Origin of the sequence: Micromonospora sp. NPDC005215 (genome assembly GCF_040607915.1) — a bacterium.
Taxonomy (GTDB): Bacteria; Actinomycetota; Actinomycetes; order Mycobacteriales; family Micromonosporaceae; genus Micromonospora.
Map to the genome: position 1 here is coordinate 114,579 of NZ_JBEXHQ010000005.1, position 115,343 is coordinate 229,921.

General features: G+C 69.3%; 103 protein-coding genes and 3 pseudogenes (1 of these 106 only partly in view). 47 read left to right on the top strand and 59 right to left on the bottom strand.

The window, feature by feature from the left end:
* Window positions 1–222: 222 nt before the first annotated feature.
* Window positions 223–576: pseudogene (locus tag ABZU25_RS06780) on the top strand (cytochrome P450); the annotation flags it as partial.
* A gap of 232 nt (window positions 577–808) precedes the next feature.
* Window positions 809–1,894 carry a hypothetical protein gene (locus tag ABZU25_RS06785; protein ID WP_355028355.1) on the top strand — a complete coding sequence of 362 codons (1,086 nt, stop codon included), beginning with the start codon at window positions 809–811 and terminating at the stop codon, window positions 1,892–1,894.
* A gap of 146 nt (window positions 1,895–2,040) precedes the next feature.
* Here ABZU25_RS06785 and ABZU25_RS06790 read toward each other — a convergent pair whose 3' ends face one another.
* A complete protein-coding gene (locus ABZU25_RS06790; RefSeq protein WP_355028356.1) occupies window positions 2,041–2,751 on the bottom strand; it encodes an alpha/beta hydrolase in 711 nt (236 codons plus the stop codon).
* 373 nt (window positions 2,752–3,124) lie between these two features.
* Between ABZU25_RS06790 and ABZU25_RS06795 the strand changes: the two genes are divergently transcribed.
* Window positions 3,125–3,733, top strand: a complete 609-nt coding sequence (locus ABZU25_RS06795) for a helix-turn-helix domain-containing protein (RefSeq protein WP_355028357.1) — start codon at window positions 3,125–3,127, stop codon at window positions 3,731–3,733.
* 100 nt (window positions 3,734–3,833) lie between these two features.
* Here the strand turns inward: ABZU25_RS06795 and ABZU25_RS06800 are convergent, their stop codons facing one another.
* The 4 genes from ABZU25_RS06800 to ABZU25_RS06815 form a co-directional block, all read right to left on the bottom strand.
* Window positions 3,834–5,273: an NAD(P)/FAD-dependent oxidoreductase gene (locus ABZU25_RS06800; protein WP_355028358.1), complete on the bottom strand. Its 1,440-nt coding sequence runs from the start codon at window positions 5,271–5,273 to the stop codon at window positions 3,834–3,836.
* Window position 5,274: 1 nt separating this feature from the next.
* Complete coding sequence (locus ABZU25_RS06805) at window positions 5,275–5,832, bottom strand: hypothetical protein (protein WP_355028359.1); 558 nt, start codon at window positions 5,830–5,832, stop codon at window positions 5,275–5,277.
* Window positions 5,833–5,899: 67 nt separating this feature from the next.
* Window positions 5,900–6,199, bottom strand: a complete 300-nt coding sequence (locus ABZU25_RS06810; RefSeq protein WP_355028360.1) for a hypothetical protein — start codon at window positions 6,197–6,199, stop codon at window positions 5,900–5,902.
* A 313-nt stretch (window positions 6,200–6,512) separates the two neighbouring features.
* Window positions 6,513–7,652 carry a substrate-binding domain-containing protein gene (locus tag ABZU25_RS06815; RefSeq protein ID WP_355028361.1) on the bottom strand — a complete coding sequence of 380 codons (1,140 nt, stop codon included), beginning with the start codon at window positions 7,650–7,652 and terminating at the stop codon, window positions 6,513–6,515.
* A gap of 536 nt (window positions 7,653–8,188) precedes the next feature.
* Here ABZU25_RS06815 and ABZU25_RS06820 point away from each other — a divergent pair.
* The 7 genes from ABZU25_RS06820 (at window position 8,189) to iolB (ending at window position 16,236) form a co-directional block, all read left to right on the top strand.
* Window positions 8,189–10,237: a DUF2264 domain-containing protein gene (locus ABZU25_RS06820; RefSeq protein ID WP_355028362.1), complete on the top strand. Its 2,049-nt coding sequence runs from the start codon at window positions 8,189–8,191 to the stop codon at window positions 10,235–10,237.
* Complete coding sequence (locus ABZU25_RS06825; RefSeq protein WP_355028363.1) at window positions 10,234–11,538, top strand: extracellular solute-binding protein; 1,305 nt, start codon at window positions 10,234–10,236, stop codon at window positions 11,536–11,538. The genes ABZU25_RS06820 and ABZU25_RS06825 overlap by 4 nt, the downstream gene beginning before the upstream one ends.
* Window positions 11,539–11,655: 117 nt before the next feature.
* On the top strand, window positions 11,656–12,519 hold the full coding sequence (locus tag ABZU25_RS06830) for a sugar ABC transporter permease (protein ID WP_355028364.1): 864 nt from the start codon (window positions 11,656–11,658) through the stop codon (window positions 12,517–12,519).
* Window positions 12,519–13,415: a carbohydrate ABC transporter permease gene (locus ABZU25_RS06835; RefSeq protein ID WP_355028365.1), complete on the top strand. Its 897-nt coding sequence runs from the start codon at window positions 12,519–12,521 to the stop codon at window positions 13,413–13,415. The genes ABZU25_RS06830 and ABZU25_RS06835 overlap by 1 nt, the downstream gene beginning before the upstream one ends.
* A gap of 5 nt (window positions 13,416–13,420) precedes the next feature.
* Entirely contained in the window at window positions 13,421–14,098 is a 678-nt protein-coding gene (locus ABZU25_RS06840; protein ID WP_355028366.1) for a hypothetical protein, read from the top strand.
* A gap of 82 nt (window positions 14,099–14,180) precedes the next feature.
* Window positions 14,181–15,365 carry a glycoside hydrolase family 88 protein gene (locus tag ABZU25_RS06845; protein ID WP_355028367.1) on the top strand — a complete coding sequence of 395 codons (1,185 nt, stop codon included), beginning with the start codon at window positions 14,181–14,183 and terminating at the stop codon, window positions 15,363–15,365.
* Between the two features lie 46 nt (window positions 15,366–15,411).
* The gene (gene iolB / locus ABZU25_RS06850; protein ID WP_355028368.1) at window positions 15,412–16,236 is read left to right on the top strand and encodes a 5-deoxy-glucuronate isomerase; all 825 of its coding nucleotides are present in this window, start codon (window positions 15,412–15,414) and stop codon (window positions 16,234–16,236) included.
* 197 nt (window positions 16,237–16,433) lie between these two features.
* On the opposite strand, the gene ABZU25_RS06855 is transcribed toward iolB, so the two are convergent.
* Entirely contained in the window at window positions 16,434–17,669 is a 1,236-nt protein-coding gene (locus tag ABZU25_RS06855) for a low temperature requirement protein A (RefSeq protein ID WP_355028369.1), read from the bottom strand.
* A gap of 208 nt (window positions 17,670–17,877) precedes the next feature.
* Here ABZU25_RS06855 and ABZU25_RS06860 point away from each other — a divergent pair, with 208 nt between their 5' ends.
* Together ABZU25_RS06860 and ABZU25_RS06865 are read left to right on the top strand one after the other, a co-directional pair.
* Entirely contained in the window at window positions 17,878–18,384 is a 507-nt protein-coding gene (locus ABZU25_RS06860; protein ID WP_355028370.1) for a hypothetical protein, read from the top strand.
* On the top strand, window positions 18,381–21,242 hold the full coding sequence (locus tag ABZU25_RS06865) for a M48 family metalloprotease (protein ID WP_355028371.1): 2,862 nt from the start codon (window positions 18,381–18,383) through the stop codon (window positions 21,240–21,242). Before ABZU25_RS06860 ends, ABZU25_RS06865 begins: the two co-directional genes overlap by 4 nt.
* Here ABZU25_RS06865 and ABZU25_RS06870 read toward each other — a convergent pair.
* A complete protein-coding gene (locus ABZU25_RS06870) occupies window positions 21,213–21,374 on the bottom strand; it encodes a hypothetical protein (RefSeq protein WP_355028372.1) in 162 nt (53 codons plus the stop codon). The genes ABZU25_RS06865 and ABZU25_RS06870 overlap by 30 nt on opposite strands.
* Window positions 21,375–21,413: 39 nt before the next feature.
* Window positions 21,414–21,773 (bottom strand): hypothetical protein, encoded by a 360-nt coding sequence (locus ABZU25_RS06875; protein WP_355028373.1) that lies wholly within the window; start codon window positions 21,771–21,773, stop codon window positions 21,414–21,416.
* Window positions 21,774–21,811: 38 nt separating this feature from the next.
* On the opposite strand from ABZU25_RS06875, the gene ABZU25_RS06880 reads away from it, so the two are divergent.
* On the top strand, window positions 21,812–22,267 hold the full coding sequence (locus ABZU25_RS06880) for an HIT family protein (RefSeq protein WP_355028374.1): 456 nt from the start codon (window positions 21,812–21,814) through the stop codon (window positions 22,265–22,267).
* A gap of 217 nt (window positions 22,268–22,484) precedes the next feature.
* Here the strand turns inward: ABZU25_RS06880 and ABZU25_RS06885 are convergent, their stop codons facing one another.
* The 9 genes from ABZU25_RS06885 to ABZU25_RS06925 all read right to left on the bottom strand — a co-directional run bounded on the left by ABZU25_RS06885 (window position 22,485) and on the right by ABZU25_RS06925 (window position 28,328).
* Window positions 22,485–22,829: a hypothetical protein gene (locus ABZU25_RS06885; protein ID WP_355028375.1), complete on the bottom strand. Its 345-nt coding sequence runs from the start codon at window positions 22,827–22,829 to the stop codon at window positions 22,485–22,487.
* Window positions 22,830–22,946: 117 nt separating this feature from the next.
* Entirely contained in the window at window positions 22,947–23,768 is an 822-nt protein-coding gene (locus ABZU25_RS06890; protein WP_355028376.1) for an IclR family transcriptional regulator C-terminal domain-containing protein, read from the bottom strand.
* Window positions 23,765–24,145 carry a 4-carboxymuconolactone decarboxylase gene (pcaC, locus tag ABZU25_RS06895; protein WP_355028377.1) on the bottom strand — a complete coding sequence of 127 codons (381 nt, stop codon included), beginning with the start codon at window positions 24,143–24,145 and terminating at the stop codon, window positions 23,765–23,767. Before pcaC ends, ABZU25_RS06890 begins: the two co-directional genes overlap by 4 nt.
* Window positions 24,142–24,921, bottom strand: coding sequence for a 3-oxoadipate enol-lactonase (pcaD, locus tag ABZU25_RS06900; RefSeq protein WP_355028378.1), 780 nt, complete (start codon window positions 24,919–24,921; stop codon window positions 24,142–24,144). Before pcaD ends, pcaC begins: the two co-directional genes overlap by 4 nt.
* On the bottom strand, window positions 24,918–25,427 hold the full coding sequence (locus ABZU25_RS06905; RefSeq protein ID WP_355028379.1) for a hypothetical protein: 510 nt from the start codon (window positions 25,425–25,427) through the stop codon (window positions 24,918–24,920). Before ABZU25_RS06905 ends, pcaD begins: the two co-directional genes overlap by 4 nt.
* Complete coding sequence (gene pcaG, locus ABZU25_RS06910) at window positions 25,402–25,974, bottom strand: protocatechuate 3,4-dioxygenase subunit alpha (protein WP_355028380.1); 573 nt, start codon at window positions 25,972–25,974, stop codon at window positions 25,402–25,404. The genes ABZU25_RS06905 and pcaG overlap by 26 nt, the downstream gene beginning before the upstream one ends.
* Complete coding sequence (gene pcaH, locus ABZU25_RS06915) at window positions 25,967–26,716, bottom strand: protocatechuate 3,4-dioxygenase subunit beta (RefSeq protein ID WP_355028381.1); 750 nt, start codon at window positions 26,714–26,716, stop codon at window positions 25,967–25,969. The genes pcaG and pcaH overlap by 8 nt, the downstream gene beginning before the upstream one ends.
* Window positions 26,713–27,483, bottom strand: coding sequence for a CoA-transferase (locus ABZU25_RS06920; protein WP_355028382.1), 771 nt, complete (start codon window positions 27,481–27,483; stop codon window positions 26,713–26,715). Before ABZU25_RS06920 ends, pcaH begins: the two co-directional genes overlap by 4 nt.
* Window positions 27,484–27,509: 26 nt before the next feature.
* Window positions 27,510–28,328, bottom strand: a complete 819-nt coding sequence (locus ABZU25_RS06925; RefSeq protein WP_355028383.1) for a CoA-transferase — start codon at window positions 28,326–28,328, stop codon at window positions 27,510–27,512.
* Between the two features lie 282 nt (window positions 28,329–28,610).
* On the opposite strand from ABZU25_RS06925, the gene pobA reads away from it, so the two are divergent.
* The 6 genes from pobA (at window position 28,611) to ABZU25_RS06955 (ending at window position 34,334) form a co-directional block, all read left to right on the top strand.
* Window positions 28,611–29,792, top strand: a complete 1,182-nt coding sequence (pobA, locus tag ABZU25_RS06930) for a 4-hydroxybenzoate 3-monooxygenase (protein ID WP_355028384.1) — start codon at window positions 28,611–28,613, stop codon at window positions 29,790–29,792.
* Between the two features lie 138 nt (window positions 29,793–29,930).
* Entirely contained in the window at window positions 29,931–30,905 is a 975-nt protein-coding gene (locus ABZU25_RS06935; RefSeq protein ID WP_355028385.1) for an ABC transporter substrate-binding protein, read from the top strand.
* A 75-nt stretch (window positions 30,906–30,980) separates the two neighbouring features.
* Complete coding sequence (locus ABZU25_RS06940) at window positions 30,981–31,781, top strand: ABC transporter permease (RefSeq protein ID WP_355028386.1); 801 nt, start codon at window positions 30,981–30,983, stop codon at window positions 31,779–31,781.
* A complete protein-coding gene (locus ABZU25_RS06945) occupies window positions 31,778–32,602 on the top strand; it encodes an ABC transporter permease (RefSeq protein WP_355028387.1) in 825 nt (274 codons plus the stop codon). The genes ABZU25_RS06940 and ABZU25_RS06945 overlap by 4 nt, the downstream gene beginning before the upstream one ends.
* Window positions 32,595–33,407, top strand: a complete 813-nt coding sequence (locus ABZU25_RS06950; protein ID WP_355028388.1) for an ABC transporter ATP-binding protein — start codon at window positions 32,595–32,597, stop codon at window positions 33,405–33,407. The genes ABZU25_RS06945 and ABZU25_RS06950 overlap by 8 nt, the downstream gene beginning before the upstream one ends.
* A 39-nt stretch (window positions 33,408–33,446) precedes the next feature.
* Window positions 33,447–34,334 (top strand): PaaX family transcriptional regulator C-terminal domain-containing protein, encoded by an 888-nt coding sequence (locus tag ABZU25_RS06955; protein WP_355028389.1) that lies wholly within the window; start codon window positions 33,447–33,449, stop codon window positions 34,332–34,334.
* Here the strand turns inward: ABZU25_RS06955 and ABZU25_RS06960 are convergent.
* The 4 genes from ABZU25_RS06960 to ABZU25_RS06975 are packed head-to-tail and all read right to left on the bottom strand — an operon-like array spanning window position 34,258 to window position 38,144.
* Complete coding sequence (locus ABZU25_RS06960; protein ID WP_355028390.1) at window positions 34,258–35,787, bottom strand: long-chain fatty acid--CoA ligase; 1,530 nt, start codon at window positions 35,785–35,787, stop codon at window positions 34,258–34,260. The two genes, ABZU25_RS06955 and ABZU25_RS06960, sit on opposite strands and share 77 nt — an antisense overlap.
* 54 nt (window positions 35,788–35,841) lie before the next feature.
* Complete coding sequence (locus tag ABZU25_RS06965; RefSeq protein ID WP_355028391.1) at window positions 35,842–36,294, bottom strand: MaoC family dehydratase; 453 nt, start codon at window positions 36,292–36,294, stop codon at window positions 35,842–35,844.
* Between the two features lie 17 nt (window positions 36,295–36,311).
* Complete coding sequence (locus ABZU25_RS06970; RefSeq protein WP_355028392.1) at window positions 36,312–37,193, bottom strand: amidohydrolase family protein; 882 nt, start codon at window positions 37,191–37,193, stop codon at window positions 36,312–36,314.
* A gap of 24 nt (window positions 37,194–37,217) precedes the next feature.
* Complete coding sequence (locus ABZU25_RS06975) at window positions 37,218–38,144, bottom strand: SDR family NAD(P)-dependent oxidoreductase (protein ID WP_355028393.1); 927 nt, start codon at window positions 38,142–38,144, stop codon at window positions 37,218–37,220.
* An 82-nt stretch (window positions 38,145–38,226) separates the two neighbouring features.
* Here ABZU25_RS06975 and ABZU25_RS06980 point away from each other — a divergent pair, with 82 nt between their 5' ends.
* On the top strand, window positions 38,227–38,694 hold the full coding sequence (locus ABZU25_RS06980) for a MarR family winged helix-turn-helix transcriptional regulator (protein ID WP_355028394.1): 468 nt from the start codon (window positions 38,227–38,229) through the stop codon (window positions 38,692–38,694).
* Window positions 38,695–38,739: 45 nt separating this feature from the next.
* Here ABZU25_RS06980 and ABZU25_RS06985 read toward each other — a convergent pair whose 3' ends face one another.
* From ABZU25_RS06985 to ABZU25_RS07005, 5 genes are all read right to left on the bottom strand, one after another.
* Window positions 38,740–39,480, bottom strand: coding sequence for an IclR family transcriptional regulator (locus tag ABZU25_RS06985; RefSeq protein WP_355028395.1), 741 nt, complete (start codon window positions 39,478–39,480; stop codon window positions 38,740–38,742).
* A 55-nt stretch (window positions 39,481–39,535) separates the two neighbouring features.
* Window positions 39,536–40,489, bottom strand: a complete 954-nt coding sequence (locus tag ABZU25_RS06990) for a PDR/VanB family oxidoreductase (RefSeq protein WP_355028396.1) — start codon at window positions 40,487–40,489, stop codon at window positions 39,536–39,538.
* Entirely contained in the window at window positions 40,486–40,704 is a 219-nt protein-coding gene (locus ABZU25_RS06995; protein WP_355028397.1) for a hypothetical protein, read from the bottom strand. The genes ABZU25_RS06990 and ABZU25_RS06995 overlap by 4 nt, the downstream gene beginning before the upstream one ends.
* Window positions 40,701–41,744: an aromatic ring-hydroxylating dioxygenase subunit alpha gene (locus tag ABZU25_RS07000; protein WP_355028398.1), complete on the bottom strand. Its 1,044-nt coding sequence runs from the start codon at window positions 41,742–41,744 to the stop codon at window positions 40,701–40,703. The genes ABZU25_RS06995 and ABZU25_RS07000 overlap by 4 nt, the downstream gene beginning before the upstream one ends.
* Before the next feature lie 139 nt (window positions 41,745–41,883).
* Window positions 41,884–42,891 (bottom strand): PaaX family transcriptional regulator C-terminal domain-containing protein, encoded by a 1,008-nt coding sequence (locus ABZU25_RS07005; protein WP_355028399.1) that lies wholly within the window; start codon window positions 42,889–42,891, stop codon window positions 41,884–41,886.
* A gap of 409 nt (window positions 42,892–43,300) precedes the next feature.
* Between ABZU25_RS07005 and ABZU25_RS07010 the strand changes: the two genes are divergently transcribed.
* Window positions 43,301–44,692, top strand: coding sequence for a PHB depolymerase family esterase (locus tag ABZU25_RS07010; protein ID WP_355028400.1), 1,392 nt, complete (start codon window positions 43,301–43,303; stop codon window positions 44,690–44,692).
* A gap of 229 nt (window positions 44,693–44,921) precedes the next feature.
* Here the strand turns inward: ABZU25_RS07010 and ABZU25_RS07015 are convergent, their stop codons facing one another.
* Window positions 44,922–45,548, bottom strand: a complete 627-nt coding sequence (locus tag ABZU25_RS07015; protein WP_355028401.1) for a DUF642 domain-containing protein — start codon at window positions 45,546–45,548, stop codon at window positions 44,922–44,924.
* Window positions 45,549–46,060: 512 nt separating this feature from the next.
* The gene (locus ABZU25_RS07020) at window positions 46,061–46,858 is read right to left on the bottom strand and encodes a hypothetical protein (protein ID WP_355028402.1); all 798 of its coding nucleotides are present in this window, start codon (window positions 46,856–46,858) and stop codon (window positions 46,061–46,063) included.
* Window positions 46,859–46,967: 109 nt separating this feature from the next.
* Here ABZU25_RS07020 and ABZU25_RS07025 point away from each other — a divergent pair, with 109 nt between their 5' ends.
* The 6 genes from ABZU25_RS07025 (at window position 46,968) to ABZU25_RS07050 (ending at window position 52,452) form a co-directional block, all read left to right on the top strand.
* Window positions 46,968–47,243: an alpha/beta hydrolase gene (locus ABZU25_RS07025; protein WP_355028403.1), complete on the top strand. Its 276-nt coding sequence runs from the start codon at window positions 46,968–46,970 to the stop codon at window positions 47,241–47,243.
* A 31-nt stretch (window positions 47,244–47,274) separates the two neighbouring features.
* On the top strand, window positions 47,275–48,087 hold the full coding sequence (locus tag ABZU25_RS07030; RefSeq protein ID WP_355028404.1) for an alpha/beta hydrolase: 813 nt from the start codon (window positions 47,275–47,277) through the stop codon (window positions 48,085–48,087).
* Between the two features lie 81 nt (window positions 48,088–48,168).
* Window positions 48,169–48,960, top strand: a complete 792-nt coding sequence (locus ABZU25_RS07035; protein ID WP_355028405.1) for an MBL fold metallo-hydrolase — start codon at window positions 48,169–48,171, stop codon at window positions 48,958–48,960.
* A gap of 104 nt (window positions 48,961–49,064) precedes the next feature.
* Window positions 49,065–49,658: a helix-turn-helix transcriptional regulator gene (locus tag ABZU25_RS07040; RefSeq protein WP_355028406.1), complete on the top strand. Its 594-nt coding sequence runs from the start codon at window positions 49,065–49,067 to the stop codon at window positions 49,656–49,658.
* Window positions 49,631–51,295: an AfsR family transcriptional regulator gene (locus ABZU25_RS07045; protein ID WP_355028407.1), complete on the top strand. Its 1,665-nt coding sequence runs from the start codon at window positions 49,631–49,633 to the stop codon at window positions 51,293–51,295. The genes ABZU25_RS07040 and ABZU25_RS07045 overlap by 28 nt, the downstream gene beginning before the upstream one ends.
* A 248-nt stretch (window positions 51,296–51,543) precedes the next feature.
* Window positions 51,544–52,452, top strand: coding sequence for a HEAT repeat domain-containing protein (locus ABZU25_RS07050; RefSeq protein ID WP_355028408.1), 909 nt, complete (start codon window positions 51,544–51,546; stop codon window positions 52,450–52,452).
* Window positions 52,453–52,564: 112 nt separating this feature from the next.
* On the opposite strand, the gene ABZU25_RS07055 is transcribed toward ABZU25_RS07050, so the two are convergent.
* The gene (locus ABZU25_RS07055; RefSeq protein ID WP_355028409.1) at window positions 52,565–53,512 is read right to left on the bottom strand and encodes an NADP-dependent oxidoreductase; all 948 of its coding nucleotides are present in this window, start codon (window positions 53,510–53,512) and stop codon (window positions 52,565–52,567) included.
* Between the two features lie 101 nt (window positions 53,513–53,613).
* Between ABZU25_RS07055 and ABZU25_RS07060 the strand changes: the two genes are divergently transcribed.
* Window positions 53,614–54,177 (top strand): TetR/AcrR family transcriptional regulator, encoded by a 564-nt coding sequence (locus ABZU25_RS07060; protein ID WP_355028410.1) that lies wholly within the window; start codon window positions 53,614–53,616, stop codon window positions 54,175–54,177.
* A gap of 214 nt (window positions 54,178–54,391) precedes the next feature.
* Here ABZU25_RS07060 and ABZU25_RS07065 read toward each other — a convergent pair whose 3' ends face one another.
* Window positions 54,392–54,853: a hypothetical protein gene (locus ABZU25_RS07065; protein ID WP_355028411.1), complete on the bottom strand. Its 462-nt coding sequence runs from the start codon at window positions 54,851–54,853 to the stop codon at window positions 54,392–54,394.
* On the opposite strand from ABZU25_RS07065, the gene ABZU25_RS07070 reads away from it, so the two are divergent.
* From ABZU25_RS07070 to ABZU25_RS07080, 3 genes are all read left to right on the top strand, one after another.
* The gene (locus ABZU25_RS07070; RefSeq protein WP_355028412.1) at window positions 54,798–55,988 is read left to right on the top strand and encodes a serine hydrolase domain-containing protein; all 1,191 of its coding nucleotides are present in this window, start codon (window positions 54,798–54,800) and stop codon (window positions 55,986–55,988) included. The genes ABZU25_RS07065 and ABZU25_RS07070 overlap by 56 nt on opposite strands.
* Window positions 55,989–56,372: 384 nt before the next feature.
* A complete protein-coding gene (locus ABZU25_RS07075) occupies window positions 56,373–57,044 on the top strand; it encodes an HAD family hydrolase (protein ID WP_355028413.1) in 672 nt (223 codons plus the stop codon).
* Window positions 57,038–57,544 carry a DUF523 domain-containing protein gene (locus tag ABZU25_RS07080; protein ID WP_355028414.1) on the top strand — a complete coding sequence of 169 codons (507 nt, stop codon included), beginning with the start codon at window positions 57,038–57,040 and terminating at the stop codon, window positions 57,542–57,544. The genes ABZU25_RS07075 and ABZU25_RS07080 overlap by 7 nt, the downstream gene beginning before the upstream one ends.
* A 118-nt stretch (window positions 57,545–57,662) precedes the next feature.
* Here ABZU25_RS07080 and ABZU25_RS07085 read toward each other — a convergent pair whose 3' ends face one another.
* Window positions 57,663–58,022, bottom strand: coding sequence for a VOC family protein (locus ABZU25_RS07085; RefSeq protein ID WP_355028415.1), 360 nt, complete (start codon window positions 58,020–58,022; stop codon window positions 57,663–57,665).
* 300 nt (window positions 58,023–58,322) lie between these two features.
* On the opposite strand from ABZU25_RS07085, the gene ABZU25_RS07090 reads away from it, so the two are divergent.
* Window positions 58,323–59,054 (top strand): hypothetical protein, encoded by a 732-nt coding sequence (locus tag ABZU25_RS07090; protein ID WP_355028416.1) that lies wholly within the window; start codon window positions 58,323–58,325, stop codon window positions 59,052–59,054.
* Between the two features lie 117 nt (window positions 59,055–59,171).
* On the opposite strand, the pseudogene ABZU25_RS07095 reads toward ABZU25_RS07090, so the two are convergent.
* The 7 genes and pseudogenes from ABZU25_RS07095 to ABZU25_RS07125 form a co-directional block, all read right to left on the bottom strand.
* A pseudogene (locus ABZU25_RS07095) lies at window positions 59,172–59,315 on the bottom strand (TauD/TfdA family dioxygenase); the annotation flags it as partial.
* A 29-nt stretch (window positions 59,316–59,344) separates the two neighbouring features.
* Window positions 59,345–61,615, bottom strand: a complete 2,271-nt coding sequence (locus tag ABZU25_RS07100; RefSeq protein WP_355028417.1) for a glycoside hydrolase family 44 protein — start codon at window positions 61,613–61,615, stop codon at window positions 59,345–59,347.
* 104 nt (window positions 61,616–61,719) lie between these two features.
* On the bottom strand, window positions 61,720–62,943 hold the full coding sequence (locus ABZU25_RS07105; RefSeq protein ID WP_355028418.1) for a cellulose binding domain-containing protein: 1,224 nt from the start codon (window positions 62,941–62,943) through the stop codon (window positions 61,720–61,722).
* 35 nt (window positions 62,944–62,978) lie between these two features.
* Window positions 62,979–64,358 (bottom strand): cellulose binding domain-containing protein, encoded by a 1,380-nt coding sequence (locus ABZU25_RS07110; RefSeq protein ID WP_355028419.1) that lies wholly within the window; start codon window positions 64,356–64,358, stop codon window positions 62,979–62,981.
* Window positions 64,359–64,432: 74 nt separating this feature from the next.
* Complete coding sequence (locus tag ABZU25_RS07115) at window positions 64,433–65,491, bottom strand: pectinesterase family protein (RefSeq protein ID WP_355028420.1); 1,059 nt, start codon at window positions 65,489–65,491, stop codon at window positions 64,433–64,435.
* Window positions 65,492–65,939: 448 nt separating this feature from the next.
* Entirely contained in the window at window positions 65,940–66,659 is a 720-nt protein-coding gene (locus ABZU25_RS07120) for a VOC family protein (protein ID WP_355028421.1), read from the bottom strand.
* A 173-nt stretch (window positions 66,660–66,832) separates the two neighbouring features.
* A complete protein-coding gene (locus tag ABZU25_RS07125; RefSeq protein WP_355028422.1) occupies window positions 66,833–68,341 on the bottom strand; it encodes a hypothetical protein in 1,509 nt (502 codons plus the stop codon).
* A 2-nt stretch (window positions 68,342–68,343) separates the two neighbouring features.
* On the opposite strand from ABZU25_RS07125, the gene ABZU25_RS07130 reads away from it, so the two are divergent.
* The gene (locus tag ABZU25_RS07130) at window positions 68,344–69,192 is read left to right on the top strand and encodes a gamma-glutamyl-gamma-aminobutyrate hydrolase family protein (RefSeq protein WP_355028423.1); all 849 of its coding nucleotides are present in this window, start codon (window positions 68,344–68,346) and stop codon (window positions 69,190–69,192) included.
* A 193-nt stretch (window positions 69,193–69,385) separates the two neighbouring features.
* Window positions 69,386–72,949 carry a WD40 repeat domain-containing protein gene (locus tag ABZU25_RS07135; protein ID WP_355028424.1) on the top strand — a complete coding sequence of 1,188 codons (3,564 nt, stop codon included), beginning with the start codon at window positions 69,386–69,388 and terminating at the stop codon, window positions 72,947–72,949.
* 10 nt (window positions 72,950–72,959) lie between these two features.
* Here ABZU25_RS07135 and ABZU25_RS07140 read toward each other — a convergent pair whose 3' ends face one another.
* A complete protein-coding gene (locus ABZU25_RS07140) occupies window positions 72,960–74,027 on the bottom strand; it encodes a DUF1611 domain-containing protein (RefSeq protein ID WP_355028425.1) in 1,068 nt (355 codons plus the stop codon).
* 181 nt (window positions 74,028–74,208) lie between these two features.
* Here ABZU25_RS07140 and ABZU25_RS07145 point away from each other — a divergent pair, with 181 nt between their 5' ends.
* A complete protein-coding gene (locus ABZU25_RS07145) occupies window positions 74,209–75,051 on the top strand; it encodes an aminotransferase class IV (RefSeq protein WP_355028426.1) in 843 nt (280 codons plus the stop codon).
* Between the two features lie 14 nt (window positions 75,052–75,065).
* On the opposite strand, the gene ABZU25_RS07150 is transcribed toward ABZU25_RS07145, so the two are convergent.
* Both ABZU25_RS07150 and ABZU25_RS07155 read right to left on the bottom strand, forming a co-directional pair.
* Entirely contained in the window at window positions 75,066–75,359 is a 294-nt protein-coding gene (locus ABZU25_RS07150; protein WP_355028427.1) for an NIPSNAP family protein, read from the bottom strand.
* Between the two features lie 193 nt (window positions 75,360–75,552).
* On the bottom strand, window positions 75,553–76,050 hold the full coding sequence (locus ABZU25_RS07155) for a GNAT family N-acetyltransferase (protein WP_355028428.1): 498 nt from the start codon (window positions 76,048–76,050) through the stop codon (window positions 75,553–75,555).
* A gap of 71 nt (window positions 76,051–76,121) precedes the next feature.
* On the opposite strand from ABZU25_RS07155, the gene ABZU25_RS07160 reads away from it, so the two are divergent.
* The 4 genes from ABZU25_RS07160 (at window position 76,122) to ABZU25_RS07175 (ending at window position 81,191) form a co-directional block, all read left to right on the top strand.
* Window positions 76,122–76,730 (top strand): TetR/AcrR family transcriptional regulator, encoded by a 609-nt coding sequence (locus ABZU25_RS07160; protein ID WP_355028429.1) that lies wholly within the window; start codon window positions 76,122–76,124, stop codon window positions 76,728–76,730.
* A 369-nt stretch (window positions 76,731–77,099) separates the two neighbouring features.
* Entirely contained in the window at window positions 77,100–77,609 is a 510-nt protein-coding gene (locus ABZU25_RS07165; protein WP_355028430.1) for a hypothetical protein, read from the top strand.
* 4 nt (window positions 77,610–77,613) lie between these two features.
* Window positions 77,614–78,768, top strand: a complete 1,155-nt coding sequence (locus ABZU25_RS07170) for a hypothetical protein (protein ID WP_355028431.1) — start codon at window positions 77,614–77,616, stop codon at window positions 78,766–78,768.
* On the top strand, window positions 78,765–81,191 hold the full coding sequence (locus ABZU25_RS07175; protein ID WP_355028432.1) for a lanthionine synthetase LanC family protein: 2,427 nt from the start codon (window positions 78,765–78,767) through the stop codon (window positions 81,189–81,191). The genes ABZU25_RS07170 and ABZU25_RS07175 overlap by 4 nt, the downstream gene beginning before the upstream one ends.
* 604 nt (window positions 81,192–81,795) lie before the next feature.
* Here ABZU25_RS07175 and ABZU25_RS07180 read toward each other — a convergent pair.
* The 4 genes from ABZU25_RS07180 to ABZU25_RS07195 form a co-directional block, all read right to left on the bottom strand.
* Window positions 81,796–83,085: a low temperature requirement protein A gene (locus tag ABZU25_RS07180; RefSeq protein WP_355028433.1), complete on the bottom strand. Its 1,290-nt coding sequence runs from the start codon at window positions 83,083–83,085 to the stop codon at window positions 81,796–81,798.
* Window positions 83,086–83,638: 553 nt separating this feature from the next.
* A complete protein-coding gene (locus ABZU25_RS07185) occupies window positions 83,639–84,418 on the bottom strand; it encodes an AfsR/SARP family transcriptional regulator (protein WP_355028434.1) in 780 nt (259 codons plus the stop codon).
* 830 nt (window positions 84,419–85,248) lie between these two features.
* On the bottom strand, window positions 85,249–88,491 hold the full coding sequence (locus ABZU25_RS07190) for a BTAD domain-containing putative transcriptional regulator (RefSeq protein ID WP_355028435.1): 3,243 nt from the start codon (window positions 88,489–88,491) through the stop codon (window positions 85,249–85,251).
* Between the two features lie 294 nt (window positions 88,492–88,785).
* Entirely contained in the window at window positions 88,786–89,280 is a 495-nt protein-coding gene (locus ABZU25_RS07195; RefSeq protein ID WP_355028436.1) for a hypothetical protein, read from the bottom strand.
* Between the two features lie 310 nt (window positions 89,281–89,590).
* On the opposite strand from ABZU25_RS07195, the gene ABZU25_RS07200 reads away from it, so the two are divergent.
* Window positions 89,591–93,625, top strand: a complete 4,035-nt coding sequence (locus tag ABZU25_RS07200) for a hypothetical protein (RefSeq protein WP_355028437.1) — start codon at window positions 89,591–89,593, stop codon at window positions 93,623–93,625.
* Between the two features lie 239 nt (window positions 93,626–93,864).
* Window positions 93,865–94,368, top strand: a complete 504-nt coding sequence (locus tag ABZU25_RS07205; RefSeq protein ID WP_355028438.1) for a hypothetical protein — start codon at window positions 93,865–93,867, stop codon at window positions 94,366–94,368.
* 65 nt (window positions 94,369–94,433) lie between these two features.
* Here the strand turns inward: ABZU25_RS07205 and ABZU25_RS07210 are convergent, their stop codons facing one another.
* From ABZU25_RS07210 to ABZU25_RS07220, 3 genes are all read right to left on the bottom strand, one after another.
* Window positions 94,434–95,090 (bottom strand): DUF1345 domain-containing protein, encoded by a 657-nt coding sequence (locus tag ABZU25_RS07210; RefSeq protein ID WP_355028439.1) that lies wholly within the window; start codon window positions 95,088–95,090, stop codon window positions 94,434–94,436.
* A gap of 162 nt (window positions 95,091–95,252) precedes the next feature.
* The gene (locus ABZU25_RS07215; RefSeq protein ID WP_355028440.1) at window positions 95,253–95,891 is read right to left on the bottom strand and encodes a DUF6766 family protein; all 639 of its coding nucleotides are present in this window, start codon (window positions 95,889–95,891) and stop codon (window positions 95,253–95,255) included.
* Window positions 95,892–96,008: 117 nt separating this feature from the next.
* Complete coding sequence (locus ABZU25_RS07220; RefSeq protein WP_355028441.1) at window positions 96,009–96,161, bottom strand: hypothetical protein; 153 nt, start codon at window positions 96,159–96,161, stop codon at window positions 96,009–96,011.
* A gap of 181 nt (window positions 96,162–96,342) precedes the next feature.
* Here ABZU25_RS07220 and ABZU25_RS07225 point away from each other — a divergent pair.
* Window positions 96,343–97,383: pseudogene (locus ABZU25_RS07225) on the top strand (cbb3-type cytochrome c oxidase subunit I); the annotation flags it as partial.
* A gap of 224 nt (window positions 97,384–97,607) precedes the next feature.
* Here ABZU25_RS07225 and ABZU25_RS07230 read toward each other — a convergent pair.
* The gene (locus ABZU25_RS07230) at window positions 97,608–98,951 is read right to left on the bottom strand and encodes an FUSC family protein (protein ID WP_355028442.1); all 1,344 of its coding nucleotides are present in this window, start codon (window positions 98,949–98,951) and stop codon (window positions 97,608–97,610) included.
* A 1,429-nt stretch (window positions 98,952–100,380) separates the two neighbouring features.
* Here ABZU25_RS07230 and ABZU25_RS07235 point away from each other — a divergent pair.
* Window positions 100,381–100,929: an aspartyl/asparaginyl beta-hydroxylase domain-containing protein gene (locus tag ABZU25_RS07235; RefSeq protein ID WP_355028443.1), complete on the top strand. Its 549-nt coding sequence runs from the start codon at window positions 100,381–100,383 to the stop codon at window positions 100,927–100,929.
* Window positions 100,930–101,104: 175 nt separating this feature from the next.
* On the opposite strand, the gene ABZU25_RS07240 is transcribed toward ABZU25_RS07235, so the two are convergent.
* The 6 genes from ABZU25_RS07240 to ABZU25_RS07265 form a co-directional block, all read right to left on the bottom strand.
* Complete coding sequence (locus ABZU25_RS07240) at window positions 101,105–101,767, bottom strand: response regulator transcription factor (protein ID WP_355028444.1); 663 nt, start codon at window positions 101,765–101,767, stop codon at window positions 101,105–101,107.
* Window positions 101,764–102,921: a histidine kinase gene (locus ABZU25_RS07245; RefSeq protein WP_355028445.1), complete on the bottom strand. Its 1,158-nt coding sequence runs from the start codon at window positions 102,919–102,921 to the stop codon at window positions 101,764–101,766. The genes ABZU25_RS07240 and ABZU25_RS07245 overlap by 4 nt, the downstream gene beginning before the upstream one ends.
* A gap of 22 nt (window positions 102,922–102,943) precedes the next feature.
* Window positions 102,944–105,133, bottom strand: coding sequence for an MMPL family transporter (locus ABZU25_RS07250; RefSeq protein ID WP_355028446.1), 2,190 nt, complete (start codon window positions 105,131–105,133; stop codon window positions 102,944–102,946).
* Between the two features lie 431 nt (window positions 105,134–105,564).
* Window positions 105,565–106,893 (bottom strand): ISL3 family transposase, encoded by a 1,329-nt coding sequence (locus tag ABZU25_RS07255; protein ID WP_355028447.1) that lies wholly within the window; start codon window positions 106,891–106,893, stop codon window positions 105,565–105,567.
* A 163-nt stretch (window positions 106,894–107,056) separates the two neighbouring features.
* Complete coding sequence (locus tag ABZU25_RS07260) at window positions 107,057–107,533, bottom strand: nitroreductase/quinone reductase family protein (protein ID WP_355028448.1); 477 nt, start codon at window positions 107,531–107,533, stop codon at window positions 107,057–107,059.
* The gene (locus tag ABZU25_RS07265; protein WP_355028449.1) at window positions 107,530–108,309 is read right to left on the bottom strand and encodes a glucose 1-dehydrogenase; all 780 of its coding nucleotides are present in this window, start codon (window positions 108,307–108,309) and stop codon (window positions 107,530–107,532) included. The genes ABZU25_RS07260 and ABZU25_RS07265 overlap by 4 nt, the downstream gene beginning before the upstream one ends.
* 145 nt (window positions 108,310–108,454) lie before the next feature.
* Between ABZU25_RS07265 and ABZU25_RS07270 the strand changes: the two genes are divergently transcribed.
* Complete coding sequence (locus ABZU25_RS07270; protein ID WP_355028450.1) at window positions 108,455–109,099, top strand: TetR/AcrR family transcriptional regulator; 645 nt, start codon at window positions 108,455–108,457, stop codon at window positions 109,097–109,099.
* A gap of 607 nt (window positions 109,100–109,706) precedes the next feature.
* On the opposite strand, the gene ABZU25_RS07275 is transcribed toward ABZU25_RS07270, so the two are convergent.
* The 3 genes from ABZU25_RS07275 to ABZU25_RS07285 all read right to left on the bottom strand — a co-directional run bounded on the left by ABZU25_RS07275 (window position 109,707) and on the right by ABZU25_RS07285 (window position 112,096).
* Complete coding sequence (locus ABZU25_RS07275; RefSeq protein ID WP_355028451.1) at window positions 109,707–110,114, bottom strand: nitroreductase family deazaflavin-dependent oxidoreductase; 408 nt, start codon at window positions 110,112–110,114, stop codon at window positions 109,707–109,709.
* A gap of 264 nt (window positions 110,115–110,378) precedes the next feature.
* Window positions 110,379–110,552 carry a hypothetical protein gene (locus ABZU25_RS07280; RefSeq protein ID WP_167457586.1) on the bottom strand — a complete coding sequence of 58 codons (174 nt, stop codon included), beginning with the start codon at window positions 110,550–110,552 and terminating at the stop codon, window positions 110,379–110,381.
* 1,157 nt (window positions 110,553–111,709) lie between these two features.
* Window positions 111,710–112,096, bottom strand: a complete 387-nt coding sequence (locus tag ABZU25_RS07285) for a MerR family transcriptional regulator (RefSeq protein WP_355028452.1) — start codon at window positions 112,094–112,096, stop codon at window positions 111,710–111,712.
* A 63-nt stretch (window positions 112,097–112,159) separates the two neighbouring features.
* On the opposite strand from ABZU25_RS07285, the gene ABZU25_RS07290 reads away from it, so the two are divergent.
* The 3 genes from ABZU25_RS07290 to ABZU25_RS07300 all read left to right on the top strand — a co-directional run bounded on the left by ABZU25_RS07290 (window position 112,160) and on the right by ABZU25_RS07300 (window position 114,876).
* Window positions 112,160–112,840 carry an NAD(P)H-dependent oxidoreductase gene (locus ABZU25_RS07290; protein WP_355028453.1) on the top strand — a complete coding sequence of 227 codons (681 nt, stop codon included), beginning with the start codon at window positions 112,160–112,162 and terminating at the stop codon, window positions 112,838–112,840.
* Window positions 112,841–112,865: 25 nt separating this feature from the next.
* Window positions 112,866–113,336, top strand: a complete 471-nt coding sequence (locus tag ABZU25_RS07295; protein WP_355028454.1) for a MarR family winged helix-turn-helix transcriptional regulator — start codon at window positions 112,866–112,868, stop codon at window positions 113,334–113,336.
* 370 nt (window positions 113,337–113,706) lie between these two features.
* Window positions 113,707–114,876 (top strand): IS110 family transposase, encoded by a 1,170-nt coding sequence (locus ABZU25_RS07300; RefSeq protein WP_355028455.1) that lies wholly within the window; start codon window positions 113,707–113,709, stop codon window positions 114,874–114,876.
* A gap of 282 nt (window positions 114,877–115,158) precedes the next feature.
* Here ABZU25_RS07300 and ABZU25_RS07305 read toward each other — a convergent pair whose 3' ends face one another.
* Window positions 115,159–115,343, bottom strand: the end of a protein-coding gene (locus ABZU25_RS07305; RefSeq protein ID WP_355028464.1) for a tyrosine-type recombinase/integrase. The gene runs 778 nt beyond the window's last position; the window shows 185 of its 963 coding nt (coding positions 779–963); the start codon falls outside the window, past its right edge — the gene reads right to left on this strand; the stop codon is at window positions 115,159–115,161.

Sequence of the window (115,343 nt, forward strand, 5' to 3'; positions counted from 1 at the left end):
AGGGGTCCTGGGCTCCGCCCTGCGGGACACCGAACGCGGCACGATCGTGGAGATGGGCAGCTCACCGCCGGCGACGCCGATGAGGCGGCCAGGCCCAGGGCCGTTGACGTCACTGAGGTTGGTACGCCGAGCCGATGACTGGCCCGGGCGGTGCCGGCCCGTCCGCCGGGCTCGACGTGCAAGCCGGAACCGCGGCGCCACCCAGGTCCGGATGTGCTCTCGATGATCGTGGCCGCGGAGGGCAGCGACGTGCTCTCCGACCAGGAAGCGCTCGACATGGTGCTCCTGCTCCTGATCGCCGGCCACGAGACCACCGTCAACCTGATCGGCAACGGCGTCCTCGCGCTGCTGCGCCACCCTGAGCAGCTGGCCGACCTGCGGGCCGACCCCACACGCACACCGCAGGCGGTGGAGGAGCTGCTGCGCTACGACGGTCCGTTCAACATGGCCACCCTCCGCTACACCACCGAGCCCATCGTGATCAGCGGAACGACCATTCCCGCCGGCGAGTTCGTCCTCGTCGCGCTGACCTCGGCAAACCGCGACGCCGACCAGCACCCGGACCCCGACCGCCTCGACATCCGTCGTCGACCGGCTGGTTGGCTGAGCCGGTCAACCGGTCCCCATTTCGGGGTTCGTCGCAACGCCCTCGGCATCGAGTTCCGCAGCAGATTCTCGATTGGCGCGCGGCGCAGCCCGGGTGCGAGTGGCGGACACCCGACACCGACGCACGGGGTTGCCGACTGTGACCATGGCATCACTACCTGCACACTCCTCCTCGCCATGGTCCCGTCGAATGGAGGAACAGATGCGTCTCCGATCGTTCGTCACCGCAGCACTGGCCGCCGTCCTGGCCGCCGGCGCACTCGCGCCAGCGGCACCGGCCGCGGCGGCCACCGCCGACCGCTGGGGATTCGCGTATGTCAAAGACCCCACAGTGCCGGTCTGGACCGTGCTGGACACCACCCGACAGTGGGGTAGCTGGAAGACCGCGTTCCCGGCCGCCTGGGCCAACGGCGTCAAGCTCGCACCTGGCCGGTTCCAGGTGCGTTTCCCCCAGGTGGGTGCCAGCTCTCGGGGTGTGCCACACGTGACCCCGGTGAACCGGACCGGGCACTACTGCGAGGTGGTTCGCTGGTTCCAGTCCGGCGCCGACGAGATCGTCGACGTGCAGTGCCACAAGCCGGGCGGTACGCGCGAGGACACTCCGTTCACAGTGCTCTGGACGACCAGCTCGGGCGTGCTGCCGGCCGGCACCTCCCACGCGTACACGCAGTGGGGCAGCGGCGTGGTGGTGCAGTCGTACAACTCCACGGGCGTGGTGAACACGGTCGGTCCGCTGGGCGTCGGGCAGTACCTGGTACGGCTGCCCGGGGTGGGGCTGGCCAGGGTGCTCGCCGGCGACGTGCAGGTCACCGCCGTGCAGCCGAACGCCGGTCCCCGCCGGTGCAAGGTCTACTCCTGGAACGCGGTCGGCAGCGACGTGCAGGTCTACGTCTTCTGCTACGACCAGGCCGGCGCGCTCACCAACACCGACTTCGCCCTGTCCTACCACCGGCGGCGGCCGGTGATCGGCTCCCTCGCCCCACCGTCGTACTTCGGCTACCTCGGTACCGCCGTCGGCGGTCCGACCAACGACAACTCGGTACTCGGCGTCGGCGCGAACACGGTGGCGCCGCTGGTGCCCGCCGGCCGCTACCTGGCGACCTTCCCGCAGGTCGGCCTCAAGGAGACGCACGCCCAGGTGGTGGCGCAGGGCGCCGGCAGCAACTACTGCCACCTCACCCAACCCTGGTCGTACACCACCAACGCCGACGTCGACGTCATCTGCTTCGACAACGCCGGCGTGGTCACCCCACACCGCTTCCTGGCCACCTTCACCTCCCGACTCTGACGCCGGGCAGGACCGGCGGCGGCCGTTCCCAGGTTGCCGCCGGGCGCGGCGGTGGCCTTCGGGCCACCGCCGGCGACGGATCGGCCGCGCGAGCCTGGCCGACCACCCTTCCCTCGTTGGCCCTGACGACCCTGTGGACAGCACACCTAGCGCGCGGTGGCGCGGGCGGCGGTGTCGATGAGGTCTGCGACCGGGCCGGGTTGCGAGACTGCCACAGCGTGGGAGGCGGCGACCTCAACTGTCGTGGACCCCGCCCTCTCGGCCAGGAAGCGCTGCAGGTCTGGCGGAATTCCCCGATCCTGGGTGCTGATCAGAGTCCAGGAGGGGATCGTCTTCCAGGCGGCCTTGGTCACGCCCTCCTCCTGGGCGCTCGCCGAGGAGGGCCGCTGCGTTGCCGCCATGATTTCGGCGGTGCCGGGGTCAACGTCGGCGGCGAACACCTCCGGGAACTTGTCCTGCAGGATGTACTGATCCATGGTCATGCCACCGTCGTCGGAGGGGACCGGCACCATTGTGATGCTGGAGGCGAGCTGACTGCCGGGGTACTTGACGAGCAACCCGACCACACTTTCGCCTACGTCCGGGCTCACGCTGGCGACGTACACCAGGGCCTTGACGTTGGAAGCACCATCCGCGGCCTCGGTCATGACCAGCCCGCCGTAGGAATGGGCGGCCAGCACGACCGGTCCGGGCAAGCTGTCCAGAAGAGCCCGAACGTAAGCGGCGTCCTTCTGCACACCGCGCAGCGGGTTGGCGACGGCAACGACCGGGTAGCCCCGACGCTTGAGGTTGGCAATCACCCCATTCCAACTCGACGATCCGGCGAATGCGCCGTGGATCAGCACAATTGTCGGCATTCCTGCCTCCTGGCCAGACATGTCAGGAGCAGAGCTCATCGGGAATTCCTTTCGAGATGCCTCGCCGCCCGCTGCGTGTGGCACGCGGACCGGACCGGCGAGGACGGTCGACGGAGCATTTCCCGGCACCGCGCACAGTCCGCAATCCCGGCTCCGGAAGGTCGCAGCATCCAGAATCCAGCACTGACGAGGCCACTGTCAGCGGGATCGAGAAACAACACGCATCGTCGAACGTCGATGTCGCACGCTTGGCCGGCATCCGGCTCGGACACGAGATGACCTGTCGGCCGATGTCCGCACGCTGCGCGGCCAACTCGAAGCCAATACCGCGCGTACAGGTCAGACCGAACGTTCTATTCGCTAAGATGGTTGGGTGACGCGCGACGAACCCGAGGCCCGGCCCTCCGAGGCACGACTCAGGCTTCTCCGCACGGCGACCAGGATCTTCTACGCCGAGGGCATTCACTCCGTTGGCGTCGACCGGATCATCGCCGAGGCGAAGGTGACCCGGGCCACCTTCTACCGGCACTTCCCCAGCAAGGACGACCTCATCCTGGCCTACCTGCGCGAGGTCCATCAGCTGGAGCGCGGCATGGTCGACGAGGCCCTCGCCGCCAACCGGCCGCCGATCGATCCCCTCCTGGCCATCGCCGGTTCCATCGCCCAGAACATCCAGTCCCCCGGGTTCCGTGGGTGCGCGTTCCTGAACGCCGCAGCGGAGTATCCCGACACGAACCATCCCGTGCACCAAGAGCTCATGGCCCACCGGCAATGGTTCCTGGACACCATCACCATGCTCATGGCGCAGGTCCACGAAGGAACGGCGGATCCCGCGGCGCGCCACTTCGTCATGCTTCGGGACGGCGCCATGGCGGCCGGGTGCCTGTCCGACCCCACGTTGGTGTCCGAGACCTTCCTGCGCGGTGTCGAAGGACTCCTCAGGATCAACTCGGAGCGGCAGTCGGCAGAGGCGGCCCGTTAGCCCTCTCCGCGACAGCCTTCAGCCACGGCCGGCTTCGTCTTCCTCCACTCGTCGCAGCCGTGCTCGGCCGTCGACGGCGCGGACGGTCGCACGGCACAGGTCAGCGGCCGTACGCCTCCAGCAAACGCAGCCAGACCTCGCTGACCGTCGGGTACGCGGGCACGGCGTGCCACAGCCGCTCCAGTGGGACCTCGCCGACGATGGCGATCGTCGCGGCATGGATCAGTTCCGCGACGTCCGGACCGACGAGGGTGCAGCCGACGATCACCCGCCGGTCCTCGTCCACGACCATCCGGGCGTGTCCCTGGTAGCCGTCGGCGTGCAGCGCGGCCCCGGCGACGGCGGCCAGGTCGTGGTCGACGACCCGGATCCGCAGCCCGGCGGCCTCGGCGGCGGCCGCGGTCAGTCCCACCGACGCGACCTCCGGGTCGGTGAAGACGACCTGCGGCACGGCGCGCTCGTCGGCGGTGGCGACGTGCCGACCCCACGGGCGGTCGTCTGCCGCTTCGCCCCCGGCCCGCGCCACGATGACGTCGCCCACCGCGCGCGCCTGGTACTTGCCCTGGTGGGTCAGCAGCACACGCCGGTTGACGTCCCCGGCCGCGTACAGCCATCCGTCGCCGAGCAACTCCCCGGCGCCATCGATCACCCGCAGTGTGTCGTCGACAGTGAGCCAGGCACCCGACGTCAGACCGATCCGGTCGAGGCCGACGTCGTGCGTGTTCGGCGTACGGCCGATCGCGACGAGGACCTCGTCGGCGTCGACCTGTTCGCCGTCGGTGAGCGTGATGTGCACGGTGCCGTCGCCGTCGCGGCGCACCGACGTGGCCTCGGCACCGAGACGGACCGACACGCCAGCGTCCCGTAGGGACTGCGTGACCCGCTCGCCGACGAACGGCTCCGCCTGCGTGAGCACTCCGTCGCGCGCGAGCACCGTCACCGCCGATCCGAGGCCCGCGTACGCGGTCGCCATCTCCGCGGCCACCACACCGCCGCCGATGATGGCGAGCCGGCCGGGCACCTCGCTCGCGGCGGCTGCCGCGCGGCTGGTCCACGGTGCCGCCTCGCGCAGACCGGCGATGTCCGGCACCAGTGCGCTGCTTCCGGTCGCGATGACGACCGCGTGTCGGGCGGTGAGCGAGGTCGTGGCGCCGTCCGCGCCGGTCACCTCGATGATCCGGTCGGAGCTGATCCGTCCCTGACCTCGATACAGCGCGATGCCCGCCGTGTTCAGCCAGGACACCTGCCCGTCGTCCTTCCAGTGCGAGGCGAAGGCGTCCCGGCGGCGCAGCACGGCCGCCACGTCCAGCTCGCCGGTCACCGCCTCGCGCGCGCCGGGTAGCTGACGAGCCGCCCGGAGCGCGGTCTGGCTGCGCAGCAACGCCTTGGTCGGCATGCAGGCCCAGTACGAGCACTCACCACCCACCAGTTCCCGCTCGACGATCGCGGCGGTCAGGCCGCCCCGCACGACGCGGTCGGCGACGTTCTCCCCCACCGGGCCCGCGCCGATGACAATGACGTCGTACGTGGCGTTGTCCACGTCAGTTTCCCTTCGTGGCACGGCCGAGGCGGATGGCCGCGATGAGGAAGAAGATGGCGCCGGGGATGGCGTATCCGATCGCGTTGGTCAACGCCGGGTTGTCCGCGGAGGCAGCCGCGAAGAACGACCCACCGGCGAGTACGGAGATGCCACCACTGATGATCATCGGCCATTGCCCACCCATCTTGCGGCGGGTGACGCCCACGATCAGCTGAATCAGCCCGGCCACGACCGCCCAGGCGCCCCAGACGCGCAGGACCGCCGGGATGCCGGACGCGCCGGCGATGCCCAGTCCGACCGCGGCGAGCAGGCTGATCGCGACGTTCACGTACAGCAGGGTGGGCGATCCGGTGGCCCGCGACGCGCGGACATCGACGATGGCGGCTGCCACGTCGAACAGCGGGTAGATCACGAGCAGCGCGGCGGTGAGGGGGTTGAGGTGCTTGGCGAGGGGGAACGTCACGGCAGCCCAGACGATCGCGAAGGCGAAGCGACCGAAGTACAACCGCCGCAGGGCAGCGGCCGTCGTGGAGATGCCGGGAACGGCAAGGGTGGTCATTGTCAACCTTTCGGTGAAAGCGAACGGACGCCCAGCGGGGGGTCACCGTCGGGACGGGACGGCGGTGCTACTCGATGTTCGCGAACAGTCCCGTGATCTCCACCTGAGCGCCCTGGAGACCGCCGAAGACGGCGCCGGCGGCGGGCGTCGCGACTGCGGCAGCGGCGTCCTCGTAGGTGGCGAAGTACAGGTCGAGCGTCCGATACGCGGGAGTGGGGGTGCCGTCCTCCTTCGGCCACACCTTGGCCGACTCGGCCCGCTGAAGCTTGGGGAACGTCTCCGCGGCCCGGCGTACGTCGGCGTAGACCTTCTCGAACTCGTCGGGGTTGGCGGGATTACCGATGATCAAGGTGATCTTGGTGGGCATGCGCTCTCCTTCAGTCACCGCCGTCCACCCACCCAGCCAGCGACAGGTGGAACGAACGTTCTGCCTGTGAGAACAGTACCTACCCCTGACCCCGCCGTCAAGACCGACCGTTCTATCCATCGCTCGTCGCCGGCGTGAGATCCGGTGGCGCTCGCCACCACTCGGGACAGAAGCGCCGATGCGAGATCGGCGCGCGGTCCGTGTCTGGCCGTCCGGTTCCGCGGCGACAGGCCGTCACCCCGGCCAGCACGCTCAGCCCGACCATCGGCGCCCAGCGAGTCAACGCTGGCGTGAACAGCGGATGGAAGACCACCTACGCCGGGGGCGGCGCTGTCGACTCCCGGATCCGCAGTGACGGGCTGATGACGATCCGGTGGGTGGGGCGGTCGGGGTCGACGAGCCGGTCGGCGACGAGACGCACGGCGGCCCGTCCGATCGAGCGTCGCGGCGGTCGGACCGCGGTCAGCGGCGGGCTGAAGAGCCCGGCGACCTCGTCGTCGTACGCCACGATGGAGAGATCGCCGGGAACGGAGAGGTGCCGCTCCTCGCAGTGCTGCACCAGCGCGATCGCCTCGGCGTCGGCGTGCACCAGCAGCGCCGTCGTCCCGGTCGCCTGGCACCGGTCGAGGACGTCGTTGAGTACGGTGTCCCGCTCCGGTGACCGTGCGTCGGGTGCCACGGCCACCACCGTCGCGTCCGGGTCGAGGCCGCACTCCGTCGCCGCGTCGAGCCAGCCGCGCCGCACGTGCTGGCTGGTGGGGCTGTTGGCGTCGAGCACCAGGCCGACCTTGCGGTGTCCGAGCGAGGTGAGGTGGCGTACCGCCATTGCCGCGCCGAGTGCGTGGTCGGTGACCACCGACTCCATGACGGCGTGGTGGCTGCCTACCGTGGCGGTGCGTTCCAGCAGGACGACCGGCACGCCGACCTGGTCGAGCCACTCGATGGTGCGCTCGGCGCTCGGTGCGTCCATGCTCGGCGCGATGATGAGCGCGTCGACGCCCATCCGCCCCACCAGGCGAGCCAGTTGCGGCTGGTCGTCCTCGGTGTCGTAGGAGGAGCCGCGCAGCACCACGCGCATGTCCAGCTCGCGGGCTGCTCCCTCGACGCCGCGAGCCACGTCCGGCCAGTAGTAGTCCAACGAGGGCACGAGCATGCCGAGGGCGCGCCCGACCAGCGGGTCCAGGCCGGCGGCCGGTGCCTCGTCCGCTGCCGGGGCGTCGTCCGGCAGGATCAGGGCGACCCCACCGTGGACGCGGCGGACCAACCCCTCGGCGGCCAACTCCGCGACGTCGCGCCGGATGGTGACCGGCGCGGCGCCCAGCACGTGGGACAGGTCAGAGATGCGCATCGAGCCGTCACGTTGCAGGGCTGCCAACAGTTGCTGGCGGCGGGCGACCTGAAGCGGCCCTCGGGAGCCCTCCGCCACGGCGACGACAGGACTGTCCTTGGTCATGGCGGACCTCCGGGAACGCTTCGTGCGGCGAAAGCTCCTGCATGGTGCGGACGAACTCGCCGGCCGGGCCGGCCGCGGTGACGTCGATCGCGAGCCGGACCGGCCGGCCTCCCCGTCCGTCGAAGAGCATAGGAGCCGCCCTCCGCCGGGTCGTGGCGGCGCGGGGCGCCGGTGCCGGCTGCCAGCCGAGGCGCGAGCCGGCCGGCGGCGCGAGCACCCGGGCCAGCGGTCCCGTCCGGCGACCGCGCCACGCCGCAGCCAGCGGGTCTGCGAAGCGGTCTGCGACGGTCATGGCTCCTCGGATCGGTAGAGCGGCTGTGATCGATTGTGATCGTATCAGAGCACTTGGTGCGTCAAGCCCGCGATGTGCTCTGTCTTGATCGGATGTGTCCACATCGGTTTGATGAGGGCATTGACTTGCTCTGTTGTGAGCGTTTTACTTCGGAAACCCCGCGGGTGTCTGTGCGTCACATTCATGGGGGCCACGCCCCGCTCGCCACATTCCACGGAGACGGCTCGATGCGACAGGACCTCGGATGACGTTCGGGACGACCGGCAGGCCGGCACCGGGGACGGACCCGGATGCCACCGCCGCCGCGACCTGGCACCGGAGTGACTGGTTGGCCCTCGCCGACCGGATGCTCGCCGCCGCCCGGCCCTTCGCGTCGCCCGGGCACGCCCTCGTCACCTTTCCCGGGCCGGAGGGCGGTTACGGGCGGGCCATCGACGGCCTGGAGGGCTTCGCCCGGACCTTCCTGCTTGCGGGTTTCCGCATCGCGGGTGCCCGGGGAGTGGGCGTGGACGACCTCGTGGACCGGTACACGGCCGGCATCGCCGCCGGCACCGACCCGAGCTCTCCGGACCGCTGGGTGCGGTTGGACGAGCACCCCCAGGCCAAGGTGGAGGCCGCCTCCATCGCGCTGGTCCTGGACCTGACCCGCCCGTGGATCTGGGACCGGTTGCCGTCCGCGGTACGAGAACGGGTGGTGGACTATCTGCGCGCAGCGGTCGGCGACGACACCTACCCCCGGATCAACTGGGTCTGGTTCCGGCTGATCGTCCAGACGTTCCTGCGTTCGGTGGGCGGGCCGCACTCGCTCGACGAGATGGCCGAGGACCTGCGCACACACGACAGCTTCGCCCGCGCGGACGGCTGGATGTCCGACGGGCCGCACCGCGCCTACGACCACTATGTGGGCTGGGCCCTGCACCTGTACCCGACGCTGTGGTCCCGAATGGCCGGTGCCGCGGACCTGGCCGAGCAGCGCCGCGAACGGGACCTGGCCGGCCTCGACCGCTTCCTGAGCGACGCGGTCGCGCTCGTGGGAGCCGACGGGTCACCGTTGATCCAGGGACGCAGCCTGATCTACCGCTTCGCCGCGGCGGCGCCCTTCTGGGTCGGGGCCCTCGCCGGCGTGTCCTCGGTCAGCCTCGGCCAGTTGCGCCGCGCGGCCACCCGCATCGTGCGCCACTTCGTCGCCAACGGCGCCGTGGACGAACGCGGCCTGCTCACCCTCGGCTGGCACGGGCCGTGGCCGCGACTGGCGCAGTCGTACTCCGGGCCGGGCTCGCCGTACTGGGCCAGCAAAGGTCTACTCGGCATCGCGCTACCCGCGGACCATCCGGTCTGGACGACCCCCGAGGAGCCGCTGCCGGTCGAGCAGCGGGACACGGTGCGGGCGATACACGCGCCAGGCTGGCTGGTCTCCGGCACCCGTGCCGACGGGGTCGTCCGCGTCGTCAACCACGGCACCGACCACGCCGTCGAGGGTGCCACCGTCGGAGATTCACCGCTCTACGCCCGGCTGGGCTACTCCACCGCCACCAGCCCCGTCCTCGACGACAGCGGCTGGGTCAGTCCGCTCGATCAGTCCGTCACTCTCGTCGACGACGCGGGTCGGGTAACCCACCGCGCCGGCATGCGCCTGCTGACCGTGCAGGTCGACACCGACGGCGTGGGGGTGGCCGGATCACGTGCCCTCGTCCACTGGGTCGACCCGGATCCGGGTCAGCGCGATCACGGCGGTGGCCGCCTCGGCCGGTCCCGACCGGCCGGACACCTCACTGTGTACTCGCTGGTCCGTGGCCCCTGGGAGCTACGTCTGACCCGCGTTGACGACCTCGCCGACGGTGTCGAGGCGGCCGCGCTGCGGCTGCGGATCGGCGGCTGGGCCATTGCCGGGGACGCGACGGCGACCGTCGGCGACCGGGTGGTGGCCGTGACCGGGGCCGGCCTGACCAGCAGGCTCGACAGCGCTCACGGGGACGGAACGGCCGGTGCCACAGCCGTTCCGCACGGCGGGCCGCTGGCCGGCGGGCTGGTCGTGCCCTGGCTGGACCACCCCGTCCGGCCGGGCGACTGGGTCGCCGCCTTCATCGAGCTGTCCGCGGTGCCGGCAGCCACGGTCGGGCAGGCGGGCCAGGTCGTGGCCAACGAGAACGCCGACGGCCTCCACCTGGCGGTCGACTGGCCCGACGGGATCAGCACGTCGACCCGTCTGGACACGGAGCATGCCGGGCCCGCCCGGGTGCCTGGTAGCAGTGCGGGCCCATCCGGGCCCCTTGACCTAAGGAGAAAGGGATGAAGCGTGCGATACCGGCCGTCATCAGCGCCGCGACGGCCCTGACGCTTGTTCTCGCCGGTTGCGGCGGCGGAGACGAGCCAGTCGACCCCAACGCCCCTGTGACGATCACCCTGGCCGGCTGGAGCCTGTCGTCCACGCCCGAGTTCAAGACGCTCGCCGACGGCTTCAAGGCGACCCACCCGAACGTGACGGTGGAGCTGAAGGAGTACGCCCCAGGCAACGACTACGACACCCAGATGATCACGGACCTGGCCGCCGGCACCGCGCCGGACGTCTACGTCATGAAGAACCTCAAGAACTTCTACACGTACCAGAGCGGTGGTCAACTGCTCGACGTCTCCGACGCCACCTCCGGTCTCGGCTCGAGCCCGGCGCTCGCGTCGTACCAGGTGGATGGCAAGGCGTACGCGGCGCCGTACCGGCAGGACTCGTGGGTGTTGTTCTACAACAAGGACCTGTTCGCGAAGGCGAAGGTGGCGCCGCCGGACGGCAGTTGGACCTGGGACGACTACACCGACGCGGCGAAGCGACTGCACACCGGGCTGAAGGGGGCCGGCTCGAACGCGACAGGCGCGTACCAGCACACCTTCCAGTCGACAGTGCAGGGATTCGCGCTCGCCCAGACCCCCAACGCGGACCTGCTCTCCGGGGACTACGGCTACCTGAAGCCGTACTACGAGCGGTCACTGGACCTGCAGGCGGCCGGCGCGCAGCCGACCTTCGGCACCGCGAAGACCAACAAACTCACCTACCAGGCGCAGTTCGGCAAGCAGCAGTCGGCGATGCTGCTGATGGGCACCTGGTACGTGGCCACGCTGCTCAACCAGCGACAGAGCGGTGACGCCGACAAGTTCCAGTGGGGGATCTCCCCGGCACCGCAGTTCGACAAGTCCACCACCGGCGCCTCCGCCACGCCTGTCACCTTCGGTGACCCGACCGGCCTGGGGATCAACCCGAAGATCAGCAAGTCCAAGACCGCCGCGGCCAAGGACTTCCTCCAGTACGCGGCCGGCCCGGAGGCCGGCAAGGCGCTGGCCGGGATCGGCATCACCCCGGCCCAGGTCACCGACGCGGTCACCGCGACGCTGTTCGGGCTGGACGGCGTACCGCAGGACGACCTGTCGAAGTTCGCCTACTCCAAGCACACCATCAAGCCGGAGAACCCGGTGTCGAAGCACACCGCCGGCCTGCAGAACCTCCTCAACGAGATGCATTCGGCGATCCTCTCCGACAGCAAGAGCGTCGACGCGGAGCTGAGCAAGGCGCAGACCCGCGCCAAGAACGAGGTCCTCAACCAGTGAGCTGATGGCGGGCCCGGCGCGCCTGAGCCGCACGCCGGTCCCCGCCACCAAGCCGAACGACTCCGGAGACTCCCTATGGCAACATTGCCGCGCACGAGACCCAGGAACCGGCGGCTGGTGTCGCGCAACACGGTCGCCGGGTGGTCGTTCATCCTTCCCAACTTCATCGGCTTCGCCGTGCTCACCCTGCTGCCCGTCGTCGTGCTGTTCTACGTGGCCTTCACCAGCTGGAACGTCTTCGGGGTGGCCGACTGGACCGGCACCGCCAACTTCCGGCGGATGTGGGACGACTCGAGCTTCTGGACCGCACTGCGCAACACCGTCTACTACGCCGTCTTCCACATCCCGCTGACCCTCGCGGCAGCACTCGGGCTGGCGCTGCTGCTCAACCGCAAACTGCGCGGCGTACGGTTCTTCCGCACCGTCGCCTTCTTCCCCTACATCACCTCGATCGTGGCGATCGCGGTCGTCTGGAACCAGCTGTTCAGCCCGGAGTACGGCCCGATCAACGCTCTCCTCGGTGCCGTCGGGGTGGACAACCCGCCGGGCTGGACCACGTCGTCGACCTGGTCGATGCCGGCGGTCATCATCGTCGGCACCTGGCGGTACATGGGCTACTACATGCTGCTGTTCCTGGCCGGCCTGCAGACCATCCCGGCCCAGCTCTACGAGGCGGCCGAGACCGACGGCGCCTCACCGTGGCAGCGGTTCGTGCACGTGACCCTCCCCGGGTTACGAACCACGACCTTCTTCGTCACGGTGCTGCTCACCATCGAAAGCTTCAAGGTCTTCGACCTCATCCTCGTGATGACCGGCGGCGGACCTGGCCAGTCGACACTTGTGCTCTCGCAGTACATCTACCAGAAGGGCTTCGAGGAGAACCAGTTCGGCTACGCCTCGGCGGTCTCCATCGTGCTGTTCGCCATCTGCTTCGGCATCACGGTCATCCAGTTCATGGTCAACAAGCGGAGGAACAGCTGATGACCGCGACCGACCTCTCCCTGCCCACCCCGGCCGTCGCCGCGCCCGGCAATCGCCGCGCGCCCCGCCGACCGGTCCGGTCCAGGGGCGGGCGGCTGATCGGGTACGCCGCTCTCGTGCTCGCGGCGGCCGGGCTGCTGCTGCCGTTCTACTGGATGGTGGTGGCGTCGTTGAAGACCAACAACGACGTCTTCACCATCCCGATCACCTGGCTCCCCGATCCCGTGGTGTGGCGGAACTACCTCGACATCTGGCAGCGCTCGGACCTGACGACGTGGCTGCGGAACACCCTGCTGCTGTCGGTGATCGTCACCTTCCTGCAGGTGTTCACCGGCAGCTTCGCGGCCTACGGCTTCGCCCGCGTCCGCTTCCCCGGCCGCAACCTGCTCTTCCTGGCGTACGTCGGGACGATCGCGGTGCCCTGGCAGTCGTACATGATCCCGCAGTTCATCCTCATGTCGAAGCTGCACCTGTCGAACACGCTGTGGTCGATCGTCGCGATCCAGGCGTTCGGCGCGATCGGCGTGTTCCTGATGAAGCAGTTCTACGAGACGATCCCCGAGGAGCTGAGCGAAGCGGCGCGGGTCGACGGGCTCAGCGAGTACGCCATCTACCGACGGATCATTCTGCCGCTGTCCCGGCCGGCGCTGGCCAGCCTGGCACTGCTCACGTTCACGACCACCTGGAACGACTACCTCGGCCCGCTCGTCTACCTGCGCAGTCCGGAACTGCGCACCATCCAGTTGGGGTTGAACACCTTCATCTCCCAGTACAACGCCGAGTACGCGCTGATCATGACCGGCTCGGTGCTGTCCGTGCTGCCCGTCGCTGTCATCTTCCTGCTCGGCCAGCGCTACTTCATCGAGGGCGTCGCCTCGACCGGACTGAAGGGGTGAGGTCCATGCGTTCGCGCCACCACACCATCACCGCCGTCTTCGACGGGTTCTACGTCGCGCTGGTCACCAACCTGCTGCTGGTGCTCGGTTGCCTGCCACTGGTGACGCTCGCGTTCACCACTGACGCGGCGCGCTCCTGGCCGCTGTACGCGCTGACCGCCCCGCTCTGCGCGCCCGGGCTCTGTGCGGTCTTCGCGGTCATGTCCGCCTACTCGGCCGGCGACACCGGCGGCGTGCTAGGCACCTACGGCCGCGCCTGGCGAGCCACTGCCCGGCCGGCGACGCTCTGGACGGCGGCGGCCATGGCTGCCCTGGTGGTGCTCGCCGTCGACGCCCGCGCGGCGTGGGGCCACCGGGTCGGGGCACTCGCCCTGCCGGTCCTGGCGACCCTGATCGTCCTCACCGTCGCGACCACGCTGCTCGGGCTGGTGACCCTCGCCGACCGACCCACCGCGCGGCTGCGGGAGGTGGCCCGTGCCTGCGTGTATCTGGCGGTGCGCCGCTGGTACCTCACCGCCGTGTCCCTGCTCGTCCTTGTGCTGCTCGCCCAGATCCTGGCGGCCCGCCCCGCGATCGCGCTCGGCCTCACCGCCGCGCCGCTGCTCTACGTCGTCTGGGCCAACAGCCGCTTCACCCTGCGCGCCGCCCTCGATCCACCGACGACCGCACCCCAGCGCACCTGAACACCACGTTCCGGCCACCGCGCCGCGACGCCGATGACACCTGCCCGGCACCGGACCGGACCCACGAGGGAGAACAGCATCCATGACGGCGACCGACGTCCGTCCCAGCTCCGACCCAGAAGCCACGGCGGCCGCGGTGGCCGCCGCGATACGAACGGTCGACGCGAACATCGCCACGTTCGGCGACCGCTATCCCGCGGACACCACCGACGCCAACCGCTATCCGCTCCGGCCACCGAGCGCCGGCCAGCCCGAGGGGGCCAACGTCGGCTGGACCACCAGTTTCTGGCCCGGCATGCTCTGGCTGGCACATGACCTGACCGGTGCCGACCGCCACCTGCGGGCCGCACTGTCCCACGTGGACAGTTTCGCCGCCCGGGTGACCCACGGCATCGACCTGGACACCCACGACCTCGGGTTCCTCTACACCCTCGCCTGCGTCACCCCGGCCCGTCGCACCGGCGACCCGCGGGCCCGAGACGCGGCCCTCGCCGCCGCCGACCACCTGATGACGCGCGTGCTCGAACCCGCCGGAATCATCCAGGCCTGGGGCGACCTGAACGACCCCCGCCAACGGGGCCGCACCATCATCGACAGCCTCATGAACACGCCGCTGCTCTTCTGGGCCAGCCACACCACCGGCGACGACCGCTACGCCGCGGCGGCCCGCCGACACACCGCTCAACTGCGTCAGCACATCCTGCGCCCGGACGGCACCACCTTCCACACCTTCTACTGGGACCCGGCCAGCGGTGCTCCGCTACGCGGCGAGACCGAACAGGGCCACGCCGACAACTCCTGCTGGGCACGCGGGCAGGCCTGGGGCATCTACGGGTTCAGCCTCAACCACCGGCACATCGGCGATCCCGCGCTGCTCGCCGCCGCGAGGACCTGCGCCGACCGTTTCCTCGCGCACCTGCCCGACGACCACGTCGCGTACTGGGACCTGGAGTTCGGCGACGGCAGCGGCCAGGAGCGGGACAGTTCGGCCGCGGCCATCGCCGTCTGCGGCCTGCTCGAACTCGCCGACGGCCTCACCGACGCGGCCAGCGCCGACCGGTACCGGACAGCCGCCGCCACGATCCTGCGCTCGCTCATCGACCACTACTCCACCGAAGGTCATCCGGTCTCGAACGCGCTGCTCCTGCACGGCGTCTACGACAAACCCAAGGGCGTCGGCGTCGACGAGGGAACCCTGTGGGGCGACTACTTCTACCTGGAAGCCCTCACCCGCGCCACGATCCCCGGCTGGACCAGCCCCTGGTAATCACCGCGCCCGCCCCGCACTGCCCCGCATCCCGAGAAAGGTGACAATGGACTACCGCTACCACTGCTCCGTTCCCGCCGCCGCCGGCCGGAACACACTCCCCTTCAATCCCTGTCAGCTGCTGGACTTCACCCTGCTGCGGCTGTCGGCCGGCGAGTCCTGGACCGGTGAGTCCGGTGACCGGGAGATTCTGGCCGTCATCCTCGGTGGCACCGCCGACTTCACCGTCGCCGGCCGCCACTTCCCGCAGGTCGGCCGGCGTCCGGACGTGTTCTCCGGCAAGCCGTACTCGGTCTACCTCCCGGCCGGCTCCGCGGTCACCGTCGAGGCCGTCACCGACGTGGAGGTCGCCCTCCCCAGCGCCCCCAGCGACCTGGCCACCGACCCCTATGTCATCGCGCCGGAGCAGGTCGCGAGCGGCCGCTGGGGAGCGGCCAACTTCGGCCGCACCTACCACCAGATCCTCACCGAGATCGCCCAACCGGACCTGCCCGCCCGCCGGCTCATCGTCGGCGAGACCTACACGCCCTCGGGCAACTGGAGCACCTACCCGCCGCACCGGCACAGGGTCGACGACCTGCCCGCCGAGGCCGCACACGAGGAGATGTACTACTACCGCGTCAACCCGGCGGACGGGTTCGGTATCAGCCGGGTCTACACCGACGACGGGTACGAGGAGAACGTCACCATTCGCGAGCATGTGATGCAGATGATGCCCGAGGGCTACCACACAGTGGTCAGCGCACCCGGCTACACCACCTACTTCCTGTGGTTCCTGGCCGGCTCACAACGCACCCAGGGCGCCCGCGAAGACGCCGACCTCGCCTGGGTGGGCCAGACCGTGCCGACCCTGCGCAGTCTGGGCCTGTAGCGACGGTCCTGGACACCTCTTCGCCTCGACGGCCGCGTCGCGATGGTCACCAGCGGCAACCCTGGGATCGACCAGGCCATCGCGACCAGGCCGGCGCTGACCTCGCCCCGTGGATCTGCGGTGATCGTTTGTCCGAGCGCCAGGTGCAGCGACTTGTCGATGGACTTCGGAGCCGCAGGTCCGCCACGGCCGTGCGGTCACGCCTCGGAGTCGCGAACGTCGGTTGCCTCCCGCCCGATCGGCGAGGCGGGCACCTCCGGCGGCTGTCCTCGCCTTCGCAACCCGTCGAGGAGCGTGACCAGGGTCAGCACTCCGGCCACCACGCTCAGCCCGACCATCGGCGCCCAGCGAGCCAACGCCGGCGTGAACAGCAGCACGACGGCCAAGCCGATGATCTGGGATCGGGAGACCCGGCCAAAGACCTCCCACTCCAGCCGCATCCGGGCGACGAGGAAGAGCATCGGACCGCCCACCACGAACAGCAGCCAACTGGGCCGCGGCTGCCCGAACGGATGGTCGATCACCAGCTCGTAGCCGACTGCCGTGACGAGCACGCTGAGCACGATCAACAGATGCGTCCGTTCCAACACCGCGCCCAGCCGGGCGGGCATGACCGCCCCTTCCAACGCATCGGTCAGCAGCAGACCGGCGCTGTGGAAGTAGATCCGCCAGAGCAGCGCGCTGGTGGCGAACGCGACCGCGAAGGCAGCCGCCCGCTCCGCGGAGTAGTCCACTCCGCCGAAAACCACGCCGATGACCAGAATCGACTCGCCCAGCGCGATGAGAAACATCTGCTGGTACCGGTCGGCGAGATGCGTCCCCGCGATCCGCCACCGGCCCACCTCCGAGGCCCCGAGCCACGGCAGCGGCCAGCCCAGGGCCCAGGCCACGTAGTCGACAGCGAGTCCGGCAGCCCACAGCGGCAGGCGGAGGTGGTCCGGACCCAACGCGCCGGCCAGCCACAGAGGCGCGCTCACCGAAGCCCACACGGCAAGCCGGAACGGCACCAGCCGTCGTGGGTGCCCGCGCAGCGCGGCGGCGACCACCAGCGGCCGCACCACCATCACCATCAGGTACGCGGCCGTGAACGGCAACGCTCGCTCCTCCATGGCGCGGGGCAACGCCACCGCCATGATCAGGCCGGCGAACATGGTGCCGACCACGACGGCCTGAATGATCGGCCGCTCCGGTTCGTAGCGACTGGTGATCCAGGCGGTGTGCGACCAGATCAACCAGAGCGCCAGAAAGAGCAGCAGAGTACGTCCGAACCCCGTGACGAGCGCCCAGCCGGTGTCATCGCTCAAGTTGGCGAATCGTTGCGAGACCCGGGTGAGGGCCACAACGAAGGCCAGGTCGAAGAACAGCTCCAGGAACGTCGCGCGGCCCGAACTGGTGGGAGGACGCAGCAGCTCGTCACCTCGCCCCGCCGCCATCGTCCGCCTCCGTCCGCCCTGGTTGCACCAACGATCCGGCCGCCACAGGAGTTGCGTCAGCCCTCGACCCGCCGCAACGACACCTGGGGTGGCTGGCCCTCCGAAAGCTCCTCTTGCGGACCTCGGGGTGTCTGATCATCAGTCACTTCCACGACTGATGACGCTGGCGGACGTTGCGTATCCTGATGCCTACTCGCTGGAGGGTGGCATGGTCGACACGTACGCGCAGTTGCCGGGCCTCATCGAGGCCGCCGCCCGCGCCGGGGTGGCTCGGCTCGCTCCCGAGGAACTGGCGTGCTTCGCCTCGGTCGCCGAGGCGTGGCGGCGGGACGGGTCATCACCGCGGGGCCGACCGGCACCCGGCGCAACGATCGGGTTCGGCATCGACGCGGTCCTGGTCAGCGAGATCGCCCTGCAGGCCGTCACGTCGGGTCTGAGCGACATTCTCGTGACCGGCGCGACAGCGGTTGGCGCCGGTTGGTGGCGCAGCCGACGACGTCGATCGACGGCACCGGCAGCGGTCGAGTCGGGCGACGATGTGCTCCAGCCGGTCATCGACGGGGATCGGTTGACCCTGAGCGATGCGCAGGCCACCGCTCTACGCGAGGCGTGTCGGCGCCACGGTGTCATCCTCGGGCTCACCGAGCAGCAGGCGGCACTGCTTGCCGACGCGGCGGTGGGTGCCCTGCACCACCGCGTACCCGCGCCGGAGTGACCCACACCGACGGGCAGCCGCCGGCTGTTCCGGCGGTCCGCAGACCGGACGGACCGCCCACTCCACTGCTCTGGCTCTATCTGCAGGTCGTCGGTGTGGTGGGTGGCGTTGGTGTCGCGCTGGGCACCGTGTTCTTCTTCGGTCACCGTCCACTGGCGCAGCCCTACGGGCAGGCGATGGTCCGGTGCTCCAGGGCCTATGACGTCGATCCGAGCATCCCCGCCGAATTCGACGCCACCCGGACGATGCAGTTTCTGACCTGCATGTCCGACCCCGCCCGGGTACGCGGGTTGGTGATGCTCGCCGGCGGCGTCCTGCTGGTGGCCGGGCTTGCCCTGATCATGGCACTGACCCCGGTGGTCGATCGGTGGCGGCTGCGCCGCCACCAACTCCCGGACACCATCGCCGGTGCCGAGCAACGGTTTGCCGAGCTCTGCGATCGGCACGGGCTGCACGGTCGACACCGGCCCGAACTGGTCGTGGCGGGACCGTCGGTGCGGCAGGCGTTCACCACCGTCCGGCCCGGCGGCCGGCCACTCGTGGTGCTGCCGGCCGCGGTGGCGGTGGGTTACCGCGATCCGGCGCGGTTCGACCCGGTTGTTCAGCACGAGTTGGCGCATGTGCGGGGTCGCGACGTCCGGTGGGTCTCGGCCGTGCGTGGTCTGCTGTGGCTGGTCGTACCGGCGGTGGTGGTGGCCAGTGTCTCCGAGATCCGCAGGGAGGGGCTGACCGAGATCCCGGTCGTCACAGCCGGCCGGGCGCTGGTGGTGGTGCTGCTGAGCGCCCTGCTGCGGGCGCTGGTGTTGCGACTGCGCGAACACGAGGCGGATCAGCAGGCCAACCGGACCGGCGACCCCACCGCGCTGGTCCGGCTCCTGGAGGCCGCTGCCGCGGCCCGACCGCACCACCCCGGGCGGCTACGCCAACTGTTCGCCCGGCACCCGACGCCGCAGCGGCGGGCCGCCGCGCTGCGTGGCGGGCAGCCGGTGTCGGTTGATGGTCCGATGCAGGCCGCGGTGACCGGGGCGGTGACGGCGATCGTCGCGGGGGCGGCTGCCCAGGCGGCGAACGCGATGGCCCTCGACCGGGATCTCTCCGTGCTGCCGGCCGGCCTGGTTGGTGTGCTGCTCGGGTTCGGGCTGACCCCCGCGCTGCATCGCAGGGCACTCACCGGTGCACCGTCGCGACGTTGGCTCCCCGTCGTCGCTGCCGCCGCCGGTCTCGCCGTGGGCGGCTCCCTCTTCCCCACCGGGACGGCCGGTAGCGGCGTGTCGTTCCCCACCGGCACCGCCAGCCTCGGCATCATTCTGCGGTTCGCGATCGTGGTCGCACTGGCCGGCGTGGTCGCCGTCACCGCCTGCACCGTGCTGGCCGGGCTGGCGACCCGGTGGGGTCCGGACCGGTTCACCGTACTCCGGAGAGGGTTCACCTATCTGGCGGCCGCCGCGACCGTCACGGCGATCTACTGGCCGTTACAGTTCATCGCCAGCGGCCTGGAACGGCCGGCGCCGGTACGCGCCTGGCTGGTCTACGCGCTGCCCGACGCACCGTGGCCGTGGCTGGGCCTGGCACTGCCGACGGCGGTCGTGGCCCTGATCGGCTGGCGTCGGCTCGCCACCCGCGCCGTCCTGTCCGTCGTGGCGGTAACCGGGTTGGTCGGTGCGAGCCTCGCATCGGCCCAGTCGCTCCGGAACCCACCGGCCACGCTGGACGCCGCGCTCGCCCTCCTTCAGCAACGAGGGTGGATCTGCGCCCTGGCCGGGTGGGCGGCACTCGTGGTGCTCGCCATCGGACGCGGTGACCCCGGTGTGGGCAGGGCCCTTGTTGCCGGGGCGGGTGTCGCGGCGCTGACCGGCACCTCCCAGTTCGTGCACCAGTTGCTTTCCGGTCGTACCGGGGACGCGACAGTGCTCCGGCTGTATGTCGGTGTGCCGGTGATCTGGTGGCTCTACCTCGCGGTGCTCACGATTCCCGTCCTGCTCGGGCTCTCCGCACTCGCCGGACGGCTCGGACGACGACCTGGCCCGCCCGGATGGCTGACCGGCCGGGCCGGCAGCCGACCACGGGTGTGGCCGGCGGTGGGTCCGGTCACGGCAGCGCTCCTGGTCGGGGGCGCCGCGGTCATCGGGCTGCCCGGCGGGCCGGTGCTGCTGCCGACAGGGGCGCCGGCAACCACCGCGCCGGCGGTCGTGCAGGTGCCGTCACCGACCACCGTCGGGCCGAGCGCCACCGCCTCGCCGGGTACCCGGACCGAGGCTGACCCTGGCCGGTTGCTCACCGTCGCGGAGGCGGGCGCCGCCGCCAGCGCAGTCCGGGCGGCACTGCCAGCGTTCTGGAAGCCGCAGCAGCAGGACAACCCGGACTCCCGCAGCGTCGTCGACCCGGCGGCCTGCCAGGAGTTGGCCACTGACGACTATCTGCGCCGGGTCGAGTCGGACGAACGGGTCGACGAGACTCGCGGCTTTGCCACCAGGAAGTCACCGAACAGCATCAGGCAGTCGACCGTCATCGTGATCGTCACCTCGTACGCCCACCCCGTGCCCGACACTCTTCTCGATGAGGCCGAGGCCGCTCGCGCCGCGTGCCGCCGGTTCACCGCCACCGCCCCCGGGGGCTCCCCGGTGCGGTTCACCGTGAGCGCCCATCCGGCTCGTCAGGTGGGAGAGGAGTCCTGGCGGGTGCGGTACGACCTCGCGGCCGGCAGTGGTTCGAGCAGGATCACCGGTACGACCCTGTTCGGCTTGGTCCGGCTCGGTCACAACCTGGTGGTGGTGCAACTGACCGCCATCGCGGAGCCGCTGGACGAGGCGGTATTCGAAGCGGCGGTCTCATCGACGGTGACTGCCCTCACCCGCTAGTCGGTGCCCGCCCCGACCCAGCCGCACCGCGAGCCGGTCGCCCCGCGAGTCCAGAGTGGGCAGGTGGAGGTCGACCTCGTCGACCCGGGCCACCCGGACGCCCGAGGGACTCGCACCATCTGCCGAGATCACGGCGGTCTCCTCGTACCTCTCGGTGCGTCGCCGTTGCGGTTACCAGGGCTGGGCGCCGGCGTCGCTGAAGCAGCCGCCGTTCGGGCCGTCGGCGGCCAGCGTCGCCAGGCGCACGATGATCCGGGCGCCCTCGGCGGGGGTCCGCGAACTGCCGTGGTGGGTGAGGTCGGTGGCGACGTGACCGGGTGACGCCGAGTTGATTTTGATCTGCTCGTAGCCGGCGGTGCGCTGAAACGCCTGCGCATAGCGCACCGTGATCATGTTCAGTGCCGCCTTCGACGAGGAGTACGGCAGGATGTGCCCCGCGGCGGCATAGGGCGAGTCGATCTCGCCGGTCAACGCGAACGACGCGGTCCCGGCGCGTTGGCAGGTAACGGCCGAGACTCTCGTCGCCATCACCAGCCCAAGGGAACGGGGCAGCGCCCTAGTGTTCGAACATGGACTGCTACACCTGCCACCACAACCAGCAGATCGGCGCCCTGCCGCCACGCGAACTCGTCGCCGCCGACGACCACTGGCGGATCGCCCATGCCTTCGACACGGCTCTGCCGGGATGGCTGGTACTCGTCCCGCGCCGGCACGTGGTCTCGATCGCCGACCTGACCGACGCCGAAGCGGCCAGCCTCGGCACCTGGCAGGTCCGGCTCTCCCGAGCCCTGCGGACCGTGACCGGATGCGTGAAGACCTACGTGGTGCAGTTCGCAGAGAAGGAGGGCTTCGCCCACGTCCACTTCCACGTGGTGCCACGAATGCCTGATCTCCCTGACGACCGGCGCGGCCCGCGCATTTTCGCCTACCTGGCCGCGTCGGATGGCCAACGCGTCAACGAGCGACAGCAGGACGAACTCGCTGCTTCGCTCCGCGCGCAGCTCGACCATGCCGACCTGGGATAGAGCAACACAACACACGGCAGGCCTGTCACCGTGCTCGCCGGTGCGGGTTCAGGACCCGAGGCTGGGTGCCATGAGGGCCAGCGACCTGAACTGATGCCGTCTTCGGCATGCGCGGCATTGAGCGCATCGAGGGCAGGTGGGAACATGATCGTGTGGAGCAGGCGCGGGTGTGGTTCTTCCAGTCGAACCCCAAGCTCTGGCCTGGTGGTGCTCCGCGTCACCAGGCCCAGGTGCCAGGGCTGGTGTTGGTTAGCAGAACACCGATGCCGTAGTCGCTGATAAGCACAGCGGCGTAGCGGTCTTTGTCGTACACGTTGAGTTTGTATTTGTCGCCCTTTTCCGACCACTGCCAGTAGTCGTTCACGCCCGACTGCGGCGAGAAGGACTGTTGCTGCGACATGGCGGCGGGTGCCAGGCCGTCGACGTCCAGGCTCTCGGACCTGCTGCCGCCGGTCCAGGTGACGTTGCCCGTCAGCGCCTCACTGGAGATATTGACAACAAAGAAGTCAAACGACCCACTGCCTGCCATGGGGCCCTTGTCGGCGCCCTCAGATTCATTCAAGGTCTCAATTCCCTCGTCTCGGACCCGGCCTTAGGCGACCGGGTACAGAGTCAGAATAAGGTGACAAGAATGTTCTCGGGGCGAAACCGTATGCTCTGCTGATCCTCTTGTTGCGGGTTACTCACGGCCTGCGGACAGGACGCCTGCCGTCGATGTTCGGCTCAGGCCACCCCGGACATCCTCCTCGATCCGCTTCGCAGCAGCCAGCAACGGCGGGAGCAACTCCCGGCGGATCACCTCGAACGACCCTCGGGTGGCGTGCGCGGAGACGTTCACAGCCGCGATCACTGACCCGTTCTCACAATGGATCGGCGCGGCCAGGGAACGCAGCCCCTCCTCCAACTCCTGGTCCACAATCGCGTACCCCTGGGCGGCGATCTTCGTCAGGACGGTGCGCAGCTTCACCGGGTCGGTGACGGTGCGCCGGGTCAACTGCCGCAGCTCCGCCTTGCCCAGATAGTCGTCCAACCAGTCCGCTGGTTGCGCGGCGAGCAGCACCCGTCCCATGGACGTGGCATACGCGGGGAACCGGGTGCCGACGCTGATCCCCACCGTCATGATCCGCTTGGTGGGAACGCGGGCGACGTAGACCACCTCGTCACCGTCGAGCACCGACACCGAGCACGACTCGTGCACCTCCGCGACCAGCGCCTCCATGTGCCGCTGCGCGACCTCGGGCAGGCTCAGGCTCGACAGGTACGCGTAGCCGAGTTCGAGGATCCGCGCCCGCAGCGAGAAGAGCCGGCCGTCGCTGTGCACGTAACCCAGCTCGACAAGGGTGAGCAGGAACCGGCGCGCTGCGGCCCGGGTCAGCCCGGCCCTCCGGGCCACCTCACTGAGCGTGAGCTGCGCATGGTCGCCATCGAACGCCCGGATCACCGCGAGTCCGCGCTCCAGCGACTGGACGAACTCCGGCGATCTCGCCGCCTCCACGCTCACCCGGCCTCCTGCCGCAAGGTCTCCCGGGCTACCCGGAACGCCCGGTTCGCCGCCGGTACGCCAGCGTAGACGCCGACGTGGAGCAGGATCTCCATCACCTCCTCCGGGCTCAGTCCGTTGCGCAACGCGGCTCGGACATGCATCGCCAGTTCCTCGTCCTGGTGCAGGGTGGCGAGCACGGCGAGGGTTACACAGCTACGGGTACGCCGGTCGAGGCCCGGCCGGCTCCACACCTCCCCCCACGCATAGCGGGTGATGAAGTTCTGGAAGTCGGCGGTGAACTCATCCGTGCCGGCGATCGCGTGGTCGACGTGGCCGTCACCCAGCACCTGTCGACGTACCGTCATGCCTGCCTCGTGCCGCTCGTGGTCGTTCATCCGTCACCACGTTCCTCGTCGAAGTGTTCCCGCAGGAGCCGGCACACCTGCTCGGGTTGCTCGACGTTGGCCAGGTGTGCCGCCGCACCAACCACGGCGAGCCGGGCCCGCGGAATCCGCCCGACGATCTCGCGGGCGTACTCAACCGGCGTCGCCGGGTCGTCGGCTCCGGCGATGACAAGCGTCGGCGCGGCGACCCGGTCGAGGTCGGGGCGCAGGTCCATCGTGGCTATCGCCTCGCAGCAGGCGGCGTATCCGGCGGGGGATGTCGCGGTCAGCATGGCGCGGTAACCGGCGACCACGTCCGGCCGGGCCGCGGCGAAGGCCGGAGTGAACCAGCGGGCCACCACCGCGTCGGCGATCGGCGACAGACCGACGGCGCGTACCGTCGCCGCTCGTTGCCGCCACTGCTCGGGCGGGCCCAGCGACGCCGACGTGCACAGCAGCGCCAGCCGCCGCACCCGGTCGGGCGCGTGCGCGGCGAGCCACATGCCCACCATGCCACCGAGGGAGAGCCCCGCGTAGTGGAACCGCTCCACGCCGAGGTCATCCAGCGTTCGCAGCACCTCCCGGCCCAGCAGGTCCAGCGTGTACGGCCCGGCCGGCACCGCCGAGCGGCCGTGACCCAGGTGGTCGTACCGGACGACCCGGAACCGTTCGGCGAGCGCCGGGACCTGGGGTTCCCACATCGCAGCGGTGGTGCCGAGGGAACCACCGAGCAGCAGTACCGGCGCGGAGGTCGGACCGTCCACTGTGGTGTGCAGCCGGGAGATCACGTCCCCGCTCCCCGAACGGAGGCCAGCGCCCGGTCGACGAACCAGTCGGCCGACCCGAGCCACCGGTACGGGTCGAGCGCCTCGTCGACCTCCGCCTCGGACAGGTGAGCGCGGATCTCGGTGTCGGCGAGCAGCGCGGCACGGAACGACGGTTCGGCGGCGGCTCGGGTGACGAGGTGGCTGGTCGCTCCGAGATGCACCCACGCGCGGGCATGCTCGGGCACGGCGGCGGTCAACTCGCGCACGAACGGGACGACGGGGTTGCCCGCGGCCTCGGCCGCCCGGCCGAGCGCCACCGGGCCGTACCGCTCGGCGTGGCACTGCTCGACGATCGCGCCGGCCGCCGGTGCGGGCAGGATGCCAACGTCCGCCGCGGCCCGGGCGAGCGCGGCCTCCGCGTCGAGCATCGCCTGGAGCAGGGACCGGTCGCTGAGTTCGGCGTCGACGTCCGGGACGCCGGAGAGACCGCCGAGCAGGCCCTCAGAGGGCGAAGAAGACAGTCTCATGGTCTCCCTGCAAATGAATGTCGAAGCGGAGTCCGTCCGGCGCGGGACTCGCCAGCAGCGTCTCGCGGCGGTCGGCGTCGACGCTCAGCAGCACGGCGTCGGCGGCGTTCAGCGCCGGCTCGTCGGGAAAGTAGAGCCGGGTGAGGAGGCGGTGCAGCAGCCCTCGCCCGAAGACCGACAGAGTCAGGTGGGGAGCTTCGGTGCCGCCGTCCGGCTCGGGCAGCGGACCCGGCTTGACGGTCAGCAGCCGGTACCACCCCTGCCCGTCGGTCTCGCTACGCCCGAATCCGCGAAAGCCCGCGAGCGCAGGCGGCCGGGCACCCCGAGGGTCGTCCGGGTGGTCGAACCGGCCGTCCGGGTCGGCCTGCCAGCTCTCCACCATCGCGTCGACCACCGGCGTCCCGGTGCCGTCGAAGATCCGACCCCTGATCCAGAACGCGCCCGGCGTGGTCTCGGACACGACGTACGGGCCGTCGGGCCAGTGCAGGCCGATGCGCAGGTACGGTCCGACCGTCTGCGCGGGCGTGACGCCCAGTTGCTCACTCATCGTCGTCCTCGTCCTCGAAGGGAGTGCTCTCCCGGCCCCGCAGCACGACGTCGAACTCGTACGCCAGCGCCCATTCCGGCACCGTGGCGGCGTGGTCGTAGCGGGCGATCATCAGTTGCCGGGCGTTCGGATCGGGGACCGAATTGAAGATCGGATCCTGGAAGAAGAGCGGGTCACCCGGGAAGTACATCTGCGTCACCAGCCGCTGGGTGAACGCGCGGCCGAAGAGGGAGAAGTGGATGTGCGCCGGCCGCCAGGCGTTGTCGTGGTTCCGCCAGGGGTAGGCGCCGGGTTGCACTGTGACGAAGCGGTACCGCCCCTGGTCGTCGGTGAGCGCCCGCCCCACCCCTTCGAAGTTGGGGTCGAGCGGCGCCGGCCAGGTGTCCCTCGCTTCGCGGTACCGTCCGGCGGCGTTGGCCTGCCAGATCTCGACCAGCGTGCGGGGTACCGGCCGGCCGTCGCCGTCGCGGACCCGGCCGTGCACGATGATCCGCTGTCCCTGCGGCTCCCCGTCGTGCTGGCGGGTCAGGTCGTGGTCGAGCGCGCCGAGCCGCCCCTCCCCCAGCAACGGCCCGGTGACCTCGGTCAGCCGCTGCGGCAGGTGGATCAGTGGGTGTCGCGGCGACCGCGCCACTGTCGACTTGTAGCCGGGGCTGAGCAGGGGTGGGTGGACGTCGACGTCGTCGCGGCGGTACCGCGGTAGCACCAGCCCGCTGCTGGCCTGGGTGTCCTGAGTGGTCACTGTCGTCTCCCGTCGGACTTCGTCGCCTCCAGTGCCCGCAGCACCGCGAGTTCCCGTGCCGCCGGTGGCTCACCCGTGGTCAGCCCCTCGGCGAGGACAAGGTCCCAGCCGGTGGCCGCCCGCGCCTGCGCCCGCGTCACGCCGGGGTGCAGGCGGGTCAGCGTGAGTTCGCAGGTGATCGGGTCGGGTTCGAGGACGCCGAGGTCGGTGATCACCACTCGGGGGCCGCCGCCGCGCAGGCCGAGTCGCTCCCGGTCGCCCGGGCCGGTCCCGTACCCGACCGAGGTGATGAAGTCGACCCGTTCGGTGAACGTTCGGAGGTTCTGCCGGACGATCACCACGACCTCGCCGCAGGAGGCGGCGATCTCCGGAGCACCGCCGGCGCCGGGCAGGCGGACCTTCGGGGCGTCGTAGTCGCCACCGACGACCGTGGTGTTGATGTTGCCGTACCGGTCGAGCTGCGCCGCGCCGAGGAAGCCCACGTCGATCCGGCCGGGCTGGAGCCAGTAGTTGAACACCTCGGGCACCGACACCACCGCGTCGGCTGTGTCGGCGAGGACACCGTCGCCAATGGACAGCGGCAGCCGATCCGGCTTGGCGCCGAGGCAGCCGGACTCGTAGACGAGGACCAGGTTCGGGGCGTGGGTGGCCCGGGCGAGGTTCGCCGCGGTGCTGGGCAGCCCGATCCCGACGAAGCAGGCGGCACCGTCGCGCAGTTGCCGCGCGGCGGCTACGGTCATCATCTCGTCAGCGGTCCAGTCCGCCATCGCGTTCCCTCGCTCGCCGCGCTCGCTCACGCCGCCGCCCCGGCCCGGTGCACGTGCTGGTCCAGCCAGGCGCGGAAGGTGTCGCGGTTCCGGCTGACGGCGTCCCAGGCCCGGTAGAAGTCGTTGTCCCGTACCGAGTAGCCGTGGGCGTAGGAGGGGTGCGCGCCACCGGGCACCTCGGCCACCGCGCTGACCGCCCATCCGGGCAGGACGACCTGCCCGGGTACGGGATGCAGCTCGTCCACGATCTCCTCGACGGTGACCAGCGAACGGTGTGCGGCGAGCACCGCCTCCTTCTGCACCCCGGTGATGCCCCACATCTGCACGTTGCCGGCCCGGTCGGCGCGCTGCGCGTGCACCACTGTCACGTCGGGACGCAGAGCGGAGACCGCGGTGAGGATCTCGCCGGTGAAGGGGCAGGTGATCGGCCGGACGTTGTCCGTGCGCGCTGGCAGATCGGTGCCGGTGTAGCCACGCAGGACGGCGAACGGCAGCCCGGACGCCCCGGCCACGTAACGGTTCGCCATGCCCGCGTGACTGTGCTCCTCCAGCTCGAGCGGACGCGGCCAGGCGTGCTGCACGGCGTCCCGGAAGCGGTGCAGCGATCCCACACCCGGGTTGCCGCCCCAGGAGAACACCAGACGACGGGCACACCCGGCGCCGATGAGCTGGTCGTAGATGACGTCAGGGGTCATCCGCACCAGGGTCAGATCCTGCCGTCCCTGGCGGATGATCTCGTGGCCGGCGGCGAACGGGATGAGGTGGGTGAACCCTTCCAGGGCCACCACGGCACCGTCACGGACCAGGTCCGCCACACCGTCGGCAAGCGAGACGAGCGTCGCCACGAGTCTCCCTGTCTCCTGCGAGAACCTGGGCATCGCCGGCTGTTCGCTGTGCGGACTGCCGTACTCATGTCGAACGTACGGCCGGCGATGGTATCCGTCAACGACTGCGGAAAGTCGGTGCGACGCGTTGACGCGAGCCGGGCCACGTGCCAACGTTCAAATAGAGAACGGTCGTTCGATAGGCGAACACTTCGAGCCCCTTCCGAGCGGAAGCCCCACGCCCCCAGGAGGACCGCCATGACACTGCTCGACGTCACGACCTGACATCTGAAGGAGAGGAGGATGCCGGGGATGCGTACCCAGGTCGGCATCGTCGGCGCCGGGCCGGCCGGACTCATGCTGTCGCACCTGCTGCACCTGCGCGGTATCGAGACCGTGGTGCTGGAGAGCCGCAGCCGCGACCACGTCGAGCACCGACTCCGGGCGGGCGTCCTCGAACAGGGCTCGGTCGACCTGCTCTGCCGCACGGGCCTCGGTGAACGGCTGCGACGGGAAGGGCTGCGGCACGAGGGCATCGAGCTGCGCTTCGCCGGGGAGTCGCACCGGGTGCCGATGACGGATCTGACGGGGCGGGCGATCACCGTCTACGGACAGCAGGAGGTGGTCAAAGACTTGATCGCCGCCCGGCTCGCGGCCGGCGGCTCGATCCTGTTCGAGGCCGACGCGGTCCGCCTGGACGGCCTCGACTCAGACTCACCGGTCATCCACTTTCGACGCGACGGCCGCGAGGAGGAGTTGCACTGCGACTTCGTGGCCGGCTGCGACGGGTTCCACGGGGTGAGCCGCGGCGCGGTACCCGAGGGGGTGCTGACCACCTACGAGCGGACGTACCCCTTCGCCTGGTTGGGCGTCCTCGCCGCGGCCGCGCCGGCGGTGGAGGAGCTCATCTACGCCAACCACGACCGTGGTTTCGCCCTCTACAGCATGCGCTCGGCGGACATCTCCCGGCTCTATCTGCAGGTCGCGCCCGACGAGGACATCACCGCCTGGCCGGACGAGCGGATCTGGACGGAGCTGCGGGCGCGACTGGAGACGGTGCCGGGCTGGTCGCTCAACGAGGGGCCGATCCTGGAGAAGTCCATTACCCCGATGCGCAGCTTCGTGGTCGAGCCGATGCAGTGGGAGCGGCTGTTCCTGGCGGGGGACGCCGTGCACATCGTCCCGCCCACCGGTGCGAAGGGCATGAACCTGGCCCTCGCCGACGTCGCGCTGCTCGGGGACGCCTTCGCGGCGTGGTACGACGGGGGCCGCACCGATCTGCTGGAGGGCTATTCGGCCACGGCACTGCGCCGGGTCTGGCGCGCCCAGCACTTCTCCTGGTGGATGACCTCCATGCTGCACCGGCTGGAGCGCAACGACCCGTACGAGACGAAGCTGCAGACCGCGACTCTGAGGTACGTCGCCACCTCCCGTGCCTACGCGACCAGCCTGGCCGAGAACTACGTGGGCCTGCCGGACGTCTGACCGCGCCGCCGAACGATGTTTAACCTATTCGTGACGGGCGTCAGAAATTCTTGACATTCGATGCCGGGGTGACTGACCATGGCCAACACAGCGGCGTGCGCCCCCACCCCACCACCCCGCCCAGGAAGGGCCTCGTCAATGAAGAAGGTCATGGCTCTCGGGCTGATCGCCGCCACCGCGATCGCCCTCACCGGATGTACCGACTCCGACGCGTCCAAGCCGTCCGAACAGACCTCGGGCGAGTTGCGCAAGGTCCGGGTCGCGGCGCTGCCCATCACCGAAACCGCCGCGTTGTGGGGCGGCATCAAGGCGGGGATCTTCGCCGAGCGCGGGCTCCAGGTCGAGGTGCTGCCCGCCCAGGGCGGCGCGCAGGCCATTCCCGCGCTCATGAACGGCGACATCGACTTCGCGATCGGCCAGCCCTTCGGGCCGTTCCGGGCCGACCTGCGGGATCTCGGCGTCGTCATCATCGGCAACTACGCCTCCTCGTACGCCGACGGCGACGACATCAACGCCGTGGTGGCCTCGGCGAAATCCGGCATCAGGCGGCCGGCCGACCTCGCGGGCAAGCGGGTCTCGGTCAACAGCCTGGGCGCCGCCGGCGACGTGACGATCATGGCGGCGGTCGAGAAGGACGGCGGCGACCCGTCGAAAATCAAGTTCGTCGAGGTCGCCTTCCCGGACGCACCGGCCCAACTCGAATCCGGCAACATCGACGCCGCCTGGGTGCCGGAGCCCTTCGTCACGCAACTGAAGGCCCGCGGCGACACCTTCATCGTCGCGCCCTACCAGGCGGTGGTGCCCGGCCTGACCACGCTCACCACGATCACCACAAAGGAACGCACGGAGAAGGACGCCAAGCTGGTCGAGGACTTCACGGCGGCGATGAAGAAGACGTTGGAGTGGGCCAAGGTTCCCGCCAACGAGGCGGCGCTCCGGCAGGCCATCAAGGACAATCTCGAGCTGCCCGCGCCCGTGGCGGAGTCGGTGAGGCTCCCGGCGTTCGGTTGGGAGGTCGACCGGTCGAGCCTGCAGACGCTCGCCGAGCTCGCGCAGAAGTACAAGGTGCTCGACAAGCAACCCAACTTCGACCGTCTCATCCACCAGCAGTAACTGGCGCGATCCCGCCCTCCTCCCTGAGCGTCGGACCGGGGAGGGCCTGGCCGCCCGCCTGACGACGGGAGTGACATGCCCGTGTTTCCCACCCGACGCCTGCGCGCGTTACGCAAAGCGATGCTGGGCCTCGTCGGCCTGACCGGGTTCCTCGTCGTCTGGCAGCTGATCCCGACGCTGGGCCTGGTCAACCCGCTGTATCTGCCGTACGTGACGGACGTGCTGGCGCGGCTGTTCGAGCAGATCGTCGACCTCGCGTTCTGGCGGCGGCTGGGCAGCACCATGACGTCCTGGGCGATCGGTCTCACGGTGGCGACGTTGGCCGCCGTCGCCCTCGGCACTGTCGTCGGCCTGGTGCCGTTCCTCCGGCGCGCGACCCACACGACTGTCGAGTTTCTGCGACCAATCCCGTCGGTCGCCCTCATTCCGCTCGCCGTGCTGATGTTCGGCATCCAGATGCAGGCCGCCCTCGTCATCATCATCTACGCGTCGTTCTGGCAGGTGTTCGTACAGGTGATCTACGGCGTCGCCGACATCGACACGGTCGCCCGGGACACCGCTCGCAGCTTCGGTCTGCTCCGCCGAGAGCAGTTGACGCATCTCGTCCTGCCGACCGCCCTGCCGTACCTCATGACGGGCCTGCGGCTCGCGGCGGCGGTCGCGCTCATCCTCGCCATCACCGCGGAAATGGTGATCGGCAACCCCGGCCTCGGGCGCATGATCGAGCTGTCCCGATCCGCCGGGGACTCCGTCGGCCTGTACGCCCTCGTCGTGGTCACCGGCCTGCTCGGCCTCACTGTGAACATCGCCTTCCGGTTCATCGAGCGTCGGGTGCTGTCCTGGCACCAGTCCGTGCGAGGGGAGACGGTGCTGTGACCGCGTACACCGGCCGGATCGCCAGCACGCCGCGCAGCCGGGGTGTCGGGTCCCGCATCGTGGCGAGCCTCCTCTACGCCCTCGGGCTGCCGATGCTGCTCCTGGTGGTCTGGGGCCTGGTGGCGACGAGGGCGACGAGTCGGTTCTTCCCCGACCCGTTGACGATCTCCGAAGCGTTCGTGGACACCTGGGTAGGTCCCTCGTTCGTCGACGACGTGGTGCCGAGCCTCTACCGCCTCGGCCTCGGTGTCGCCGCGTCGATCGTGCTCGGTATCGCCGCCGGCACCGTCATCGGCCTGGCCCCGTGGTTGCGCGAACTCCTCGAGCCGCTGTTGGAGTTCTTCCGGGCGATCCCGCCGCCGGTGCTGATCCCGGTGGTCATGCTCCTGCTCGGCATCACGGACACCATGAAGGTGGTCGTGATCGTCTCCGGTGCGGTCTGGCCGATCCTGCTGAACACGATCGAGGGTGTCCGGGCGACGGACAGCGTCATGAAGGAGACGGCGGAGTCGTTCCGGGTCTCCTGGTGGGAGCGACTCTGGTTCCTCGTGCTCCCCGCCGCCAGCCCACGCATCATGGCCGGGGTTCGGCAGGCCCTCTCGGTCGCGCTCATCCTGATGGTCATCTCCGAGATGTTCGCCTCGTCCTCCGGGCTCGGCTACCGGATCGCCTACTTCCAGCGCAACTACCTCATCGCCGAGATGTGGAGCGGCATCCTCCTGCTCGGTCTCGTCGGCGTCGTCCTCGCCGTAGCTTTCGGTCTCGTCGAACGGCGCGTCCTGCGCTGGTACCACGGAATCAGGGAGGTCAACCGTGCCTGATCGGAGCACCCTGCTGCGGGTCGAGCGCCTACGAAAGGTCTACGAGTCCACGACGGGAAACGTCGAGGCGATCGGAGACATCAGCTTCACGATGGACGCCGGTGAACTCGTCTGCATCGTCGGGCCGTCCGGCTGCGGCAAGACCACTCTCCTGAAATGCCTCGCCGGCCTGCTGCGGCCCACCAGCGGTGTGGTCGAGATGGACGGCTCGCCGGTGACCGGCCCCAGCCCCGCCATGGCCGTCGTGTTCCAGGAGTACGGTCGCAGCCTCTATCCGTGGCTGACGGTGCACGGCAACGTCGAGCTTCCGCTGCGGCACAAGAAGCTCTCCCGAGCGGACCGGGACAAGCTGGTCGCCGACGCTCTCGATGCGGTGGGCCTGGCGCACGTCGCGCGAAGCCACCCGTGGCAGCTCTCCGGCGGGATGCAGCAGCGGGTGGCGATCGCGCGGGCTCTCGCCTACCAGCCCGAGATCCTGATCATGGACGAACCGTTCGCAGCGGTGGACGCGCAGACCCGGGCCGACCTGGAGGACCTCGTCCGCGAGCTGCACACCAGCCGCAGGATATCGGTCCTCTTCGTCACCCACGACATCGACGAGTCGGTGTATCTGGGCCAGCGGGTTCTAGTATTGTCCGCGTCGCCGACCTGGGTCCAGGAGGACCTTGCGATCGACCTGCCGCCGGAGCGCGATCAGATCACCACCCGCGCCCTGCCCCGTTTCACCACACTGCGGACGCACGTCTACGACCAGATCCAGCGAGCCAAGCGCGGGCAGGCCGTAGCCCCGAGGTCCGCGCCGTGAGCGGTGCCCGGACGAACGGACTCGCCGAAGGGAAGGGCTGTGGGTAGTCGTCAGCCGAAGCAGCTGCTGCTCGCCTTCTTCGGGGAACACGTCGTCGATGGCGCCACGGGACCGATCCGGGCGAGCGCTCTGATCACCGTTCTGGAAGGCGCGGACGTCGCCGCGCCGGCCACCCGCGCGACCCTCGACCGCCTCGTGCAGAGCGGCATCCTCGCTCGCAGCAGGAGTGGTCGGGAGACCTTGTTCTCGTTGACCGAACACGGCGTGGCGGTGCTGCGCGAGGCCACGTACCGCGTTCGCGGGCCGCGGCCGTTCGACCCACAGGGCAGCGGGTGGACCCTTGTCACCTTCTCGATCCCGGAGGGTCAGCGGATGCTGCGACACCGGCTGCGCTCGACCCTCACCTGGGAGGGCTTCGCGCCGATCCGGGACGGGCTCTGGCTGGCGCCCGGCGAGGTGGACCTCGCCGGGTCGTTGGAGCCGCTGCGGCAGGACCTCGCGCCCAACGCCGTGGTCGCCTTCCACGCCCGCGAACTCGCCGGGTTCCCGATCGGTGACAGCGTGCGCGCCGCGTGGGACATCGAGGCGATCCGGCGCGAGCACCTCGCGTTCATCGACGTGTGGGACGACCCGGCCGCGACGGCGATGGCGCCGAGCGCCCTGACCGTGCGGACGATGCTCGTGGCGGACTGGCTCGCGCTGCTGCGCGCCGACCCGAGGCTGCCGGCCGAGTTCATGGACGCGGAATGGCCAGCCAGCCGGTCGGCCGAGACCTACCGCCGGATGCACGAGAAGTTGGCAGAGGCGTCCACTGCGGAGTTCGCCGAACTCGTGGCGGCCCGCCCCGCGGCTAGGCGCCGAAGCGGGCCTTCAGATCGGCCTTCCGCACCTTCCCCGACGCGGTCCGCGGCAACTCGTCCACGATGACGACGTTCTTCGGCAGCTTGTAGCGCGCAATCCTGCCGTCGAGGCACGCCCGCACGGTGTCGGTGTCCACGGACACCCCCTCCCGTACGGTCACGATCGCCCACGGCACCTCCCCCCAGCGCTCGTCCGGTACGCCGATGACCGCCGCCGACGTCACCCCTTCGATCTCGCTGAGCAGCTGCTCGAGTTCGAGGGGATAGATGTTCTCGCCCCCCGAGATGATCATGTCCTTGAGGCGGCCGGAGATGTAGAGGCAGCCGTCGGCGTCCAGGTGGCCCAGATCGCCGGAGCGGAACCACCCGTCGACAGTGAACGCCTCGGCGGTCGCCTCCGGGAGCCCGTGGTAGCCGGGGAAGATGTTGGGCCCGGCCACCTCGATCTCACCGACAGCGCCGGTGGGCACCACGGCACCTGTCCCGTCGGTGATCCGCACGTCGGTGAAGAAGTGCGGCAGACCGACGCTGCCCTGCTTGCTGCGGGTCAGCGACGGCGGCAGCGCTGTCGCGCCCGGCGCGGCCTCGGTCATGCCGTACCCCTGCGAGAACGACAGGCCCCGCGCCTCGTACGCGTCGAGGATGCGGGCCGGCACCGCCGAACCTCCGCAGGTGAGCTTCGCCAGCGTCGACAGGTCGGTCGAGGCCCAGGCGGGATGGTCGGCCATCAGCTGGTAGGTGGTCGGCACGCCGCTGAGCATGGTGACCCCGTGCCGCTCGATCTGCGCGAGCGCGCGGCCCGGGTCGAAGCCCTTCTCGATGACCATCGTGGCGCCCTTGAGGATGACCGGCAGGGCACCCATCCCGAGGGAGGCGACGTGGAACAGTGGCGAGATCATGAGCGCGACGTCGGTCGAGACGACGTCGTAGTCGACAACACAGTTGAGCGCGACCCAGGTGAGGTTCCCGTGGGTCAGCACGGCACCCTTGGCCCTGCCGGTCGTGCCCGAGGTGTAGACGATCGCCGCCGGATCCCGGTGGCCGGTGTCGGCAGGGCCGGTGCACCCGGCGACGGCGTCCCGCGCCAGGTGGGCAAGACCCGGCCGGTCCGCGGCGCCCTCGCCGGTGACGATGACGAACGGGGTCCCGGCGGCCGGCACGGCGGAGGTCACCGGCACCGCGAGATCCGGGTCGTGGATCAGCACCCGCGCGTCGCAGTCCGTGAGAACGTAGGCGATCTCGGGTGGTGCGAGCCGGGTGTTGACCGGCACGAAGACGGCACCGACCTGTGCCGCCCCGAACATCACCTGGAGAAACTCCGGGCTGTTCTCGCCGAGGTAGGCGACGGCGTCACCCTTGCCGACACCCCGCTCCCGCAACAGCGCCGAGATCCGGTCCGCGGCGTCGGCGAACTGACCGTACGTCATGGTCGACCGGTCGCCGTGGATGAGGGCGACCTTGTCCGGGGACTTGAGCCGGCGCTTGGCCAGCCAGGCGCCAATTCCGTGCTGCTGCATCATCAGTCTCCTGGTGGTGGAGGTGGTGTGCTCACCCGGCTCGGCGGACCCCGGGGTTCAGGCGTAGAAGCGGTACAGCCCGCGCGCGACCACAGCGGGCTTGGTCCCGCCCTCGATCTCGATCGTCTGGTCGACGGCGAGCTGGTAGCCGCCGCGCACCTCGACGACCTCGACGACAGTGGCCTGCATGCGCACCCGCGACCCAACCACGACCGGCGCGGGGAAGCGCACCCTGTCGAGGCCGTAGTTCACCTTCGTGGCCACGCCCTTGACCTCGAGCAGCTCGGTCCAGAAGGGAACTGCCATCGACAGGGTGAGGAAGCCGTGCGCGATCGGCGCGCCGAACGGACCGGTCTTCGCCCGCCCGGGGTCGACGTGGATCCACTGGTGGTCATCTGTGGCGTCCGCGAACAGGTTCACCTGGTCCTGGGTGACCGTCCGGTAGCCGGTATGACCGAGATCGGCGCCGGCGAGGTCGGCGAGCCGGTCGTAGCTGGTGGTCGTCGTCATTGCGCTGCCTCTCGTCGTCACCGGGCAAGGCCCAACAGCCGGACCGCGTTGTCCTTCAGGATGCCCGGGAGCACGTCCGGTTTGAGGTCGGTGGCTGCCACGTCGCGCAGCCAGCGATCGGGGGTGAGCAGGGGGTAGTCGGTGCCGAACAGCACCCGTCGTTTCAACACAGTGTTGGCGTGGCGCACCAGCTCGGTCGGGAAGTACTTCGGGCTCCAGCCGGACAGGTCGATCCAGGTGTTGTGCTTGTGCGTGGCCACCGACAGCGCCTCGTCCTGCCAGGGCACCGACGGGTGGGCCATGATGATCTGCAGGTCGGGAAAGTCGGCCGCGATCGGGTCGAGCAACATCGGATTCGACAGGCCGAGCCGCAGGCCGTAGCCGCCCGGCGTACCCGCGCCGATGCCGGTCTGCCCGGTGTGGAAGAGCGCCGGGACCCTGGCCCGCTCGAGGAGGCCCCACAGCGGCGCGTACTCGTCGCGGCTGGGGTCGAACCCCTGCACTGTGGGATGGAACTTGAAGCCGCGTACGCCCTCCTCGTCGATCAGCCGGGCGGCGAGTTCGAGGGCCGCTTCGCCGGTGCGCGGGTCAACCGAACCGAAGGGGATGAGCACGTCGGCGTACTCGGCCGCCGCGCGGGCGATGTCGGTGCTGGACAGCGGCCGGTGCTTCAGTTGGGTTCGCGCGTCCACTGTGAAGACGACGGCGGCCATGTCCCGCTCGCGGTAGTACTGCGCCACCGCGCCGACCGCGGGCCGTGGCCCGTCGGTCTTGAAGTACGTCGACACCGCCGCCACGAGCGGTTCCGGCAGTGAGGCGTGACCGTGGTGGTCGACCTCGATGTGCACGTGCATGTCGATCGCCGTTACTGCGTCGAGGTCGATCGCGGGCTGGTACATGGGCGGCAGCCTTCGTCGGGCGGGTCAGGGGGTCGCGGGCTGGAATTCGTCGGGAAGGTCCGGGAAGCGTTCACCAACACTCTGCGCGGCTCCGGCGAACGTCGTCGGCCAGGTCTCCACCAGCGCGTCGTACGTCCAGCCGCCCTCGCGGTGAGCGGTCAGCGCCGCCTCCGGGTGGGTCCAGATCTGGAGGCGGTCGCCGCCCACCCCGATCACCTGCCCGCTCACGGAGCCCGCCGCGTCGGAGCCGAGGAACGCGATCAGCCCGGCTACGTCGTCCGCCGTGCCGAACCCGAGGTCGTGCCGGAAGAACGCCGGCATCTGCTCACCGTTCGCCTCGGCCCGCACCGCCGCGGCGAAGTAGGGGACGGTGGCGGTCATCGCGGTCGCGGCGACCGGAACGACGGTGTTGGCGGTGATGCCGGCCCGGGTGAGCTCGAGCGCCCAGGTTCTGACCATGCCGACGATGCCCGCCTTTGCGGCGGCGTAGTTGGTCTGGCCGAAGGTGCCCCGCTGTCCGGTGGGTGAACCGACGCAGATGATCCGCCCACCCTCGCCGGCCTGCCGCATGTGCTGCACCGCCGCACGCACAGTGGTGAACGTGCCGCGCAGGTGCACGTTGACGACGGTGTCGAAGTCGTCGTCGCTCATCTTCCACAGCACGGTGTCGCGCAGGACGCCGGCGTTGGTGACGAGGATGTCCAGCCGCCCGAAGTGTTCGACCGCTGTGCTGACCAACTCCTTCGCGGTCTCGGTCGGGCCGACCGGTGCGACCACCGCGACGGCCCGGCCGCCGGACGCCTGGATCGCCGCCACGGCGTCGGCGGTGACCTGGGCGTCGATGTCGTTGACCACGACGGACGCGCCGCGCCGCGCCAACTCCTGGGCGTAGGCGAGGCCGAGACCCCGTCCCGATCCGGTGACGATGGCGACTTTGCCGTCCAGTGACATGGGCACTCCCTTTCGTCGATGCGATCTGAGCACGAACCGTTGAGAATGTCAATTATTTAGGATGCTTGCTACCATCGTCGCCATGTCCCCTGTCGAACGGACCCGGCCGACCGGACGCGACCGGCTGCGGGACAGCGTGCTCGCCGGGGACCTGAGCTTCCTGCTGGCCCGCGCCAACGCGCTCACGCTCGCCGCGGCGAACGCCGCCCTCGCCGAGCACGGGCTGAAGGCACGCTCCTATTCGGTGCTCGCCCTGGCCGCCGACGACGTCCGCCCCACCCAGCGGGAGCTCGCCGAGTTCCTCCGTCTCGATCCGAGCCAGGTCGTCGCCCTCATCGACGGGCTGGAGAAGCGCCACCTGGTCGAGCGTCGCGCCGACCCCGCCGACCGCCGCGCCAACGTCCTCGTCGCCACCGACGCCGGCCGGGCGCTGTTCACCCGCGCCCAGGAGTCGGCGCGCGCCGTGGAGCTCGGCCTGCTGGCCATCGTGACGCCGCAGGACCACGAGCGGCTGGCCCGACTGCTGCGACTGCTGGCCTTCCCGGACTGACGCGGCGAGCGGGCAGCGCCCGATCACCGGCACCGGTGGCGCGAATCAGCAGCTGGACCCGCGGGGTGAGCTGCCCAGCGCCCGGGACAGCACCCGCCCCGCAGCCTGGACCAGCGGGGCCAGCGCTCCCGGGTCCGCCCGGTCGTGAGCGACCACCAGCGAGATCGCCGCCACCACACCCTCCGGTGCGCGGATCGGCGCAGCCACCGAAAGGGCGTCCATCGTGACCTGCCGGTCGCTGACCGCATACCCCAGCTGGCGCACGTGGGCGAGGCAGCGCCGCAGCCGCCCCGGGTCGGTGATGGTCAGGTCGGTGTAGCGCTCCAGTGGCGCGGCCAGCACCTGCTCCTGCACCTCGATGGGCGCGTGTGCGAGCAGCACCAGCCCGACGCCGGTGGCGTGGAGCGCGAAGCGGCCACCCACCCGGGTGAGCACGGGCACCGCGTCCCGCCCGGCGATCCGTTCGATGAAGACGAGTTCGAGGTCCTGCCGGACGGCGAGCTGGACGTTCTCGTGGGTCACCTCGTACAGGTCCTCCATCACCGGGAGGGCCACTTCCCGCAGTCCCAGACCCCTCGGAGCGAGCGAGCCCACCTCCCACAGCCGCAGACCGATCCGGTACCGCCCGTCGTCGCCGCGCTCCAGCGCCCCCCACGCGACGAGTTCCGCTGCCCGCCGGTACACGGTGGGCAGCGGCAGCCCGGCGCGCCGGGCCAGCTCGCTCAGGGTCATCGCCGGACTGGCCGGGCTGAACGCGTCGAGCAGCGCCAGCACCTTGCTCGTCACCGACCGACCCGGTTGCCCGCGCACCCCGCCATCATTCCCCGCCTGCGCCGGCCGGTCACAGCTCGAGTACCAGCCGGGGCGTGCGGGCCCGGGAAACACAGATCATCATGGCGTCGCCGGCGGCCCGCTCCTGCTCGGTGAGCAGACTGTCGCGATGCTCCGGCACGCCGGCAAGCACCGGGGTCTCGCAGGTACCGCAGGTGCCCTCCCGGCAGGACGAGAGGACCGGCACCCCGGCGTCCTCCACCGCCCGCAGGATCGACGTGCCCGGTGGCACGTTCACCGTCCGTCCGGAGAGCGCGAGCTCGACCTCGATCGCCGTCTCCTCGCCGCCGATGTCGCCTGACGGTGTGAAGCGCTCGACGTGCAGGCAGCCGGGCGGCCAGCCACGACAGTGCGCCTCGACCGCCTTGACCAGTGCATCCGGGCCGCAGCAGTAGACGAGTCCGGCGCCGGGCCGGCCCAGCAGCCCGGCCAGGTCGAGCAACCCGTTCTCGTCCTGCGGGTGCAGGCTCACCCGGTCGCCGTACTTCTCCCGCAGGGAGGCGGCGAAGGCCATCGTGGATCGACTGCGGCCCCCGTACACCAGCCGCCAATCGGCGCCTGCGGCGTCGGCGGCGGCGACCATCGGTCTGATCGGAGTGATGCCGATGCCGCCGGCGACGAAGAGGTAACGCCGTGCCGCGACCAGCCGGAAGGTGTTGCGGGGTCCGGTCACCCGGACGGCGGCGCCTACGGTGAGCCGCTCGTGCGCCAGCCGGGAGCCGCCGCGCCCGTTCGTTTCGCGCTGCACAGCGATCCGCAGGGCGAACCGGTCCGCCGGGTCACCGCAGAGGGAGTACTGGCGTACCAGCCCGGCGTCCAACTCCAGGTCGACGTGCGCGCCCGGCGTCCACTCCGGTAGGTGGCCGCCGCCCGGTCGGCACAGGCTGATGGCGACGATCTCGGCCGCGACCTGTTCCCGGGCCGCGACCACCAGTTCCACACCGACCAGATCGTCCCCGGTCACGCCAGCACCGCCAGTCGCCCCGGCGGACCGGTAGCCGTTACGGCAGTGGCCTGATGGCCCTGCGGGTGGGCGAGTAGCCACTCCCACAGCTCAACCGGCTCCTCGGCGAGGCGCTCCGCGCCGCAGTGGCAGATCCCGCGCAGGGTGTCGGTGCCCGGCACCCAGTGGATCCGGTAGACCCGGTTCCCGGTGAGCACGCCAGCTCGGGAACTCACCGCGCCGCTCCCACCGTCCCCGAGCCGACCATCCGGGCCAGCAGCCGCCGGGCGGCCAGGCCACCGGTGTCGATGTTGATGCTCAGTTCCTGGTACCGGTCCGGCTCGGCCGCGATCACCTGCTCCAGGACGTTGAGCGCCTGCACGTCCTGCATGACCACTGTGTGGTTGCTGTGGTGGAGGTACTCGCTGACCGACTCGTCGTCGATCGCGAAGTCGCGCGCCACGGCCCAGAAGTCGTAGGTGGTGTGCTCGGTCGACGGGGTGATGGCGTACACGATCTCGGCGTGGAACGCTCCGCTGTCCTCGCCCTCGGCCGGCGGAAGGACGCCCTGCGGCGCGATCCGGCTGTGCAGGAGGTAGAGGCAGGGTGGGCGGTACTCGATGTCCTGCCACCGGGTGATTCGGCCCTGTATCCCGGTCGAGCGCGCGTAGAACGGCGGGCACTCGGCGTCGTCCATGTGCCGACTGACGTAGACGATGCCCAGGTCCTCGTCCACCTCCGTGGTGATCGGGGTGTTCGCCACCTCCGGCGTGCCGATGTAGCCACCGTGTAGATAGGTCTCGTGGGACAGGTCCAGGAGGTTGTCCACAAGCAGGCCGTACCGCGCGTTCAACGGCGCCATGCCGCGCACCACCGCGTACCGCGGGTCGGCCAGCCAGGGCGCGCGGGGAATCGCGGCCGGGTCGGCCCGGTCCCGGTCACCGATCCAGACCCAGATGAAGGAGTCCTGTTCCACCACCGGGTACGAGGCGACCCGCGCGGTGCGCGGGATGCGCTGCTGACCCGGCACGAAGACACACGCGCCGGTCGGGTCGTAGGTGAAGCCGTGGTAGCCGCACACGATCGTGTCGCCGTCGAGGCGGCTCTCCGACAGCGGATAGCGCCGGTGTACGCACCGGTCGGCGAGCGCCACCGCCTCCCCCGCCTCGGTGCGGTACAGCACAAGCGGCTCACCGAGCACCGTACGGGCGAGCAGGCCACGTCCGACCTCACTGCCGTAGGCCGCCACATACCACTGGTTACGCGCGAAGGCCACGAGACCGAACCTCCAGCCAGACGATCGCCGATGGAGCCGAATCATCCCGTGCGGGGTTCGCGATGAGGACCGGAGCTTTCACTGAATGAAAGACCGATTCCACGCTGGCCCTGCCGGCAGACCGCCCCGCGCGATCCGATCAGCTGTTGACGTCACTGTCCTCGAGCGCCGCAGCAAGATGGGCGGTCTCGCGATCGGCCCAGAGGTCCCCCAGCTGGTCGACGCGGTGTGCCCGGATGTCGGGTTGCGGGCTGGTGGCGTACCGGTGGGCTACGGCACGCACGTGCTCCTGCGCGGGCTCGGCGAGGCCGTCGTAGACCGCGACGAACACCGCTCGCGCGTCCATCCTGGGCCATCCCGCGGGCATCAACTCGATCGGCAGCAGCGGGTCCAGGATGGGGAAGCGCCGGTAGGCATCCATCACCTCGGTACGCGCCCGTACCGCCGCCGCCCCCGTGACGTCTCCGGTCTGGACACCTGTCAACAGGGCCTTCCAGCGTCGGATGAAGGAGTCGTAATCGTGGACGAGTGCGGCGGTGTCCCAGGCGTCGATCGGTATCCGATGGGTGACCGCCTCGATCTCCACGTGCCGTGCGCGGAACACGGTCGTCGCGCCGAGCGCGATCGCGGAGAGCTTCGCTCTGGGCGTGTGGCCGAAATTGTGCGGTGACACCCACAGTCCGTCGTACAGGGGCGCGTACCCGAGCCATCGAAGCTGTCCGCGGAGGGCGCGTCGCTCGGCGCTTGCCTCCTGCGGCAGGGAGAACGCGACAAGTGTCCACCAGCCGTCCCACGCCTCGGCCTGCGCGACGAAGGCTGCGATCCGGCGTGCGCCGCGCGCGAGGTCATCGGCGGCGGGCTGGGTCAAGCGGTAGAAGCTGTGCCGTCCCTGACGGCTGATCTCCAGTACCCCGCGGCGGGCCAGGCGGCTGATTGCGGTCCGGGCCCCGGCCGTGTTGACGCCCGATTCGGCCAGCAGCGCCACGAGGGCGGCGGAGGGTAGCCAGGTGCGGCCCTGAATCGTGTAGTCGGCCAGCAACGTCACGGCCAAGCCCTGGGGCGAACTGCCTGACTGTCTGCGGGGCAGTTGGGTGGAGCCGTCCGCTAGGTCCGGGAAGATCTCGTCGATGTTGAAGGGGCTGACCACACGACGCTCCGGCGCAGATCGGGGAAGACCGCTCGATGGTAGATCCGATTGTGGCAGGCGCCTGGCCAGGTTCCTCCGTCCCCCCGTCATACGGAGCTGATCTGCCGCTCACGCCGTCATATCCATTGTGAAACATCGATTGACAGTTTCGCGGACCAGGGAGACACTTTTTGTAATACGTCTGGCATTGCGGGAGCCAGCAAAGCTAGCGGGCAACTGGTCGACCTCCCCGGGCGGAGGTCATCTGGCGAGCCGACCGGCATGAACCTGCCTCGGCCGACCTCACCATCAAGAGGTTGACGGTGAGACCGACCCGGCGCGTCGCGTCCAACCACGGTGATGTACAGCCTCCGGCGACCCCGCCGGCGCGACCCACCGTGTCCAACGAAGCGTCAAGGGAGTGAAACGCGTGAAACTCTATCGACGGCTGCTTGTCGGCTTCGCCGCGATCCTCGCGGTAGCTGGCCTGGCACTGGTGACACCCGGGCTGACGAGACCGGCCGCTGCGGCCTCGTTGACCGAGGTGACCAACTTCGGCAGCAACCCGGGCGGGATGCGGATGCACATCTATGTGCCCGACGTCCGTCCGGCCAACCCGGCGATCGTGGTCGCCATGCACGGCTGCGGCGGCTCCGGCCCGGGCTTCTACTCGGGCAGCGAGTTCGCCTCGCTGGCGAACCAGTACGGCTTCATCGTCATCTACCCGAGCGCCATGCAGGAGGCCGGGTTCGGCAAGTGCTTCGACACCTGGTCGGACGCGTCCAAGCGCCGTGGCGGTGGCAGCGACCCGGTCTCCATCGAGTCGATGGTGAACTACGCCCGGCAGCAGTACGGCGGTGACATCAACCGGGTCTACGCCACCGGCAGCTCGTCTGGCGGCATGATGACCCAGCACATGCTCGCGGTCTACCCCGACCTGTTCAAGGCGGGCGCGTCGTTCATGGGCGTGCCCTTCAACTGCTTCGCCAACGCGGCCGCCTACCCACCCGGTGGATCCTGCACCAACGGCAGCATGAACCGGACCCCACAGCAATGGGGCGACCTGGTCCGGGCGGCGTACCCCGGCTACACCGGCCCGCGCCCGCCGATCCAGCTCTGGCACGGCACCGCCGACACCCTCGTGCCCTACTCGCTGCTGCAGGAGTCGGTCGAGCAGTGGACCAACGTGCACGGGCTGAGTCAGACGCCGACGTCCACCGACACCCCGCAGCCCAACTGGAACCGCCGCCGCTTCGGCACGCAGGTCGAGGCGTACGCCATCCAGGGCGCCGGGCACAGCCTGCCGTCCAGCGGCATGGCACGTGTCGCCATCCAGTTCTTCGGTCTGGACCGTACGACACCGACGCCGACCCCCACCAACACCCCGACGACCCCGCCGACCACGCCTCCGCCCACCCCGACCACGCCGCCACCCAGCTCTGCGAACCAGATCGTCGGCACACAGTCGGGCCGGTGCATCGACGTACCCAACGCCTCCCACAACAACGGCACCCGGGTCCAGCTCCGCGACTGCAACAGGCAGTCCAACCAGGCATGGACCTACACCACGAGCAAACAACTACAGGTGTACGGCACCATGTGCCTCGACGCCGCAGGCACCACCAACGGCGCAGCCGTCCAGATCTACGGCTGCCACGGCCAAACCAACCAACAGTGGAACGTCAACTCCAACGGCACCATCAGCAACGTCCAGTCCGGACGATGCCTCGACGCCTGGAGCACAGCCAACGGGGCACAGGTCCAGCTGTACGACTGCCACGGACAGACCAACCAACAATTCAGGCTCGCGCCCCTCACCTGATGATCACGACCGACCCGACGAACAACCTGTCCAACGGCGTGCCGCAAGGCAAGATCCAACAAACCTGACTCGGCAGGCGGACTGAGAACGGGCGGGCTCGGCGTGCGGCCGAGCCCGCCCGGATCATGCGAGCTGATCAACGCGGGTGCGCCGCAGGGTCGCGCGCCGACTGGTGGCGCCTTCGAGGGCTGCGGACGATCAAAGCTGTGACGCCGACGAGACCGCCTGGCTAGGCGACCCGAACGGCCGTGGCCGTGCTGGCGGGACAGATGACGAGCAGGCAGCTCTCGACCCGTACGTCGTCGATGACCGGGCCGAAGGCGTCCACAGTGGTGCTCGCGAACTGCAGGACCGTGGTGGCGGACAGGATGTTTGTGAAATAGAACGTCCGGTACACGTACCCCATGGCGGATGGCGTGTGGCCGGCGGTGTCGAAGGAGAAACTGTCGACGGTCTGGCCGTTGGCCGTGACCCTGCCCGTCACGATGAGGGGGCCGTTGTCGGGGTTGCCGGCGAGGGCGTAGCTCACTCGATAGGTGGTGAGCAGCTTCGTGGGCAGCGAACGGGCGACCGCACCCGCGTTGAACCCGTTGAGGTCGAGTGACTGATTGCCTTCGGCAGCCTGCCAGTCGCGGGTCAGGCCGACGGTGCCGGTGGTGACGGTCCACGCGCCGAACTGCTGGCCCGCGGCAAACTCCGTGAAGTCGTTGCTGATGGCGGGGCTCTCGAAACCGTCGGCGATGACCGGGGCCGCCGCGGCCGGGCTCGCCGTGAGGGCGGCCAGGAGGGCGGACAGCGCCACCGCCAGCACCACTCCGATTGTCGTGCGATGGGTACGCGGGCGCTTCGTTGCCATGCTTGTCCTTCCGATACAGACACCGGCCGGGGCGGAGCCGGGACTCCGTGTCGCGGATCGACCACCGGGGCGGGACATCGATGCCCTTGATTGACGTTACGGCGACGCCGCAAAGGCTGGCAAGGTCGTTCAATTCCCGACAGTTGGCCAAAATCTGACAGCGATTGAGCATCGGAGGACCTTGACACCCACCCGCCCCGTGGCCCGTTACGGACCATCAGGTGAAGATCCAAGGGCAGCACCTTGGGCGCGAAAAGGACCTGTCCGCCCAGCAGGCCCGCGCCCTGCTGGGCATCGTGCGCCCCCGCGACGTGGTCGGCAAGACCCCGCCGCCGGCTGGCCGCCGAACTGATCGGCGAACTCGTCGTCATCGACAAGAACATCAAATCGCGAAATTGGTGTTCAAACGTTCATGGACGTTCGGCTGCGGGACCCGACAGGCGGCCTGTGGTCGGGAATTGGGCGACCAGGTGACGCTTGTCGATCGAGGTCCGCCCTCAGCAGCTGCGGCGTCACTGCCGTTCGGTCTTGGCCGGGTCGTCGCTTGTCTGTTGGGTGACCACCGCGTCGGGGAACTGGGCTTCGAACGCGGCGAGGACGGATCGCAGCCGGTGCAGCAGCGCCCGCCGGGCCCGGGAGCCGTCCGTGGCGGCGAGATCGTCGTCGAGCATCGGGCCCAGATCGTCCCACCACCTGTCGCGCTGCCCGAATGCGGCGCGAGCGACGACGTGGGCCAGGGTGGGCAGCAGATTGAGGCTGGCCACCCGCCAGTCCCTGCGGGGCCCCCGAACCGTCGCCTCGCGAAGCGCGCGCTCCAGGCTGCGCCCGATCCGATCGAACAGGTCCGGTACCACAGTGCAGAATGGGATCTCGACGTTGAACGGTGCGGGCCGCGCGCCCGGGCGTTTGTGGACGATGCCGTTGTCGGCGACGGTGGCGAACCCGCGGCCGACGGCACTGACCGGTATCAGCCTCACCGGCACCGGCTGGCCGCTCACGACGTCCTGGAAGTGCGGGCGCCGCATCAGCAGGTCACGGATCCGCCCCAGAATTTCGCGGTCGCTGCCCTCCGTGCTACCGAATACGTCCCACTTGGTGATGATCAGGTGAGCTGGCACCTTCGCCCCCGCCATGACTGACAGCAGCGGGTCGACGATGGAGTCGAGGTACAGCTCGCCGACCGGCTCGCCGCGTAGACAGCGCCGCAGGCGCAGGCCGTCAAGCACTCCGAACAGAGCGTCGGCGCTGGCGGACGCCGCGGCCAACTCGGCGACGGCCGGGTCTCCAGGCTCCCGCGCCGGATCCCGCACCGACCGCTCCCAGCTCTACAAGGACCTCGCCGGCGGCCCGTTCTTCGGCCACAATCGACCTGGCGCGAACGTATCCCAGGGCATCCGTGATGCGTTCTGGCTGCAGAGCATGCAGGCCGGCCACCGCAACGCCTACGAATGCGTCGCCGCGTTCTCCGCCACCGACTTCCGCACCGACCTCGACACCTTCGACATCCCGACCCTGGTCATCCCCGGCGACGACGACCAGGCCGTCCCGTTCGAGGTCGGCGGCAGGGCCTCCGCCGCCCGCATCAAGAACGCCGAGCTCAAGGTCTATCCCGGTGCCCCCCACGGCATCACCGACACCCACCGGGAACGGCTCGGCAACGACCTGCTGGCCTTCCTCAACACCTACGACGGCTGACCGTCGCCTGACTCAGAAGGAAGCAACCACCATGATCGAACCCAACACCATCATCCTGGTACACGGCTTCTGGGTGACCCCACGCTCCTGGGAGCACTGGAAGGCTCGCTACGAAAGCCAGGGTTACCGGGTGCTCGCGCCGGCGTACCCCGGCTTCGAGGTGGAGGTGGAGGCGCTCAACGCCGACCCGACCCCGATCGAGAAGGTCACCGTGCCGCAGATAATCGAGCACATCGAGTCGTTGATCCGGGAACTCGACCGGCCACCGATCATCATCGGGCACTCGGCCGGGGGCGCGTTCACCCAGATCCTGCTCGACCACGGGTACGGCGCGGCGGGCGTCGCCCTCAATTCGGCACCGACCGAGGGTGTGCTGGTCACACCGCTGTCCCAGGTGAAGTCGACCTTCCCGGTGCTCAAGAGCCCCGCCAACCGGCACCGAGCCGTCGGCCTCACCTTCGAGCAATGGAAGTACGCGTTCACCAACACCTTCCCCGAGGAGGAGGCGCGGGCGCTGTACGAGCGTTACCACATCCCCGCGTCCGGCAACATCCTGTGGGGCGGCGTACTCGCGAACTTCCAGCCCGGCCACCAGGACAGCTGGATCGACTACACCAACGACAACCGGGCGCCGCTGCTCTTCGTCTCCGCCGGAGAGGACCACATCATGCCGCCGGCGGTGCAGCGCTCCAACGCCAAACACTACAAATCCCACACCATCACCGAGATCAAGGAGTACGAAGGACTGTCACACCTACTCCCGGCCGAACCGGGCTGGGAAGACATCGCCGACCACGTCCTCGCCTGGGCAGTCGACCACGCCGGACGCAAGCCCGACGCCTGAACCGACGCAGCAAGGCGTGGCGCCGCCGCATCCAGGGCGGCGCCACACCGCTGCCCGCCGAAGACCCCGTAAGGACAGCTCATGACCGACGTACGCATCACCCACATCGGCGGACCGACCACGCTGATCGAGGTCGGCGGGTGGCGGCTGCTCACCGACCCGACCTTCGACCCGGCGGGCGGCCGGTACAGCTTCGGCTGGGGCACCACGTCCCGCAAGCTGACCGGCCCGGCCATCGCCCCTGCTGAGCTGCCCCGGATCGACGCGGTGCTGCTCACCCACGACCACCACGGCGACAACCTGGACAGCGCCGGTCGGGCCCTGCTTCCGTCGGCCGGTGTCGTGGTCACCACGGCGGCCGGGGCGCGGCGGCTCGGCGGCAGCACCCGGGGCCTCACGCCCTGGGCGGTCACCCGCCTCAACGCGCCCGACCGGCCGACGATCGAGATCACCGCCACCCCGGCCCGGCACGGCCCGCCACTGAGCCGTCCGATCATCGGCGACGTGGTCGGCTTCGCGCTCCGCTGGGACGGGCAGCGGCACGGCGTCCTCTGGATCACCGGCGACACCGTGCTCTACCACGGCGTACGGCAGGTCGCCGACCGCCTCCCGGTCAGCGCCATCCTGCTGCACCTCGGCGGCGTACGGTTCCCGGTCACCGGCCCGCTGCGTTACACAATGACCGGTGAGAAAGGCGCCCAACTGTGCCGCCTCGTTGCGGCGCAGACGGTACTGCCGGTCCACTACGAGGGCTGGGAACACTTCCGGCAGAGCCGGGACGGTATCAAGCGTGCCTTCGCCAAGGCGCCCGAGAACATTCAGCGAAGCGTCCGCTGGCTTCCCATCGGGACCCCGACCAGTATCACTGTCTGAACGGTCCCCCAGGCCCGCGGTAGGTGGTGTTACCGTCGCGGCACTGCCGGCATGGCGGCATCGCGGCGATATCGCGACACCCGGCGCCGAGGCGGAGGAACACAGTGGACGGGGCATCGACCTTCGGTGCGCTGCTTCGCAAACACCGTCACGCCGCCGGCATCACGCTGGAGCAGCTGGCCGAGGCGTCCGGGGTCAGTGGCCGGGCGATCAGTGACCTCGAGCGCGGCTTCAGTCGCGCACCGCAACGACGCACCCTCACCTCGATCGCCGACGCGCTGGGCCTGACTCCCGAAGACCGCGCCGAGCTGCGCGCGGCGGCTACCTCCGGCGCCGCAGCTCCAGAGTTACCGCGTTCGGTCGTCGACTTCAGCGGCCGGGCGACCGAGCTGGCCCAGCTGTCCGAACACGTGAGTGACGATCCGCACGGCCCGACCGCCGTGGCCGTCATCTGCGGGCAGGCCGGCCTTGGTAAACCACCCTCGCGGTCCGGGCGGCCGGGGAACTGCGGGACCGGTTTCCGGATGGCTGCTATTACATCGACCTGCGTGGCACGAACTCGTCGCCGGTCACCGCGGCGGACGCGTTGGCGCGCCTACTGCGCGCGTTCGGCATTGCGGATCGGCAGATCGCGGCAGATCGGGACGAACGCTCCGGACAGTTCCGTACGGTGCTGCGGGAGCGGCGCAGCCTCGTGATCCTTGACAACGCCGCCGACGAGGCCCAGCTGCGCCCACTGTGGCCGGGTCTGGGGGCAGGGCTGGTGCTGGTCACCAGCCGTCGCGCTCTCACCGGCCTCGACGGCGTGCTCAGGCTCGTGCTCCAGCCGCTGTCGCCCGACGAGTCGATGCGCCTGCTGCGTACCATCACCGGATCCGCTTTCCATCGGGCGGCGCCGGAGGTGACCGCCCAGGTGGGCCGCCTCTGCGGGCATCTTCCCCTGGCTTTGCGGATCGCCGCCAACCGGCTGGCGAGCCGGCCGGGCTGGACGATGGCCCATCTGGCGGATCGGCTCTCCGATCCGAATCGACGCTTGGCCGCGCTGACCGCGGGTGACCTGGCCGTCGAGGCAGCCTTCTCACTGTCGTACGCCCAGCTCTCCGGTCCGGCGCGCCAGGTGTTCCGGCGGCTGTCCCTGATGCCCGGCGCCGACTTCGGCGGAGAGTTGGCCGCGGTGGCGGCGCAGGTCGCGCCCGTCGAGGCCGAGGACCATCTCGACGAACTCGTCGACCTCAATCTCCTGCAGCCCGCCCCCCAACCGGATTGCTTCCGCTTCCATGACCTGATCCGACTGTTCGCCATCACCCACTTACAGGCCGACGAACCGCCGGTCGAGCGACAGGCGACCCATGACCGGATCATGCTCTGCCTGCTGGAAACGGCCACCGTCGCGGGCCGGTGGTTCGAGCCGGGCTACGGGGCACCACCGCCCGACTGGCGCGGGCTCGTCACGCTCGACAGCAGCGAGCGCGCGCAGGCTTGGCTCCAGGTCAACCGTGACAACTGGGTCGGCGCGCTCGCGAATGCTGCCGCCGCTGGTGACCACGCCCGAGTGGTGGAGGTCGCCGAGGCAATGCACTGGTACTCGGGGCGAGACATCGTGGAGGGTCGCTGGACCGAGATCTTCCAGATGTCGAGGGCGTCCGCCAGCCAGCTCGACGACCCCCGACAGGAGATCACCCACCTCAACTACCTTTCCTGGGCGGTCAGCACGTGCGATCGGAGGCACCAGGAGTCCGTGGACCTGGCGATGACGGCGTACCGGCTCGCGACCGAACTGGGTGACCGCCGGCTGCAGGGCTGGGCGCTGCAGTACGTCGCAACCGGCTGCTTCTGGATCGAGGACGGGATCGGTCGGGCCGAGGCCGCGCTCCGGGAGGCGGCACAACATTTCGACGCGGTCGATGACCACGACGGCTACGTCCAAGCGATCATCGGCATCGCCCACGCCCTCCGGGACTCGGCACAACCCGAGACCGCACTGCCGCAGTACGAAGCGACGCTCAAGGCCCTCCAGGAACGCCCGGTATCCCCCATCGTGTCGTTCACGGCCGCCTACGCGCATCATTCAATGGCTCGCACCCTGGTACTGCTCGGTAGGCACGCGGAGGCCGTCGTCCAGGCAGGCATCGCCCTGCCGCTCATCGAGGCGTTCGGCGAGCCGGTGCTGCTCTCCTCCTGCCTGCGTCTCCTCGGTACCGCCGAGGCCGATATTGGCGCCGTCGAGGACGCTCGGGTACACCTGCAACGGGCACTCGACATCTTCATCTCCACGGATCAGACCGAACACGTCGCGCCGACCCGCGCCGCCCTGGCCGCCCTGTCCTCGCCCTGAGCCCGCAGAGGGTGCCGACAATCAGGGCGACGAGTCGTGTCGTCCGGCTCGCGCACGCACCTTCGAGGATCTGCGGACATCGGCGGGATGATTGACCGCGCAGCTCGCGGCAGATCCGGACGCCCGGGGCCAACCTGCTGCGACTGTCGGTCATCTTGACGGTCGGTAGTGAGTCTCTCGCGTTACGGGTGTTGTCGATCCACGAGAGTGGGGTGGCATAGTCTCAGCGAACGCGTGGTCGTCGCGGTGTGTCGTTCTTTGAGATGGTGCCGGCGGCGGTGATGGCCGAGTCCAGCCGTGGGGATGGTGGCGCGTATGGTCAGGCGGTGAATCCCGCTGACCTGCAGGGCCTTCGATCGGGAGACCTCGAGACCCGCGAAGCACATGTGCACCATCTGCTCGACCGGGCCAGGACGCACGGTGATGAATCAGCCATCGCGGCGCTGCACGCGCTGATCCGCGACTACCGGGATTTCCACAGGTCGTTGTACTCGCGGGCGATGAACCAGGCGGCCGTCTTCGCGGACGTCAGACTGCAGGAGCCGTTGCTCGCCGCGCTCGGCGACACCCGGTACAACTGTCAGGCATGGGCTGCGATGGGTTGCGCGGCAATGGATATCCGGGCCGCCGTGCCACAGCTCATCACGCTCCTCGACCACCCGCAGTGGTTCGTCCGGGGCGAAACGGTGAACGCGCTCGGCCGGCTCGGCGACGCCTCGGTCGTACCCTCGCTGCGACCGCTGCTCGGCGACCAGGCCGACTGGTTGCGTCAGCGAACCGCCGACGCCCTGGCCCGCATCGGCGGCGACGCGGCGCTGGAGGCACTCTGGCACGAGTTTGAGCACCGGCGGTTCCCCCGGATCGGCTATCTCGCCAGCACGCTGGCCTTGTTCACGCCGGAGGTAGTACCCCGGCTGCTGGCCGCGGCCGACAGCACGGATCCGGATCAGCGGTACTGGGCTGCCGTCGCGCTCGGATCGGCAGGAGTCGATCGGGCGGTACCGACGCTGGAGCGGCTGATGGCCGGCGACCGTGGCGTGACCGTGTTCGCCGGGGAAGTTCGCACTGCGGCGAAGAAGGCCCTGCGCACGCATGGTCGCATTAAAGCTGCCATCGCCGAACGAGAGAGTGCCGAAGCGCAGACCAAGGCTCGCTGACGAATCCCAGCCTGCGACAACTACACTCCGTCATTGACCAGGCAGGTTCGACGCGCGGGTCGCGGCAGATTAGTATGATGATCTTTGCTCTCCGTAGTCGCCTTGCGGATCGTCATGTGCCTGCCCGGTCGCCGCTGACCATGAGGGCGATCTTGCCTCGGCGGGAGCCTTCGCCGGCGGCGGTGTGCGCGGCGGCAGCTTGATCGAGGGAAAACATTGCCTCGATCGGCATCCGGAAGCGGCCCTCGACGAACAGTGCCGCCGCCTCGGCAAGGCCATGGCGTCCGTCGGGTTCGCCTCCGAGCTGTCCCGTCGAGATGCGGACGCTGTGCTGGGCCGCGTTGAAGTCGGCGAGGGTCACCACCTTCGCGGGGGCGCCGGTGATCTCGATCAGTTCCGGAAGCGAGCCCGCGCCGGCGATGTCGAGAGCGCGGTCGACCTTGGTCACGCCGAGTGCGGCGATGCGGTGGGGAAGGCCCAGGCCGTACGTGGTCGGGGTCGCGCCCAACTCGGTGATGAAGGCGTGGTTGTCGGACCGTCCGGTCCCGATGACGTGTGCGCCGCGTGCGGCGGCGAGTTGAACGGCGGCACTGCCGACACCGCCGGCGGCGCCGTCGATGACGATGGTCATTCCTTCGCGAAGGTCGAGGAGGTCGAGCGCCCGGGTGGCGGTTTCGATGCTTGATCCTGCGGCTCCGGCTTGTGTCCACGGCATCGCGGCGGGCTTGTGAGTCCAAAGCCGCAGTACCGCGAATTCGGCGTGGGCGCCGCCGAGCCGGGCGACGTTCACGGTGCCGAACACTTCGTCGCCTGCGGCGACACCCGTGACACCGGGTGCGACCACGTCGACGACTCCGGCCGCGTCGATGCCCGGAATGTGTGGTAGCGACAGTCGTGTGCTCATCGGGGTGGTCCCGGACCGGAGGCCGAGATCGACTGGCGAGACTCCGCCTGCTCTCACCCGCACGCGGATCTCGCCGGCGCCGGGGTGTGGCGTGTCGGCGCTGCCGACCTGGAGAACCTCGGGGCCGCCGAACTGGTGGAACTGAAGTGCGAACACTGCTTCCTTTCCTGGCCGGAGGATCCGGCTCCGCAGTACCGTAACGACAAAACGGAGCAGGTGTTCCAGATGCGGTCGAAGTGAGAGAGCAGGGGTAACGGATGTCTCGGATCGAGCGCTCGGACGCTCGGGCGAACCGTGAACGCGTCGTGAGCGCGGCGCGCGGCGCGTTCGCCGAGGGTGGGCTTGAGGTGCCCGTCCGGGAGGTGGCTCGCCGTTCGTGTGTTGGTGTCGCGACCGTCTACCGGCATTTCCCGACCCGGGCGGACCTCATCACGGCGGTGCTCTCCGAGCGGGTCGCTGTGTGCAGTGCCGAGATGCGTCAGGCGCTGGTGGATCCTGATCCGTGGCGGGCGCTCTCCGGCACCATTCTGCGGTTCGCAGACCGGCAGATGCAGGACCGAGGGCTCAACGAGGCGCTGCTCGGATCACACGAAGCCGGACTCGCGTTCAGACGGGAGCGGAACGAGCACTCAGCAGCCCTCGAAACGCTCGTCGGACGGGCACACGCCGCGGGAGTTCTCCGCGAAGGTGTCGCGGTCGAAGACGTCCGAGCTGGTCTCTTGGCGATCGCTTCCTTCCGGGCGCTGCCGCCCGAAAGAAGCGCTGTGCTGATTCGAAGGCTCGGCAAACTACTGCTAGCGGGTCTTCGCGCTCCGAACTGATACCTCTCCCAAGGAAGGCCTGGTAGCGCGTCCCTTCCGCTGCATCGCGTGTGGCCTCCCTTACCCGTGCGGGCAGCTGACGTGAGAATGTGGCACTTGATGGGCATCCGCTCATCGGCACGTCCGGACCCCGACGTCACCTTCGGTGACGAGCGCCTCGCGGCATGAGAGCACACTCGATCTTGGTTCCGTGAATGGGTGAGGGGGACGATGCTCAGAGATCGCGCCGATGGTGGAGCCGGTCGAATGCTTTCGGGAAGGGCACCATGTCGAGTGCGCGAGCGATTGTCGTCGCGCACTCGTCGGCGCTGTTATTCGTGGTGTCCACGACGATGGCGAATTCTCCGATCTCGTAGACCGACGGCTGGGAGCGGGCGAGCCCGATAGGCCGATCGCCGCGGGTCGACTGACAAGCAGGTCGAGGATTTGGAGCTGCAGGGGTGTCCGCTCCCACCGGGCCGTTCTCGTCACCAATCCACCGCGCCGAAACCCACCCACGATCACCGACGTGCGGAGTACGAGGGCTAGCACTACCACGCTTCGGGATGCCTGCGGGATGGAGTCGGAACAGCGCTTCTTCGTACGCTTCATCGGCCAAATGATCTCCGAGGGAGTGCAAGATGAAGAAGACACGGACTGTTCGGATCGCGGCTGCGGCGACCCTGGTCAGCGCCACCCTGGTCGGTGCGCTGATTACCGTCAGCGCGGGACCGTCGGCGTACGCCGGGCAGCACGGAGCCGGTGGTCCGGTGTCCAGAGCGGATCGCCTGCGAGCCGCCGTCGGCGACTTGCACAACCTCGGTATCACCGGTGTGCAGGGCCTCACCCGAGTCGGGAACCAGACGACCACGGCGCGTTCCGGCGTAGCGAACATTGACACCAAATCGCCGGTTCCCGCGAACGGCTACTTCCGGATGGGCAGCGACACCAAGACGTTCGTCGCGGTGACCCTGCTGCAGTTGGTCGGCGAGAAGCGGCTGTCGCTGGAGGACTCGGTGCAGCGCTGGCTGCCCGGCGTGGTGTCCGGCAGCGGCAACGACGGCAGCAAGATCACCGTACGGCAGCTGCTGCAGCACACCAGCGGCATCCCGGAATACCTCGATGACGTCGCGCTCACGCAGTCCGCGAAGGAGTTCCGCGCGCATCGCTTCGATCACTACGATGCGAAGGATCTGGTGGCGCTGGCGATGAAGCACCCCCCGCTCTTTGCGCCTGGTACGTCGTGGAGCTACTCCAACACCAACTACGCACTCGCCGGAATGATCATCAGCAAGATCACCGGGCATTCCTGGGCCGAGGAAGTGCGCACCCGCATCCTGGCACCCCTGAACATGCGCCAGACCTACTTCCCAGGCAACAACCCGACGATTCGCGACCCGCACGCCGAGGGATATAACCAGTTCGAAGCAGACGGTCCCCTGGTGAACACGACCAAGTTCAACCCGACCGTCGCCGACGCAGCCGGCGCGCTGGTGAGTACACCGAGCGATCTGGCGAGCTTCTGGCAGGCGCTGCAGGGCGGCCGGCTGCTCGCGCCGGCCCAGATGGCACAGATGCACCAGACAGTTCCCGCGCCGGATATCGCGGCCATTCTCCCGGGCGCGCAGTACGGCCTGGGAATCATGCGGATCGACGACAGCTGCGGCGTGTACTGGGCACACCCCGGCGACACCCCCGGATCGGCTACCTTCAACGGGGCCAGCCCCGACGGGAAGCGGGTCGCCGTACTTTCGATCACCACCCAGCTCGCGAACCCGCTGCCCGTGTACTCGCGCGCCAATCAGCTGATGGACGAAACCCTCTGCTCCTGAGCCTCGACCGGGCGTGGCGGCGTCTCGACGAACTGGTTCGACGCCTCGGGACGGGGAACGTGGTTTCGAAACTCGAGCAAATATCTGCTGATTCGAGATTTAGTTCTTGGACTGGTCCAAGAAAATAGGCGCTGTGGATCCAATTCGAGGTCCCCCAATAGATGCTCTGAGGTCCCACGCACTCTCCCCTACGTAATCGAGGGCACTCACATCGGCAAGACCGGACGCCAACGCCTGCCGGCGCCGCTGTCAGCCGGAACGCGCGATCGGCGGCAGAAGAGCGTACGCAACAAGGTGCCGGCTGTGCCGGTCCGTGATGGCGGCTTCGGCACGAGTGGTGCCTGGCGACCGACCGGGTCAGATCCGGTCGGGTAGCGTCTCACTGTGTATCAGGCGATCTTGCTGGACGTGTACGGCACGCTCGTACACGATGATGAAGGCTCGGTCAATGACGTCTGCGTGCAGGTAGCAGATTTGATTGCAGTCGATCCGTCTGCTATCGCGGCGGAGTGGTCCCGACGGCTGGAGGCCAGCGCCGAGATGGCGCATGGGGCCGGTTTTCGTACGCTCGCAGACCTGACGCTCGGCAGCCTCGCCGAAGCTGTGGCGAGCTTCGGGGCATCCGTGGAGCTTGAGCCGATCTGCCGGAAGCAGCTGAACTCCTGGCGTCATCCACCGTTGTACGACGACAGCCGGCCGTTCCTCGATGCTGTGAAGGTGCCGGTGTGCCTGGTCTCCGACGTCGACCAGGACGACCTGACGGCGGTGCTGCGGTGGCACGGCGTCGCCGTCGCCGCCGCGGTGACCAGCGAAGAAGCCCGCGCATACAAGCCCCGCCCTGAACCTTTCCAGCTCGCGCTGGCCCGCCTCGGCCTGGGCCCCGGCGACGTGATCCACATCGGTAACTCCGCATCGTCCGATGTTGCCGGAGCCGCCGCTCTGGGTATCGATACGGCATTCCTCGACCGTGCTGGAGGCGGCCTTCCGCCGGGGGTGACGGCAACCTACACCGCGGCGACGCTGACGGCGCTGCTGCCCCAGGTGTTGCCATGTTGAAAATCCTGGTCAGCGGCTGCCTGGGCGGCGCACCGATCCGGTTCAACGAGACCGGCGTGCCGGTCGCCTCTCCGATCTGGCAGCGGTGGGCTTCTGAAGGGCGCCTCGTGTCGCTGTGTCCAGAACTGGCCGTCGGATTCCCGGTGCCGCGCCCGCCAGCCGAGATCGTCGGCGGCAGCGCGGCCGACGTCCTCGACGGCCGCGCCCAAGTACACGAACAATCGGGCCGTGACGTCACCGATCTGTTCCAGGCGGCGGCGCAGCGGGCGGTCGACAAGGCACTGCAGGTCGGCGTCGGGCTGGCCATCCTGGTCGAGGGCAGCCCTACCTGCGGTAGCACCTACGTTCACGATGGAACCTTCACCGGCGTCACCGTCGCTGGGCGTGGCGTCGCGGCCGAGGCCTTGCGCCGCCGGGGCATCCCTGTGTTTCCTCACCACGACCTGGACAGGGCAGCGGCTGCTCTGGCGGAGCAGGAACGACAGCACGGCAACCGCTGACGCCCGCTCGTCGCAGCGTGCGGTTTCACCTAACGCACTCACATCGGCAGTTCAGGATGTCCTTGCACCGGTCACCGAAGCGCGAAGAGCTCCCCGCAGGAGGGCGGACGCCCGGCCGTCAGACGTCGGCTTCGAGGGCAAAGGTATTGCCGTCTGGATCCTGGAACCACGCGATACGTCCACCGCCGGCCCGAGCGGTGATGCCCTTGGCGTCGTGTTCGAGCTGGTCATAGCGGATGAACTCGACGCCGGACGCGAGGAGTTCGTCAACGATCTGGTCGATGTCCTCGACGTACCATGTCGCTACTGTCGCCGGGGTCTTCCCGGCAGTGACCGCCTGGTACACATTCAGTGCTGGCACGCCACCAGAACCGTAGACACGGCTGCCGTCGGCGATGTTGGCGCTGGGGCCGGACCGCAGCGACTGTAGGCGGAGTTTGCCTTCGTAGAACGCGACCGCCCGCTGTATGTCGGACACGGCGATCGAAGCTCTGAGGTGGTACGTGCTCAACGGCATGAACCACTGTCGCACACGCGCGCGGGTGGGCCGGGCTGGCTGTGCGACGACCTGGTCGGCAAAGGTATGCGGGTAAGAAGGCTTGGGCGAAGCATCCCAAGCGTCACCCAAGAGCAACTACCGGACATCGGCACGAGCGGTCGGGCTGACTTGTCGGTCTCGCAGGCGCGACCCCTGACGCCCGCTCGGCGGCGGAAGAGGAGGCCTTGCGGCCGTCAGTGAACGCCTATGTCACCGGAATCGAGGCGATAGGGTGGCGCGGTGTTCTCCGTCGGCAAGCGTGACTCGATCCGGGAGCAGTTGCTCGGCTTAGCCGAAGGTGACCCAGCCGTCGTCGGGGCCGCCATCACCGGATCCCACGCCGTCGACGGCGGCGACCGATGGTCGGACATCGACCTGGCGTTCGGTATCGAAGGTTCGCTGGATTCAGCGATGCACCGCTGGACTGAACTGCTCTACCGTGACTTCGCCGCCGTTCATCACTGGGACCTGCCGTCCGGCTCGGCGGTGTATCGGGTGTTCCTGCTTCCCGAGATACTCGAAGTGGACATCGGGTTCACCCCGGCTGCGGAGTTCGGGCCGCATGGTCCGAACTGGCGGACCGTCTTCGGGCATCCCGCAGAGGCGAAGGAGGATCCGTCCCCCTGCCGGCGGACTCTGGCCGGGTTGGGATGGCATCACGCTCTGCACGCGTGGATATGCATCCAACGACACCGCTGGTGGCAGGCCGAGCAGTGGATCAGCGCCCTACGCGGCCAGGTTCTCGCCTTGGCCTGCTTGCGCCTCGGTCATCCCACCAGCTACGCGAAAGGCGCCCACCTGCTTCCCTCAGAAGTGACAGCGCCGCTGAACACCACCCTGGTCCGTGCGCTCGACGTAGCCGAACTCACCCGCGCTCTCTCCGCAGCTACGGCTGCGCTGATCGCAGAACTCACGCTCGCCGATGCCGCCCTTGCAGCCCGACTCGCGACCATCCTCAGCGACCTGCGATAGACCGGTGCACCCGCGAAACCGCTGCTGCGACGATCACCTATCCGGCGGAGGTCGTTCGCGTCATCGGCGGTCTCGCTCGGATTCGCAGCTTGGCCTGGCACGCCCGAATAGACAGACTCAAAGCGCGCTCCACTGCGGCACGGTGCCGCCGGTCATGTCGCCGAGCGCCACCACGATCTTGCGCGGCCCGGTGAACGGGCTACCCGAGTGCGCGACAAGCATGTTGTCGATGACCAGGACGTCGCCCTCCTGCCAGGAGAACCCGACAGTCGATGGCCAGCAACTGACGTTCACCCGCAGCGTTGACCGTTGAGCGTGAAGGCGGTTGGCGCCGGATTGGTGCCGCTCCACGTGCCGTTGAAGCCGGTGCTGGTGGACGCGCCGGGGGCGAGTTTGCCGTTCCAACTCATGCTGTCCGCGGTCACGCTCGTCCCGCTCTGTTTCCAGGTGGCCGACCAGCCCTGGCCGACCGTCTGGCCGGCGGTGGGGAAGTCGAAGGCGAGTTTCCAGCCGTCGATCGCTGTGGTGCCGGTGTTCTTGATCGTCACGGTCGCGGTGAAGCCGCCCGGCCAACTGTTCGCCGTGTAGCCGACCGTGCAGCCGACGGTCGGGGCGGTGGGCGCGGTCCGCACGGTCAGGCCGGGCGAGGCCGCCGAGACGTTGCCCGCCGCGTCGCGGGCGGTCACCACGAAGGTGTACGGGGTGCCCGGCGTCAACCCGGTCACGGTGTACGTGGTGCCGGTGGCGCTGCCCACCTTCACCGTGCTGGTGGTGTCGACCCGGTGCACGTCGTAGCCGGTGACGGCGGTGTCGTCGGTGGACGGCGTCCAGGCCAGCGTGACGCTGTCGCCGGTGATCGTGCCGGCGGTCGGCTTGCCCGGGGCGGTCGGCGCCTGGGTGTCGCCGGGCGTGGTGCCGCGCGGCAGCACCAGGTGGGTGATCGAGTTGGCCGGAAAGGTGGCCGTGAGGCCGCCGGCGGTCACCGGCTGGTCGGCCTCCCGGACGACGCCGGCGAGGTCGGCACCGCTGTAACGGTAGACCTGGGCGGTGCTGGCAGAGGCGCCAGTGAGGGCGATCGGGCTGGTCAGGTCGTCGCCGGTCTTGTTGACGACGACCACTGTGAGCGCCTTGTCGACGCTCCGCTCGGCGGCGTACACGGCCAACCTGCCCTGGTCGCCGCTGGTCGCCTGGACGGAGGTCTCGCCGAACGCGCCGCCCTTGCCGTCGTAGTTGCGGAAGACGCGGAAGGCGTTGGCCACCGGCTGGTCGGCCGCGGGCGCGGTCCAGAGGGTGGCCAGGTCGAGCCCTTCGCGGCCGAAGATGCCGAGTACGTCAGCCTGGGCGAGCGCGCCGTTGAGCGACCCGTGGCCGCCCCAGTTGTACTCGGTCATCGCGATCTTCGTGCCCGGGTAGTGCTGGTCGACCAACTCGCGCAGGCGCGGGATGAACCGGACCGGACTGTTGATCCAGCTCTCGTCCACGTAGGTCGGATCCCAGAGTTGGCGGGTGGAGCGCAGTCGCAGCGCCTGGGTGTTGGCGTCGCCGGCCGCGTCGCCGAGCACGCCGGACTGCTGCGGGTAGAGGTGGACGTCGAAGTAGTCGAGGATGCGGGTGCCGTGCTGCTGCTCGTACTCGCGCATCCGGTCCAGATACCACGGGCCGAGGTCCTGTCCGCCGTGCGCGGCCTTGTCCGGCGGGTTCGACCAGCAGCCGGTGCGCGAGCAGGTGTCCTGGTCGAGGCCCGAATAGAAGATCGAGTTCAGGCCCCAGCCGACGGGACCGAGCGTCTTCGCGCCGGGGTCGGCAGCCTTGATCGCCGCGGCGTACTCGTAGGTGCGGTCGCGTAGCTCGTCGTAGCCCAACCCAATCGGGCGGACGTCGCGGTGGGTGGATTGCCACAGGTCCGGCTCGTTGTCCAGGTTGTAGAACTGGACCCCGCCGTCGGCGGCGGCCCCAAACTGACCCTTGAGGTGGTTGACGAAGTCGGTGGCGTACTCCGGACCGACGGCGACACTGGTGTCCTCCGGATCGTTGCCGGTGACCGGTGATCCGTCCGGCTTCGTGCCGTTGCCGCAGTCCGGTGCCCAGGTGTCGGTGGACTGCTGCGGGCCGTACTTGGCGACGCTGAAGCCACACGCCCGCGACCGGTCCTTTGCGATCCAGCCGAGCATCGGCACCGTCATGACGGTGGCGGCGCCGGTGGCCTTGTTCTGCTGCACGAACCGGTCGGTCTCCGAGCCCTCCGGGAGATCGGCCGGATCCGGGTTGTCGCTGGGGATGTTCTCGAAGTACCAGTCCGCCGCGCGGTTGGTGGTGTCGGCACGGAAGTTGTAGCGGGTGGTGGCGTTGCCGCCGTAGCGGTGCACCGGCAGCCGCAGGTCGCGAGCGAGGGCTTGGTCGGCGAAGTTCATGCCGTAGACGTACGGACTGATCTGGTGCCGGGCGGCGGTGGTGTCCACGGCCAGCGCCGGGCCGGTCGCGGCCAGGGCGGGCTCCGGCAGGGCCAGACCGCCGAGGGCCGTGGCGAGCACGACCGGGAGTAGAACTCCTGTGGTACGCACGAGAATTCCTTTCGAATAGGAGCTCGACGAGGGGTGCGCTTCCGCGGCGTCAAACGGCCTTGAATCGCAGCCGACGACGGGTTGCGCCGCCGAAGGGGCGGCTGTCACTTCAGGTGGGCGGCGAGCGGGATGTTCTGCGCCCTGAGGGCGGTGGCGATCAGGCCAGCGATCTGTCTGGCGCCGGCGGCCTCGAAGTGGGTGTGGTCGTTGCAGAAGAACGCACCGACCGCTCCCGTCGAGTAGTCACCGTTGTTCGGGCACAGCCTGAGCGTGTTGTAGAGCGCCACGCTCTTCGCATGCAGGTCGATGACCGGTACGCCGTTGGCGGCGGCCGCAGCCGTCGTCTCGGCGACGAAACCGCGATTGCCGACGGCGGTGCTGCCGCTGCAGGTGATTGCCGCGACCGGGGTGACGAAGATCGGCTTCACGCCTCTGGCTTTGGCAGCCGTCGCCATGACGCCGAGCAGGTCCTTGAAGCGGTTGGTGCCAACGTGTCGCGGGCAGGCCGAGTCACCGTCGTTGATGCCGAACTGGATGATCAGATAGTCACCGGTCTTGAAGCCGCTGCCGGTGTCCAGCATCGCCGACCACCGCGCGCTGTAGGCAGTCGAGCTGAGCGTGCACTCGCCGGCCGAGTTCTTGGTGGAGGTCACATTGCCCTCGTACAGCCACGTCTGGATGCTACGACCGCCGACGGCACTGTTCTGCACTGTGACGTTCGACGTGAAGTAGGACGCGAACTGGCTGCCCCAGCCGATCGGACAGGAACTGGCATTCATCATCGTGGAATCGCCGGCCATCCACACCCTGATCGGCGCGGGTGCCGGCGACGTGGAAGGGCTCGCCGACGGTGTGCTCGGCTCGGGGCAGGGCGTTGGCCCCGGCGTCGGCGTCTGTGCGGTGGGGGTCGCTGACGGTGGGCCGGCACAGGTGATGCCGTTGAACGAGAACGACGACGGCACCGGGTTGCTGCCGCTCCACGACCCGGTGAAGCCGAAGTTGACCGATGCGCCAGAGCCGACGGCACCGTTGTAGCTCACGTTGGTGGCGGTCACCGCCGTGCCGGTGACCGTGACGGCGGCGTTCCACGCCTGCGTCACGCCCTGCCCGGGGGCGAGGCTCCAACCCACGGCCCAGCTGGTCACCGCGTCACCGAGGTTGGTGACGACGACATCGGCTCCGAACCCGCCGGTCCACTGGCTGGTGACCCGGTAGGCGACACCGCACGCCGGGGTGGCGGCCTGGGCGGTGGCGATGCCGAGCCCGCCGGCCACGACGGTCAGGACCGTTGCCGCCAGGACCACGAGACGCGATCGGCGAACCTTCATCGGCTTACTCCTGCCTTGATCGGAGACGTTCGCCATCATGGGGCGGCGGCGCACGGGGAGCCGTTGAGGACGAAACCGGTCCCTCCGCCGAGCGGGCTGTCGGTGACGAATCCGAAGCTTGTCGAACCGGCGGCCGGGATCACCGCGTTCCAGGAGGCGTTCACCGCCGTGGCCGCAGCGCCGGACTGGGTGACTGTGGAATTCCAGGACTGCGTGATCCGCTGACCGCCGGGCAGGGACCAGGTCAGTGTCCAACCGTTGACCGGGACGGTGGAGGTGTTGCTGAGCGTCACGTCGAACTGGGCACCCGTACCCCAGTCACCGGTCTTGCGGTAGGTGACCGCGCAGGCCCCGCCCGCAGGAGTGGTCGGCGCAGTCGTGGGGGCCGGGGTCGTGGTCAGTCGTGCGCTGAGGACCGGGGCCAGCCTTTCGGTGATGGCCTGGTGACCCGCGTCGTTCGGGTGCACCGAGTCGCTCAGGCCGCCGGACGGCAGCCAGCCGGTCGTGTCAACGTAGAACACGTCGGCGTCACCCGCGGCGTTGCGAGCACGCACCGCCGCCTGCGTCTCCGCCGCATAACGACCGATGAACGTCCGCATGGCGAAGAGCTTGGCGTTCGGAAACCTGGCCCGGATCCTCGTGAGGAAGGTGGTGTACGTCGCCTGGAAGGCCGTGGCACTCACGCCGTGGCTCTTGTCGTTGGTCCCGAGGTTGATCACCACGCCGTCGGCCGTGTAGCGGGAGAAGTCCCACTGGTCGGTGCCGGCCTGCCCACCGGACGACATCCAGTAGCGTGTCGCCTGCGCCCAGCATCCATCGGTCGTCTCGGCCAGACACATGCCACCGATCGCGATCTGGGTGTGGTCGTAGCCGAGTCTCTCACCGACCTTGAAGCCGTAGTCCGTCACGGCAAGCTGACTGCTCGTGGCGCCTGCGGTGATCGAGTCACCGACGAACTCGACAAGCTTGGGGCGGGCCGGCGGCGTGAAGGTGCCCGCGCCCGACTCCAGGAGCAGCCCCTGGAAGACCGCGTCACCGGTGTAGGAGCCGGCAACCTGCCGGTAACTGACGATCAACGTGTGGTTGCCGGCCGCCAGCGCGGTCGGCGTCAGGTTGATCGTGCCGGAGCCGGTGAAGGACGTGAACGCCCCGCCGTCGATGCTGGCCCACAGCTGGATGGTGTTGCGCTGCCTGAGCTTCACCGTCCTGCCGGTGAACCCGACCCGCAGGTACGCGCCGGCCCAGTAGGGCACGTAGGCCGAGGCGTTCGTCTTGTTCCACCGGCCGACGAAGCTGATGTTCGAGTCGGCCAGTGTGCCGTCACCGACCGCAGCCTCGGCGCTGAGGACCGGCAGACCTGCGGCGAGCACCCCGGCGGCGACGGCGATGAGGGCCGCGGTACGCGTCTTTGCCAATGCGTTCCTGAGTGTCCCGAGTCGGGTACGCGGGCGCACGAGACGGTGACCATGTGCGAGGGAACGAATCTTCGTCATCGGATGGGGTTCCAGCCGTCGCTACCCGCCAGGTAGGCGGTGGGTGTGTACTGGGTGGCGGTGGAGGCGCTCATCTGGGGCCGGTTGGCGTTGATGACGGCGCCGGCCCCGGTGCTGCTGTACTCGGCGAATCGGGCGGTCTTCCACGAGAAGCCGGACATGTCCGTCCAGGGGTCGGTGCGGATGTGTGCGCCCATCGCGACGCCCCGGTAGAGGACCTGACCGCGGGCGTTGACGTCGCCGCTGGGGTGCCAGGGCCGGCCCAGATAGACGGTCCTGGCGGGAGCGTTGCTGGTCAGTGTGGTTCCCCAGAACAGGAAGCCGAACTTGTTGTTGATGTCGGTGGCCGCAGCGGTGATGTAGCCGTTGTTCGACGACGACCCTCGGGTGAGCGAGTGCACGGTGCCGTTCTGGAAGACCATGGTGCCCCGCCCGAAGATGAAGTCGACGTCACCCTCCACGTAGGAGTTACGGACGTAGAGTCGCCGGACCGAGCTGACACTGGGTGCGTTGACCAGCAGGGTGTCCTGGTTGCCGAGGATGCGGACGTTGTCGAACTGCACCCGGTCGCCGGAGGTGTTGACGGCGACGGCCTGCTCGGCGTCGAGGGTGTTGGCGGCCTCGTTGAAGTCGTTCGACATGGTCAGATTCTTGATCGTGGTGTCGTTGGCGTTGACGAAGACCGAGGCACTTCCGGACGTGCCGTACGTACCGCCACCGGGCTTGGTATGGCCGGCCGCGTGCCCTTCGACGATCACCACCTGGGCGGCGGAGCCGCCGGCGCCGGCCAACGTGAGGTGAGGCTTGTTGGCGGGAATGGTGACCACGCCCCGGTAGGTGCCGGGTTTGATGGTGATGGTGACCGGAACGCCGTTGTTCGCCGCGACACTGTCGATCGCCGCCTGCACGGTCGTGTAGTTGCCGCTGCCGTCGGCCGCCACGGTGACGGACGCGGACGCGGACGCGGCAGAAGCCATCGAGACTGCGGCGGCGAGAGCGCACACCGTCACCACCGTCACCGAGCGCACGCGAAGAATCCCGCCGAATGTGGTCATAGACGTTCTCCGATCCCACAGGGCCTCCGCCGAAGATCATGCCGACCGGCAGGCGACGAAGTTAAGTAAAGTTAACGCTAACATCGATAACCTGAAATATAAAGACGGGGCGGGGTGAGCCAACCGCCCAGGTGAGGGCGGTGCGGCCCAGTCCGGGTGCACGGCGGGGTACCAGTCGGGGGCGATGACGGTGGTGCTCTGCTTGAGGAAGACCGAAGAAGCCATGCGCCAACATCGCCGCCAGGTGAATGATCACCAGAACGGACGGGGACGGTCTGGGTCGTCCGGGAACGGCTAAAGATCAACACTCCCGACATCCACGCGCGGCCACTTGAGACCAGCCAACTCCGGTGCACGATCCGGACGGTGGTCGACGGCAGCGGCTTAGCGTTCTTGCCGCCACTCTCCAGCAGCTTCTTGTAGAGCTCGTGGATGACCGTATGGTGAGTCACCGCAGTGCCGCTGCGAGCTCGGCGGCGTTGTCGAACGCGGATGCTGCCCGTTCGGATTCGTCTTCCGTGAGCGGGACGGACTGGGCGCGGGCCAGCATCTCGGCCGCAGTCTTTGGATCGTGCAGCACCATCGCGAGTTCGGCGCGGTAGACCAGGACCTCTACCTGCTCGACCGGGTCGTCGTCGGCTTGCGGGCGGGCCAGCGCGCTGTCGAGGATCCGAACGGCCTGCCCGACGCTTCCCCTGGAATCGGCCTGCACGACAGCATTCGCCAGGGCCTTGGCAAGCCGCCCGGCAGGCGTGGCGGCCGGCATGGGCGCGGTGGCGGCGTCCCGAAAGACGCGGATCCAGTTGCCGCCCGGGTCGATGACGCTGAATCCGCCCAACCCGTCGGCGTTCTTCCGCGCCCTGGGCCGGGTCATCCGCGGCGTTCCGGACACCAGCACCTTGCCGTACGCGGCGCGCATGCCGGCTGCGAATGCCCGATGTAGTCCCTCGATGTCCGCGGTGAGTACGAGACAGGAGCCATAGGACTGCTCCGGGTCAAATCCGGCGATCTCGAAGAACTGCAGATGCAGGTCTTCCCGCTGCACCCCCACACACGCGTTGGGCTTGCGTTGCTTGTACGTGGTGCGGAAACCGAGAACTCCGTAGAAGGTTTCGATGTCGTCGATGGATGCGCACGGCAGCAGGGGAACTGTCACCTCGTTGGTCATGCCTCCTTCCTAGGCGTCGCACTGTGTCCGTCGCACATGGAAATAGCCGATCATCGCCTTCGATCATCCGATCGGCTGATGACCCGGAATCGCAACGCTGCCCAGCGCCCTGGCCACACCGGTGTACGGCCCGCCGATTCTGGCGCAGGCCGACAACGCGCTCATCGAACTGCTCAAGAGGTAGCCGGGCCAGCTCCAGCGTCCTTTGCGAGCAGCAGCGCGGCGGTGCCGTCCGCCACCGAGCGGGACAGGTCCGCCAGGCGGCGCCGGGCCGTTTCGGCGTTGTCGGCGAGCACCACGATGTCGACCCGCCCGGACGCCGCGAGGTGACCGACGTTGTGCACGAGCAGGTCGCCACGCCTGGTGGACGGATTCCAGAGCCTGCCGTCGAGACGTTCGATCAGGACGTCGAACGGAATCGAACGCAGCCGCGGATGCCGCAGGGCGCCGAAGGCGTACGGCGGTACTCCGTTGGGAAAGAGGCGGTCCAACATGGCTCCCAGTACCGAGCCGCCGCTCCACCTGGCATTGCAGTCGACGACCCGAACGTCCGCCTCCGCGAAGGACCGGCCGGTGACGATGAAGTCCAATGACAGACGTCCGAGATATCCCAGTGCTTGCAGGAGCACCGCGATCGTCGAGGCGTGGGAGCGCAGGCGGCGCACGATCTCGAGCGGCAGAGTCCCGGCGACGCCGCCGCCGAACTGGGACCGTTCGGCGTCGGTGAAGCTCTGATCGATGACCCGGCCGCAGATCGGTGCCGCCGCCTCCCCCGGCGCTATCGTGACCTCGATGCTGGGTGCGGCGAGTGTCTCCTCCCAGCTGGTCACCAGCACGGCCGAGTCATCTCGGAGACCCAGATCGCGGTAGACGTCGGCGGCCCAGGCGATGAGGGCCTGCCGATCGAGTCGACGCAGGACGTCGGTGGCGAAGACGCGCATGCCCAGACCGCCGGCGGAGTCCGGTATCCGTACGGCGAGTTTGGGCGAGTGTCGGGAGATCTCCTCGATGACGGCCGGGAAGTCGGCGAGACGGCGTGTCACCCGCAGCCGCGGGATCGCCTCGGCGCCGAGCAGGTCCGAGACCGTACTGAGGAACCAGGACTTGTCATTCGCCAACCGACACAGCCGGGGTGGCGGCCCGAGCACTGGGACCGCTCGGTGCGCGGCACGGGACAGGCGATCAGCGAGCTGCCACGCCGCCTCGGACGCGTGGTAGGGATGCAGAAAAGCGCCGCCGCGAGCGGCTTCGACCAGAGCCGCCGACGTACGGCTGTCGCTCCACGCCGCCGAACACAGGTCAGTGGCGGAGTCGGGATGCAACCAGACCGGGTCACCCAGCCCGAGGCGCCCGGAGTAGTACTCGTCGAATCCGGCTGGTGGCCGTGGCCGACACACGATGATGTCGTCGCCTCCGGCGCGCAGCCGGGCTCTGAGCTGAAACCCGTCCGGATACGAGATCTGATTCATGAGCCGGATCGCGCTGTAGTCGTCGAACAGGACCGCCCGCCGAGCGTTGGTCCACGCCCCGTGATCCGTCGTCGCTTCCTTCTGCGCCTGAAGTGCCGAGTCGCCGTGGAGAATGTCCGCCGCCAGCCGCCGCGGATCCGATCCTTTCCGGGATGGCGTTGATCGCATCTGTATTCCTATCTGGTCCCGTCGCATCGAGGATAGAGGCGTCATCGATGACAGTGAGCGGCCCGCCGCTGCGTAGTCATCATCGTTTGGCGTGGGTCGCACCGGGGCGAGAGGCTGACCACGTGAGATCACCGACAGGTACCACACCCGTCGTCGGCGTGCTTGCCTGTACCAGCCGGAGCGCCACCGGCACCACCTACTCACACGTCAACAGGACGGTAGTGAGTCAACTCGCTCGGCACGCCGACGTTGCCGCCGTACTGATCCCGGCCACCGAGCCGGACAATGCCGGCGCGATCCTGTCGGTCCTCGACGGCCTCGTGCTGCCCGGTGGTCCGTCCTTCCTGCACCCGGCCGGCTTCGACACAACCACACCGATCGAGCCCGACCGCGCCTACGACCCCGCGCGCGATGCCGTCGCCAGCGCCCTGCTCACCGCCGCGGCCCACCTGCCCGACCTGCCGGTGCTCGGCAGCTGCCGGGGCATGCAGGAGATCGCCGTGCACAACGGCGGGCTGCTGTGCGAGACCGACCCCACCGGTAGCCACCGGCGGTTACCCGATGAGAACGACGACCGGTGGGGCCCGGCCCACCCGGTCACCCTCACTCCTGGCGGCCACCTCGCCGATCTGCTCGGCCACCCGCCCAGCGCGGAGCTCCTGGTCAACTCCCAACACTCGCAGGTCGTCACCCGGCTGCCGACCAGCGTCGGCATCGAAGCGGTCGCACCCGACGGCGTGATCGAAGCCATCGCCGTCGACCGTCCGCACCGATTCGTGCTCGGCGTTCAATGGCACTTCGAACAGCAGACCGACCGCAGCCCGCTGGACCTGGCTCTCCTTGCCGAGTTTGGCCGGCGCTGCCGGACCCGGCACAACGGCGGGCCCGCTCGCTGACCCGGTCTACCGTTCACGTGGCGCCGTGTCGGCCAGGGTGCTCGGGACGGCTTGGCGACTCGTGTCGCCTTGCGCCGCTGACACATCGAAGCGATACCATGGGCGAGGCGTACGCATTCTCGGCTCCCTGGGCACTGACGACGGCGGCACGGGGTTCGCCTCGGGGGCACGTTCTGTTGGACTCGGAGTCGGCGTGAAGAGACAACGTGCACTCGCGCTGTATCTCAATGTCGCGCTGATTCTGGCCACCAGCCTGCTCGGTCTGATCGGCAACTATCTGACGAACCTGAGTGAACCGCCCACCTACCTGCGGGTCCTGCAGTCCGTGGCGATTCCGGCGTTCGTCGCGATCGTGGTCCTCCTCGTCGTCGGACAGGTCGTCCTCCACGTCGTGGCGAATCCCAAGGCGAAACGCTCGGACTGGGACTCGCGCCGGCCGCCGTACCCCGGGTTGGAGCCCTTCCGGGAGGAGGACTCGGCCGTCTTCTTCGGTCGGGACCAGCAGATCTCGGACATCGTCCGGCGGATGCTCGCCGCCTCGGCGGACCCTCGGGAGCGGCTGCTGGTGGTGGTTGGCGCGTCCGGCGGCGGGAAGTCGTCGCTCGTGCAGGCGGGTGTCGTTCCGACGCTCAAGACCCGGCGGTGGATCAACCTACCCACGATCAACCCGGGCAGCGCACCGGTGACGAATCTGGCCAAGGCCATCACCGAGGCGCTCCCGGAGCCGGTCGCGATGCCGGTAATCGTTCGGGCGATACGCGAAAATCCGGCCAGCGCGGCGAAGTACATCGCCGAGATCCGCCGAGGAATGGGACGCCGGTTCGGCCACGTGCTCTTGGTGATCGACCAGTTGGAGGAGCTGTTCACCCTCTCCGGCGAGAGCGATCGGCACCTGTTCCTCGAGATCGTCGAGCGCCTGTTGGACACCGACTCCCGGTTGTCGGTGATCGCCAGCATGCGCATCGAATACCTCGCGCAGTTCCTCGACAGCGACATGGCGGCGCTGTTCCAGAATCCCGTCGCGATCGGTGCCATCAAGACGGAGTACCTCACCGCGATCATCGAGGAGCCGGCCCGGATCGCCGGCATGACGTTCGAGCCGTTGGTCGTCAACCGGATCATCGCCGACGTCGGCACGACCGACGCGCTGCCGCTGTTGGCGTACCTGTTGCAGGAGCTCTTCTTCGAGGTCCGGCCAGGGGCCGCGGTGAGCCTGAAGGCCTACCTCGCCACCGGCGGCGTCGGTGGCGCACTCACCCGGCAGGCCGACCAGGTCGTCAGCGAGCTACGCGGGGAGGGCGGCATCGCCCCGATCCTGACGACCCTGCTGCGGTTCGTCTCGCTCGACTCCAGCGAGGCGACCAAACGACCGGTAGCTCTGGGGGAGCTGAGCCCCGAGCAGCGCCGTACCGTCGCCGCGTTCGTGGACGCGCGGCTGCTGGTCAGCAAGGTGCAGGACGGCGAGCCGGTCGTGGAGGTGGCGCACGAGTCGCTGTTCCGACTCTGGGCGCCGCTGCGGCAGGAGGTCGAGACGCGGGCCGAGCACCTGCGTCGGCGCTCCGAGTTGGAGCGGTGGGCCGCCGAATGGCAGCACTCCGGGCGTAGCGTCGACTACCACCTGACCGGGCAGCGGCTGGTGCTGGCCGAGCAGTGGCTCGCCGGCCTGGAGGCGCTCGGCCAGGCGAGCGAGGTGGTCCGGGCCCTGATCGAGCAGTCGAAGCGCCGGGACCTCGCCTTCCTGCGACGCGTGTCGGAGAACATCGGCCGGTACGTCCTCGCCAATGCCGAGCGGTTCCCGGAGCTGTCGATCCTGCTCTCCATCGCGGCCATCGCCGAGGCACCCGTCACGCCGCTGATCGAACGCGCCCTCATGTCCGCGCTCGCCTTCAGCCACCTGCGCCGGGTGCTCTCCGGGCACACCGACACGGTACGGTCGATCGCCTGGTCCCCGGACGGCCGCCTGATCGCCACCGGTTCCCGCGACAACTCCATCCGCGTGTGGGACCCCGACTCCGGCCGGGCGATCGCCGAGTTCACCGGTCACGACGCCATGGTGGAGGCCATCGCCTGGGCCCCCGACTCGCGCCGCGTCGCCAGCGGTTCCCGGGACCGTACGGTCAAGTTGTGGCGGGTGGGCGCGGACAGTCCGCCGCCGACCCTCTACGGCGCCGACGACCTGATCCGTGGCATGGCCTGGTCTCCCGACGGCGAGCACGTCGCCGCCGGCGCACAGGACCACCACATCCACGTGTGGCGGACGGACACCGGCGTCCACACGACGACCCTGCGCGGGCACACCGGCGATGTCTACGGTCTCGCCTGGTCACCGAACGGCACGCTGTTCGCCTCCACGTCGCACGACCGCACCGCCATCGTGTGGGACTTCGCCACCGGTGAGCAGCAGACCGTGCTGCGGGGGCACACCGACTTCATCGAGGGCCTGTCGTGGTGCCCGGACGGGCGACGGCTCGCCACGGCCTCGGGCGACCAGACGATCCGAATCTGGGACGTCACCGACGGCCGTCAACTGCTGCTGATCCGCGGGCACACCGATTTCGTCTGGGACGTTTCCTGGTCACCCGACGGACGGTCGCTGGCCTCCGCCTCCAGCGACCGCACCGTACGGATCTGGGACGTCAGCGACGCCCGGGAGATCGCCACGCTGCGTGGTCACGAGGACGCTGTGTGGGGCGTGGCCTGGTCACCCGACGGCACGGCGCTCGCCTCGGCCTCCAGCGACCACACCGCCCGGGTCTGGTCGATACTGCCCCGCGGTGCCGAACGACAGGCGTTCACCGGGCATACCGGCGGGCTTCGCGCGGCGGCGTGGACAGTGGACGGGTCCCGGATCGCGACTGCCTCGGACGACGGGTCGGCCCGGGTCTGGAACGTGGCGTCCGGAGCCGTCAGTACCTTCACCGGGCACGCCGGCACCGTCTGGGGGGTGGCATGGGCACCCGACGGGCAGCGCCTCGGCTCGTGCTCGAACGACGGCTCGGTGCAACTGTGGCGCCCGGACAGCGTCCAGCCATACCTCCAGCTGGACGAAGAGACGATCTGCGAGGGCCTGATGTGGGCTCCGGACAACACACGGATCGCCACGGCCTGCCGGGACGGCACGGCCTCGATCTGGAACGCCACGACCGGCCGTCGGCTGCTACAACTGCGCGGCCACACCGACTGGGTGGTCCGCGTCTCCTGGTCGCCGAGTGGGCGCATGATCGCCACGACCTCGGACGACCGTACCGCCCGGGTCTGGGACAGCTCCACCGGCGAGGAACTCGCCGTCCTTCGCGGCCACCACAACTGGGTGGACGGCGTGGCCTTCTCACCGGACGAACAGTTCGTCGTCACCTGCTCGGCCGACTGGACCTGCCGGATCTGGGCCCCTCGCACCGCTCGGCACATCCGGACCCTCGAAGGCCACGAGGGGCGGGTACGCGCGGTCGCCTGGTCGCCGTCCGGTGACCAGATCGCCACCGGCTCCTACGACCGCACCGTACGGGTCTGGAGCGCGCTGGACGACGCGGAGTCGCGGGTGGTCGGCGTACACGTGGATCGGGTGACGTCGGTCGCCTGGTCGGCCGACGGGCGGACGCTGCTCACCGCCTCGCTGGACAAGTCGGCCCGACTCTGGTCGGTCCAGCCCGACATTGATGACCTTCGGAGCCGAGCCCGGCATCGGGTGTTCCGGGATCTGTCCGCCGGAGAGCGCCAGTCGCACATGCTCTCGCTGCCCGACGATTCTCCCGGGTAGCAGTGAGCTCTCACCATCGGTCGCGCTCGGTGTGCCGGGTGAGCCGCAGGACGGAGTCCAGCAGGATGGCGGCGGCACCGGTGGCCCGGGTGTCGACCACCGGCACGGGGTAGCGCTCCCCCTCGTGGAACGGCTTGCCCCCGAAGATCGAGAACCCGGCGAGCGTGGCCGCGATGCCGACTCGGCGACCGAGGTCCGCGATCGTCTGGAGTTCGTCGGTCACCGGCGGGACCGGCAGGCCGGGGAACATCGCCCGGACCTGACGGTCGGTGTCGTGGCACATGATGATCGCGTCCGGCGCGGCTCCGTAGAGGAGGTTGACCGAGTTGCCACCGTAGACGCGGTGCAACGTCGCCGCCTGCCCCTCGACGATGACGAGTTCGTGCCCGGCGGCGGCCAGGCGGTGGACGGCACGTTGCACGGCCCCGGTGATGAAGTCCGCGAAGATGCGGTCGACCTGCACCACCGCGTCCGCGCCACACATGGCCGCGATCTGCCCGGTCGCCAGAAAGGCACTACGCATGCCCCGGGAGAGTGCCTCGCGGTGTACCGCGAGGGCCGTCGTCATCTTTCCGACGGCGCAGTCGGTGCCGGTCGTCAGCAGCACCGTCGCGTCAACCGACAGGTCGGGTGACAGCGTCTCCCGGGGGCCGTCGCCCCGCACGTCGATCAGCTCGACACCAGCCGCGGTGGCCAAGCCGACCAGGTCGGAATCGTCGTTCAGTCGGGCGTGTGTGCTGCAGATGACGTTGAGCCCGTGCCGGATCACGTCGGCGGCCACAGCCTTCAGCCGGGCGGGGACGACCGTGTGCGCGTCCATCGAGTTGACACCGATCACCACGCTGCGGGCGCCTGCTCGCTGGGCGGCGGCGAGATCCGGCACCACGGGCACGCCAAGCGGCCCGACCCCGAGGATCACGCCGGCATCGGCGCCGACGTGGCGTGCGTCCACCACGCAGGCGACCGTCCACCGCGTGCCGGTCAGGATCAGGCCGGACGCCGTCTTGGTGCCTGGCAGACCCAGCCGACCATCGGTCCAGACGGCAACGGGATCCAGGGCGGAGGAAGTCGCTTCCATGTTCCCAGTGGGTGCTTTCATCAGTCATCAATGTGCTGAGCGCGGAGTGGCCGTGGCCTGTCATAGCATAGGCCAACGACAATGCGGCCGAGCGGCGCGTTCGGCGGCGGCGGCGCTCCGATCGAGGGCAGGCCAGGGTTGTACGCACACTCCTGGCAGTGTGGCGAAGGAGTGTTCGGTAATGGACCGGCTTGTGGCAGTTTTCGGCACGGGCCTGGTCGAGCCGGCCACACCGATCGTCCATGCCGACGACCCGGGGCTGCTGCGTGGCGACGGGGCGTTCGAGGCGTGGCTCCTGGCTGGTGGCGAGCCGGTGCTGCTGCCCGCCCACCTGAACCGGTTGTCCCGATCGGCGCGCAGCCTGGCGCTGCCGCTACCGGAGCTCGACGCGCTGCGCACGTTCGTCCTCGACGTCGCGGCGGCCTGGCCCCGTGATGTCGAGGCGGTCCAACGCCTGGTCTGCACCCGGGGGCGAGCCGGCACCGGCCGGCCCACCATCTTCACCACAGTGGAGCCCGTGCCGCAGTGGACGTCGGTCAACCGGCAGCGCGGCCTGCGTCTCGTCACGGGCACCGTCGGGTTCCCGGTACGCGAACGCGCGAAAGCCCCGTGGCTGTTGGGCGGCGTGAAGTCCCTGTCGTACGCCGTGCACACCGCCAGCCAGCGGTGGGCCGCCAGCCGGGGCGCTCAGGAGATGCTCTGGCTCAGTTCCGACGGCTACGCGCTGGAGTGCCCCAGTTTCAACCTGGTGTGGATCCGGTCCTCGACCATGTTCACCGTGCCGGGCTGGTCGGGCATCATCGCCGGCACCACGTCAGGTGCGCTCTTCGGGCAGGCGGCCGCGCTCGGCCTGCGCAGCGACGAGGCCCTGGTGACCCCGGACGAGTTGGTGCACGCGGACGGCGTGTGGCTGACCGGGTCGCTGAGCGGAATCCTGGCCGCCACCGAAATCGACGGGCGTCCGCTGACGCGATCCCCACTCCTGGGCGAGGCCAGGCGGTTGATCGGCTATCCCGAGAGCTGACGGGCCGCCCGCCGTCACAGCACCGGGTCGACCGGGCGGATCTCCTCGCTCAGCAGGTAGTCGTGGGGGTCCAGGCCCATCGCGATGCGCTCCGGCGAGCGCCAGTAATCGGCGTTGGCCTCCTCGAACGACTGCGGACCGGGGTGCGACACGAGCCAGATGTGCTGCTGACGCTCAACATCGACCCAGGACCCCGAGATCTCGAAGCCGAAGCGCCGGCGCAGGGGCACGACGAGCGTCCGCCAAGCCGCCACCCACGCGTCGAGCCGCCCCGGTCGGACGGTGTAGATCCGCAATTGCGTCGTCACGTCCCACCGCCACCTCGGCACACCTCGACACCCGCGAGCCCTGACGATACGCCGTCCCCAACGTCCCAACCTCTCCGTCATGATCGGGTGATGTGGAAAATCGCCACATCGTTTGGGAATCTTGACCGACCTCGCACCCCCTCGTCGACCACATGACCGACGCCCACCTCGTCGCTCAGCGGCCACCGCGTGATCAGAGCCGCGCTGTGGGCTGCGGCCGGGGTGCTCCGTCAGGTAGGACGCGTTCGTAGCAGACCGAGTTGTCGGAGCCCACATACGCGCCGAACAGCGGGATCTCGCGGTAGCCCTCGCGCTCATAGAAGCGCATCGCGTCCGGCTGGGCCGGGCCGGTCTCCAGCCGGATGGTCGTCCAACCGCGCTCCTGTGCGGCCTCCTCCAGCCCTCGGAGCAAGTCGGTCGCCAGCCCCGAGCCGCGGCTCTTCGGTACCACGTACATCCGCTTCACCTCGACGGTGACCGGGTCGAGGCGGCGCAGCGCGGCGCAGCCGAGCGGTTGGTCGGTGGCTTCGTCGACCGCGACCAGGAACAGGTCGATGTTCTCGGCCGTCGGCGGCGTGCCGGGCTCATGGTCGTCGGTACCGTAGCGGAGGTCGAGTTCGGCTTTCTGCGCCACACGCAACGCCTCGCCCACCGGGTCGGTCCACGGCCGCTGCGTGATGATCCAGGTCATGCCGCTCCTCACCAAGACTCGGTAACAAGCGTTACGGTAACATTCGTTACGGACATGAGGAGGTGAGAGTCGTGTCACCGTCTGCAGACCGAGCGGCCCAGGGCGAGGCGCTGTCGCGCGCGGTCTGGGACGTACTCGCGCAGCAGGGCCTGGAAAAGCTGACAGTGCGCGCGGTCGCCGCGGCGGCCGGCTGCACGACGGGTCTGGTTATGCACCGCTTCCCGAACCGTCGAGCGCTGCTGCTGCACGCCCGGCAACTGCTGCACGACACCACCCGGGAGCGGGTTGAGGCACTCGAAGCCGCGGCCACCTCGCCGCGGGCGGCGCTGCGCGGGGTCCTCCACCAGGGCATGGCGACCGATCCGGAGACGACCAACTGGAGCATCGTCTGGTTGGGCTTCCTGGCTGCGGCGGTGGCGGACGCCGAACTGATCGGCATGCACCGCCGCAACAACCGAGCCTGGCGGCAACGGGCCGAGCGGCTGGTCGCCGCGGCTGCCCCGGACTGGCCGGTCGACCAGGTCGGCGCGGTCGCCCTGGGGCTGATCGCAATGACCGAGGGTGTCGCGGCTCTCGCCGCCGCGGATCCCGCTGCCTACCCGGCGGATGAGCAGGAACGCATGCTCGACGCCGCCCTAGTGGCCTACGGCCTGGGCTGTGAAGGTAGCCGCCCTTCGTGATCAGAGCTGAAGTTCGAGGTCGAGGCGACGTGTGTAGTGGCATCGTCGGGCTCGGGCCTGATGCCGGCGTCGCCACTGTGACAAGTGCAGACGATGGGCGAGTTGGGTGATCGGGCGGGTGATGCAGGCGTTGCTCAGTCGTCGGGCCTCGTTGACCGTCAGCTTGATCAACCCAGTGTGGACCGGATCGTCTTTGGCGGCGTCATGGGCGCAGATCACCAAGACGGACCAGAGCGATTCCGTCGTGCTGGCACTCGCACTGCGGAGCTGAACGGCACCGGCAGAACGGTGCGTCTTCCTTGCCTGGCGCAGTGCTGCCCTGCTGTACTAATCAGAGTAGTCAGTCGGACTCGGGCAGTGAGGTGCGCGGTGGCCTTCCGGGCGAGGAAGTTGCGGGTACAACTGCCGTGCGACGGCGAGAACTCCATCATCGAAGCCGCCGACGAGCCGGACGGGTGGGATTTCTGTCCGTTGCAGGGCAGCCCGTTCGGTGACCCTCTGATCCACCACCCGTGCGACGTGATCAGTGTCCCGGACCTGGTGCACTGCGGCCCGCTGATGACCTACACCTGCCCGGTCAGCCAACCGGATCCGCCGACTGGTGGATCCGGGGGCACGGAGTGCGTCGCGGCCGAGTTGCAGAGCGCGCCAGACCGGGTGGTCTGCGCCAAGTACGGCAGTGCCATCGTCATGATGAACCGGGGAAGCACCGTCCTCAGCGTGACCGAGGAGTACCTGCCGGTGCTGCGGGCCCACCTGGAGGCCCGGCGGCTGGAGATTGACGTTGTCGCCCAGGCGCAGCGGGACGCCGTCGATACCCAACTGGCCCACCTCGAGGTCGCCGAACAGGCCCTACGCGACCGCGCGGCACGGGAGTAGCCCGGTGGCGCAGGTGTACCGCGCCAATCCGGGGTACACCCTGGTGCCGCTGGACCGGCTGCCAGCCGCCGACCGCGCCGCTCTGCCGGGCACAGCCCTCGACGACAGCGAGTGCTACGGCCTGCTCGTACCCGGCCGGGACTCGCCGCTGCCAACCCGTCCGATCAGCCCGGACCTCGCGCTGCTCTACCTCAGCCTGATCGAGCCGGGGCCCCTGCCCGGGTATGCCCGGTCCCGCTTCGGCCCGCAGCTCGGCTGGATCGCCACCCAGCTCGTCCTCGACGGTGTGCTGGAGATCGCCCGGGACGGCGGCTTCACCAGCGGCGCGCTGGCGGCCGGCCGGCCGGACGCCGACCCCGACGACGGTGGCACCGGCCGGATCGGCGAGCTGTCCCGGGCCGCGCTGCGTTACGCGCAGTGCCTGGCGGACCTGCCCGAGCCGCTGCTCGCCGGCCGGCTCTACAGCTACGGCCGGACCCCCGTGCACCCCCGGCTGCGCGAGCGGCTGCCCAACCGCTCGGCCATCGCCGACCACCTGGGCCTGGCCCCGGACGGGCAACTGGTGCGCGAGCTGTCCGACGCGCGGTGGACCGCTCCCGCCCCGCCGGCAGAGCATCACCACTGGTGGCACTGGCACGCCCCGCCGCCAGCCGATCCGTTCGCCCCGCAGCACACCAGCGGGTACAAGCTCTACGTCAGCCCGACACTCGCCGTCATGCCGGACGCGGTGCGGGCGGTGGCGCAGGTGGTCCCCGGGCTACCCGGGGTCAGCGGCTTCAAGGTCGGCGCGGACCATGTCGGTCTGTGCCGACCGGACCGGCTGGTGGTCTACCTGGACCAGCCCACCGACCTGACCGCGTGCGCCGAAGCGTTGCGGGACAAGCTGTCCGGACTACCCGCCGACGGGGTCACCTTCAGTACCGCACTCACCGGGGACGGGCTGCTGTCCTGGGGTACCGATCCGCCGGGTGCGAAGACAAGTTGGCGTGGCTGGGTCACGGCACGGCTGGCCCGGTACCTCGCGGCGGCCCAACTCGCCGACCCGGGCGCTGCACCGCCGTGGCGGCTCGCCCTGCACCGGCTGCGGCTGTCCGGTGTGGACACCCGTACCTGGACCGCCGATCGTGGGCTGTGGGCGACGTCGCCGGGTGGCCGATGACCGGCCCGCTGCTCGGTCCGCTGCTGCTCCCGCCGGACGTGACGATCACGCCGGTCGCCCAGTTGCCGGCGCAGCTGCGCGGCCAGCTCGAGCAGGAGCCGGACGAGCACTGCGTGACCCGGCCGAACGCTCGGACCGCCTCGACCATCGTGGACTCGGCCGGCGCGGCGCTGCTCGCCGAGTTCCGCCAGCCGACCACCATCGCCGACGCGGTGCTGGCCTTCAGCCTGGCCAACGGCGTCGATCCGGCGGAGACCCTGGAGGAAGCGTTCGCGCTGCTGAGCGGGTTCATCAACGACGGGGTACTGGTGGTGGCCGACTCCGCCCTCGCCGCGCCGATCGGTACTGGGCTGCGGCCGGCGGAGCGGATCGGCGGGTACACCGTGCACCAGCCGGTCCAGGTGCTGGTCGACACCGAGGTGCACCGGGGCAGCGCGGCCGACGGTAGCCCGGTGGCGGTCAAACTGGCCCGACCGGGGTTCGGCGCACAGGTGCGCGCCCAGCTGGACCATGAGGCCTCGGTACTAGCCCGGCTGGCCGGCGTGGTCAGCCCGGCGCTGCTCGACGCGGGCGAGTACGACGACCGCCCGTACCTGGTCACCGCCTGGGTCGCCGGGGTGGACCTGCACCGCGCTGCGACCGGTGTCCGGCGACTGCCCGGGTCAGCCCGCCGGAACGCGCTGCTCGACTTGGCCGACCGGGTCCTGGCTGCCTACGCCCACCTGCACGGCGCTGGCGTGCTCCACGGCGACGTGCATCCGCGCAACGTACTGGTGACCGCCGACGATCGGGTGACGCTTGTCGACTTCGGACTCGCGGCCACCATCGACGCGGACGGGACGGTCCGCGCCGTCGCCACCGGCGGCGTGGACCTCTACCGGGAACCGGAGCTGTCCGGTGCGCGTCGCCCCGGCGGTCCGACCGGGCTGCCGACCGCCGCCGGTGAGCAGTACAGCGTCGCCCGGCTGGTGTACCTGATCCTCACTGGCGGTCAGCCGTACCCGCTGGCGTTGACGGACTCCCGACTACCGCGCCGGCCACCCGCGCCCTTCGCCGAGCACGGGGTGGCCGACCTGCCGGCCGTGCAGCGCACCGTCCGGCGGGCGCTGGCCGACCGACCGTCCCGGCGCTATCCCTCGGTCGCGGACTTCCGCACGGCGTTGCGAACCGCGGCCGCGCGCGACCGTCGCGCCCCGGCCTCCGACAGCAGCCGGTCCGGGCAGCAGTTGGTGGACGACGTGTTGGCCCGGCTGACCCGCGCCGACCAACGCTTCGAGGACGACTTAGTCGCCCCGGTCGCGCCGGTGATGAACGGCGCCGCCGGTCTCGGGTACGCGCTGCTGGAGATCGCCGCAGAACGCGAGGACGCCGAGCTGCTGGCCGGGGCCGACCGGTGGGCTACCCGGGCGCTGCTGGCCTCCGGTGACGAGCGGGCCTACGTCAGCGACGAGCTGGAGATCAACCCGGCGTCCGTCGGCGAGCGCTCGTTCTACCACAGCATCACCGGCGTGCACGCGGTCCAGGCACTGATCGCCGACGCCCGGGGTGACGAGCTGGGCTGCCGACTCGCGGCGGCCGACTATCTCGCCGTCGCCCAGTCGGAGCTGGACCCGGCCCGGCGCGGCCCCGGTTCCGGCGAGTTCGACCTTGCCTTCGGCCGGTCCGGTCTGCTGCTCGGCTGCGCCGTGCTGGTCCAGCGGCTGGCCGATCCGGACGCCACCGATCTGATCAACCTGGTGGCGCTCGGCGATGCGCTGCGGGACGCGCTGTGGCGCCGGTTGGCGCAGCAGCCGCCCCTGGACCGGTCGGCGGAGCTGCGCACCCTGGGCGTCGCGCACGGCTGGGCCGGCTACCTCTACGCGCTACTGTGCTGGAGCGCCGCGGCCGGTACCGCACCGCCGTACGGGGTGGCCGAGCGGCTGGCGGAGTTGGCGGCACAGGCTGTCCCGGCCGGTCGGGGGGTGTACTGGGCGTACCAGGTCGGCGGGCCGGCGCCCGACCCCGGACTCGGTACCAGTTGGTGCAACGGCACCGCCGGCTACGTACACCTGTGGAACCTGGCGCACGAACAGTACGGCGAGGCGGCGTACGCCCGGCTGGCCCGGCAGGCCGCGTTTAGCACGTTCGACGCGACCGGGGCAAGGGCCGGGGACCTGTGCTGCGGTTCGGCCGGCCGGGCGTACGCGCTGCTGTGCCAGTACCGGCACAGCGGTGAGCCGGCCTGGCTGAACCGGGCCCGGGCGCTGACCGGCGAGGCGGTGGCCGGGGTACGCCGGGGGACGATGCGCCGGGACAGCCTGTACAAGGGCGATGTCGGTACCGCCGTGCTGGTGGCCCAGTTGGCACACCCCGACCACGCCCGGATGCCGCTGTTCGAGCTGGCCGGCCCGGCCGGCTGCGGTCGGGCCGTCCAGAGTGGATAGCCGACTACCGGCCGAGGTGGGTCGCCCTTGGTGAACTTGGCGATCCCGGACTGAGGCTGGGGCATGAGGTGACGCCAGACGGTGCCGGCCCAGGCCTCGGTGCGGGGAACGAAGATGACGTTGACGTCGCCCTGGTCGGCGATCTTGTTCAACGACGGCGGCAACTCATCATCGTCAAAGAACCGGCGGCGGAACTGCGCGGCCTCCCACAGCAGGTTCCACTTGGTGATCGCCAGCGACAGCTTGTTACTCGCCTCATCCCAGAATCCTGGCCGCATGGGCACCGCCACGTACTCCGGCCGCGCCGGAACGTCAGCCCTGATCACACCCCTAACCATGTGCCCAGCGGACATGTTCCACAGCCGGGGATAGACCTCCGGTGCCGCAGGTTCACACCCCGGGTCGACGCGCGGCCCGAAGTCCTCGTCGCCCAACCCGTCAGACTCGCCCGTCACGGTCATGTCCGTCACCTCGACGTCGTTGTTGTTGTCCACGGTCTACCTCACGACGCTTACCTGCCATTCCGTTCCAACAACTTTTGACGGTAGAGAAGTACTTACTCGTCCAGTCGACTTTGATCGATCGGTTAGGGACCGGATACGCGTCAGCGTGGCGGCGAGGCCTGCTCGAGTGGGCGTCCGTGGGCTCGAATCGTGTCCGAGACGGCGACGCCGAGCAGGACGGCGATAGCTGCTACGGCGACCCCGAGTGGCGGCAGACCGACCATCACCGGCGCCATGGCCGCGAGGACAATGATCCCGATCGGCCGTGTCCGGGACACCCGGGCGAAGGCCACATACTCAAATATCGAGCGCCCGGCGAGGAAGAGCGCAGGGCCACCGAGGATGGCCCCAACCCAGGCAGGTTTGGCGTCTCCGGATGGATCTATGAGGACGAGTTCGGAACCGGCGGAGGTGGCAAGGATGCCGGACACCATGAGCAGGTGGGAGAACTCGGCCAACCGACCGACCCGCCCGGGGTCGGCGGATGCCGCGATGGCCTCGCCCAAGATCTGGCCGGCTCGGTAGAAGTAGATCCGCCACAGCAACACCGTGGTGAGGAACGACAAGGTAAGGGCCACTGTTCGTTCAGCCACGATCGGACCGCGGAGAAGACTCGACCCGGAGGTCAGGATCGTCTCACCAAGCGCGACGATGACGAGCTGCCAGTAGCGTTCGGCCAGGTGCTCGCCCGCGACGGCCCACGGGGATCCCCGTGAGCGGCCCAGCCCCGGGACCGGCCAGCCGAATCTGGCCCCCAGGTAGTCGATCGCCAGGGCCAACGTCCACAGCGAATTACGCGTCACCTCGGGTGCGAAGGCTCCGGCGAGCCACGGCACGGCCGACACACCGAACCAGATGAGTGCCAGCATGTTGACGCGGCGCAGATTGTGACCCCGCACGATGAACACGAAGAAGAGGGTGCGGCCCACCTGGATCGCGACGTACGTGCTCGCGAAGAGCAGGCCAGTCTCAGCGAGAGCCCCGGAAATCGCGACCGCCAGGAGCAGGCTCCCATACATCGTCGCGAGGACAACGAACTGGATTGCCGGCTGGAACGGATCGAATCTGCTGGTCACCCATGCCGTCTGGGTCCAAATCCACCAGACGGCCAAGAGTAGCAGCAGAGTTTCGCCGTTCTCCGCAAGAGAAGTGGTTAACCTCTCCGCGACGTGACCCCTGGTGTAGTCCAGCACCAACTCGTTCACGATCCGGGTGAGCGCGAAGACGAACACGAGATCGAAGAACAGTTCCAGGAAGGTCGGCCGCTGCGGACTCTCACGCCTGCGCAGCAGATTCGCCACTCTGTTTGTCGTCACCCGCCCGCCCGCTTCGTCGGTTTTTCGCTGAAGCAGTCGTACCACGTCGCCGCGCCGCTCATGGATAAGACGCACCCGCAATGACTGAAGGGGCGGTGCCGCCCTCAAAAGTTCCGCAGATTGCGGACAACGTTGCGGCGCGTTGGGCTTGCATCTGGTACCCGGGTACGGGCGGCCGTCGCCGTCGATCCAGCCACTGGCCAGCGCCGCACGCTCACCTCGCTACCCGACTGTGCGCGGGTCATCTCCCCGGCGACTAAATGTGTGCCGGCTCGCTCGTAGTAACGTCCTCGACCGACGCAACCTCCGTTCCAGTGACCAGGTACCCGTGGGAACGAGGGGAATTGAACCCACGAAGACCTCTTGTCAAGCCTCGTTCAGGGCTTGTCATTGCTTGTCATAACCCCTTGTTACCAACAGTGGCCGAACCAAACTTTTCACCGCTTGCCAAAAGTGGTCACTGAGCTGCAGTGGTGGCCTCCCGATGCTGTTTCGCAGCGACCGGTGCAGACGGCACCGGACGACATCGGGAATGTGACGGTGGTCCGCTGATGTCTCGACTGCCCAAGCTGCATCTCGTCACCTTCCTTGCCGACGAAGAGGAGATGCCCGCCGATGAGGCTCACCGTCACGCGCCGGCCCCCACGCCCATCGGCGGCAGCCGGACCTCGTCCTCGGTGAGGATGGCCTGGCGCAGGTCCCGCAGCCGCCGGCTCGGCTCCAGGCCGAGTTCACGGCGCAGCGACGAGCGCAGCCGGTCGAAGGAGGCCAGCGCGTCGGCACCCCGCCCGCTGCCGTAGAGCGCGACCATGAAGGCCGCCTGCAGGCGGTCACGGCCGGGATGAGTCCGGGCCAGTGCGGTGAGTTCCGGTACGGCCCCTGCGTGCCGGCCCAGACTCAGCTCGACCTCCAGCCGTTCCTCGATCACCTGCAGTCGCGACTCCTCCAGGCTCATGGCCTCCGGCTCCAGCATGCCATCGGCGAGACCGGCGATGGCGGGGCCGCGCCACAGGTTCTCGGCCCGCAGGAAGGACCCGACGGCCTCCGCCGCGCGACCCGCGGCCAGCGCCCGCCGAGCCCGATGGGCCTCGTCGTCGAACCGGGTCCGATCCAGCGCGCCGGGCTCCACCGTCAGCAGGTAACCCCCCGCCCGGCGTACCAGCGAGCGCTCGGGCAGGCCGCCGGCGACGAGCTGGCGGCGCAGGGCCGCGGCGCAGTTGCGGATCTGACTAGCCGCGGTGGCCGGCGGCTGCAGCGGCCACAGGCAGTCGACCAGTCTGTCGGCCGGGACCACCCGGCCGGCCCGCAGCAGCAGCACGGCCAGGATCCGCTGCTGCCGGCGTCCGCCGAGCGGCAGGGGCGTTCCTTCGACGGACGCTTCCAGCGGGCCGAGGATCCGGAACTCCATGCGATGACCTCCATGCCGACCGCACCCCGCGCACGGCCTGGTCATCAGGTTGCCCAGCACGGGTTGGCGTTTCCTTGGCAGCGCCGTACGCCGTGACAACCAAACGAGGCGTCCCCGACTTCGCGGGGCCGAGAACACCCATCAGGAGGCACCGTGGAAATCACCAGACGGACCCGCAGGGGCCTGGCCGCCGCGGCGGTCGCGGGAGCGGCGGCGTCACTGCTTGTCGCGTCCCCGGCGCTGGCGACGAGCGACTACTGCTCGGTGAGCGGGTTGTCGACCAGTTGCCGGACCTACTACATCCCTTCCAGCTACATCGGGCACTTTATTGACCACACCGTCTGCGGCGGCACGATCGGCGCCAGTTTCCGCGTCCGTGACTACCAGAACGGCGCGGTCGTCAAGAGCGGGAGCATCGGCCCGGCGAACTGCACCTCAGGCCGAGTGCCGGCCTCTTTTCGAGCTACCGGCTGGAACTGCACGCGACGGCCCTGGGTGCCGACGGCTCGATCGACAACGTGTAGTACCCGCCTCGGTCCGGAGGGGTCGCGCGCTGCGGCCTCTCCGGACCTCGGTGCGTGGTGCCCCCCACAGTGGCGCAGTGTTCAGAGGTCAGCCCACGCGGTGCACATCCAGCCGCCGCCGTGGACCGAGTAGCAGGCGTGATGCTGGTCCAGGTTGCCGGGGCTGGACGGCTAGCCGTCCACCGTGGCGGTGTCGTTGTAGTCTGGGCGACCCCGTGCCGTAGTAGTCCGACTACCTGACGAACACGAGCCGGACGCCTGCGCCGGAAGCCCGGTGACCGGTCCCGCCCCCGTTGGGAAGGTCGGCTATCCGGCCGGGACGCCGACCGAGCGGCCGTCGTGCCGCTCCAGCAGGGCCCGGACGATGTCCGCCTCGGGAGTGCCGAGCGGATTCAGGATGCTCAGCGCCTCCTGCCAGGCCCGCGAGGAGTCCTCCAGGTGGCCCAGGGTGATCAGCGCGCGGGCGCGTACCAGGGGTGCCCCAATGGCCTCCGCGCGATGTGCCGCCTCGCCGGCGAGCCGGGCCGCCTGCGCGGGGTCGCCGTGTCGCCGGGCGACCTCGCCCAACGCCGCCAGCGCGTCGATCTCGATCACGGCGGCGCCGGCCTGTCGGGCCAGTGTGACCGCCCGCTCCAGGGAGGATCTGGCCAACAGCGGCGTCCGCTCCGCGACGGTTGCGGCGAGGCCGACCAGGGCCTCGGCCTCCGTCGCCGGCAGGCGCGCCGACCTGGCCCACTCGGCGGCGCGAGTGTGCGTGGCCGCCGCGCGGGTGGGATCGCCGGTCAACCGGAGCAGTGATCCCTCGGCGATGTCGATCGACGCCTTGCAGAGATTGTCGTCTGCCCGGTCGGCGAGGCCCCGGGCGGCGGCGAGCGCCGACTGCGCCTCGGCCACCTCGCCGCGCAGCGTGTGGACCTGGCCGATACCGGCCAGTGCGTTCGCTTCGATCGACGCCATGCCGACCTCGCGGGCCGTCCGTACCGCCGCCTGAAGCTCGGCCAGGGCATCCGGATACTCGCCACGATCGATTCGCAGGAGGCCGAGGTTGTTGAGGATGACCGCCTCGTTGGGCCGTGCGCCGTCCTCTCGGTGCAGGGCCATGGCCGCAGTGAGTCGTTCGACCGCCAGCCGCAGTCGACCCGACATGGCGTAGATCGTGCCGAGGTTGCTCAACATCACAGCGATGCCGTAACGGTGGCGGATCCGCTCGTTGAGCCGAAGCGCGTGCTCGAAGCAGGCCGCCGCCGTCGTCAGTTGCCCCAGGTCGCCGAAGACCGCGCCGAGCGAGCCGGCCGCGGCGGCCTGGCCCTGCGCGTGCCTGGCGCTGCGGAACAGGTGACCCGCCCGTCGTTGGTGCGCGATCGCGAGCAGCTGGTTGCCCGTGAGGTGGTACACGTTGCCCAGACTCATGTGTGCCGACGCCCGCAGGGCCGGGTACGCGTCCCCAGCCGACGCGTGCAGCGCCGCCTGCGCCACGAGCAGCCAGTTCAGTGAATTGCGGGTTACCCAGAAGTACGTTCGTAGCTGGTCGGCGAGCAGGGCGGCAGCGGCCCTCGACGTGCCGTCGGCGCCCGCCCTGATCAGCGCCACCATGTTCGACTCCTCGGCCTCGAGCCAGGCCAGGGCGGCGTCGCGGTCCGGGAGGCCGGCGTCACCGGCCGCCAGGCCCTCCGGCAGCTCCAGGCGGACCCGCCCCGGCGCCAACAGGTCACCGGCAGCCTGCGCGCGGACCAGGTACCACGCGAACAGGCGGGCGAGGACGGTCTGCGCCTCCGGCCGGCCGGCCTGCCGCGCACTGTGCTGGCCCGCGTAGCGCCCCAGCAGGTCGTGTAGCGCGACGCGATCGTCGTCGAACTCCAGCAGGTGCGCCGAGAAGAGTCGGGCCAGCGTCCGACGGGCCGCGGCCGGGGTTGTCTGCGCCAGGTGCGCGACCGCGTCGACCGACAGCGTGAGCCCCGGAACCGTGCCGAGGAGGCGGAACATCCGCTGGGCCTCGCCGGGAAGCCGGGTGTAGGAGAGGTCGAACGCCGCCTGCACGGCGACGCTCGGGTCGTCGTCGATCGCCAGGGCGGCGATGCTCCGCTGCCGCACCTGCCGCACGTACGCCGACACCGTGAGGTCAGGCTCGTCGCGCAGCAGCGCCGCCGCGATCCGCAGCGCCAGCGGGAGCCGACCGCAGACCTGGGCGAGGTCCCGGATCGCGTCGCGTTCGGCGACTCGCGGGTCGTCACCGAGCAGGACGGTGAGCAGCTCGATCGCGTCCGGTTCCGGGAGTAGTCCGATGGTCAGGCGGTGGGCGTCCTGCTGGGCCACGAGCCCGGTCAGGCGGTCCCGGCTGGTGACCACCACCAGGCTGTCCGCGGACCCGGGCAGCAACGGCCGCACCTGCGCGGCGTCGAGGGCGTTGTCCAGCACGATCAGCAGCCGACGATCGGCGACGACGGTGCGGTAGAGAGCCGCTGCCTCCTCCGGATCGGCCGGAATCTGGGCCGCCGGCACGCCCAGACTCCGCAGCAGCGCGCCGAGCGCCTCCGCAGAGCGCATCGGCCGGCCGGCGGAGTAACCCCGCAGGTTGAGGAAGAGCTGCCCGTCCGGGAAGCGGTCCCGGACGCTGTGCGCCCACCGGATGGCGGTCGCCGTCTTTCCGACACCCGCCGTGCCGACGACCGCGGAGAGGATCAGAACCTGCGGTCCTGCCGCGTTGGCGAGCAGGCGGTCGAGCTGACGCGACTCGGCGCCGCGGCCGACGAAGTGCCCCGGCGGCAGCGGTAGCTGCGCCGGCCCGCCGGGAGACGTCGGCGCGGCGTCCGAGGGTGCGGTGGCGCGGGACAGCCTGCGGTACGTCGCCTGGATCTGCTCTCCGGGAGCGACACCGAGGTCGGTGGCGAGCCGATCGGTGAGGCTCGCGTAGGCCGCGAGGGCCTCCGTGCGACGACCGATCCCGCCCAGCGCCAGCATCAGCAGCTCGACGGGGCGCTCGCGGGTCGGCGCCTCACTGATCAGCTCGTGCAGCGGTGCCAGTATCTCCCGGTGCTGGCCGGCGTCGAGGCGGGCGCCGAGCAGCTCTTCCTGCGCGGTCAGTCGTGCCTCATCAAGATCCGGGAAGAGCCGGCCCCGCTGGGCGTCGTCGAAGACGTCGGCCAGGGCGGCACCCCGCCACAGACCGAGCGCGGTGCTGAGCATCGCGATGCGCTGATCGGCGTCGGTGACGCCCCTGCTCTCGGCCACCAGGGCGGTGAACCGGTGCACGTCGACCCGCTCTGCCCGGATCTCCAGCGCGTAGCTGTTGGGGCGGGCGAGCAGCGCAGGCTCCGTCGACCGGCCCAGCTCCAGCGTGGACCGCAGGTGCGAGATCATGGCCTGCAGACCCGCTCGCGCCTGGGCCGGAGGCCGGTCTTCCCAGAGCAGGTCGATGAGTCGCTCCGCGGAGTGGAACTGGCCCGGTCGCATCGAGAGGATGGCGAGCAGCCGTCGCTCCTGACGACGTCGCACGGGCACGACCCGTCCGTCGATGACAGCCTCGACGGGGCCAAGCAGTCGCAGCTCCACAGCCGCAGGCTAACAAGGCACACCGACGTCGACGGAGGGCCAGATGTCCATTGACGACGCACCCGGCGGCCAGCTTCCCGGTTGGCGCTCGGCATGACCGCCACGGCGAGGGCTGATGACCGGATGCCACTCGAGCCGCCCGGAACAGGTGACCCTGCGGCTCGCCCCCGACCCACAACCCTGCCGCCGTGCCGCCGGGAGTCGTGGGGCGCCCCCCGGGGTCGACACGCAGCTGGCCGGATGAGGATCTCAGGGCCCCCCGCGCCGCCGGGGGCCCTGACGTCCGTCTGCTGTTCAGTTAGCGACCCAGGGGGTGCAGGTCCAGGCGCCGCCCATGAAGTTGTAGCAGGCCTGTTGCTCGTCAGAGGAGTCGAGATCCTCGAGCATGTTGGTCCACACCCCGCCGTTGGTGGAGGGGAACGACTTGCTGAGGCTGCCGGTGTACCACCAGCCGTAAGACGAATACACCCTGCGCTCGATGCGCACGGTGAACGTCCCACCGGCGTAGCGGATGTACTGGTCGTTCTGCAGGCGTGCCCAGGCCGACCTGCAGCCGGGCGACTTCACCACGACGATGCCGAGTCCGCTGTCGTAGCCGCCGCCGGTCCAGCCGTACCGGGTGCCGCTGCACTGGCCATTGGGATTGACGTTGTAACAGCTGGAGCCCGAACACGCGGCCAGCGCCGGCGACGCGGGTACGGCCGCGGTGACCACGCCGAGTCCCACGAACGCCACCAGGGCGATCAGCGCCCGCACCAGGCGATGCTGCCGAACCTTCGCTACCTTCATGCTGTCCTCCTCAGTCGTGCTGCATGTTCGTGGGAGTGATCCTTCGGCGTCGCCGCATCGCGGCCGCATCGTCAGGTCATCCGCGCGGTGTCATGCCTCAGTCGGCGTGGGCGTCGCGGACCGCCGGGTGAGGAACGAGCGGACCGGCTGGAGCTGCCGCGACCCGGTGAGGATCTGCTGGCTAGATGCCGAGCGAGCCTTGGGCGTGCCGTGACGCCGGCGCGCTACGCCCACGATGACACCATGATGCGCCGACGGTGAGCGCGGTTCCGACACTGCATCGACCCCAAGCCATCCTGGAGGAACCGCAGTGTCAGCATCGCCGTCCCGCCCCGCGCTGCCGCGCGGTCTCAGTCCCGGAGCCGCCCCTCGCGGCGCCACCGTCGCGCTCGCCGCCGCCTCGATCGTCGCCAGCGGTCTCGTGGCGCTGCCCGCGCCGGCCGCCGCGGCGCCGGACCCGCCACCGAAGAATGTGGCGTCCACCACGGTACCGCCCGATCAGCGCGACTCCGCCCTCAAGCAGGGCTGGCGGACGTCGCAGGACCGGGCCTGGACCCTCTCCGGCGACATGACCGGCCTGCACGTGCTCGTGGCGTCGGCGGCCTCCGGCTACAGCTGGACGACCGCGGCCACGCTGAGCGAGCCGGGGCTGGAGACCGACCAGTGGATCGGCAACGGCTGCCTCACCGAGTCGGGCCGGCGGCTGGTCGTCACGTACGCGCCGCGCGCCTACACCAACAAGCCCGACCTGTTCGACCGCGGCGCCTCCGTGGCGGTCGTGGACCTCAGGGACCAGTCCGTCCGGAAGGTGGCCGCGCACGCGTCCCTCGCGTACTTCAGCCCCGGCTGCGGTACCGGTGAGAACGTCGTGCTGAGCACGTTCACCGGCGGCGACACCGGCTCGGGCCAGACCCGCCTGACGCAGCTCGACGCCGCGACCGGCACCGTGGCCGCGCCGATTCAGGTGGCGGGCCAGCTCACCTCGGCGCTACCGGTGAAGGACGAGATCATCGCCGCCGACAACGGCGCGCTTGTCAAGGTCGACGGCAAGGGTCGCCGGTCGGCCGTCGCGAGGACCACCGGGGTACCGTTCCGGCTGGCGGCCAACGGCGACGCCGTCGTGTACATGGATGCCGACAGCAAGGCCGGCCGGGTCAAGCGGACCGTCGTGAAGTCCGGCGCGACTGCCACGCTTGCCGAGGGCGGCACTACCGACATGAACGTGGTCAAGGGCGCGGGCGGTCGGGTCGGCATCACCGGTAGCCCCGGCAGGGTGCACAAGCTGCCCACGGGTGTCACGAAGCTCGACGCGACAACGCAGGCGGAGATGTCCAGCGAGGGTGACCTGCTGCTGGACGACATCAGGTGGACGACCGACCCGCGCGCGGCGCAGGACGCGGACGGCGGCCGCGGACGGTCGCTCACCATGAAGGCGAAGGTGCCGGCGACCGGTCGCAGCGTGGACTTCGCGGTTACGCCGACCACGCCGACGTCGGGCGACGCCGGCGCTCGGGCGACCCCGAAGACGCCGGGGCGGGCCCGGTCGGCATCCGGTGCCACGACGTTGGCGACACCGCTGCACGACCCGGTCGACACTGCCGCCTGGTGCGCGATCCCCCGCAACGACGTGCGAGTACAGGTGTACCAGCCGCGCGCCCGGGAGATCGAGTGGGTCGTCGACATGGCGGTACAGGACACGCTGATCCTCAACCGGGGCAACAACTTCAACCAGTCCGGCCTGCCCGGCTACAACGTCGCGGACTGGTTCCCGATGCGGCCGCTCAACGGCGGTGGCCACGTGCCCGCGCAGATCATGCTCGGCATCCTCGCCCAGGAGTCGAACCTGTGGCAGGCCTCGCCGCACGTCCTGCCCGGCGAGTTCGGCAACCCGCTCATCGGTAACTACTACGGGCTGGACATCTACGACACCGACACGAGCGACGACTGGGCGATCCGCTGGGACAAGTCCGACTGCGGCTACGGCGTCGGGCAGGTCACCGACGGCATGCGCAAGCCCGGGTTCCAGAAGCCGAACGAGGTCCCGCTGCCGTACAACCAGCAGCTGGCCATCACCGTGGACTTCGCCGCGAACATCTCCCAGTCGCTGCGGATCCTGCAGGACAAGTGGAACCAGGTCGACGCGTACAACATGAAGGTCAACGGCGGCGACCCGCAGTACATCGAGAGCTGGTTCTTCGCGGTGTGGGCCTACAACACCGGGTTCTACGAGCCGCAGGGCAGCACGGACGGGCCGTGGGGCGTCGGCTGGGCGAACAACCCGGCCAACCCGAGGTACCCGGCGAACCGCAAGGCGTTCCTGGAGTTCACCTACGACGACGCGCGGCACCCGAGCCAGTGGCCGTACCCGGAGAAGATCATGGGTTGGGCCGGACACCCGCTCAACGCGATCGAGAAGCCGGACACCTACACCGACGGCTACCGGTACGCGTGGTGGAGCACGAACGACGGGCGGGAGCGGGTGAAGCCGCACCTCCAGACGTTCTGCGACAAGTCCAACGACTGCTACTACGGCACCAACCTCCCGCCGACGGCGCCCGATGTGATCGACGAGCCGGCCGGCCCGTGCCACCACGTGAACGTCATCGGCGAACGGGACCTCAAGTGCTGGTACAACCAATCCGCGGACTGGAAACCGGGCTGTCTGGACTGTGGTAACGAGGCCATCAGGTACGACCCCGGCTGGGCGTATCCGGCCACCGGGGTGAGCTACTTCCCGAAGTGCGGCACCGACCTGCCGGCGAACGCGCTGGTGGTCGACGACGTGATCAACGAGGTCGTCAGCCCACGCCGTGACGAGGCCGGTTGGCTCTGTACCCGACGAACGAACAGCGGCACGTTCACGCACGGGTTCGCCGGCGAGACGCAGAACGGCACACTCCAGTACCCCGGCAAGATCGACCTGCACCAGGTCGGCGGTGGGTACGGCGCGCACTACTGGTTCACGCACACCCGCGAGCCGGGCAGCAACCTCTACGTCAGCGGGACGTGGACGCTGGACCGGACGGTGAACGGCTGGATGCGGGTCATGGTCCACATCCCCGACCACCTCGGTACCACGCAGCAGGCGGCGTACCAGATCACGACGAAGAACGGCGTGGTCAAGACCCGCATGGTCCAGCAGCGCGGGTACGCGAACCGCTGGGTGGCGCTCGGCGTGTTCGAGTTCAACAACGTTCCGAAGGTGGAGCTGAACAACATGGTGTCGAACCTGACACCGGAGGAGCTGGCGCAGCTGCGGGACGACGTGCCGACCGGCGGGCAGGGCGACCTGGCCCTGGGCCGGCCGCAGGAGAACGTGGCCTTCGACGCGGCGGCGTTCATCCCGCTGCCGGGCAAGCCGCAGCACCAGGTGGTGGCACTCGGCGACTCGTTCTCGTCGGGCGAGGGCGCCTCGCCGACGAACGGCTCGGACTACTACCGCGAGACCGACAACAACAGGGACAACGCCTTCCGCAACGGCTGCCACCGCTCGAAGAACGCGTGGTCGCGCAAGGCGGTGCTGCCCGGGTCGTCAACGCCGATCGGGTCGCGGGCGGACATCACGAGCCAGCAGCACGACGTCAACATGGACTACCACCTGATCGCCTGCTCGGGCGCGGAGACGGAGAACATCCTGCCGCTGCGTACCGTCAGCAACGAGCCCCGCAACGCCGACAACGAACGGGGCAAGGGCCAGTACCTGGAGGTGTCCCAACTCGACAAGGGCTACCTGGACGAGAACACCACGCTCGTCACGATCTCGATCGGCGGCAACGACGCGAAGTTCGGCCCGGTGGTCAAGGAGTGCCTCTACATGGCCGGCCCGCTGGACTGCTTCAAGGCGAAGCTGTCGGGCGAGACGGAAACCGTGGACGTGTCGACAAGGCGCCGCATCACCGACACGATTCCCCGGTCGAACACGAAGGTGCTGGAGGAGATCCGCAAGAAGGCGCCGAACGCCAAGATCATGCTCATGGGCTACCCGAAGCTCGTCGAGGTCGGCGGCGACCCGCTCTGCGCCCTCAAACTCGTGCTCAGCGACGAGGAGCGGGTGTGGCTGTCCGAGATGAGCGTGCTGCTGCGTGACGAGCAGTTGGACGTCGTCCGCGACTTCAACACCGCGCACGGCGCGACGATCGCGTACTACTCCGACCCGATCGACGAGTTCGCGGGCAAGTCGGTCTGCGGCTCGCCGGCGGGCGTGCACGGGGTCGTGACAGAAAAGTCGCCGGGTGACATCCCGGACGGCCTGGCGTCGCAGCAGTCCTTCCACCCCAACAGCCCGACCGGTGTCAGCCTCTACGCCCAGTCGATGAATTTCACCGTCACACAGATGTACCAGTGACGGACGCGTCACGATCAGGAGCCCGAGCAGCCGACGGCCGCTCGGGCTCCTGGCCCCGCTCGTGCTCCTCACCGCCGGTACCGGCGCGTTCGGGGGCACAGTTGGCGCACCTGTCGTCGTAGGGTCCGCCGGTGAAGCGACCGCAGAAGATTGTGGCGTACATCGTCCACGAGGATCGGCTGGCGCAGCCCGGCCGGTCCTGACCGCAGCCCGCTCGGGCGAAGTGGGAAGCTGCCGTGGTGTCTGCGGACCCGGGCGGCGACTACTGCCTGTGGATCGAAGAGATCATCACCGAGGAACGGGTCCCGGAGAGTGGTGCGCGCGGCCTTCCTCAGCCGGCTGGTGTGCGCAGCAGCAGGACGATGTCAGAACCGGACGTCGCCCTCCGCACGATCGAGCGCAATCCCCAGATCATCGAGTCGTCGGTGAAGACGGTGGACAACGCCGTGAACGAGGTCGGGCAGACGGCGCAGGAGGCGCTGGGACCCAATGGACCGCTGTCGCAGACGCTGCAGCAGGCGACCCAGCAGGTCGGCCAACAACTCGGGCAGAGCACCCAGCAACTTGCGCAGAGCAGCGGGACGGTGGCTGGCGGCGGCGTGGGGGGTCTCGGCGGAGTGCCGGGAGGGTCTCGGGCCCACGCCGCGTGGCAACGGATGAAGAAGATCGTCAACAGCAGCCAGCCACTGAGGCAGGTCACGACGTGGCTGGCCGGACCGCAGGGGCAGCAGCCGCCGAGCTGATCGAACTCTGCCCTGGTGGTGGCAGAGCAACTGATCAGGTCACGCCACTGCCCGCTACCCGGGGGTCACGACTGGCCCAGATTGGTGACCAGGTTGACCGCGACGGCCAGGATGCCGGTTCCGAAGGCGTAGGAGAGCAGCGCGTGCCCGAGCGCGATCCGGCGCACGCGGTTGCTTGTCGGTTCGTTCTCGCCCGGGGCGTAGGACATGCCGACTGTGAAGGCGACGTACGCGAAGTCGGCGTACGCCGGTGGATCGTCCTGCTTGAAGTCGATGCCGCCATCGTGGCGGTAGTACAGCCGGGCGTATTTCAGTGCGAAGACCGTATTCACCAGCGCCCACGCCAGGACCACCGCGACGACGCTGAGGATCACCAGCGTGACAGCCACCACGTCCTGCTGGTCTGAGGCGCGGATGAGCGCCTCGGCCACGGCGGCGAGGCTGATGGCGGACGCGATCAGGATCACCGCATCGGTGGACCGGGACTGCTGCTCCGCCGCGGCAAGCTGCTCGGTACGCCGTGGGTTCGCCGACCAGCACGCCCGCCACACCCAGACGAGGATGGTGCCGGCCGCGATCGTCCACATCACCAGCGGCGTCAACTCCGGCGCGCCGACCAGCGCGGTGGCGGCCCCTGCGACGACACCGACGGCTGACGACCACAGGGCACGCCTGACCGACAGCAGCCGTCCCCGCGCCGGTCGTCCCGATTGCTGTTCCACCGGCTCAGGGTTCCAGCTCGAACGGATCATATGGGACATACCCGACGGGACTACCGGTTCAGGTTGTCAATATGCCTGAACCGTGGAGGCACTCCGGGCGGACTGACCATCACCTGTCAGAAGCTGCTCAGCTTCGCGACGCGGGTACGAGGGCTGCGGCGCTCAGCGCTCTACTCCGCTGGAGGTGTGCGCCGCGCCAACCGGCTTGGACTGCGAGGACCCCCGTTGTCGCAGGTAGATCGACAGGACGACCATCGAGGAGACGGCCAGTAGCTCCGACTGCCAGTTCTCCAGCGTGCGGTTCCAGAAGTCGGGCTGGAGGAGGTACTGGCCCCAGGACACCGGGTCTTGGAGATTGCCGAGCTGATGCTCGTTGTAGGCGGCGACCCCGGTGATGGACTGGGCCAACCACGACAGCATGAAGATCGCGCCGAGAACCAGGCCCAGCGAGCGGGAGAACAGCGCCCGTCGCAGGCCACCGACCCGGGCCGACATCGGGCCCGGGGCGGGAGCGTGAGCGCCGACCATCTGCTCCTCGTCCGATTCGCGGCCTGCCTTGTCGAGCTCTTCGGATTCCGGTGATCCCTTCTGCAGCAGCCAGATGGTCAGGAGGAGGTAGAGGAAGAACTGCAGGTACTCCGATTGCCAGTCCTCGGTGACGTCGACGGCGAAACTCGCCGACGTGAGGTAGCGGCCGAGCGAGATCGGTTGCAGGCCGTCGCTGAGTTGCTGCTGGTTGAAGTCGGCATGTCCGGCGAGTGCCTGGCCAACCAGCGCGGTGAGGAACAGTAGACCGAACACCAGACCGAGGGAGTTCTTACAGGAATCTCCTCACCGGTGCAGCACCCCCAGCGCGCAGAAGTAGACCAGGCCCACCGCCACCACGAGCAGCAACAGCACGAACTGGGCGCGCATGAGTCAACCACCCTGCAGCACCCAGTCATATGGCTTGTCGCCTCGATCGGTGCACCCGGCGGCGACAACGCGCCAGCCACCGGGGAAGACGGCAAGGAGGACGGTGTCGCCGTCGAGTCGCACCTGCGCCTGCTGGCCGTACACCTCGCTGGCCAAGACCTGCCCGGGCCCGGGCAGGTCCCCGTCCAGGATGGCCTCGGCACACGGCCTGTCGACGGAGTGCTCAAGCCCGGCTGCGGTATCGGGTGCCAGAAGAGAGCATGCCCCAACCCCGTCCTTCTCGGCGATCGCGGTCAGCGCACGAGTGGTCCTGGCTCTGTGGGTGATCTTCTTCTACTCCCTGAACGTGTGGGCGCACCACATGTTCGCCACCGGTCAGGTTCTCCTACCCTTCTTCTCAGCGACCACCTTCATCATCGCCGTGCCCACGGGAGTGAAGTTCTTCAACTGGATCGGCACCATGTGGAAGGGGCAACTGACCTTCGAGACCCCGATGCTGTTCGCCATCGGGTTCCTCGTCACCTTCCTCTTCGGTGGCCTCACCGGCGTGCTGCTGGCCAGTCCGCCGGTCGACTTCCACGTCCACGACAGTTACTTCGTCGTCGGGCACTTCCACTACGTCCTCTTCGGCACCATCGTCTTCGCCGCGTTCTCCGGCGTGTACTTCTGGTTCCCGAAGATGACCGGCCGGCTGCTCGACGAACGAATCGGCAAGGTCCACTTCTGGACCATGTTCGTCGGTTTCCACACCACCTTCCTGGTCCACCACTGTCTGGGCAACCGCGGAATGCCCCGCCGCTACGCCGACTACCTACCGCAAGATGGGTTCACCACCCTGCACACCATCTCCACCATCGGGTCGTTCGTGCTCGGTGCGTCCACTCTGTTCTTCATCTACAACATCTGGAAATCCTGGCGCTTCGGTGCCGCCGTTACCGTCGACGACCCCTGGGGGTACGGAAACTCCCTGGAATGGGCCACAACCTGCCCGCCGCCGCTACGCAACTTCGACCGCATACCCCGGATCCGCTCCGAACGCCCCGCCTTCGACGCCAAGTACGGCACTCGGGTCGCCGACCTCGGACGCGACCTGCCGCAACGCGCCGCCAAACCCCCACAGAGCGTCAGCGAGGAGCTGCACCTCGAGAGACACGTGCCGAAGTCGGCCAGTGTCGAGGGCAGTGGGGGCGCGGCCGGTGACCAGCAGATCCCGCAGTCCGGTGCCCGCCCCATCGAGGTACCCGACCCGGAGCAGACCCGACGACCGAGCTTCGAGCTGACCACGGAGACCGACGAGAACCCACTGGACTCCCAGCGGGGAGAGGAGGCCCCGCCGCAGTGGCGCCACCCCGGTCAAGAGGACGACGAGAGAAGGTGAGGAGGCCGGGTCGCCATTGCCCGCCGACTCCCCATCGACCAGCACTCCGTCCGCCACGTCGCGTGGCAGCGCATGGGTGTCGTTTCCTCGACGAGCGGCCTCCGGGTAAGGCATCGGCAGACGACCAGGTTGCTGTGCAGCGGCAGTCCGCGAAAAGGCCCCTCCCTGTCGAGCGGCAGGGCACAGCCACCTGTGCCGCGAGACGTGTCACCACCTCTGCGATCTCAGGCGCTCTCGCCGTAACGTTCCCGAGTCAGCCGGTTGGCCGTCTCCGGATCGAGACCGCTGGCGCGGAGCAGGTCACTCGCCGCGACCCGCGTCTGGGTGACCAGGGTCTGACTGAACCGGCCGGTGGCAACGTCGCCGGCCTTGCGAGCGCTGTGCATGGCTGCCAGGGCTGTCGCCCGCGCCCGCTGCGGATCACGGCCCGACGCGCGTTCGGCATGAAGGTGCTCGTTGGCGTCGGCGAGTTGCCTGAGTGTCGTGGTCAGCTCAGACGGAACCGCCTCGTCGTACTGCAACACAGTCGCGGAGGTACGTGCCAGATCCTGCGCGTCAGCAATCAAGCGTTGGGCATGCTCAGAGAAGTGGGCGAACTGTTCCACGTCATCTCGCCTGAGCCATCTAACCGGCGCCAGACTCACCACCTCCTTCGCCCCATTGAGTGCCTGCGACAATCGTGCGAGATCGGGTCCCGAGTCCCGCAGGCGCTGCAGGGACGCGGTCGCCTGCTCAGCGTCACGCTCGTTCAGAGCGGTCGCGATAGTGCGGAGTTCTGCGCTGGTCAGCTGGACGATCGGCGTGGCCGCCCGGTTGAGAACGCGCATCGGGTTGACCGGAAACAAGAGCGTGACCACCACCAGCCCCACCGCCCCACCGATGACGGCATCCAGGATCCTGGGCCACTCGAGGTTGGGATCCACCGGCGACAGGGTCGCGATCACGACAGCCGAAGCCCCCGCGTGGGCCACGGTCGCGCCGCTGCCACCGGAGAGGATCAGCGCGAACGCGATCGCGATCCCCACCGCCAGACCGATCTGCACCGGTCCCGGGCCCACGAAGTAGAGCAGAGCGTCCCCGATGAGGATTCCGATTACCACGCCGACCAGCGTCTGGACGGTTCGCCGGACCCGCTGGCCGATTGCGGCGACGATCGTTCCGACCGCCGCGGACGGAGCGAAAACCGGCGCAGAAATGCCCAACACGTCGTGCCCGATGAACCAGGACAACGCCGCGGCCAGCGCCGCCTGCACCGTGATCACCAGGATGACATTCGTCAGGCGCAGCCGCACCCGCCACCCCTGACGCCCACGCTGGCGAGCCCGCTGTGCCGCCTGCCGCACCTCGGCCGCTACGGCGTCGACACCGGAGGGCGGATCGGGCGAAGGTTCCTGGGCACCACGCATGGGGGTAACTACCCGAAGCAGCGACAACCAAGTCAGCGGCCAGTGGTCGCTCGTGGCGCGGCACAGCAGCTGCAGCCGGCCGGACCGGTTACGGGCCTGGTGAGAGACCTCCCTCAGCCCGACATCGTAGATCCGAGCCCGTTTCCTGGCATCGCGGATCACCGGCCATTCGTCGCTGGGCTCTCCCGGATCTTCAACGGCAACTCGATGATGAAACGTCCCGCGTCCATCGCCGGCCTACGTCCGTCCGTGATCAATAACATTCCAGTATCGGGCCACGGGTACTGACGGTTCCGGCACCAGAAGAGGTCACCCGCCGAATACCCCGGTCAGGACGTTGCCCATAAGATAGACGTCTCAAGTGACGGACCCGTGGGGACCTCAGAACCACTGCACCAGCGACGGCGTCCGCAGACCGAGTGCGGATGGCGGCGCGCCGACCGCGTCCGGCTCGAGAAACATCGTCGAACTCGAACAGCTCGGCCCCTCATCGAAGCCGTCCCGCTCGAAGCATGGGTGCCCGGGCCTCTGGTATCCACCCGGGCATGGGTAGCCAACAGCGTAACAAGCATGACAGCGGCGGCGAGTCGGCGCGGAGCCGCCGGCACCCGGGCAGCGGCGCACGGGGTCGGCAGGGGGCCACCGTGGAGCACTCGCCGAACCAGCGGCACGAGCGCACCGCGACCGGCTCAGCCGGCACCGAGCGCAACCACAGCCGGTCGAAGGCGGCCCGGGAGGGGCGGGTAAACCGCCAGGGTACGGCCTGATCCTCGGTTACGCTCCTCCCCCGCGCTCGTCGGCTGCCGGTCTGCCGGCAGCACATGCCGTACAGCCGGCAGACGGGTTGCCTTTCGGGGGCGGTTCAAACCCCATAGACAAACTTAAAGCCCTGACCAGCGTTTCCGCTGGTCAGGGCTTCAAGTTGTCGGGACGGCCGGATTCGAACCGACGACCCCTGTTACCGACAGCAGTCGGACCAAGCTTGTCATTGCCTGCCGAAAGTGGTCGCTGAGCTGCAGAGACACCGCCTGCGCTCGTCGCTCCTTGTCACCCTTCGTCAACGGTTGGGCAGGGTTTTCGGGGGGTAAACGGGGGTCCCTCACAGAATCCCGCCAGGTCTGACCGCCCCCGCTAGCCCTGCCACCGTGCCGCGGCCCGGCGACGACCCTCGCCCTCAACCTCAATCACATCGAAATCTGGAGGCAGCCCGTCCCCGGGTGGCCGAACAACGGTCCGGCCATATGACTCGACCGCAGTCCGGATCTCATCGGCTGACAGGCGTTCTCCCCCGGTCATGGAAGCGAGCGTTTCGTACTCGCGGTTGGCCAGCAGGCCGAGCACCACCTGAAGGGCGGTGCCCATTGCGGGCTCAACGATCATGGGCTGACTGATGGGGCATGCGCAGCATGGTGACCGACCGGCGTCTGGGGGTCAACAACTCCCGTGCGCTCGGTCTCGGCACTGGGTCGACCTGCCCGCGGCATGAGCGTGCGCCTGCAGGTGGAGGTCCGAACAAGGACCCACCCTGATTTGGATCCACGGAGCGGCGTCGTAGCCCACACCACCCGACGGTGGTGCAACATGGTTTCCCATGTTCGTGGGCCAGCGGCAGTTCCCTTTCCTCGCCGACCTTCGGGCACGGTGGGATGCCATTCGAGATGAATGCCTCGCTCTCCCGCTTGAGACCTACCAGCCGTGGGTCCAACGCGAGATGTACGGCCAGGGCTGGAGTGTCTATGGACTTGTCGCCTTCGGGAGGCGGATCGAGGAGGCGCTCGAGGCATGCCCGAGCGCTGCCTCCGCGTTGACGAAGGTCCCTCACCTGACGACCGCTGGGTTTTCTCGGATGGCTCCTGGCACCCACATCAAGCCCCATCAGGGATGGGTTACCACCGTTTACCGCGCCCATCTCGGACTCGTCGTGCCGCAGGACTGCGCGCTACGAGTGGGCGACGAGACTCGACAGTGGCGCGAGGGTGAAACCTTCGTCTTCAACGACACCGTCACGCACGAGGCGTGGAACTACGGCACCAGTGACCGCGTTGTGCTCCTGTTCGACTTCGTCCGTCCCGGCTGCGAGGACAGGCCGCAGGATGAACTGCCGGCCTCGGTTGCCGGCTTCGTACGGCGCGACGGATGAACCAGACCACACCAGAGCACCCCAAGGCCCCGCCTCAACATCCCGTCCCGAGAACCCGGCCGACCGCCGGGCGTGCGCTGCAGCACCCCCTGGGCATCACGCTCGATGCAGCGCGCTACGCGGCAATCAGCGTGGGCACGCCGTCAGGATCATGCAGCTCTGGAGCGAAACTGGCTCATCGGACCCGGACCAGCCCCTGCTGGTAAGCGGCGACGACCAGCTGGGCGCGGTCGCGTGCCCGCACCTTCATCATCGCCCGTTGAATGTGCGTGCGGACGGTCAAGGGGCTCACGACCAGCCGCTCGGCGATCTCCTGGTTCGACAGGCCGTGGGCGGCCAGGGCGGTGATCTCGCGCTCCCGGTCGGTCAGCGTCGCCAGCGATCCGAGCGGCTGCCCGCCGGGGCCGGCGGGGCTGGACAGGAAGCGGTCGATCAGTGCGCGGGTGGCCGACGGCGAGAGCAGCGCGTCCCCGCCGACCACGGTCCGGACCCCGGCGAGCAGGCCCTCCGACGTGACGTCCTTGCCGAGGAACCCGCTGGCACCCGCCTCGAGCGCGCGGGCCACGTACTCGTCGGTCTCGAACGTGGTGAGGATGAGCACGCGCGTGCCCGCCAGTTCGGGCGTGGAGCAGATGCGCCGCGTCGCGGCCAGCCCGTCGAGGACCGGCATCCGGACGTCCATCAGGACCAGGTCCGGCCGGTGCTGCCGGGCGAGGTCGACCGCCTCCTCTCCGTTCGCCGCCTCGGCGACGACCCTCATGTCGTCGCAGGAGTCGATCAGCATGCGAAACGTCGAGCGCAGCAGCGTCTGGTCGTCGGCCAGCAGGATCTGGATCATCGGGATACGTGGTTCTGCTGCCACGGAGCCAGCGGGACGGTGAGAGAGACCGCGTACCGGTCGTGGTCCGCCGGGCCCGCCCGCACCGACCCGCCGACCGCGAGCGCGCGTTCGCGCATGCCGACCAGCCCGTACCCGCCGGTTCCGGCGGCAGTGGGACGGGCGGAGGTGTTGACCACGCGGGCGTGGAACGTGTCCTCGTCGTACACCAGGGAGATGGTGACGACCGGGCGGACGGCGTGCTTGGTGATGTTGGTCAGGGCTTCCTGGACGATCCGGAACGCGGTGAGCTCGACCAGCGGGGGTAGCCGCCGTGGCGGCCCGTCGCAGACCACGGAGACGTCGATCCCCGCCGCCCGGCAGGCCTCGACCAGATCCGGGATCCGGTCGAGGCCGGGCGCCGGAGCGGTGTCCGTCGGAGCGTCGTCGCCGGGGTTACGCAGCAGCCCGACGGTCGCCTTGAGCTCCTGCAAAGCGGCCGACGTGGAGCCGCTCAGCCCGGCGAGCAGCACACCCACCTGGTCGGGGCGCTTCGCCAGCAGATGGGCCGCGGTCCCGGCCTGCGCGTGCGCGACGGCAAGGTGGTGCGCGACGACATCATGCAGGTCACGTGCGATCCGCAGGCGTTCCTCGCTGAGCCGGCGACGCACGTCGTCCTCCCGGTTGCGTTCGGCGTCCTCGGCGCGGGCCTGGACTATCCGCAGGTAGGCGCGCTGGACGCGGGTCATCCGTCCGGCGAACACCGCCGGTAGCAGCCACAGGACGACACCGACGGTTCGCAGCAGCACCGACCCTCCCGTCGGGTTCCCGTCGCTCACCGCCCCGCCCAGGATCACCGCGGCCACTGCGGTCACGGTCCACCAAGCGGCCACCCTGCGGCTGCCGAGAACCGTCAGCCGGTACAGGCATCCGATGAGCGGGGCCAGCAGCAGCGGCGTCGGCAGGTAGCCGGCCGCACACGCGGCGGCCTCGCAGCAGATCGCGACGACGGTCGCGGCGCGCGGCCACCGTGCGGCCGCGACCAGGGCCCCGCTCGCGACGAGGCTCAGCATCGCACCAGGAAGCAGTTCGGCCGGCCGGAAGATGCCCTCGGTGCTGAGGCTGACCCCGAGGGCAGCGAAGATGAACGCGACCAGCGCGGTCAACACGTTCATCGGACCGATCCTACCTGCTTGATCAACGTGCGTTCAGCAGATCAGCGTGCTCCGGCTCCGGCTGCCGTTCGTTCAGCGACTCGCCCTCCACGTCGACGCGCGGCAGCACCCGGTCGAGCCATCGCGGCAGCCACCAGGCCCGCTCGCCGAGCAGGTGCAGGACGGCGGGCACCAGCGTCAGGCGGACCACAAACGCGTCGAAGAAGACCGCGCACGCGAGCCCGAGGCCCACCATCTTGATCAGCGGTTCGTCGGCCGCCGCGAACCCGCCGAACACCGCGATCATGATCACTGCGGCCGCGACCACGACCTTCGAGCTCTGCCGGAAACCGGTGACGATCGCGTCGCCGGCCGGTGTGCCGTGCGCGTGGGCCTCGCGCATCCGCGACACCAGGAAGACCTCGTAGTCCATGGCCAGTCCGAACACGATGCCCACCAGAAGGATCGGCATCAGGCTCATGACCGGTCCGGTCCGGTCGACGCCGAGGACGTCGGCCGCCCAGCCCCACTGGAAGACCGCGACGATCACTCCGAGCGCGGCGAACAGCGACAGCAGGAAGCCCAGCGCCGCCTTGACCGGGACCAGGACCGAACGGAACACCACCAGCAGAAGCAGCACGGCGAGGCCGATCACGATCGCCACGTACGGGACGAGCGCCGACTGCGTCTTGCGCGCCATGTCGATGTCGAGCGCGGTGGTGCCGGTGATCTCGTACCTCACGTGTGCGGCGGCCTCCACACCGGGGCGCGCGGCCCGCAGCGCCACCACGAGGTCTTCGGTACGTTCGTCGTTCGGGCCGGTCGACGGCACCGCCGTGAGGATCGCCGTGTCGCCCTGCTGGTTGAAGGTCGCCTTCGACACCGACACCACGCCGCTGGTCGTCCTGATGCTGTCGGCCACGGTCGCCACCACGGCTTGCGCGTCGGCGGCACCACGCGCGTCGACCACGACCGTCAGCGGACCGTTGAACCCCGCCCCGAACGCCGCGGCCCGCAGGTCGTACGCGCGTCGCTGGGTCTCGGTGACCGGCAGCGACGCGTCCCCGGGGGTGCCGAGCCGCAGTGACAGGGCCGGAACGGCGATCACGGCGAGCAGCGCGACACCGGCCAGCGTGATCAGCAGCGGACGGCGCAGCACCAGCCGCATCCAGGGGAGCGCCGCCGAACGGCGGGCGGAGGTGTTCGCACCGCCACGGCGTTGCGCCCGCGCCAGGACCCGGTTCGGCGCGAACCCCAACAACGCCGGAACCAGGGTCAGGGCCACCAGGACGGCCACCACCACGGCACCGGCGGCGGCCAGCCCCATCTTCGTCAGCGACGGGATCCCCACCACCGACAGGCCGGCGAGCGCGATTACCACTGTCGTCCCGGCGAAGGTCACCGCCGAGCCGGCCGTCCCCACCGCGCGACCGGTCGCCCGCTCGGCGTCGACGGGACCGTGGCGCTCCTCCCGGAAGCGGGAGACGACGAACATCGCGTAGTCAATGCCGACCGCCAGGCCCAGCATCAGCGCGAGCATTCCGCTGGTGATCGCCATCTCCAGCGGACCGGCCATCACCCAGACGCCAAGGAACGAGATGGCCACCCCGATGACCGCAGTGAGGAGCGGCAGGCCCGCCGCCACCATCGAACCGAAGGTCATCAGCAGCACGACCGCGGCGATCGCGACGCCAGCGAGCTCCATGGCACTCATCCTGGTGCCGGTCTTCAGCGCCGAGCCGGACATCTCGGCGGTCAAGCCGGTGCCGCGCGCCCGCTCCACCGCGTCGGCCAGCGCGGTGCGCGACTCCTCGGTCACCTCCGACGGCGGCACCCCGTACGACACCGAAGCGAACCCCGTCGAACCGTCGGCGCTGATGCTCCCACCGGCCGAGGGCGCGACGACCCGCGACACCTGCGGGCCGCCGGAGACCGATGCCAACGCCGCGTCGACGGCCCCCGCATTCTCCGCGGACGTCAGCGCCTGGCCCTGTGGGGCGACGAAGACGATGGTCGCCGACGCCCCTTCCGCGGCGGCGCCGGGAAAGCGCTCCGCGATGAGGTCGAACGCCTGCTGCGACTCGATCCCCGGCATCGTCGCCCTCGTGTTGACCGGGCCCTCCGACCCGACGGCGAGCAGCACCGCCCCGCCGAGCGCGAGCATCCACAGGGCGGCGACCAACCACCGCCGGCGATAGCAGAAGCGACCAAGACGACTGAGCATGCCTGCCATGACGCGACACTCCGCTTCCTTGTCCGAACGTTGCCCACAGCATCTCGGCCCGGCCCCGGTCGCGTCGTCATGCAGGTGCAGGCTCCGGATACGAAGATCGCAGTACGGACGCTGGTGTGGTGGTGTGCGACTGGTCGGCTGGCTCCGCGGACGGATATCGACACGGGACGGTCAACATTCGACCGGCGTTGACACGGCCGACGGCACCAGGTGCACCTGCTGTCGGCCTACGACACCGGCACCGGCGGGTCCTGACCCGGGGTGCAGACCACGTGAGTCCAACGAAATTCAGAGTTCACCCCGTCGCTGGACCGGGTCGGGCACCTGCTCGGCCGCCTGGCGCGAGGTCGCCGCTCGCGGCGCCTATCTGATGGTGACCGTAGCTCAGGGAAGCGCCTCGAGCACGTTGTGCGGCGTCGGTTGGTGGCTCTTCACAGACCAGGGTGTAGTCGTGGTCTGAAGCCGCCGGTCTCGAGCAGGGACCTGGCGATGTAGTTGGTGATGTTGCGGAATCCGAGCGCGGAGCCGCGGAGGTGTTCGAGCCGTCCGTTGATCGCCTCGGTCGGGCCGTTGGATGTGCCGGGCCGGTCGAAGTAGGCCAGCACGTCGTCGGCACGCTTCTTCAACGTCCGGCCCAGCGTGATGACCTCGCTCAGCACGGCCGGGATGCCTGCGCTGACCGAGTCGATCAGCGCGGTCATCAACACGCGGCCACGAGCTCGGTCGGGCTCTCGGTAGGCCGCGATCATCCGCTGGTAGATCCCCCAGGTCGCCTCGACCTGCACATGGTCATCGACCGCGAACAGCGCCCGCAGACGGCTGCGCTGCTTGTCGGTGAGGAGGTCGGCGCCGGTGTGCAGGGTCCGCCGCGCCGAGTAGAGCGGGTCGCCCTTCATGCCGCGGTGACCGTGGATGGTTTGCTGGACCCTGCGTCGGCACCGGTCGAGCGCGTCGCCGGCCAAGCGGACCACGTGGAAGGGATCCATCACCGCGACCGCGTCAGGGAGCTCTTCGGTGGTGGCGGTCTTGAAGCCGCTGAACCCGTCCATCGCGACGACCTCGACCGCGTCACACCAGGCGTCGGTGCGGGCGACGAGCCAGGTCTTGAACACTTGCTTGGAGCGGCCCTCGACCATGTCGAGGAGCCGTGCTGGGCCCGTCTTGTCGCGGATCGGGGTGAGGTCGATGATGACCGTGACGTACTTGTCACCACGGCTGGTGTGGCGCCAGACGTGCTCATCGACGCCGACGACCCGGACGCCGTCGAACCGTGCCGGGTCGTCGATCAGGACCCGCTTGCCCTCGGCGAGGACTGCGTCGTTGGCGGTGTTCCATGCGACGCCGAGACCTTCGGCGACCCGGGCGACGGTGAGGTGCCCGACCACAATCCCTTCGAGTGCCCACCGCAGCCCGCGCCGTGACAACTTCGACCGGGGCTCGGCCACCTGGGAGGTGTCCTGGCGCCAGACATGCCCGCAGCCACCGCATCGGTAGCGGCGGATCGTGACCAGCAGCGGCGTGGGCCGCCAGCCGAGCGGCTCGTGGGCAAACTGCCTGGTGACCGTGTCCCGGGGGGTCCCTTCGCAGCCGCAGCGGCGGCACCATTGGTCGGGTTCGAGGACCCGGCACGCGAGGACCGCGCGGTCGGGCTCGAGGCGTTGGCCGGTGACGACGAGGCCGAGCTCGTCGTGTCTGCAGAAGGTCGTTAGGTCGGGGTGGGCGAACGCGTGCGAGCGGTCGCCGACGGCAGCGTCGGGCACGTGGCGGTTCTTTCAGGATGAGCGTGTAGGAGCCTTTCCCTCTGGAAACCTCGACATCCATCTGGGACCGCCGCGCCAGCTACACCCTCATCTGGCGAAGACTGCTCTAGCCGCGACTACACCCCAGTCCCTGGGAGTAGGTCATCTGTCGAGGGATCCGCGATCACGGCCGATGGCGGAAGCTGATGCGCATCAGCCGACTGTCAGCCCAGTCTTCGAGCCGAGTCGGCCGGATGGTGCCGGGGTCGTGGGGCTGATTGAGATCCGCGACGATCTCCGCCAGCACGGCCTGACGTTCAGCTGGGTCGGTGACAGGCGTGGCCCGTGCAGGCAGATCTGCGCGGATCCCGTTCTTGAGGTGGAAGGTGAAGTTGGGATTGGCGAGAAGGTTCGCATGCCAGTCGGTCGCGGCACCGCCGGCGCCGCTACACAGGTAGGTGGTGCCCGCGGCTCGGTAGAAGAAGATCTCGATGCGGCGTGGCCGGCCGGTGCGGCGCCCCAGCGTCGTGATGTCGATGATCCGTTCGCTGGTGCCTGCGGCGGGTGTGATCTCGATGGCTCGCCGGATGTGATCGGGCAGGTGCGACAAAGACGCGTCACGTGCGGAGTCGTTCCATCCGGTCGTGTCTGGACTGTTCATGCGGTCTCGGTCTGAAGGGCGGGCCCGAGGAGGAGTCCACCGTCGATGACGTACTCCGACCCCGTGATGAACGACGCGTCTGATGACGTGAGGAACAGGAGAAGCCGGGTGACGTCGGTCGGCTCTCCAAGTCGGGGGATGGCGAACGGCTCGGGTGAGTAGAAGTCGGCGATTGCCGCGGTGGCGCCGGCTGCTGGTTCTTGGATGAAAGGGGTCGCGATCACGCCGGGGTGGATGGTGTTCACGCGGATGTGGTCCCGGCCGAGCTCGAGCGCTGCCGTTCGGGTAAGGCCTCGCACGGCCCACTTGCTGGCGACGTACGGCGCGTAGTGCGCCGTGCCGCCCAGGCCCATCGTCGAGGCGATGTTGACGATGGCTCCCCCTGTTGCGCGGCGCAGAGCGGGGGCGGCGACCTTGATGCCGAGGAAGGTCCCTGTGAGGTTGATGTCGAGGATGCGCGACCACGTGGCCTGGTCCGTGTTCTCAATCGGCGCCGGCGGGTTCTGGACGCCCGCGTTGTTGACGAGCACGTTCAGGGCGCCGAAGGCGCTCTCGGCGGCTAGCACAGCAGCGGACCACGAACTCTCGTCGGTGACGTCGAGGCGGGTGAAGTGAGCGCGGGTCCCGAGCTCGTCGGCGAGAGCGGCGCCGCGTTCGGCGTCGATGTCGCCGATCACCACGTTCGCTCCCTCCGCGTGAAAGGCGCGTACGTGGCTCGATCCCTGGCCACCGGTCCCACCGGTCACGAGCACGGTCTGGTTGTCGAAGCGGTTCATCCGATGTTCCTTCGGTACGTGGGTGACTAACCGGGATCATCGGCGATGAACGGCCAGCCGATGGCGAGCCGAGCGACTCACCACTGCCTTAACACTAGGTCGGCGGCAGTGGCGAGTCAAGCCACTCACCTCGTATGCTCAGTCCATGAGCAGGGTCGTACCGACGTACCACCAGCGCGTCGCCCAGGAAAAGCGCGCGCTGATCGTGACGGCCGCGACCGCACTGTTCCTCGAGTTGGGCTACGACCGGACATCGCTGGCGCGGATCGCAGAGCGCTCGGGTGTCTCGCGGGCCACCTTGTTCAAGCAATTTCCGAGCAAGGCTGCCCTGTTCGACGCCATCGTCACCGAGTCCTGGTCAACCGCTGACGAGGAGGATCCTCCGCCGGCAGGCAACGTCGTTGACGGGCTCAGCGCCATCGGTCGCCGTTACGCCGAGCTGTTGAGCCGGCCCCAGATGACCGACCTGTTCCGAATCGTCATCGCCGAGCTGCCGCGGTTCCCGGAGCTGGCCCATGCGCAGTTCTCACACGGGAAGATGCCCTACTTCGAGTCCGTACGCAGCTACCTCCTGGCTGAGCACGAGACGGGAACGGTGAGGGTCGAGGACGTGGACCTCGCAGCCACCCAGTTCCTGGGCATGATCTCCAACTACGTCTTCTGGCCAACACTCCTAGTGCCGGGCTGGGAGGTGAGCGCCGAACGCGTCGCTCAGGTAGTCGACGAGGCCGTCCGAACCATCGCCGCCCGGTACGCCGCGACTGGACCAGGGGCGTCCACCAACGACTGAGTCCCGCCGCCACCAAAGGAGCTGATGCCTAAGCAATCGAGGCCGTCGGCACCAAGGGCGTTCGCGGGGCATCCCGGGGCGGACACCGAAGGAGGGAGTGTCGATGTGTTGACCCACCTCGATCAGCCTGGCATCAGCACAACCCGACAAGAGGTCTCAACAGCGGGCCCAAACGTGCAAGGCTGCCCTCTCGGAGTGGAAACTCCCAACGACAGCAAGAGGGGTGACCCAAGACCCGCAAGCCCAGCCCCCGCAGCTACACCCTCATCTGTGAAGAGCCCCTTTGATGCCGGCATCCGCTAGTCGGCGACGACCCATTCACATCGACATGAGCGGATGCGACTGCAGTGCAATACGGTGATCCTCGGTGCCGACCGGGTATTTCAGGCGTGATCGAGTACGCCGCTCTGCTGCACGCCTACGGCCTCGCCGTGGGCACCCCCGGCCACCTGGCGGCGCTCGAAATAGAGCGCTGTCGACCGCTGCGCAGAACCGCGGAGCACTCCGCGACGAAAGGGGACGCCGCTTTGTTGGCGGCATGAGCAGATATGCGCCGGCCCAGCGGCGCGGCCCGCACCGGCGCGCACTGGGGTTGTGCCGTCTCTGCCTACGGCGCAGGTTCCAGTACGACGACTGGGATCTGGCGGGTGGTCTTTCGCTCATAGTCGGCGAAGCCCGGATACGCGGCCTTCTGCGCGCTCCAGATCCGTTCCCGCTCGTTCCCGGCGGCAACTCTGGCGACCAACTCGACCTTGTCCGTACCGATCTCCGCTTGGGCCTGCGGGTGAGCGAGCAGGTTGTAGTACCAGTCGGGATTGGTGGGCGCACCGCCCTTGGACGCGAACACGGCGTAGCCGCCGTCCACCTTCTGATACATCATCGGGTTCACGCGAGGCTGGCCGCTCTTGGCGCCGACCGTGTGCAACAGCAGCAGCGGCGCGCCGGCGAATTGACCGCCGACCTGCCCACCGTTGGCGCGAAACTCAACGATGATCTTGTCGTTCCAGTCGCTCATGCCTTCTCCTCGCCTCCGCGAACCGGCTCGTGAAACACGATTCTGACAGTCCCAACCGGTGCGGCACACTGCGAGCACGCACCAACGAGCCCCGGCGGCGACAATAAGAGGCGCTCGGTTCGCGGCTGATGAATACCTCCGCCAAACCGGGCTCGCGGTAGCCGGCGGCGTATGCGGATCCGGTCGGCGGCGCCCCGACGTCTCGAGCGCCGTCGGCGGCGGCATCGGCGGTCGGGCTGGTGTCGCGCTCGATCGCGGACGGATCTATGCCGGCTCGCGCACGCCGCCGGCGTTGCCACCGTCGTCTGGCATCGGTTCGGCCGGGGCTTCGGGCAGTTCGTCCGGCGCGCCAGGCAGAAGGACGCCCGCGTCGTCGGGCACCGGTTCACGCGGGTCGATGGGCGGATACTGCTCGGGGTCGAGATCCGGTCCAGTCATCAGGCGAGTATCCGTCGTCTTCCGGACTGCCGCTCGTCGGGTCCGCGAACCGATACCGTCGTCGACCAAGCGCAACAGCTCGACGACCACCCGGGCGGTGCCGCTCGCGACTTCGTCAGCGACCAATTCACCGCCGTGGCCCGGCTCCTGCGCCGCGCGTCCTACAAGGCCCCAGCCGGCCGCCGCCCTCGCACAGCTCGCCCAAACTGCGGGGTTCATGGCCTTCGACGCCTGCGAGGACGGCCTCGCGCAACGCTGGTACCTCACCGCACTGCGTGCGGCACACGCGGCCTCAGACCCATGCCTCGCCGCGAGCGTCCTAGCTCTCATGTCCAACCAAGCCGCAGACCGCGGCTACGCCCTCGACGCCCTGCAACTGGCCGCAGCGGCACAAAAATCCGCAGCGACAACCCCACCTGCTGTCCGCTCCCTCGTCGCCCCCGCGCAACTGAGCGGCTGGGAAATGCGCGCGGGCGCACGCCAGCGGAAACCAGAACGTCATGGCGTCAATCGGCCGCGTCGTCGTCCTCATTGGGTGGTTCCACCTGTCGGTCCGTGGACGGTGCAAGACGTTGGGTCGTTGATTGGCAGCTGATCATTACCTCCGCCGCCGCTCCCAATCTGCTCTCACTGTAAGTGGCACATACGGCGAAGCCCGTCACCGACTACTTCGGCAACGGGCTTCTGACCTGCAATAACTGAGAGTGGGCGATGCTGGTATCGAACCAACGACCTCTTCGGTGTGAAACAGGACGCCGCACCCACTCTGACCTGCGGCAACGTGGAGCCGCAGGCAGGGGTGGGTGCGGTTGGCGCCGTTCGATGCCGTTGGACGGAGTTCAAGGCCGTTCAGGGCACCCCGCTGCTCCCAACCTGTTCCCCCCAAACCGGGCTGGCACCGGGCCGCCCACCGATCGTGAGCCAGCCCGGCGCCTTGGTTGGCACCAGCGCTGACTCCCGTAGTCGCATCGGTCGAGCGGGGAGCACGCCCACGGTCGCCGCGCCTTGTCAGCGGCATGAGTGCGCGCCTGATCAAGGGGAGGGGCAGGCTCGTACGGTGGTCCAGTTCGGAAGCTCCGCCCTGGGGCGCCAATCAATCGAAGGTCACCGCCGGGACGGCCGCGCCGAGACGTGGCCGCAGCAACGAGTCGTCCTTCTCACCGTACGGTCCCGGCAGTGCACCTGATCGTGACCGTCTGAAGGGCGTCGAGGTCGTGGCGCAGGTCCGCCACGTGCGCCTCGGCCTCGGCAACCAGCGAGTCGGCGACCCGCGCCCAGTCCTGCGCGGACGGCTGCTCGGGGAGCGCCTGAAAGATGTCGGCGATCTCGCGCACCGTGAGTCCGACTCGCTGAGCGCGTCGGGCGAACCGGATGCGGCAGATGGCGTTCTCATCGAACCGGCGCTGGTTTCCGGTGGTTCGGCGCGCTTGGATCAGACCTTGGTCCTCGTAGAAGCGCACCGCGGACGGAGCGACGTGGCTCGCGTGCGCGACGTCCTTGACGGTGAGTGTGAAAGAGGGCGCAGCCTGCGTTGCGGTGGTCATCTTTCCAACATCCCGCACCGCGCTCTTGACTTCAACCGTACTTGAACGCCCAGCATCAGCTGCATGCAGATCCCACGTGGAAGCGGAGCCCCGACAGCCTCGACCGTGCCGGTCGGCGAGATCGCGGACGCGCAGCCCCGCCCACCCGCAGAGCAAACACAGGACGTGCCAGCACGCACCCTCGGCCTGGCAATCGTGGTTGCCAGCGTCCGTCAGGGCCGTCGTGGCGCCGCGGTCGCCTCGTGGTTTTCCAACGAGGCGACGAGGCATGGTCGACTCGACGTCGACCTGATCGACCTCGCGACCGCCTCACTCCCCCTGGTGCTCGCCGATGATCCCCCGGTCGAGCTGGCGGATGTGACGTCGAGACTCGGGTCAGCCGACGCGTTCGTCATCGTCACCCCCGAGTACAACCACAGCTTTCCCGCCTCCATCAAAAGCCTCATCGACTGGCACTTCAGCCAGTGGCGCGCGAAGCCGGTCGGTTTCGTCTCGTACGGCGGGCAATCAGGCGGCCTGCGCGCGGTCGAAGCCCTCCGGCTGGTGCTCGCCGAGATGCATGCCGTCACCATTCGGGACACCGTCAGCTTCCCGATGGTCTGGGAGACCTTCGGAGATGACGGTCGGCCGGTCAACGAGGAAGGACCCGCGGCGGCGGCGCAGGCTCTGCTGGACCAGCTCGCCTGGTGGGCGACGGCGTTGCTCCAAGCTCGCAGCAGATCGCCGTACCCGGCGTCGGCATGACCCCAGACAATCCCAAGGAGCAGTGATGGCCCTCCCGATGCAGGCCGACGCCAGCCAGGTGGCCGCGTACTGGACGCGGCTGGCGTACGAGTCCATCATCCGATTCACCCGCGACGAGCAGACCCGGCGCGGCTTCACTCAGCCGCAGTTCTGGATCCTGCGCCACCTGTCCCGCCACGACCTCGCATCCGATGACGGCGCAGGGATGACCATTCCCCAGCTGCAGCAGGCCATGGCGGAGTACCTCCGCCCCGAGGATGAGCTCGCGAGCGAAGCCCAGGTGCTCCTCGGCCGCGGATGGATCCACGCAGATCATGACGGCCGTCTGCGACTCACCGACGCCGGCGAGGCAGCTCGCCGGCAGATGAAGCAGTCCGCTCCCGAGATCCGATCGCTAATCCATCGAGGCATCGACGACGCCGACTACATCGCGGCACTCAGAGTGCTGCACAAACTCATCGCTAACACCACGCCGGTGCCGAAGCCCGGACCGTAGATCGCCGGACAGGCATATGCCCCGCTGCACCGAGAATTGATCATTGTCCAGCACCGGTGAACTACCTGCCCTACGCTCCGCCGGGCACCATATCGCTCCTCGGACCACTCAGGAACAGGTGTCCGCTCATCCGCTACTTGTTTCATTGACCTGCGACCGTGGCCCGGCCAGGCTTCGGTCGAGGCGCCCGGGCTGTCGCTCTCACATCGGCTGCCCACGCTGGTCGTGTGGCTCTCATTTGGCCTGCGCGGCCCGGGCGTCGCCCCAGGGCGGGGAGAGGCTCAAGAGGGGTTTGCTCGGCTCGAAGTAGCGTTGCCCTCCCGGCTCGACAACCCAGGTGGATCGAGCATCGCAGGACGCGGTGAGTGGCATGTCAGTTCATGTGGTCATCGGGATGGACCCGCACAAACGCTCCGCCACGATCGAGGTCATGGCCGGCGATGAGACCATCGGCGGCGGCGGCCGGTTCCACACCGACCGCAACGGCTACACGGCGATGAAAAAGTACGCCAGGCAGTGGCCGAACCGGGTCTGGGCGATCGAGGGCTGCCAGGGCATCAGCCGGCACATCGCCAACCGGCTACTGGCCGACGGCGAACAGGTCCTCGACGTCCCGCCGAAGCTGTCCGCCAGGGCGCGGGTGTTCGCCACCGGACAGGGCCGCAAGACTGATGCCACCGACGCCCACTCCATCGCGCTGGTCGGCACCCGCATGGCCGGCCTGCGTCCGGTGGTCAATGACGAGCAGCTCGCGCTGTTGCGGATCCTGGTCGACCGTCGCCGCTCTCTTGGTGAGGACCACACCCGGATGGTGTCCCAGCTGCACCAACTGCTTCTCGAGCTCATCCCGGGTGAAGCGAAGAAGAGTTTGTCCGCCGCTCAGGCCAAGGCACTGCTGGCCACGGTTCGGCCCCGCGGCACGGTCGGCAAGACCCGACGCCGGGTTGCCGCGGAGCTGATCAGCGACCTCGAACGCGTCTACCGGCGTTCCAAGGAAGCCGACAAGGAACTGAAAGAACTCGTCGCTTCCACCGGCACCACGCTGATGGGCCTGCACGGCATCGGGCCCTCCGGCGCCGCCCGGCTGCTGGTCGAAGTCGGTGGCATCACCCGATTCCCGAACCGGGCTCACTTCGCCTCCTGGAACGGCGCCGCCCCCATCGACGCATCCTCCGGCGAACAGATACGACACCGCCTCTCCCGAGCCGGGAACCGGCAGATCAACCGGGCGCTGCACATCATGGCCACCGTCCAGCTCCGCAACCCCACCGAAGGCCGCGCCTACTACGACCGCAAGAAAGCCGCCGGCAAGACATCGATGGAAGCGATGCGAGCGCTGAAACGACGCCTGTCCGACATCGTCTACCGACAAATGAGCGACGACGCCACGACGGCCACGGCGACGGGCCCGGGAGGACAACGGGACACGACTACTGACTCCAGCGTGACCAGCTCACATCCCCATGCCGGCTCTTCGGAGAAGTCACTTCCCGGACCCGCCGCACCCCAGCCTAGAACAACCCTCGCCGCGGCCTCTTGACACAGAGGGGAGCCAGATCCGAACGCCGAGCCGCGTGTCGCTGGGTGGCCGCCCGTTCCGCAACGTCACTAATCGGAACGTCGACCGGTCCTACAGGCGGCACGAACAGCCGATCAGCGGTAGACCGGCTAATCCGATGCTGCTCCGTACGCCAGTCGTACCGGAATTTGCACCGGGGCCAGTACGCCGAACCCAGCGCCGGCTCGACTCAGGCCCGCCGATCGACGACGTGGGCAACGCGGTCGGCCAAGGTACTGGGTCGACCGACCGCGTTGCCCGCGTCTACACCCCTTCCCCGATGCCCAGTTGCACCTGGATCTCCTGGGCGCGTTCGGCCGCCGCGCTGGCGCCGTAGTGCCGGGGCATGTCCTCCGAGGTCCAACCCAACAACAGCATCAGGTCACCCGTGTTCCCGCCGGCACGCTTCCACTCGTGGGCGAAGTTGTGCCGCCAGCGGTGGGCGTGCA

Excerpts from the sequence above, each read along its gene's own strand:
- ABZU25_RS06815 (WP_355028361.1), bottom strand. The coding sequence starts at position 7,652 with ATGACCAAGGACAGTCCTGTCGTCGCCGTGGCGGAGGGCTCCCGAGGG.
- ABZU25_RS06920 (WP_355028382.1), bottom strand. The coding sequence starts at position 27,483 with ATGGCGGACTGGACCGCTGACGAGATGATGACCGTAGCCGCCGCGCGG.
- ABZU25_RS07235 (WP_355028443.1), top strand. The coding sequence starts at position 100,381 with ATGTTCGTGGGCCAGCGGCAGTTCCCTTTCCTCGCCGACCTTCGGGCA.
- ABZU25_RS06860 (WP_355028370.1), top strand. The coding sequence starts at position 17,878 with ATGGTCGACACGTACGCGCAGTTGCCGGGCCTCATCGAGGCCGCCGCC.
- ABZU25_RS07285 (WP_355028452.1), bottom strand. The coding sequence starts at position 112,096 with ATGACCACCGCAACGCAGGCTGCGCCCTCTTTCACACTCACCGTCAAG.
- ABZU25_RS06790 (WP_355028356.1), bottom strand. The coding sequence starts at position 2,751 with ATGCCGACAATTGTGCTGATCCACGGCGCATTCGCCGGATCGTCGAGT.
- ABZU25_RS07195 (WP_355028436.1), bottom strand. The coding sequence starts at position 89,280 with ATGAAGGTAGCGAAGGTTCGGCAGCATCGCCTGGTGCGGGCGCTGATC.
- ABZU25_RS06855 (WP_355028369.1), bottom strand. The coding sequence starts at position 17,669 with ATGGCGGCGGGGCGAGGTGACGAGCTGCTGCGTCCTCCCACCAGTTCG.
- ABZU25_RS06935 (WP_355028385.1), top strand. The coding sequence starts at position 29,931 with ATGAAGAAGGTCATGGCTCTCGGGCTGATCGCCGCCACCGCGATCGCC.
- ABZU25_RS07245 (WP_355028445.1), bottom strand. The coding sequence starts at position 102,921 with ATGAACGTGTTGACCGCGCTGGTCGCGTTCATCTTCGCTGCCCTCGGG.
- ABZU25_RS07140 (WP_355028425.1), bottom strand. The coding sequence starts at position 74,027 with ATGGAAGCGACTTCCTCCGCCCTGGATCCCGTTGCCGTCTGGACCGAT.
- ABZU25_RS07260 (WP_355028448.1), bottom strand. The coding sequence starts at position 107,533 with ATGAACAGTCCAGACACGACCGGATGGAACGACTCCGCACGTGACGCG.
- pobA (WP_355028384.1), top strand. The coding sequence starts at position 28,611 with ATGCCGGGGATGCGTACCCAGGTCGGCATCGTCGGCGCCGGGCCGGCC.
- ABZU25_RS07240 (WP_355028444.1), bottom strand. The coding sequence starts at position 101,767 with ATGATCCAGATCCTGCTGGCCGACGACCAGACGCTGCTGCGCTCGACG.
- ABZU25_RS06975 (WP_355028393.1), bottom strand. The coding sequence starts at position 38,144 with ATGTCACTGGACGGCAAAGTCGCCATCGTCACCGGATCGGGACGGGGT.
- ABZU25_RS06805 (WP_355028359.1), bottom strand. The coding sequence starts at position 5,832 with ATGACCACCCTTGCCGTTCCCGGCATCTCCACGACGGCCGCTGCCCTG.
- ABZU25_RS06785 (WP_355028355.1), top strand. The coding sequence starts at position 809 with ATGCGTCTCCGATCGTTCGTCACCGCAGCACTGGCCGCCGTCCTGGCC.
- ABZU25_RS07015 (WP_355028401.1), bottom strand. The coding sequence starts at position 45,548 with ATGGCAACGAAGCGCCCGCGTACCCATCGCACGACAATCGGAGTGGTG.
- ABZU25_RS06845 (WP_355028367.1), top strand. The coding sequence starts at position 14,181 with ATGACGGCGACCGACGTCCGTCCCAGCTCCGACCCAGAAGCCACGGCG.
- ABZU25_RS06965 (WP_355028391.1), bottom strand. The coding sequence starts at position 36,294 with ATGACGACGACCACCAGCTACGACCGGCTCGCCGACCTCGCCGGCGCC.
- ABZU25_RS07300 (WP_355028455.1), top strand. The coding sequence starts at position 113,707 with ATGTCAGTTCATGTGGTCATCGGGATGGACCCGCACAAACGCTCCGCC.
- ABZU25_RS06820 (WP_355028362.1), top strand. The coding sequence starts at position 8,189 with ATGACGTTCGGGACGACCGGCAGGCCGGCACCGGGGACGGACCCGGAT.
- ABZU25_RS07035 (WP_355028405.1), top strand. The coding sequence starts at position 48,169 with ATGACCGACGTACGCATCACCCACATCGGCGGACCGACCACGCTGATC.
- ABZU25_RS07125 (WP_355028422.1), bottom strand. The coding sequence starts at position 68,341 with ATGACGCCTCTATCCTCGATGCGACGGGACCAGATAGGAATACAGATG.
- pcaG (WP_355028380.1), bottom strand. The coding sequence starts at position 25,974 with ATGAGTGAGCAACTGGGCGTCACGCCCGCGCAGACGGTCGGACCGTAC.
- ABZU25_RS06840 (WP_355028366.1), top strand. The coding sequence starts at position 13,421 with ATGCGTTCGCGCCACCACACCATCACCGCCGTCTTCGACGGGTTCTAC.
- ABZU25_RS07120 (WP_355028421.1), bottom strand. The coding sequence starts at position 66,659 with ATGACCAACGAGGTGACAGTTCCCCTGCTGCCGTGCGCATCCATCGAC.
- ABZU25_RS06980 (WP_355028394.1), top strand. The coding sequence starts at position 38,227 with ATGTCCCCTGTCGAACGGACCCGGCCGACCGGACGCGACCGGCTGCGG.
- ABZU25_RS07275 (WP_355028451.1), bottom strand. The coding sequence starts at position 110,114 with ATGAGCGACTGGAACGACAAGATCATCGTTGAGTTTCGCGCCAACGGT.
- ABZU25_RS07265 (WP_355028449.1), bottom strand. The coding sequence starts at position 108,309 with ATGAACCGCTTCGACAACCAGACCGTGCTCGTGACCGGTGGGACCGGT.
- ABZU25_RS06960 (WP_355028390.1), bottom strand. The coding sequence starts at position 35,787 with ATGATGCAGCAGCACGGAATTGGCGCCTGGCTGGCCAAGCGCCGGCTC.
- ABZU25_RS07030 (WP_355028404.1), top strand. The coding sequence starts at position 47,275 with ATGATCGAACCCAACACCATCATCCTGGTACACGGCTTCTGGGTGACC.
- ABZU25_RS07270 (WP_355028450.1), top strand. The coding sequence starts at position 108,455 with ATGAGCAGGGTCGTACCGACGTACCACCAGCGCGTCGCCCAGGAAAAG.
- ABZU25_RS06940 (WP_355028386.1), top strand. The coding sequence starts at position 30,981 with ATGCCCGTGTTTCCCACCCGACGCCTGCGCGCGTTACGCAAAGCGATG.
- ABZU25_RS07250 (WP_355028446.1), bottom strand. The coding sequence starts at position 105,133 with ATGGCAGGCATGCTCAGTCGTCTTGGTCGCTTCTGCTATCGCCGGCGG.
- ABZU25_RS07175 (WP_355028432.1), top strand. The coding sequence starts at position 78,765 with ATGACCGGCCCGCTGCTCGGTCCGCTGCTGCTCCCGCCGGACGTGACG.
- ABZU25_RS07115 (WP_355028420.1), bottom strand. The coding sequence starts at position 65,491 with ATGACCACATTCGGCGGGATTCTTCGCGTGCGCTCGGTGACGGTGGTG.
- pcaC (WP_355028377.1), bottom strand. The coding sequence starts at position 24,145 with ATGAACGACCACGAGCGGCACGAGGCAGGCATGACGGTACGTCGACAG.
- ABZU25_RS07105 (WP_355028418.1), bottom strand. The coding sequence starts at position 62,943 with ATGAAGGTTCGCCGATCGCGTCTCGTGGTCCTGGCGGCAACGGTCCTG.
- ABZU25_RS07080 (WP_355028414.1), top strand. The coding sequence starts at position 57,038 with ATGTTGAAAATCCTGGTCAGCGGCTGCCTGGGCGGCGCACCGATCCGG.
- ABZU25_RS06880 (WP_355028374.1), top strand. The coding sequence starts at position 21,812 with ATGGACTGCTACACCTGCCACCACAACCAGCAGATCGGCGCCCTGCCG.
- ABZU25_RS07145 (WP_355028426.1), top strand. The coding sequence starts at position 74,209 with ATGGACCGGCTTGTGGCAGTTTTCGGCACGGGCCTGGTCGAGCCGGCC.
- ABZU25_RS06905 (WP_355028379.1), bottom strand. The coding sequence starts at position 25,427 with ATGAGACTGTCTTCTTCGCCCTCTGAGGGCCTGCTCGGCGGTCTCTCC.
- ABZU25_RS06970 (WP_355028392.1), bottom strand. The coding sequence starts at position 37,193 with ATGTACCAGCCCGCGATCGACCTCGACGCAGTAACGGCGATCGACATG.
- ABZU25_RS07060 (WP_355028410.1), top strand. The coding sequence starts at position 53,614 with ATGTCTCGGATCGAGCGCTCGGACGCTCGGGCGAACCGTGAACGCGTC.
- ABZU25_RS06810 (WP_355028360.1), bottom strand. The coding sequence starts at position 6,199 with ATGCCCACCAAGATCACCTTGATCATCGGTAATCCCGCCAACCCCGAC.
- ABZU25_RS06835 (WP_355028365.1), top strand. The coding sequence starts at position 12,519 with ATGACCGCGACCGACCTCTCCCTGCCCACCCCGGCCGTCGCCGCGCCC.
- ABZU25_RS07155 (WP_355028428.1), bottom strand. The coding sequence starts at position 76,050 with ATGACCTGGATCATCACGCAGCGGCCGTGGACCGACCCGGTGGGCGAG.
- ABZU25_RS07130 (WP_355028423.1), top strand. The coding sequence starts at position 68,344 with ATGACAGTGAGCGGCCCGCCGCTGCGTAGTCATCATCGTTTGGCGTGG.
- ABZU25_RS07025 (WP_355028403.1), top strand. The coding sequence starts at position 46,968 with ATGCAGGCCGGCCACCGCAACGCCTACGAATGCGTCGCCGCGTTCTCC.
- iolB (WP_355028368.1), top strand. The coding sequence starts at position 15,412 with ATGGACTACCGCTACCACTGCTCCGTTCCCGCCGCCGCCGGCCGGAAC.
- ABZU25_RS07185 (WP_355028434.1), bottom strand. The coding sequence starts at position 84,418 with ATGGAGTTCCGGATCCTCGGCCCGCTGGAAGCGTCCGTCGAAGGAACG.
- ABZU25_RS07280 (WP_167457586.1), bottom strand. The coding sequence starts at position 110,552 with ATGACTGGACCGGATCTCGACCCCGAGCAGTATCCGCCCATCGACCCG.
- ABZU25_RS07290 (WP_355028453.1), top strand. The coding sequence starts at position 112,160 with ATGCAGATCCCACGTGGAAGCGGAGCCCCGACAGCCTCGACCGTGCCG.
- ABZU25_RS07295 (WP_355028454.1), top strand. The coding sequence starts at position 112,866 with ATGGCCCTCCCGATGCAGGCCGACGCCAGCCAGGTGGCCGCGTACTGG.
- ABZU25_RS06825 (WP_355028363.1), top strand. The coding sequence starts at position 10,234 with ATGAAGCGTGCGATACCGGCCGTCATCAGCGCCGCGACGGCCCTGACG.
- ABZU25_RS07070 (WP_355028412.1), top strand. The coding sequence starts at position 54,798 with ATGAAGAAGACACGGACTGTTCGGATCGCGGCTGCGGCGACCCTGGTC.